Origin of the sequence: Streptomyces sp. NPDC015125 (assembly GCF_043080045.1) — a bacterium.
Lineage (GTDB): Bacteria > Actinomycetota > Actinomycetes > Streptomycetales > Streptomycetaceae > Streptomyces.
Genome location: NZ_JBIBVF010000003.1, coordinates 1 through 115,343, shown reverse-complemented (window position 1 = coordinate 115,343; position 115,343 = coordinate 1). Strand labels below are relative to the sequence as shown.

General features: G+C 72.3%; 83 protein-coding genes, 1 tRNA gene, 2 rRNA genes and 1 other RNA gene (1 of these 87 running past the window's edge). 32 read left to right on the top strand and 55 right to left on the bottom strand.

Annotated elements, in window-relative coordinates:
• Window positions 1–1,695, bottom strand: partial view of an MFS transporter gene (locus ACF088_RS10350; protein ID WP_392375136.1) — the 5' portion only. It extends 45 nt beyond the left edge of the window; only the first 1,695 of its 1,740 coding nucleotides appear in the window; it begins with the start codon at window positions 1,693–1,695; its stop codon lies off the left edge, out of view.
• A 162-nt stretch (window positions 1,696–1,857) separates the two neighbouring features.
• Here ACF088_RS10350 and ACF088_RS10345 point away from each other — a divergent pair, with 162 nt between their 5' ends.
• Entirely contained in the window at window positions 1,858–2,721 is an 864-nt protein-coding gene (locus tag ACF088_RS10345; protein ID WP_392375134.1) for an alpha/beta fold hydrolase, read from the top strand.
• 295 nt (window positions 2,722–3,016) lie between these two features.
• A tRNA-Cys gene (locus ACF088_RS10340) sits at window positions 3,017–3,088 on the top strand.
• Between the two features lie 166 nt (window positions 3,089–3,254).
• Here ACF088_RS10340 and ACF088_RS10335 read toward each other — a convergent pair.
• From ACF088_RS10335 to ACF088_RS10300, 8 genes are all read right to left on the bottom strand, one after another.
• Window positions 3,255–4,778: an ABC transporter substrate-binding protein gene (locus ACF088_RS10335; RefSeq protein WP_392375132.1), complete on the bottom strand. Its 1,524-nt coding sequence runs from the start codon at window positions 4,776–4,778 to the stop codon at window positions 3,255–3,257.
• Window positions 4,775–6,907 carry an ATP-binding protein gene (locus tag ACF088_RS10330; RefSeq protein ID WP_392375130.1) on the bottom strand — a complete coding sequence of 711 codons (2,133 nt, stop codon included), beginning with the start codon at window positions 6,905–6,907 and terminating at the stop codon, window positions 4,775–4,777. Before ACF088_RS10330 ends, ACF088_RS10335 begins: the two co-directional genes overlap by 4 nt.
• Window positions 6,908–7,546: 639 nt before the next feature.
• Entirely contained in the window at window positions 7,547–9,877 is a 2,331-nt protein-coding gene (locus ACF088_RS10325) for a xanthine dehydrogenase family protein molybdopterin-binding subunit (RefSeq protein ID WP_392375128.1), read from the bottom strand.
• 100 nt (window positions 9,878–9,977) lie between these two features.
• Complete coding sequence (locus ACF088_RS10320) at window positions 9,978–12,380, bottom strand: 2Fe-2S iron-sulfur cluster-binding protein (protein ID WP_392375126.1); 2,403 nt, start codon at window positions 12,378–12,380, stop codon at window positions 9,978–9,980.
• Entirely contained in the window at window positions 12,377–13,273 is an 897-nt protein-coding gene (locus tag ACF088_RS10315; protein WP_392375124.1) for an FAD binding domain-containing protein, read from the bottom strand. The genes ACF088_RS10320 and ACF088_RS10315 overlap by 4 nt, the downstream gene beginning before the upstream one ends.
• A 362-nt stretch (window positions 13,274–13,635) precedes the next feature.
• Entirely contained in the window at window positions 13,636–15,369 is a 1,734-nt protein-coding gene (locus ACF088_RS10310; protein ID WP_392375122.1) for a beta-N-acetylhexosaminidase, read from the bottom strand.
• A 694-nt stretch (window positions 15,370–16,063) separates the two neighbouring features.
• Window positions 16,064–16,357 (bottom strand): DUF3039 domain-containing protein, encoded by a 294-nt coding sequence (locus tag ACF088_RS10305; protein ID WP_026169910.1) that lies wholly within the window; start codon window positions 16,355–16,357, stop codon window positions 16,064–16,066.
• On the bottom strand, window positions 16,344–17,528 hold the full coding sequence (locus tag ACF088_RS10300; RefSeq protein ID WP_392375119.1) for an MFS transporter: 1,185 nt from the start codon (window positions 17,526–17,528) through the stop codon (window positions 16,344–16,346). The genes ACF088_RS10305 and ACF088_RS10300 overlap by 14 nt, the downstream gene beginning before the upstream one ends.
• 128 nt (window positions 17,529–17,656) lie before the next feature.
• Here ACF088_RS10300 and ACF088_RS10295 point away from each other — a divergent pair, with 128 nt between their 5' ends.
• A complete protein-coding gene (locus ACF088_RS10295; RefSeq protein ID WP_392375118.1) occupies window positions 17,657–18,712 on the top strand; it encodes a LysR family transcriptional regulator in 1,056 nt (351 codons plus the stop codon).
• Between the two features lie 10 nt (window positions 18,713–18,722).
• On the opposite strand, the gene ACF088_RS10290 is transcribed toward ACF088_RS10295, so the two are convergent.
• Complete coding sequence (locus ACF088_RS10290) at window positions 18,723–19,403, bottom strand: hypothetical protein (protein WP_392375117.1); 681 nt, start codon at window positions 19,401–19,403, stop codon at window positions 18,723–18,725.
• A gap of 338 nt (window positions 19,404–19,741) precedes the next feature.
• Window positions 19,742–20,413 (bottom strand): YqgE/AlgH family protein, encoded by a 672-nt coding sequence (locus ACF088_RS10285; protein WP_392375116.1) that lies wholly within the window; start codon window positions 20,411–20,413, stop codon window positions 19,742–19,744.
• Window positions 20,414–20,708: 295 nt separating this feature from the next.
• Here ACF088_RS10285 and murA point away from each other — a divergent pair, with 295 nt between their 5' ends.
• Window positions 20,709–22,055: a UDP-N-acetylglucosamine 1-carboxyvinyltransferase gene (murA, locus tag ACF088_RS10280; RefSeq protein ID WP_392375114.1), complete on the top strand. Its 1,347-nt coding sequence runs from the start codon at window positions 20,709–20,711 to the stop codon at window positions 22,053–22,055.
• Between the two features lie 135 nt (window positions 22,056–22,190).
• Here murA and ACF088_RS10275 read toward each other — a convergent pair whose 3' ends face one another.
• From ACF088_RS10275 to ACF088_RS10260, 4 genes are read right to left on the bottom strand one after another with little or no spacing between them, the layout of a single operon-like run.
• Window positions 22,191–23,246 (bottom strand): ABC transporter ATP-binding protein, encoded by a 1,056-nt coding sequence (locus ACF088_RS10275; RefSeq protein ID WP_392375113.1) that lies wholly within the window; start codon window positions 23,244–23,246, stop codon window positions 22,191–22,193.
• Window positions 23,243–24,151, bottom strand: a complete 909-nt coding sequence (locus ACF088_RS10270) for an ABC transporter permease (RefSeq protein ID WP_392375112.1) — start codon at window positions 24,149–24,151, stop codon at window positions 23,243–23,245. The genes ACF088_RS10275 and ACF088_RS10270 overlap by 4 nt, the downstream gene beginning before the upstream one ends.
• Entirely contained in the window at window positions 24,139–25,032 is an 894-nt protein-coding gene (locus tag ACF088_RS10265; protein ID WP_392375110.1) for an ABC transporter permease, read from the bottom strand. The genes ACF088_RS10270 and ACF088_RS10265 overlap by 13 nt, the downstream gene beginning before the upstream one ends.
• A 44-nt stretch (window positions 25,033–25,076) precedes the next feature.
• On the bottom strand, window positions 25,077–26,201 hold the full coding sequence (locus tag ACF088_RS10260; RefSeq protein WP_392375577.1) for an extracellular solute-binding protein: 1,125 nt from the start codon (window positions 26,199–26,201) through the stop codon (window positions 25,077–25,079).
• A 314-nt stretch (window positions 26,202–26,515) separates the two neighbouring features.
• Here ACF088_RS10260 and ACF088_RS10255 point away from each other — a divergent pair, with 314 nt between their 5' ends.
• Both ACF088_RS10255 and ACF088_RS10250 read left to right on the top strand, forming a co-directional pair.
• Window positions 26,516–27,256: a GntR family transcriptional regulator gene (locus ACF088_RS10255; RefSeq protein ID WP_392375109.1), complete on the top strand. Its 741-nt coding sequence runs from the start codon at window positions 26,516–26,518 to the stop codon at window positions 27,254–27,256.
• Window positions 27,257–27,355: 99 nt separating this feature from the next.
• Entirely contained in the window at window positions 27,356–28,033 is a 678-nt protein-coding gene (locus tag ACF088_RS10250) for an HAD family hydrolase (RefSeq protein WP_392375107.1), read from the top strand.
• Between the two features lie 126 nt (window positions 28,034–28,159).
• Here the strand turns inward: ACF088_RS10250 and ACF088_RS10245 are convergent, their stop codons facing one another.
• From ACF088_RS10245 to ACF088_RS10220, 6 genes are all read right to left on the bottom strand, one after another.
• On the bottom strand, window positions 28,160–28,441 hold the full coding sequence (locus ACF088_RS10245) for an HU family DNA-binding protein (protein WP_006605312.1): 282 nt from the start codon (window positions 28,439–28,441) through the stop codon (window positions 28,160–28,162).
• Between the two features lie 307 nt (window positions 28,442–28,748).
• A complete protein-coding gene (locus ACF088_RS10240; protein ID WP_392375105.1) occupies window positions 28,749–30,182 on the bottom strand; it encodes an NAD-dependent malic enzyme in 1,434 nt (477 codons plus the stop codon).
• Window positions 30,183–30,713: 531 nt separating this feature from the next.
• Complete coding sequence (locus tag ACF088_RS10235; RefSeq protein ID WP_392375104.1) at window positions 30,714–33,428, bottom strand: HelD family protein; 2,715 nt, start codon at window positions 33,426–33,428, stop codon at window positions 30,714–30,716.
• A 279-nt stretch (window positions 33,429–33,707) separates the two neighbouring features.
• Window positions 33,708–34,451, bottom strand: coding sequence for an anti-sigma factor family protein (locus tag ACF088_RS10230; RefSeq protein ID WP_392375103.1), 744 nt, complete (start codon window positions 34,449–34,451; stop codon window positions 33,708–33,710).
• Complete coding sequence (locus ACF088_RS10225; RefSeq protein WP_088797889.1) at window positions 34,448–34,987, bottom strand: sigma-70 family RNA polymerase sigma factor; 540 nt, start codon at window positions 34,985–34,987, stop codon at window positions 34,448–34,450. Before ACF088_RS10225 ends, ACF088_RS10230 begins: the two co-directional genes overlap by 4 nt.
• Before the next feature lie 101 nt (window positions 34,988–35,088).
• Window positions 35,089–35,859, bottom strand: a complete 771-nt coding sequence (locus ACF088_RS10220) for a CGNR zinc finger domain-containing protein (RefSeq protein ID WP_392375102.1) — start codon at window positions 35,857–35,859, stop codon at window positions 35,089–35,091.
• Between the two features lie 288 nt (window positions 35,860–36,147).
• Here ACF088_RS10220 and ACF088_RS10215 point away from each other — a divergent pair, with 288 nt between their 5' ends.
• Complete coding sequence (locus tag ACF088_RS10215; protein ID WP_392375101.1) at window positions 36,148–36,924, top strand: class I SAM-dependent methyltransferase; 777 nt, start codon at window positions 36,148–36,150, stop codon at window positions 36,922–36,924.
• Window positions 36,925–37,068: 144 nt separating this feature from the next.
• On the opposite strand, the gene ACF088_RS10210 is transcribed toward ACF088_RS10215, so the two are convergent.
• From ACF088_RS10210 to ACF088_RS10195, 4 genes are all read right to left on the bottom strand, one after another.
• Complete coding sequence (locus tag ACF088_RS10210) at window positions 37,069–38,301, bottom strand: uroporphyrinogen-III synthase (RefSeq protein ID WP_392375100.1); 1,233 nt, start codon at window positions 38,299–38,301, stop codon at window positions 37,069–37,071.
• Between the two features lie 262 nt (window positions 38,302–38,563).
• On the bottom strand, window positions 38,564–40,084 hold the full coding sequence (locus tag ACF088_RS10205) for a nitrate/nitrite transporter (RefSeq protein WP_392375099.1): 1,521 nt from the start codon (window positions 40,082–40,084) through the stop codon (window positions 38,564–38,566).
• A gap of 147 nt (window positions 40,085–40,231) precedes the next feature.
• Entirely contained in the window at window positions 40,232–40,549 is a 318-nt protein-coding gene (locus ACF088_RS10200) for a hypothetical protein (RefSeq protein WP_392375098.1), read from the bottom strand.
• A gap of 67 nt (window positions 40,550–40,616) precedes the next feature.
• Entirely contained in the window at window positions 40,617–40,958 is a 342-nt protein-coding gene (locus ACF088_RS10195; protein ID WP_392375097.1) for an ATP-binding protein, read from the bottom strand.
• A 216-nt stretch (window positions 40,959–41,174) separates the two neighbouring features.
• Here ACF088_RS10195 and ACF088_RS10190 point away from each other — a divergent pair, with 216 nt between their 5' ends.
• Both ACF088_RS10190 and ACF088_RS10185 read left to right on the top strand, forming a co-directional pair.
• Window positions 41,175–41,960, top strand: coding sequence for a helix-turn-helix domain-containing protein (locus ACF088_RS10190; RefSeq protein ID WP_392375096.1), 786 nt, complete (start codon window positions 41,175–41,177; stop codon window positions 41,958–41,960).
• The gene (locus ACF088_RS10185) at window positions 41,957–42,277 is read left to right on the top strand and encodes a DUF397 domain-containing protein (protein WP_392375095.1); all 321 of its coding nucleotides are present in this window, start codon (window positions 41,957–41,959) and stop codon (window positions 42,275–42,277) included. The genes ACF088_RS10190 and ACF088_RS10185 overlap by 4 nt, the downstream gene beginning before the upstream one ends.
• A gap of 31 nt (window positions 42,278–42,308) precedes the next feature.
• Here ACF088_RS10185 and ACF088_RS10180 read toward each other — a convergent pair whose 3' ends face one another.
• Both ACF088_RS10180 and ACF088_RS10175 read right to left on the bottom strand, forming a co-directional pair.
• On the bottom strand, window positions 42,309–42,848 hold the full coding sequence (locus tag ACF088_RS10180; protein ID WP_392375094.1) for a DUF4232 domain-containing protein: 540 nt from the start codon (window positions 42,846–42,848) through the stop codon (window positions 42,309–42,311).
• A 112-nt stretch (window positions 42,849–42,960) separates the two neighbouring features.
• Complete coding sequence (locus ACF088_RS10175; RefSeq protein WP_392375093.1) at window positions 42,961–43,935, bottom strand: LysR family transcriptional regulator; 975 nt, start codon at window positions 43,933–43,935, stop codon at window positions 42,961–42,963.
• Between the two features lie 151 nt (window positions 43,936–44,086).
• Between ACF088_RS10175 and ACF088_RS10170 the strand changes: the two genes are divergently transcribed.
• On the top strand, window positions 44,087–45,451 hold the full coding sequence (locus ACF088_RS10170; RefSeq protein ID WP_392375092.1) for an MFS transporter: 1,365 nt from the start codon (window positions 44,087–44,089) through the stop codon (window positions 45,449–45,451).
• Here ACF088_RS10170 and ssrA read toward each other — a convergent pair.
• From ssrA to ftsE, 5 genes are all read right to left on the bottom strand, one after another.
• Window positions 45,450–45,819, bottom strand: a transfer-messenger RNA (tmRNA) gene (gene ssrA, locus ACF088_RS10165). The genes ACF088_RS10170 and ssrA overlap by 2 nt on opposite strands.
• A gap of 124 nt (window positions 45,820–45,943) precedes the next feature.
• Window positions 45,944–46,441 (bottom strand): SsrA-binding protein SmpB, encoded by a 498-nt coding sequence (gene smpB / locus ACF088_RS10160; protein WP_392375091.1) that lies wholly within the window; start codon window positions 46,439–46,441, stop codon window positions 45,944–45,946.
• A gap of 18 nt (window positions 46,442–46,459) precedes the next feature.
• Window positions 46,460–47,680, bottom strand: a complete 1,221-nt coding sequence (locus ACF088_RS10155) for a S41 family peptidase (protein WP_392375090.1) — start codon at window positions 47,678–47,680, stop codon at window positions 46,460–46,462.
• 68 nt (window positions 47,681–47,748) lie between these two features.
• A complete protein-coding gene (gene ftsX, locus ACF088_RS10150; protein WP_392375089.1) occupies window positions 47,749–48,663 on the bottom strand; it encodes a permease-like cell division protein FtsX in 915 nt (304 codons plus the stop codon).
• A 32-nt stretch (window positions 48,664–48,695) separates the two neighbouring features.
• The gene (gene ftsE / locus ACF088_RS10145; protein ID WP_392375088.1) at window positions 48,696–49,385 is read right to left on the bottom strand and encodes a cell division ATP-binding protein FtsE; all 690 of its coding nucleotides are present in this window, start codon (window positions 49,383–49,385) and stop codon (window positions 48,696–48,698) included.
• 272 nt (window positions 49,386–49,657) lie between these two features.
• On the opposite strand from ftsE, the gene ACF088_RS10140 reads away from it, so the two are divergent.
• Complete coding sequence (locus ACF088_RS10140; RefSeq protein WP_392375087.1) at window positions 49,658–49,852, top strand: hypothetical protein; 195 nt, start codon at window positions 49,658–49,660, stop codon at window positions 49,850–49,852.
• A 140-nt stretch (window positions 49,853–49,992) separates the two neighbouring features.
• Here the strand turns inward: ACF088_RS10140 and ACF088_RS10135 are convergent, their stop codons facing one another.
• From ACF088_RS10135 to ACF088_RS10120, 4 genes are all read right to left on the bottom strand, one after another.
• On the bottom strand, window positions 49,993–50,844 hold the full coding sequence (locus ACF088_RS10135; RefSeq protein WP_392375086.1) for a hypothetical protein: 852 nt from the start codon (window positions 50,842–50,844) through the stop codon (window positions 49,993–49,995).
• Between the two features lie 329 nt (window positions 50,845–51,173).
• Window positions 51,174–52,280 (bottom strand): peptide chain release factor 2, encoded by a 1,107-nt coding sequence (gene prfB / locus ACF088_RS10130; protein ID WP_392375085.1) that lies wholly within the window; start codon window positions 52,278–52,280, stop codon window positions 51,174–51,176.
• A gap of 191 nt (window positions 52,281–52,471) precedes the next feature.
• The gene (locus ACF088_RS10125; RefSeq protein WP_392375084.1) at window positions 52,472–53,788 is read right to left on the bottom strand and encodes a serine/threonine-protein kinase; all 1,317 of its coding nucleotides are present in this window, start codon (window positions 53,786–53,788) and stop codon (window positions 52,472–52,474) included.
• Between the two features lie 451 nt (window positions 53,789–54,239).
• On the bottom strand, window positions 54,240–55,910 hold the full coding sequence (locus tag ACF088_RS10120; protein WP_392375083.1) for a serine/threonine-protein kinase: 1,671 nt from the start codon (window positions 55,908–55,910) through the stop codon (window positions 54,240–54,242).
• A gap of 516 nt (window positions 55,911–56,426) precedes the next feature.
• Between ACF088_RS10120 and ACF088_RS10115 the strand changes: the two genes are divergently transcribed.
• From ACF088_RS10115 to ACF088_RS10095, 5 genes are all read left to right on the top strand, one after another.
• Complete coding sequence (locus tag ACF088_RS10115; protein ID WP_392375576.1) at window positions 56,427–60,044, top strand: FHA domain-containing protein; 3,618 nt, start codon at window positions 56,427–56,429, stop codon at window positions 60,042–60,044.
• A 616-nt stretch (window positions 60,045–60,660) separates the two neighbouring features.
• Window positions 60,661–62,043: an ABC transporter substrate-binding protein gene (locus ACF088_RS10110; protein WP_392375082.1), complete on the top strand. Its 1,383-nt coding sequence runs from the start codon at window positions 60,661–60,663 to the stop codon at window positions 62,041–62,043.
• 162 nt (window positions 62,044–62,205) lie between these two features.
• Window positions 62,206–63,615 carry a carbohydrate ABC transporter permease gene (locus tag ACF088_RS10105; RefSeq protein WP_392375081.1) on the top strand — a complete coding sequence of 470 codons (1,410 nt, stop codon included), beginning with the start codon at window positions 62,206–62,208 and terminating at the stop codon, window positions 63,613–63,615.
• Complete coding sequence (locus ACF088_RS10100) at window positions 63,612–64,634, top strand: carbohydrate ABC transporter permease (protein WP_392375080.1); 1,023 nt, start codon at window positions 63,612–63,614, stop codon at window positions 64,632–64,634. Before ACF088_RS10105 ends, ACF088_RS10100 begins: the two co-directional genes overlap by 4 nt.
• Window positions 64,635–65,202: 568 nt before the next feature.
• Window positions 65,203–66,156, top strand: a complete 954-nt coding sequence (locus ACF088_RS10095) for a class I SAM-dependent methyltransferase (RefSeq protein WP_392375079.1) — start codon at window positions 65,203–65,205, stop codon at window positions 66,154–66,156.
• Window positions 66,157–66,244: 88 nt separating this feature from the next.
• Here the strand turns inward: ACF088_RS10095 and ACF088_RS10090 are convergent, their stop codons facing one another.
• Complete coding sequence (locus ACF088_RS10090) at window positions 66,245–66,931, bottom strand: class I SAM-dependent methyltransferase (RefSeq protein ID WP_392375078.1); 687 nt, start codon at window positions 66,929–66,931, stop codon at window positions 66,245–66,247.
• A gap of 338 nt (window positions 66,932–67,269) precedes the next feature.
• Between ACF088_RS10090 and ACF088_RS10085 the strand changes: the two genes are divergently transcribed.
• The 3 genes from ACF088_RS10085 (at window position 67,270) to galE (ending at window position 73,911) form a co-directional block, all read left to right on the top strand.
• Window positions 67,270–70,965, top strand: a complete 3,696-nt coding sequence (locus tag ACF088_RS10085) for a CDP-glycerol glycerophosphotransferase family protein (protein WP_392375077.1) — start codon at window positions 67,270–67,272, stop codon at window positions 70,963–70,965.
• A 264-nt stretch (window positions 70,966–71,229) separates the two neighbouring features.
• Window positions 71,230–72,882, top strand: coding sequence for a glycosyltransferase family 2 protein (locus tag ACF088_RS10080; RefSeq protein ID WP_392375575.1), 1,653 nt, complete (start codon window positions 71,230–71,232; stop codon window positions 72,880–72,882).
• A gap of 51 nt (window positions 72,883–72,933) precedes the next feature.
• Complete coding sequence (gene galE, locus ACF088_RS10075; protein ID WP_392375076.1) at window positions 72,934–73,911, top strand: UDP-glucose 4-epimerase GalE; 978 nt, start codon at window positions 72,934–72,936, stop codon at window positions 73,909–73,911.
• Window positions 73,912–73,991: 80 nt separating this feature from the next.
• On the opposite strand, the gene ACF088_RS10070 is transcribed toward galE, so the two are convergent.
• The 3 genes from ACF088_RS10070 to ACF088_RS10060 all read right to left on the bottom strand — a co-directional run bounded on the left by ACF088_RS10070 (window position 73,992) and on the right by ACF088_RS10060 (window position 76,919).
• On the bottom strand, window positions 73,992–74,264 hold the full coding sequence (locus ACF088_RS10070; protein ID WP_392375074.1) for a DUF1876 domain-containing protein: 273 nt from the start codon (window positions 74,262–74,264) through the stop codon (window positions 73,992–73,994).
• Window positions 74,265–74,404: 140 nt separating this feature from the next.
• Window positions 74,405–74,788, bottom strand: coding sequence for a hypothetical protein (locus ACF088_RS10065; protein ID WP_392375072.1), 384 nt, complete (start codon window positions 74,786–74,788; stop codon window positions 74,405–74,407).
• A gap of 175 nt (window positions 74,789–74,963) precedes the next feature.
• Entirely contained in the window at window positions 74,964–76,919 is a 1,956-nt protein-coding gene (locus ACF088_RS10060) for a glycosyltransferase family 2 protein (RefSeq protein ID WP_392375070.1), read from the bottom strand.
• Between the two features lie 111 nt (window positions 76,920–77,030).
• On the opposite strand from ACF088_RS10060, the gene ACF088_RS10055 reads away from it, so the two are divergent.
• Genes ACF088_RS10055 through ACF088_RS10045 form a run of 3 tightly spaced genes read left to right on the top strand, consistent with a single transcriptional unit; the run spans window position 77,031 to window position 81,336 of the window.
• A complete protein-coding gene (locus tag ACF088_RS10055) occupies window positions 77,031–79,715 on the top strand; it encodes a YfhO family protein (protein ID WP_392375068.1) in 2,685 nt (894 codons plus the stop codon).
• Window positions 79,716–79,774: 59 nt separating this feature from the next.
• Entirely contained in the window at window positions 79,775–80,833 is a 1,059-nt protein-coding gene (locus tag ACF088_RS10050) for a glycosyltransferase family 2 protein (RefSeq protein ID WP_392375066.1), read from the top strand.
• Entirely contained in the window at window positions 80,833–81,336 is a 504-nt protein-coding gene (locus ACF088_RS10045; RefSeq protein WP_392375065.1) for a GtrA family protein, read from the top strand. Before ACF088_RS10050 ends, ACF088_RS10045 begins: the two co-directional genes overlap by 1 nt.
• Here ACF088_RS10045 and ACF088_RS10040 read toward each other — a convergent pair.
• Complete coding sequence (locus ACF088_RS10040; protein WP_392375064.1) at window positions 81,294–83,498, bottom strand: PIG-L family deacetylase; 2,205 nt, start codon at window positions 83,496–83,498, stop codon at window positions 81,294–81,296. The two genes, ACF088_RS10045 and ACF088_RS10040, sit on opposite strands and share 43 nt — an antisense overlap.
• 245 nt (window positions 83,499–83,743) lie before the next feature.
• Window positions 83,744–84,367, bottom strand: coding sequence for a TetR/AcrR family transcriptional regulator (locus ACF088_RS10035; protein WP_392375063.1), 624 nt, complete (start codon window positions 84,365–84,367; stop codon window positions 83,744–83,746).
• A gap of 146 nt (window positions 84,368–84,513) precedes the next feature.
• Between ACF088_RS10035 and ACF088_RS10030 the strand changes: the two genes are divergently transcribed.
• Window positions 84,514–85,449, top strand: a complete 936-nt coding sequence (locus ACF088_RS10030; RefSeq protein ID WP_392375061.1) for an ABC transporter permease — start codon at window positions 84,514–84,516, stop codon at window positions 85,447–85,449.
• Between the two features lie 4 nt (window positions 85,450–85,453).
• Window positions 85,454–86,278 carry an ABC transporter ATP-binding protein gene (locus tag ACF088_RS10025; protein ID WP_392375574.1) on the top strand — a complete coding sequence of 275 codons (825 nt, stop codon included), beginning with the start codon at window positions 85,454–85,456 and terminating at the stop codon, window positions 86,276–86,278.
• Between the two features lie 114 nt (window positions 86,279–86,392).
• On the opposite strand, the gene ACF088_RS10020 is transcribed toward ACF088_RS10025, so the two are convergent.
• The 3 genes from ACF088_RS10020 to ACF088_RS10010 form a co-directional block, all read right to left on the bottom strand.
• The gene (locus ACF088_RS10020) at window positions 86,393–91,348 is read right to left on the bottom strand and encodes an NAD-glutamate dehydrogenase (protein WP_392375060.1); all 4,956 of its coding nucleotides are present in this window, start codon (window positions 91,346–91,348) and stop codon (window positions 86,393–86,395) included.
• Window positions 91,349–91,807: 459 nt separating this feature from the next.
• A complete protein-coding gene (locus ACF088_RS10015) occupies window positions 91,808–92,470 on the bottom strand; it encodes an HAD family hydrolase (protein ID WP_392375059.1) in 663 nt (220 codons plus the stop codon).
• Between the two features lie 93 nt (window positions 92,471–92,563).
• Window positions 92,564–93,070 carry a DUF6912 family protein gene (locus ACF088_RS10010; protein ID WP_392375058.1) on the bottom strand — a complete coding sequence of 169 codons (507 nt, stop codon included), beginning with the start codon at window positions 93,068–93,070 and terminating at the stop codon, window positions 92,564–92,566.
• A gap of 297 nt (window positions 93,071–93,367) precedes the next feature.
• Here ACF088_RS10010 and ACF088_RS10005 point away from each other — a divergent pair, with 297 nt between their 5' ends.
• Entirely contained in the window at window positions 93,368–94,303 is a 936-nt protein-coding gene (locus tag ACF088_RS10005; protein WP_392375056.1) for an Rv3235 family protein, read from the top strand.
• Window positions 94,304–94,414: 111 nt separating this feature from the next.
• Here the strand turns inward: ACF088_RS10005 and secA are convergent, their stop codons facing one another.
• Window positions 94,415–97,246 (bottom strand): preprotein translocase subunit SecA, encoded by a 2,832-nt coding sequence (secA, locus tag ACF088_RS10000; RefSeq protein WP_392375054.1) that lies wholly within the window; start codon window positions 97,244–97,246, stop codon window positions 94,415–94,417.
• Window positions 97,247–97,498: 252 nt separating this feature from the next.
• Here secA and ACF088_RS09995 point away from each other — a divergent pair, with 252 nt between their 5' ends.
• On the top strand, window positions 97,499–98,122 hold the full coding sequence (locus tag ACF088_RS09995) for a GNAT family N-acetyltransferase (RefSeq protein ID WP_392375052.1): 624 nt from the start codon (window positions 97,499–97,501) through the stop codon (window positions 98,120–98,122).
• 263 nt (window positions 98,123–98,385) lie between these two features.
• Complete coding sequence (locus ACF088_RS09990; protein ID WP_392375050.1) at window positions 98,386–99,615, top strand: winged helix-turn-helix domain-containing protein; 1,230 nt, start codon at window positions 98,386–98,388, stop codon at window positions 99,613–99,615.
• 106 nt (window positions 99,616–99,721) lie between these two features.
• Here ACF088_RS09990 and ACF088_RS09985 read toward each other — a convergent pair whose 3' ends face one another.
• From ACF088_RS09985 to mtnA, 7 genes are all read right to left on the bottom strand, one after another.
• Window positions 99,722–100,474, bottom strand: coding sequence for a response regulator (locus tag ACF088_RS09985; protein WP_392375049.1), 753 nt, complete (start codon window positions 100,472–100,474; stop codon window positions 99,722–99,724).
• 230 nt (window positions 100,475–100,704) lie between these two features.
• Window positions 100,705–101,394, bottom strand: a complete 690-nt coding sequence (gene hpf, locus ACF088_RS09980; protein WP_129296074.1) for a ribosome hibernation-promoting factor, HPF/YfiA family — start codon at window positions 101,392–101,394, stop codon at window positions 100,705–100,707.
• 293 nt (window positions 101,395–101,687) lie between these two features.
• A complete protein-coding gene (locus tag ACF088_RS09975; RefSeq protein ID WP_392375046.1) occupies window positions 101,688–102,416 on the bottom strand; it encodes a ComF family protein in 729 nt (242 codons plus the stop codon).
• Between the two features lie 427 nt (window positions 102,417–102,843).
• Window positions 102,844–104,727 (bottom strand): LpqB family beta-propeller domain-containing protein, encoded by a 1,884-nt coding sequence (locus tag ACF088_RS09970; RefSeq protein WP_392375045.1) that lies wholly within the window; start codon window positions 104,725–104,727, stop codon window positions 102,844–102,846.
• Window positions 104,717–106,831, bottom strand: a complete 2,115-nt coding sequence (mtrB, locus tag ACF088_RS09965; protein ID WP_392375044.1) for an MtrAB system histidine kinase MtrB — start codon at window positions 106,829–106,831, stop codon at window positions 104,717–104,719. Before mtrB ends, ACF088_RS09970 begins: the two co-directional genes overlap by 11 nt.
• Window position 106,832: 1 nt before the next feature.
• Window positions 106,833–107,510 (bottom strand): two-component system response regulator MtrA, encoded by a 678-nt coding sequence (gene mtrA, locus ACF088_RS09960; RefSeq protein WP_088797934.1) that lies wholly within the window; start codon window positions 107,508–107,510, stop codon window positions 106,833–106,835.
• Complete coding sequence (mtnA, locus tag ACF088_RS09955) at window positions 107,507–108,673, bottom strand: S-methyl-5-thioribose-1-phosphate isomerase (protein WP_392375042.1); 1,167 nt, start codon at window positions 108,671–108,673, stop codon at window positions 107,507–107,509. Before mtnA ends, mtrA begins: the two co-directional genes overlap by 4 nt.
• Before the next feature lie 152 nt (window positions 108,674–108,825).
• On the opposite strand from mtnA, the gene ACF088_RS09950 reads away from it, so the two are divergent.
• From ACF088_RS09950 to ACF088_RS09930, 5 genes are read left to right on the top strand one after another with little or no spacing between them, the layout of a single operon-like run.
• Window positions 108,826–110,466: a hypothetical protein gene (locus ACF088_RS09950; RefSeq protein ID WP_392375040.1), complete on the top strand. Its 1,641-nt coding sequence runs from the start codon at window positions 108,826–108,828 to the stop codon at window positions 110,464–110,466.
• Window positions 110,467–110,488: 22 nt separating this feature from the next.
• Window positions 110,489–111,163, top strand: coding sequence for a DUF4129 domain-containing protein (locus tag ACF088_RS09945; RefSeq protein WP_392375039.1), 675 nt, complete (start codon window positions 110,489–110,491; stop codon window positions 111,161–111,163).
• Window positions 111,160–112,389: a DUF4350 domain-containing protein gene (locus ACF088_RS09940; RefSeq protein ID WP_392375037.1), complete on the top strand. Its 1,230-nt coding sequence runs from the start codon at window positions 111,160–111,162 to the stop codon at window positions 112,387–112,389. Before ACF088_RS09945 ends, ACF088_RS09940 begins: the two co-directional genes overlap by 4 nt.
• Window positions 112,370–113,335, top strand: a complete 966-nt coding sequence (locus ACF088_RS09935) for an AAA family ATPase (RefSeq protein ID WP_392375036.1) — start codon at window positions 112,370–112,372, stop codon at window positions 113,333–113,335. Before ACF088_RS09940 ends, ACF088_RS09935 begins: the two co-directional genes overlap by 20 nt.
• Before the next feature lie 9 nt (window positions 113,336–113,344).
• Window positions 113,345–114,655: a DUF58 domain-containing protein gene (locus ACF088_RS09930; RefSeq protein ID WP_392375035.1), complete on the top strand. Its 1,311-nt coding sequence runs from the start codon at window positions 113,345–113,347 to the stop codon at window positions 114,653–114,655.
• Window positions 114,656–115,078: 423 nt separating this feature from the next.
• Here ACF088_RS09930 and rrf read toward each other — a convergent pair.
• Window positions 115,079–115,195: ribosomal RNA gene (rrf, locus tag ACF088_RS09925) — 5S ribosomal RNA — on the bottom strand.
• Window positions 115,196–115,269: 74 nt separating this feature from the next.
• A 23S ribosomal RNA gene (locus ACF088_RS09920) occupies window positions 115,270–115,343 on the bottom strand; the annotation flags it as partial.

The following is a 115,343-nucleotide window of genomic DNA, read 5'->3' as shown; positions in this document are numbered from 1 at the left end:
CAGCGCCACCACCGCCATCGCCGCGAACACGGCCGCGAAGGCCGCCGGATGGCTCGCCGAGGCGGCACCGGCCGTGGCCGCGGGCCCGTTCGCCGCGATCGAGCCGCCGCCGAAGGCCACGAACAACACCCCGCTGACCCCTACGAAGGTGACATTCCCGAGCGCGTCCGACATCTGCAGGGACGCGGAGTTGCTGCCCGCCTCCTGCGGGCGGGAGAGCTTCAGCAGCAGTACGCCGCCGCTGGAGATGTTCAGGCCCATGCCGAACCCGCCGACCGTCCAGGCCGCCGCGACGACCGCGACGGGCACACCGTCGAGCAGCGCCAGCGGCACCGTCACGATGGCCGCCGCCAGCAGCACCGTGCCCAGGCCCATCAGCCGCTCCCGGTACGGTTCCAGGCGCGGCCGGCTCTGGACGTACGAGCCGAGCGCCCAGGTCAGTCCGCCGCCGGTGAGGGAGAGACCGGCGAGGGTGGGGGACAGTCCGCGCTGGGTGACCAGCATCAACGGGATGAAGCTCTCGGCGGCGACCAGCGCCCCGGCGGCCAGACCCCGCATCAGCACGACGCTCGGCAGGCCGCGCCCCGCACGGAACGTGCCGCGCGGCAGCAGCCGCACGATGCCCGGTACCAGCAGGGCCAGTCCGGCGGCCGCGGGCAGCAGCGCGGACCAGGCCGGATGCTGGCCCGCGTACTGCAGCAGGCAGGCTCCCACGGCGACGGCCAGCGCGAGCAGACAGCGCCGGTTGCCCAGCACCTGGCGGGCGCCGCTGCCCGGGCCCGGCCGCGTACGGGGCAGCTTGCGCAGCGCGGGCAGCATCACCGCGAGCGGCAGCAGTATCAGTACCGGGATGGCGAGGAAGACCCAGCGCCAGCCGAGCTGTTCGGTGACGGCCCCGGCGACCAGCGGGCCCACGATCACCGGCAGCACCCAGGCCGCCGAGAACGACGCCATGATCGACGGGCGCAGCCGCTCGGGGTAGGCACGGCCCACGACCACATACAGCGAGACCACCACCATCCCGCCGCCGATGCCCTGCACCCCGCGGCCCGCGACGAACATCCCCATGCTCTGGGCACCGCCCGCGACCAGCAGCCCCGCCCCGAACGCGGCGATCCCGGCGAACAGCGGTGCGAGCGGTCCGTGCCGGTCGCTCCACTCCCCCGCGAGCGCCATCGCGAACAGGCTCGCCGTGAAGTAGGCGGAGAACGCGAAGGCGTAGAGACCGATCCCGTCCAGGGCGCGGGCGGCGACCGGCATCGCGGTGTTCACGGCGATCGCCTCGAAGGCGACAACCGAGACGACGGAGATGATGCCGAGGGTGAGCGCACGGTGGGCCCGGCCGAGGATGCCGCCGGTGCCGGACGGGTCGGCGGGCGGGGCGAGCTCCGCGTGGGTACCGGGGCGCGGGTCAGTGTCGGGGGCACTGCCGGGGTGGGTGCCGAGGCCTGGGCCGGGGTGGGTGCCGAGGCCTGGGCCGGGGTGGGTGCCGAGGCCTGGGCCGGGGTCGGTGCCGAGGCCTGTGCCGGGGTCGGTGCCGGTGCCGGTGCCCAGGTCGGTGCCGGTGCCGGGGTCGGGGTCGGTGCCGAGGCCTGGGCCGGGGTGGGTGCCGAGGCCTGTGCCGGGGTCGGTGCCGGGGTCGGTGCCGGGGGCGGGACACGGGTCGGCGCTGCGGCGGGGGCGATCAGCGGTCATCGGGCCAGCGTAAGGGCCGTACGACGGCGGTGCCCCTGTCCGGAGACGGGGACCGGGTCGGCCGTAGGACCTACGCCGCGGGACGGGTACGGTCCGGCACCACCCGGCACGGACCGGCCGTACGCCGGCCGTACGTCGGCCCGCGTGGGGCAAGCTGTCCCTATGCCGCACTTCCGCACCTACGACGATGCCGAGCTCCACTACCGCACGCTCGGCCCGGCCGACTCGCCCCTGCCGCCCCTGATGTGTCTGGCCGGCGGCCCCGGACGGGATGCCGCGTATCTGGGCGACCTCGGCGGGATGAGCGCACACCGGCAACTGATCGTTCCGGACAGCCGCGGCACCGGCTCCTCCCCGGCCGCCGCCGATCCGTCCCGTTACGCCTTCCCGCAGCTCGCCGAGGATGTCGAGGCCCTCCGCGCGCATCTGGGCCTGGAGCGGTTCGCCCTGCTCGCGCACGACGCGGGGGCCGCGGTCGCCCAGGCGTACGCGGCCAGGCACCCGCAGCGGCTGAGCCGGCTGGTGCTGGTCTGCCCCGGCTCCCGGCTGCAGGGCGAACTCCCCGACGACGCACGGGAGATCTTCGCCGCACGCGAGCACGAGAAGTGGTGGCCGGAGGCTTCGGCGGCGGTGCGGCAACTGGCCGAGACGTCCGATATGGACGAGGTACGGCAGCTGCTGATCGCCGCGGCGCCGCTCGCCTACGGGCGGTGGGAGGAGCCGCAGCGGGCCCATGCCGCCACGGAGGGCGAGCAGTTGGGGCCGGTACCGCGGGCCGGTTTCTGGCAGGGCGTGGACGAGCAACTGCGTGGGGCGCTGGTGTCCGGGCTGGGTGAGGTGACGTGCCCGGTGCTGGTGGTGACCGGTGACCGCGACGGGGTGACGGGTATGCGGGCGGGCGAGCTGGTGGCCGAGTCGTTCCCCGACGCACGGGTACGGCCGCTGCACGAGGTGGGCCACTACCCGTGGGTGGACGCCCCGGAGCTGTTCGGGCCGGCGGTGGAGGAGTTCCTGCACTCGGCGTGAGCGACACACCCCACCGGAGCCCCGTCCCGTCCCGCCCCGTCCCGTCCCGCCCCGTCCCGTCCCGCCCCGTCCCGTCCGTCCTGCCCCGTCCCGCCCTGTCCCGTCCTGCCCCGTCCCGCCCCGCCCCGCCGGAGCCCTGCCCGGCGGCTCCGCGCTGCGCGGCGCCATCGCCCCCCACTTCATGAACGGCATGTTGCCCCGCGTTGCCCCGTATTGCAGCTTCACGCCACTCTGCTCCGCACCCTTGCCGAACACCCCACCGCGCGGCTTACAGTCGGGTCCAGCACAGCAACCCGGCCGTGTGCCCGAGTGGTTCAGGGGCTCGCCTGCAAAGCGAGTTACGTGGGTTCGAATCCCGCCACGGCCTCCGTTCACCGTACGGCCCGCGCCACGCGCGATCACCGCGCGCTGCGTCCGGGGCGGCCCCCACACCCGTGGGACCGCCTCCGGGCGCGAGGGGCACCCCGGCCCGGCGCGGAGTGCCCACCCGGCGTCGTCCCGCATCCTCGGCCACCGCGCCGCTCCCCCGGCTCTCACCGGCGGGTGTGGAGCGCGGCGACGAAACGGTAGGTGTCCCCGGCCTCGCCCGCGTCCGTCGGGCGGCGCAGTTCCACCAGCGCCAGGGGGCGGTCCACCGGCTCGCCGGTGTCCGGGTCGAAGGCTATGTAGCCGCTGATACCGCGGACCCGGGATCTGCCGTTGGTCTGCTCCAGCATGGCCAGGACCATCCGGGCGGTGACCTGACGGGTGCCGTAGACGCCGACGGCGCTCCGGGCGGCCTTGCCGATGGTGTACGTGGCGTCATGGCCGAGCATCGCCTGGCCGCTGGTGAGGGCGGAGGGCGGGCCGCCGACCTCGTCGCGGTAGGCGCGCTCGAAGTCCGCGAAGGGGCCGTTCCTGGCGGCGCCGTAGACCTCCTCGGATATCCGGGGATGGGTGAAGGCGGTGTAGTAGACCGTCAGTTGGCTGTACTTCCAGCGCTCGGCGAGCGTGGCGAGCTCGGTGCGGTGCCCGTCGCCGCCGGTGTCGAAGTAGACGCCCAGCGCACTGGAGAGCACCGTCGTAGGGCAGTGCCGGCCTCCCTCACCGGCCGCCTCGATGAACCGGCGCAGCTCCCGTCCCCGGCCGGCGAAATACACCACGTCCGGTGGCTTCGGGTCACCGCAGACCTTGTCGGCGACCAGGGAGAGCGCGTTACCCGCCGTCGCCTCCTCGCCCTCTCCGGAACGGAACGGGATGACCTCGTCGTCCACCTTCAGGCCCGCACGCCGGGCCGCCGCGGAGAAATCCTTGTAGAGGGAGGTGTTGTAGTCGTCCTTCTCGTTGCCGTCCCGGATCACCTGGACGCGGTAGCCGGGGTGCTTTCGCTGCTGCTCTTGCAGGTAGCCGGCGGCGGCCGCGGTCTGGTCGCGGTTGGGGAAGGAGACCCGGTAGAACCCGGCCGTACGGGAACTCAGTCCGTCGGCCGCCACGGTCGCGCCGACCATCGGCAGCCCGGCGGCCCGCAACCGCTGCACGGCGCTCATCGTACGGTCGTTGCTCTGCCCGAAGCCCGCCACGGCGACGAGGTGTTCGGTGTCCTTCATCGCGATGAGCTGATCGACGACCTGTTTCCAATGGCTGTCGCCGCGGCCGGTGTTGGCGAGCAGCAGCCGGATCTTGGGAAGGGTCGCGCGCTCGGCGTTCAGCGCGCGCTGGGCGAGGTAGGCGCCGCTGACGGCCTGCCGGGTGGCCTCCGGGCCCCGGTCGGCGGATCCGCCCGCCATGGCCTCGACATAGGCGATGGCGACCGACCGCTGCCCGGACTTGGCGACCTTGTCGTTCTCGTCGCGGATCTTCGCGCTCAGCTGCTGCATGTTCCCGAAGGCGTACGCGCCGTCCGTGACGCCCACGCACTCGCCGCCGGCCACCTCGCGGACGCCGTCGCCGCAGCGGCCGGCCGTGTCGATGATCTGCACCGCGGTGGCGGCCGCGACCGCCACCGCCACCAGCGCCGAGACGATCCACAGCCCCCAGCGCCTCGGCGGTCGGGGCGGCTCGAAGGTACGGGTGCTCACAGCCACGGCTCCTTTCCGTACTGCTTCGCCTTCCGCAGCAGCGCCGAGGTCCAGGGCACGCTGTCGGCGTGCACCGCGAGGGTGTGGAAGCGGGCCTGAATCTCGCCGTACAACTCGGCTGCGGGATCACCGAGCGGGTCGCGATACGGATCGCCGACCCGGTCCGTACGGGGATCGTCCGGCGGCTCGGGGCTGATCCAGACCGCCGCGAGCAGCCGGGTGATGGTCCGCAGCCGCTGCTCCACCACGCCGTCGCCGAGGTGGTCCACCAGCCGTTCGTAGCGCTCCCACAGCGGCTGGTCGAGGGCCCCGCCGGCCGCCTCGGCAAGCGGCGCGCGCCGCAGTCGGCACAGCTGCGCACACCACTCCTCCGGGGCGACCCGGTCGAAAGCGTCATCCAGATAGGCGGCCGCCGCGGCGAGATCACCGCCCGCCAGCGCGTGATAGGCCGCGGAGGCCTGCTCCCCCGCTGTGGCCGCGCGGTCCCGCAGCGCCGCATGCACGGCCCGCCGTCCGCGCATGGCCAACGCCCCGTCGAAGGTCCCACCGGCCCCTCCGGCCCCTCCGGTCCCACCAGCCCCTCTGGCCCCACCGCTTCCCCCTGCCGCAGCGCCGGACTCAGGGGCCGCGGCGAGCCGGCACAGCAGCAGCAGGCGCAGCAACGGATGGGGGGTTTCCGTTGGGCCGTCGGACTCCTCGTCGCCGGTGTCGAGGTGCATGGTGCGCAGCACGTCCGTACAGAAGTCGTTGAACTCCTCCTGGACGCGGGCGCTCGCCTCGTCCCACAGCGCCCGGCCCGCCTGCGTCTGCGCCAGGTCTACGGCGGCCGCGGCACGGGCCAGTGCCTGCGTCAGCTCTCCGCTCGCATCGATCGGCAACAGCCGCTCCAGCAAGGCGTCGACGAGGCCCGAGGAGGGCTGCAGAACCTGCCGCAGCCGCACCTCCCAACCGGCCTCGGCCGGACATTCCAGCAGGGCTTCCAGCAGCTGTGCGGTGCCCGCCGGATGGCCGCGGGTGAGTTCATGCACCACCCAGCCCAGCCACTGCACACCGTTGTCGGCAGCCGGCACCGGCACCCGCCGGCCGGCCGACCGCAGCACCTCCTTTGCCTGCTGCTCGACCTCGTGCCGCAGCAGATCGCGCAGCCGGCCCACCATCAGCCCCTTGACGATCCGCTCCGGGACGAACCTCTCCTCCTGCGCGGGCCACCGGCCGGGCAGCACGCCGGGCCGCCGGGGCCCGCCGAACGCGAAGCCCTCCAGCGCCGCCGGATAGCTGCCCGCCGTGGCGAGCACCAGCAGCGGGTCGGGCGCCCCGGCCTTTCGCCGGGCGTCCAACAGCGCTTTGAGGAAGTCGTTTCCCAGCGGACTGTCGACGTTGTCCAGCAGCACCAGGCACTGCGTCGTACGCCGCTTGTCGCCACCGCGCGAGCCGTACGCCCGGCGCAGATCGTCCAGGAAGGCGTCGAAGAGCACCGCTTCGGCCCGCTGCCGCTCGGCCTCCTCGCGGTCGCCGTAGCGCTGGTTGAGGTCGATCAGAAAGCCGTCGACGGAGCCGCCGCCCCGGCTGCGGCGCCGGATACGCGCCAATTGCCAGCGCACCCGCAGGCGTACCCAGTGACGCCGCCACTCCGGCAGCAGCGGAAGTGCGGCGGTCACCGCCGTCGGGGCGCCGAGGACCGTCGCGGCGTAGGTGGCGAGCTGGTTGATCACTTCCGAGCGGCTGCTCGGCGGTCCGACCAGCGCCGCTTCCATCTGCCGCACGGCGGCGTCCCGGTCGGCTGCTTCCATCTGCGCCGCGACGGCGATCGTCAGCAGCCCGAACGCCGGAAACCGCAGCCGGGCGAAGTCCCTCTTCTTCTCGTTGAGCTGGAAGACCAGCGCGGCCAGCACATCGATCGGCTTGCGGCCCTCCTGCCCCAGCGCCGCCAGATCCAGGCGGGCCACCGGTGCCCGCCGGGCCCAGTCCGCCAGATGCCGCAGCACGGTCGTCTTACCGCTGCCACGCGGCCCCAGCAGCAGCGTGGCAGGCAACTCGGGCCGACTGCCCGGCGTGCGCACCAACAGCTCCTGGACGTACCGCTCCACGGCACGGTCCCGCCCCGACTCCCCTGCCCATTCCTGCGGCATCCCGCTCCCCCCGGCCCCGCCACTCCCACGATCCCCGCGATCCCCACGGCCGGTCGGCTCTCACACCGGCCGCCCTAGGATCCTCCAATTCCCGTGCGCTGCAAGCACTTTGGCTCCGTCTGGCCGCTTCTCTCCCCTCGCTCGCCGCCGCCTCGCACACCGAAAATCACTCTACGTGACGCCACTGACAATCTCCGTGACGGAGGGTGAAGGTGCGGGTTGGCGACCGACGCCGCACGGGCCCCACGCCGAGCCGACGGGTACGGACCCCACACGACGCCGGCGGGGTACCGGCCGTCCCCACGTACCCGCCGTCGGGTACGGACCCCACGCCGCGCCGGCGGGGTACGGACTCCACGCCGCCCTGGCGGGTGGGGAATAGACCCCGCCGCCCCAAACCCGACCCACATACACCCGCCCACCCCCCGAAGGGGGGTGGGCGGCGGGGAAAAACCAACAAGGGGCCGGGTGGGCGGCGGGGAAAAACCCAGGGGCAAGTGAGCTGCACGGAAAATCCCAGGGGCACCCGCAGACGCACCCATGCAGGCACCCACAGACGCACCCACGCAGGCACCCGCAGCGGCACCCACTCAGGCACCCGTAGACGCACCTACTCAGGCACCGCAGCAGCCCCCACCGCTACTGCTGCACCACCTGTGCCACCGCCGCCTGCGGGCGGATCGGGAGGCGGCCGATGGGGCGGCCGGTGGCGGCGCGGACCGCGGAGGCCACGGCGGCCGGTGAGGTGACGACCGGGACCGCGCTGGCGGGCTTGGCGCCGAAGGGGGCGATCACGTCCCGTTCCTCGACGAGCTTGACGATGCGGATGTCCGGGGCGTCCAGGGCGGTCGGCAGCGCATAGCCGGTCAGGTCGGGGTGGCGGACCTGACCGCGGGTGGTGCGCAGGTTCTCCATCAGGGCGGCACCCAGGCCCTGGGTGACCCCGGCCTCGATACGGGATCGCAGCTGGCGGGGGTTGAGCACCCGGCCCACGTCCTGGGCGACGGTCATCTCCACGACCCGGATGGTGCCGAGCTCGATGTCGACATCGGCGACACAGCGGATCGCGCAGAAGGCGAGGCCGACGAACGCATCGCCCTGACCGCCCTCGTCCAGCGGCTCGGTCGGATGCGGGCGGCACTGGGCGGTGGCCCACAGTTCCTTGCCGTCCAGCGCCTCCGCGACGGTGGTGCTGAGCACCCCGTCGTAGGAGGTGATCTTGCCGTCGTTGATCTGCAGCAGCTCGGTGGACATCCCGAACTTGTGGGCCAGCGGCTGCAGCAGTTGCGTACGGACCATCTTGGCGGCGCGCTCGACGGCGCCGCCGGAGACCCAGGTGTGCCGCCCGTGGCAGGCCGGGCCGGCCGGCGGCTGGTCGGTGTCGACGCCGGCGACGTGCACCTCGTCGATGCCGAGCGTCTCCTGCACGATCTGCCGCGCCAGGGTGGAGAACCCGGATCCGGTCTCGACCGCGGCGCAGATGACGTGAGCCACCGAGCCGCTGACCTTGACGGTGGCGGTGGAGACCTCGTCGGTGCCCTCCGCGCCGAGCATGTGCACCATGCCCAGCGCGTAGCCGACACCGCGGCGCACCGCGCCCGGTTCACCCGCCCCCTCGGGACCGCCCGGCAGCAGCCACTCCGCTTCGGGCGCGTCCTTGGGCAGCTCGGGAAGCGGCGCTTCCTTGACGGCGTGCAGGAGTTCGGCGACCGGGGCCGGGCAGGTCACCGTCTGCCCCGTGGGCAGCAGGTCTCCGGTGGCCATGACGTTGCGCAGCCGGATCTCGTCGGGCTCCAGCCCCAGCCGGGCGGCCAGCTTGTCCATCTGGCCCTCGTAGGCGGCACAGACCTGCAACGCGCCCTCGCCGCGCACATGGCCGGACGGGGGGTTGTTGGTGCGCACCGCCCAGCCGTCGACAACGGCGTGCGGGACGACATACGGGCCGCAGGAGAAGGACACGGCCGCGGCCAGCGCGTCGGCGGAGGTGTCCGCGTAGGCACCGGCGTCCATCAGGATCTGGGCCTCCACCTTGACCAGCTTGCCGTCGGCGTCCGCATGGTGGCGGTAGCGCAGCAGCGTGGGGTGTCGGTGGGCGTGCGAGAGGAAGGACTCCTCCCGGGTGGCGGCGAGCTTGACGGGGCAGCCCGTCCGCAGCGCCAGCAGGCCGAGCGGCAGTTGGATGCCGGGGTCCTCGCGGTCGGCGGTGGCGCCGGGTACACCGGTCACCACGACCTTGACCTGGTCCGGTTCCAGGCCGAAGGAGGCGGCGGCCAGATCACGGTCGGTGTGCGGGTCCGTGGAGGCGGTGTAGATCTCCACGCCGCCATCGGGGCGCGGCACCGCGAGCCCGGCCTCGGCCCCGATGGGCGCCGGGTCCTGGCGGCCGATCCGGTAGAGCCCCTCGACCATCACCTCGCCCACCACGTCGGGGTCACCGAAGCGGAGCGGGATATGCCGGATGAGGTTGCCGTCCGGGTGCAACGGCTCGGCCTCGAAGGCCAGTTGGGGGTCGGTGACCGCGTCCTGGATCTCGTACTCGACGGCGATGGCGGCGGCGGCCAGCCGCGCCGTGTCGGGATGCTCGGCGGCCACCGCGGCGATCGGCTCGCCGTGGTGACGGACCTCGTCCTTGGCGAAGACCGGGCGGTCGGCGGTGCCCCGGCCGTGCCCCGCGTCGCCGGGGACGTCCTCGTGCGTGACGACGACGCGCACGCCGGGCATCTCCACGGCGTGCCGGGTGTCGATGGACAGGATCCGCGCGCGCGGATGCGGTGAGCGCAGCACCGCGGCCCACAACAACCCCTCGGCCCACAGGTCGGCGGCGTACGGGAAGGTGCCCTCGGCCTTGGCCGGTGCGTCGGCGGGCGGCAGGGACACGCCCAGGCCGTGCAGCGGCTCCTCGGCGGGCATCCGGACGCCCGCCGCAGGGGTCGCGGTGACGGCACCCGCACCCTCGGACGTGCCACTCATGCCGCAACCTCGCTTCGCCCGGCCTCGCACCCGCTCGGCGCGCACCTCTCGATGTCTCTCCCCCGGCTTCCGGTCCGGGGAACTCCCATGCTGCGCTCGTTCATGCGGAGCCTCCCGTGTGCGGATCCTGGTCGTGCGGGGCGTGGCCCATGGGGTCTGCGGGACCGGCCTGGTGCGGGATACGGGCGGTGTCCGCCGGCGCCGTCCCGTCCGGGTCGTCCGCCGGGCCGTATGCCGCCTCCGCCGACTCCGCACGGGCCTTGACGACCTCGTCGACGGCGTCCAGCACGCCCCGGTAGCCCGAGCAGCGGCAGAGGTTGCCGCACAGCGCCTTACGGGTCTCCAGCTCGCTGGGGGCGTGATTGCCCTCCAGGAGGTCATGGACGGTCATCGCCATCCCCGGTACGCAGAAGCCGCACTGCACCGCACCGCAGGCGGTCAGCGCGCGCTGCACGTCGGAGGGCTCACCGTTCTCCGCGAGCCCCTCGACCGTACGGACCTCACTGCCCGCCGTGGTGGCCGCGGGCACCAGGCAGGACGCCACCAGCCGCCCGTCCACCTGGACGGAGCAGGCCCCGCACTCACCCTGCGAGCAGCCGTCCTTGGCGCCGGCCAGGCCGAGCCGCTCGCGCAGCACGTAGAGCAGCGACTCGCCGATCCAGGCATCGGTGACCGGCCGGTCGATGCCGTTCACCCGCAGGACGTAGGAGGCGGCGGGGTGTTCGTCGAAGGCTTCGGCGTCAGGGTCGCCCGCCACGTCGGCCTCGACCACCACGTCGGCCTCGACCACCACGTCGGCGTCGCCCGCCGGGCCGGAGGCGGGAGCGGGCGGGGAGGCAGCGAAGGGGTCGTCGGACCGGACGGCGCCCTGGGTGTCGCCGGTGCCCTCGGTGTCGCCGGCCGGAATCCCGCCGGCGGTGGCTTCGGCGCTGCCGGTCGACCGCGCGCCGCCGACGGACCGTGCGCCGCCGGCCAACTGCGCGCCGCCTGCGGTGCCACTGCCGTCCTCACCGGGGTTCTCGCTCACCCCGGGGCTCTCGCCCATCCCGGGGCTCTCGCCCATCCCGGCGTTCTCGTCCGCCCCGGAGCCCTCGCCGACGTGCCCGGCGCCTCTCGGGTCCGCGAGGCCATCGAGGTCCGTGAAGCTGCCGAGGTCCGTGAGGCCGCCGAGGTCCGTGAGGCCGGTGTGCTCGCCGTGCTGCGGCACGGCGTCCGCAAGGCCGTCGGCACCCGAGGCGGCGGGCGTTACGGGCCCGGCCGCGTCCGTGACCGCGAACTCGCCGGAATCCGCCTGCTGTTCGCCTGCTGTCCCCGGGGCCGTCCAGCCGGCCGTGCCGCCGGGCACGTCCGCCGTCCCGTCAGGCCGGTCCGCCGGCTCCGGCCGCTGCGCCCGGTCGTGCGGCGGCTGCGTCGCGTCCTCGGCAGGCGGCCACTGGGCCAGCGCGTCGGCCGGCAGCGACCAGTGCCCGGTCGCCCCGCCGGCCGCGCCGTGCGGGACACCCGCGCCCGTCCCGTACGGGTCGCCACCCGACGGGCCTGTGCCGCCGGGCAGTTCGGCGTCCGGCTCGACGCCGTGGCCCAGGCCGTGGCCCGGAAGGCCGTGTTCGTGCGCATACGGGTCGTCCGCGGCGCCGCCGAAGTGAGCGTGCACCGCGCCGCCGTACGAGGCGTCGTGCGGCGCCGCGGGGTGCGTTTCCGCTCCGCTCGCGGCAGTCGGCCCGGTGGTGAAGTTCCAGTGCCCGGTACCGGCGGACTCGCCGGTGTCCGCCGGGTTCCCGGCGCCGTCGTACGCACCGGCGCCCGGGTACCCGCCCCCCTGGTAACCGGCGGCACCACCGGCCCCCGCAGGGCCGGGATGTCCGTGATGACCCGGATGGGCGGGGTGGCCCGGATGGGCGGGGTGGCCCGGATGACCCGGATGGCCGCCGTTGGGTGCCGTATGCCCCGTCAGTCCGTCGTCGCCGACGAGGTATTCGCCGGATTCCTCCAGGCCGTCGTCCGCCGCCGCGGGGACCGACCAGGTCCCGGGGTTGCCCGCCTCCGGGCTGCCCGCGACGGGCCAGTCCACCGGGTCGCCGTGCCACGGCCGGGCCGCCTCGGGGGCGTCGCCGTGGTAGCCCTCGGAGGAGCCGTGGTGGGCCGCGTACTCCGCCTGGGCCGGGTACCCGGCGGACGGGTCGGCGTATCCGGCCGAGGGGTCCGCGAAGGGCATCGTCCACTGGCCGGTGGCCGACGGGTCGGTGCCCGCGTCCGCGACCGGCGGCGCGGGCGCGTGCGGGGTGAAGGAGGCCGGTGGGGTGTAGCCGTGACCGGGTGCGGCGAGCGGCTCGGTGCCCGGGGTGCCGTAGCGGGGCGATCCGCCGCCGTAGACCCCGGTGGTGAAGCCCTCCGGGAGCTGCACGAAGGCCGTCGCCTCCGACTCGTACTCGCCCCCCTGCGGCAGCGGCTGCCAGCCGTGTTCGGGGTGCGGCTGGTACGGATGGCGGTTGTCTGCGTCGCTCATGAAAGCGCCCTCCCCAGTGCGCGGCGGGCCAGGGCTGCCACCGTACGGCGCAGGTGGAGTGCGGCCGGCGGCAGGGTGGCCGGTTCCGAACCGTCCTCGGGCGGCGCCGGGTCCGGGATGCAGGCGGCGGCGACGTAGTCGCCGAAGGCCGTCAGCGCCTCGGGCACCAGGCCGCGTTCGCCGTCCCAGTCGATGAGCGAGGCCACCCACTGCTCGGCCTCCAGGGGGCGCAGCGGCATGGCGGCGACCGCGCCCACCGCGCAGCGCACCCCGCGCCGGGCCGGGTCCAGGACGAGCGAGACGGAGGCGGTGGCCCGGCCGGGGCCGGTGCGGCCGGTGGCCTTGAGGAAGGTCTGCGGGGCGTGCAGCAGCGGCACCCGCACGAAGCCGACGAGTTCACCGGGGCCCAGCATCTCCCGGCCGGCCAGGAGGTGGCTGACCGGGATCTCACGACGGCTGCCCCCGGGGCCGGCGATGATCACCGTGGCTTCGAGGGCGGCGAGCACCGGGAGGGTGTCGCCCGTGGGCGCGGAGGTCACGATGTTGCCGCCGAGGGTGCCGGCGTTGCGGACCTGCGGCGGTCCGGCCGCACGGGCCGCGGCGGCGAGGCCCGGGATCAGGGCGGCGAAGTCGGGGCGTCCCATACGGGCGAGGGTGAGGCCGGCGCCGAGCAGCGCATGGCCGTCCAGGTACTGCCAGCCGCGGGTCTCACTGATCCGGCCGAGGCCCACCAGGGCTGCGGGTCTGAGGAGTCCGGCGTTGACCGCCGCCATGAGATCGGTGCCGCCTGCGACGGGCACGGCGGCAGGCATGGCGGTGAGCGCCGCCACCGCCTCGTCGAGCGAGGCCGGCAACGTCACCGTGTGCGACGCGTGCGGTGCGTGCGTGGTCAAGCCAGCTGCCCCTTCCCCGGTGTCCCGGCAGTTCCGCTCCGCCGTACGGTACGTGCTCACGGCCCGGACGTGGCAACTCTGGCACATCTTCCCGGGCCCCCGGCGCGAGGGTCCGCGAACCGGCGATCCGTCCCCGAACAGGGTGCTGGTCCGTTTTCGTCCGCCGCCGGCCGTGCGGGAACTGCGGTGTGGCGCATCGGCGGAGGCGTCCGGCCGGGCGCACACCGCCGCTACGGCGATGCCGGTACAGCAATGCCCGGTACGGCGATGCCCGGTGACGGAAGTGCCGCGGTGCGGGGTGACGCCGTACCGCACCACCGTCCCAGGGTCCGGCCGCACGAGCGCCCTCCTTGCACGGGGGCTCACACGTTTGGGGGCGCCCCGTCGATCGGGCGTCCGAGCACGCCGGGCCGTTTCTGCCAGGGGAGGGGGCCGCCGGGCGGGCGGTAGTCGACACCGAGGGCGTCGAGGCGGGCGTAGTGGACAGCCATCCGCCGGGTGAAGTCCTGGTAGTCGCGGTCGGCCGGTGCGGGCAGCCGCGACCAGGCGACCTCGGCGAAGGCGGCCAGCCGTGGAAAGACCTGGTAGTCGAGGCGCTGCTGACTGTCCATGACCTCGGTCCAGGCATTGGCCTGGGTGCCCAGGACGTGCGCGGCCTGGTCCGCGGTCAGCTCCGGTGGTACCGGCTCGAAGCGGTAGACGTCCTCCAGGGTCCGTACGAAGCCGATCGGTACCGGCTCGTTTGGGGAGTGGTGCTGACGGTGGTCCAAGTACACCTGCTGCTCGGGGCACATCACGACGTCATGGCCGGATTTCGCGGCGGCGGTACCTCCCGCGTAGCCGCGCCAGGAGGAGACGGCAAAACGGGCCGCGCGAGAGGGGTCCCCCCGGACGGTGTCCGGGGGAGCGTCGGGCAGGGCGGTGGCGGGCGACGGGCGGGAGCCGTCGCCCGGTCCGCCGTCCAGGATTTCGTCCCAGCCGATCAGCCGCCGGCCGCGGGCGGCGAGCCAGCGGTCGAAGTGCCGGATGAACCAGCTCTGCAGCTCGTCCTCGCCGGCCAGTGACAGCTCGGCGATCCGTGCCTGGGCGGCGGCGGACGCCTTCCACTGGTCCTTGGGGCATTCGTCGCCCCCGATGTGCACGAACGGCGAGGGGAAGAGCGCGAGGACCTCGTCGAGCACCTGCTCGTAGAACCGCAGGGTGTTGTCAGTGGGCGCCAGTACGTTGGTGTTGACGCCCCAGGTGTCCCAGACCTTCAGGGAGGTGGTGTCGATGACGTCGGTGTTGCCGAGTTCCGGGTACGCGGCGATGGCGGCCTGCGAGTGTCCCGGGATGTCGATCTCGGGGACGACGGTGATATGCCGCTGGGCGGCGTAGGCGACGATCTCGCGGATGTCGTCCTGGGTGTAGTAGCCGCCGTGCGGGCGCTCGTCCCAGAGCGGGGAGGCCCGGTGACCGACTTTGGTGCGCTCTCGCCAACCGCCGGTCCCGGTCAGTTTCGGGTAGCGGGCGATCTCGATCCGCCAGCCCTGGTCATCGGTGAGGTGGAGGTGCAGGACGTTGAGCTTGTGGGCGGCGAGCAGATCGAGGTAGCGCAGCACACCGTCCTTGGGCAGGAAGTGCCGGGCGACATCGAGCAGCATGCCGCGCCAGGCGAAGCGGGGACCGTCCTCGATGGTCTGCTGCGGCAGGACGGCCGCGCGCCCGGGGGCGAGCGGCGCCCGGCGGAAGGCGTGCGGGCCGAGGAGCTGACGCAGCGTCTGCGCGCCCCAGAAGACGCCTGCCGGGCCGCCGCCGGTGATCCGTACGCCCCGGCGAGTGGCGGCCTCCAGGCGATAGCCCTCTGCGGGCAGGGCCGGGTCGAGGGTGAGCACGAGGGTGTCGACGGCGTCGGCGGAGCCAGGCGGCAGCGGCAGGCCGAAGGCCGCGCCGAGGGTGGCACGCAGCCAGCGCGCGGTGTCCTCGGTGCCGGGCCCGGCGGCCAGCGCGGTGCCCTCGCCCAGGCGCACGGCGCAGCGGTGGGGCCCGTCGATGCTCAGCGGCGCCGGGACCAGTCCGCCGCCCGGTGCCGTGGGGGTGATGTCCGTGTCGGGCATGCCGTCCGTCCTTCGCCTAGCCGCCGGCCCGGGAACGGTCGGCCTGTACGAGTACGCAGAGGAGCAGGAAGACCAGCGCGGGGGGGGCGGCCCTCACGGTCGATGCTGCCATCCTCCCGCCCCGGCCGAGGCGGTTCGGCGTGAACGTGCCCAAGACCGGCCGCGTCAGGGCGGGATGGCGACCGGAGGGCGACCGGATGGCGACCGGATGGAGTGCGCGGTGGCACCGCTGCGGGACGGCACGGCGCACAGGAGTGCCGTGGCGCGGGGACAGACGTGTCCGGGGCACGCGGGTGGCGGCGGAGGCGGCCGGGGGACGCCGGTGGCGGCTGTGGTTGGCCGGGGCACGCGGCGGCGGCTTGGTGGCCGGGGCACGCGGCGGCGGTGATGCGGGCGCGGTGATGCGGGCGCGGGCCGCGCAATTCCGGGAGGGTCACGGATGATTGTGGGCCCTGGCCAGGGGCGTCGGCCGCTCGTCCGGTCCGGGACGCGGGGACGGCACCTCCCCCGGTTCCTCCAGGGCCGCGCCCCTGCCCCTGCGTCCCGCGGCCCCTAGGCTCCGCTGCGCGCTTGCGCCCGCAACCGGCCGGGGCCGGCGGGGCGCATCACGAGCGGCGGGGCATCACAGGCGACGGGGCGCGTCACAAGCGACGGGGGCATCACGGGCGGCGGGGCGCGTCACGAGCGACGGCTGCTACTTCTTGCCGCCGTCCTTGCCGCCCTTGTCCTTGTCGCCGCCGGCACCCATGGACTCGAAGATCTCCTTGCACATGGGGCAGACCGGGTACTTCTTCGGGTCGCGACCCGGGACCCAGACCTTGCCGCACAGCGCCACGACGGGGGTGCCGTCGAGCGCGCTCGCCATGATCTTGTCCTTCTGGACATAGTGGGCGAAGCGCTCGTGGTCGCCGTCGCCGTGCGACACCTGCGGTGTCGGCTCTACGAGGGTCCCCGTACCTGCCCCGCGCTCGGGCTCAAGAGTGCTCATAACAGCCAAGGGTACTCACGCCCGACGCAACCCGGGAGCGTCGGCCCGCCGCCAGGTGGAGCGCAAGACCCGCCGCCGCCACCCCGGCGGCCACCCACGGCAGCGCGTACGGCGCCAGCCCCGCCCCGAGCGCCAGCCCGCCGAGCGCCGAGCCGACCGCGCTGCCCAGATAGAGAGCCGAGTTGTTCAGGGCGAGGGCGATGGTGCCGCGCTCGGCGCGCAGCGCCAGCAACCGGTGCTGCTGGGGAACCTGCAGCGCCCAGCCCGCCGCGCCCCACGCCACCAGCGTGACCACCGCTCCGGGCAGCGCCGCGGCGGCCAGCGCCGGCAGCAGCGCCAGCGCCGGCACGATCACCGCCAGCACCCCACCGGTCACCATCCGCGCCCGCCCCGAGCGGTCCACCAGCGGCCCGGCCAGCGCGCTGCCCAGCACCCCGCCGGCGCCCCAGGCCCACAGGTACGGGGCCACCTCGCCGACACCGCCCGCCGCGGCCAGCACCGGCGCCAGGTAGGTGTACAGCCCGAGACTGGCCACCGCGGCCAGGAAGGACACCGCCACGACGGGGGCCACCGCCCGGTCCGTGAGGGCCGTCAGCCGGGCGCGTACCGGCACCACAGGCCCGGCCGGAACCGACGGCAGCAGCGCCGCCAGCCCGGCGAGCGCGCCCGCCCCGAGCCCCGTCAGCAACCACATCGTGGCCCGCCAGCCGGTGTGCTCGGCCAGCAGCACCCCGATCGGTACGCCCAGTACGGTGCCCGCGCTCATGCCGCCCATCACCAGGGCCAGTGCACGGCCGCGCCGTTCGGGCGGCACCAGTGCGGCGGCCGCTGCCGTGGACAGCGCCGAGTAGACCCCGGCACCGGCGCCCGCGACGACTCGGGCGAGGAGCAGCGTCCCCAGTGAGGGGGCCAAGGCCGTCGCCCCGTTGCCGAGCGTGAAGACCGCCAGCGCGGCCAGGATCAGCGCCCGGGGCCGGACGCCGGGGAGCAGCCCGGCGACCAGGGGCGCGGAGAGCGCATACGCGAGCGTGAAGACCGTGACCAGCTGGCCCGCCAGCGACACCCGGGTACCGATGTCGTCCGCCAGGACCGGCAGCACCCCTGCCATCACATACGCGTCCAGACCGAGGGTGAAGGCCCCCAGCGTCAGCAGCCAGACCTTGCGCACCATGCTCAACTCCCGTGATCGTCCGGGGCGCTGGGCAGGGCCCCGCCCCGGGGTGAACCGACGGATGAAACGTAGGGAGTCTCCGTATGCACGGGGAAATGCCCGGCACGGTGCACTTATGCTGGCGCGGCATGAATGGCGACACCGATTCCGACACCGACACCGCTGCCGAATCCGACACCGACACCGACACCGCACTCCAGGCCCTGAACGGCATAGAACTGCGGCATCTGCGCGGCTTTGTCGCCGTTGCCGAGGAGCGCAGCTTCACCCATGCCGCCGACCGGCTGCGGATCGGCCAGCCCGCGCTGACCCGGACCGTTCGCGCGCTGGAAAGCCTCGTCGGCACCCGGCTGCTGGACCGTACGACCCGCCGGGTCGAGCTCACCGACGCCGGCCGCCGGCTCTACGCCGACCTCGCCCCGCTCCTGCCCCGGCTGGCCGCCGCGCTGCGCTCGTCCACCGGGCCCGCGATCCTGCGGCTGGGCTTCACCTCGCTGCTGCCCGCCGCCTGCACCACGCTCACCGCGGACTTCGAGGCGGCGACCGGGGCCGGGGTGCGGCTGGTGCGCCGTGACTCCCCGCTCGCCGGGCTGGAGACCGGGGAGTCGGACATCGTGGTGCTGCGCGGCGAGGTCCCCCGGGACGCGGGGCTGCGCACCACGACCCTGCTCCATGAGCCACGGGTGGCCGCGGTGCCCCGGATGCCGGCCCCCGCGGGAAGCCGCACGGGCGGACGCACGCCGGGCCACGCCGGGAGGGACGGCCTCACGGACGCCCAGGCGGCGGCCCTTCGCGCCGTGGCCCGCCGACGAGTGCTGGACTGGGCCGAACTGGCCGGGCTGCCGCTGGTGGTGAACACCGTCACCGGCAGTACCGGCCCGGAGCTGTGGCCCGCCGGCCGGCAGCCCCAACGTGCCTGCACAGCGGGAAATTTCGATGAGTGGCTGGAGGCAGTCGCCGCCGGACACGGTGTCGGGGTGGCCCCGGAGCCGGTGGCCCGGCGGCACACCCACCCGGGGATCCGCTACCTCCGCCTGAAGAACGCGCCGGCCGTGCCCGTCCACCTGGCACTGCCCGCCCGCGATGCCCATCCGCTGGCCGAGCGCTTCTTCGTTCTGGGAGCCCGGACCGGGCCGACGGCCGGTGACGGTGACGGGCCGGCTCCTCCCGGGGGCGCGCCCTAGGGATGCCCCCTTACGACGCCACCGGCACCCCGCCCCGGGACCCGGCCGTCAGGCCCAGTTCCGTGGCGAAGGCCAGTGCGGCGTCCGGCCGGACGTCGTACCAGCAATCCTGACCGCAGACCGCATCCAGCAAGGTGGTGATGTCGTGTGCGCCGACCCTGCGGGCCTCGGCGGCGGCGAGGAAGGCGCGGACCGCCGCCACGGCGTCGACCTCGGTCTCCGTGCGGGCCACCAGGTCCTCGGCGATCTCCCTGACCGCCGCGTCACCGGGCGCGACCCAGCGCATGGCCGTCTCCAGGCCGTCGTCCGGCATCTTCTCGGGGTACGGCGCGCGCGCCCAGGTGCCGTCCTGCCACCAGTAGACGAACCCGAAGAGATTGCCCTCGGCGTCCTCGCGCAACTGCTCCCAGGGCAGCCATTCGGGGCCGCCGTCGAGGAAGTCGATCCGGCGGCCGCCGGTGTGTGTATGGCTGCCGTCCGAATCCTGGCCGCAGAGCAGGGCCCGGCCGTCCTCGAACAGTTTCAACCGCCACCAGTAGCTTCCGCCGCCGTTCCAGCACTGCAATCCCTGGCCGCTCCAGGAGAATTCGTCCCAGTCGTCCATGGCGGCCGCCACTACCGCCAGCGTCGCGGCGCGCGCCCACAGGTGCTCCGGATGGTCCAGATCCTCGGGCAGGCTCGGCCTGTGCATGGCGTTCTCCCCCGCTAGTCCAGCGCGGCCCCGCCGACGCGGCCACGCACCGTCCCCTGTCGTCTCGAACCATAGCGACGGGGTCTGACAATTCCCCATGACGAAGCCGTCACAATAATCAAGTCGTCAACAAAATCTGGCCCCCGACGCGCCCACCGACCCCCGGCCCGGCCCCGCCCGGAACCCGACCGGCCCCACCGGCCCACCGGCGCACCCGCCACACCCCGCACGCCCGGCACCCAACCGACACACCCGACACCCACCCCGACACCCACCCCGAACCGCAACCCGAACCGCAACCCGAACCGCAACCCGGCCAGGGTCAGTTCAGCGACGGGTCAGTTCAGCGACGGATCGTCCGGATACGTGGCCACCATCGCCAGCTCGTTGCGCTGTCGGCGCAGCACCGCGCGCCACAACTGCTCCGGGTCGGGCGAGGAGACATCGCCGGGCTCGGACTCGACGACGTACCAGGCGCCGTCGACCAGTTCGTCCTCCAACTGGCCCGGGCCCCAGCCCGCGTACCCGGCGAAGATCCGCAGGCTGCCGAGGACCGCCGCGAGGAGTTCCGGAGGGGCCTCCAGATCGACCAGTCCGATCGCGCCGTGCACTCTGCGCCAGCCCAGCGGCTCGTCACCCGACTGCAGGCCCGTCCGGTCCGCGGCCGGCACCCCGGCCGTCTCCGCGCCGTCGCCGCCCGCCCGGGCGCCGCTGTCCACGGAGGGGATGCCGCCCTCGCCGGACAGCCCGCCGGGCACCACGGCCACCCCCAGCGCCGAGTCCAGCGACACGGGACCGCCCTGGAAGACCACCCCGGGCTCACCGGCCAGCGCCGCCCAGGGCGCGAGGATGTCCGCGACACCGACCGGCGTGGGGCGGTTGAGGACCACGCCGAGGGAGCCCTCCTCGTCGTGGTCGAGGAGGAGCACCACCGCGCGGTCGAAGTTCGGATCGGCGAGCGCGGGCGTCGCGACAAGTAGCCGCCCTGTGAGCGAGGACACCTCGGTCATGGCCACATGATCCCGCACTTCTGCCCGGAGCGGGGAGTCAACGCCCGGACCCGGGCGAGAGCAGGGCAGGGCGTACGGCGGCAGCACCGGCGCACACCCTCGGCACCGGATCGGCCATTCATGACATCCTCGGCAATTCCGGTCAAAGGTTGATTACAGATCAAAGGCGGACCGTAGCGGAGCGTGTTGTGACAAAGCCATTACATGCTCAGAAGCTGCACGGGCCTACGGACTCACCCCCGCCCGCCCTTACCATTTCAGCTTGGCCCTGCCCGTCTCCAGGAACGCGAGATCCATGACCGTCTCTACTGACGACGTACTGCTTGTCCACGGCGGCACCCCGCTGGAGGGCGAGATCCGGGTTCGCGGCGCGAAGAACCTTGTGCCGAAGGCCATGGTCGCCGCCCTCCTCGGCAGCGGCCCCAGCCGACTGCGCAACGTGCCCGATATTCGCGACGTCCGTGTGGTGCGCGGGCTGCTGCAGCTGCACGGCGTCACGGTCCGCCCCGGTGACGAGCCGGGCGAGCTGATCCTCGACCCGTCCCACGTGGAGAGCGCCAACGTCGCGGACATCGATGCGCACGCGGGCTCCTCGCGGATCCCGATCCTGTTCTGCGGCCCGCTGCTGCACCGTCTCGGCCACGCCTTCATCCCCGGCCTCGGCGGCTGCGACATCGGCGGCCGACCGGTCGACTTCCACTTCGACGTGCTGCGCCAGTTCGGCGCGACGATCGAGAAGCGCGCCGACGGGCAGTATCTGGAGGCCCCGCAGCGGCTGCGCGGCACCAAGATCCGGCTGCCGTACCCGTCGGTCGGCTCGACCGAGCAGGTGCTGCTGACGGCCGTCCTGGCCGAGGGCGTCACCGAGCTCTCGAACGCCGCCGTGGAGCCGGAGATCGAGGACCTGATCTGCGTCCTGCAGAAAATGGGCGCGATCATCTCCATGGACACCGACCGGACGATCCGGATCACCGGTGTCGACACCCTCGGCGGTTACACCCACCGCGCCCTCCCGGACCGCCTGGAGGCGGCCTCCTGGGCGTCCGCCGCGCTGGCCACCGAGGGCAACATCTACGTCCGCGGCGCGCAGCAGCGGTCGATGATGACCTTCCTCAACACCTTCCGCAAGGTCGGCGGCGCCTTCGAGATCGAGGACGAGGGCATCCGCTTCTGGCACCCGGGCGGCCTGCTCAACGCCATCGCCCTGGAGACCGACGTCCACCCCGGTTTCCAGACCGACTGGCAGCAGCCGCTGGTCGTCGCGCTGACCCAGGCGTCGGGCCTGTCGATCGTGCACGAGACGGTCTACGAGTCCCGGCTCGGCTTCACGTCCGCGCTCAACCAGATGGGCGCGCACATCCAGCTCTACCGGGAGTGCCTGGGCGGCAGCGCCTGCCGCTTCGGGCAGCGCAACTTCCTGCACTCCGCGGTCGTCTCCGGACCGACCAAACTGCAGGGCTCCGACCTGGTCATCCCCGACCTGCGCGGCGGCTTCTCGTACCTGATCGCGGCGCTGGCGGCGCAGGGCACCTCCCGGGTGCACGGCATCGACCTGATCAACCGCGGCTACGAGAACTTCATGGAGAAGCTCGTGGAGCTGGGCGCCGACGTCGAACTGCCGAACGGCGCACTGCCCAACTGAGCGGACGGCGCCCTGCCCGGCCGGGCGCGAACCGCGGCCTGCCGGGCAAGCGGGCCGGGGGAGCGGCTTTCCACCGCTCCCCCGGCTCCCGGCCCCCGCAGGAGCTGAGCGGGACTCCCCCCGGTGAAGTCCCGCTCAGCAGTCCGCCACCAACACCGGCTTCTCGTGCGGTGTGACCGTGCACCGTGCGCCCGGTGTCAGCTCGCCGGCCTCCCAGCTGGGCACATCAGCCTTGAGCTGGACGCCGGTCTCGGTGGTCAGCTGCAGACGGGTGGTGGCACCGAGGAAGGTCGCCACCCGTACGGTCGCGGACATCCCCTCCGCGCCCGCGTCCGTACGGATGGCGAGCCCTTCCGGCCGCAGCAGTACCTCGACCGCGCGGCCCTCCGCGTTGCCCGGTGCCGCCCCGTGGACCGGCAGGCGGCGGCCGAACAGCTCCACCACCCCGCCGTCCCTGACGGTGCCGGGCAGGCGGTTCATGGTGCCGACGAACTCCGCGACGAACGGGGTCGCCGGGCGCTCGTACAACTCGGCGGGTGCGGCGCACTGTTCGAGCCGCCCGCCCTGCATCACGGCGACGCGGTCCGCCATGGACAGCGCCTCTTCCTGGTCGTGGGTGACGAAGACGGTGGTGATGCCGAGTTCGAGCTGGATACGGCGGATCTCCTCGCGCAGGCTGAGCCGCACCTTGGCGTCGAGCGCGGACAGCGGCTCGTCCAGGAGGAGCACGCGCGGCCGGACGGCGAGCGCGCGGGCCAGCGCGACGCGCTGCTGCTGGCCGCCGGAGAGCTGGTGCGGATAGTGGTCCTGGCGGCCGGGCAGGCCGACCAGCTCCAGCAACTCCGCTGCGCGGGCGGTGCGTTCGGCGGCGGAGGACCCCCGCACCCGCAGGCCGTAGCCGATGTTCTGGGCGGCCGTCATGTTGGGGAAGAGGCTGTAGGACTGGAAGACCATGCCGATGCCGCGGCGGTGCGCGGGGACCTGGGTGACGTCCTGGCCGTCCATGGTGAGCTCGCCGCCGTCGGCGGTCTCGAAGCCCGCGATGATGCGCAGCGCGGTGGTCTTGCCGCAGCCGGACGGGCCGAGCAGGGCGACCATCTCGCCGGGCGCGATCTCCAGGTCGAGGCCGTCCAGCGCGGTGGTCGCACCGAAGCTCCGGCGCAGCCCCTTGAGGTGTACGGGTACGGTCATGACGTCGTCCTTTGCCGGCGGGTTCGGCGGGTCCGGCCGCCCGCCAAGAGGGTGAGCAGAAGCAGCAGGCCCCAGGTGAGGAAGAGGCTCAGCATGGCGGCGGCACCGGCGAGTTCGGCCTCCTCGCCTCCGACCTCCACCATCCACACGGCGAACGGCCGGTAGCCGAGCACGGAGGCGACGGTGTATTCGCCGAGCACCATGGCCAGGCTGAGGACCGCGCCGCTCACGACGGCGGGCCGCAGATTGGGCACGACCACCCGCCCCAGCGTGGTCAGCCGTCCGGCGCCCAGGCTGCGGGAGGCCTCGACCAGCGTCTTGAGGTCGACGGCGCGCAGTCCGGCGTCCAGCGAGCGGTAGAGGAACGGCAGCGACATGACGGTGTAGAGCAGGACGAGGACGAGCGGGAAGTTCTCGTCCTGGATGACCATCAGGGTCTGGTAGAAGGGCGTCCGTGCCAGGTCCGGCGCCCACGACAGCACCGTGTTGACCCCGGCGACCAGCGCGATCGGCGGGACGACCAGCGGCGTCATGCACAGGATCTCGACGAGCGGGCGCAGCCGGGGCAGCCGGAGATGGACGACGAGCATGGCGGGGACGACCAGCAGCAGGCCCAGCGCGACGGTGGCCAGCCCCAGTTCGACGGAGAGCAGCAGGCTGCCCAGCATGTCGGCGGAGACCAGATGGCCGGTGTAGACGTCGAGGGAGAAGCCCTTGACGGGGTCGTCGACGGTGAACCAGAGGGAGGCGGCGACGGGGAGGGCGAAGTAGAGGAACGCCAGGAGGAGGACGGCGAGGCGCCCGTAGGGGCGGCGGCCGCGGGCGGGGGGTGCGGGGCGCGGCTCGGGGGTGCGGTCCGAGGGCGGCGCCACGGGCGGCTGCGCGGCGGTGGTCATCCCAGCCATCGGGCGCTCCTGCGCTGCAGCGGTATCTGCACGGCCATCACCAGCAGCGCGATGACGACCATGTTGAGGCTCATGGCGAGGGCCAGGTTCTCCTGGCCGACCAGGACGTTTCCGGCCAGTGCGTTGGAGATCTGCACGGTGATCAGCGGCACCGAGCTGCCGACCATGACGGCGGCGGTGGCGTGCGAGGCGAAGGCGGTGCCGAAGAGCAGCACCGCGCCGCCGAGCAGCGAGGGCAGCAGGACGGGGAGGCCGATGTGCCGCCAGAACTGGCCGCGGGTGGCGCCGCAGGAGGCGGCGGCCTCCCGCCACTGGGTGCGCAGCCCGTCGAGCGCGGGCAGCACGGTCACCACCATCAGCGGGATCATGAAGTACAGGTAGGCCAGTACCAGTCCGGCGGTGGTGTAGAGGCTGAACCCGGTGTCCCCGAGGGAGAGCAGCCGGGTGAGGGTGCCGGTGGTGCCGAGTGTCGCGACGAAGGCGAACGCGAGCGGGGCGCCGGAGAAGTTGGCGAGCACCCCGGAGGCGGCGACCACGGCGCGGCGCAGGGCCGGGCGCCGGGAGGCGACGACGGCCTGTGCGATGAGGGTGCCGCAGAGCGTCGCCAGCAAGGCGCAGAGCAAGGAGAGCTGGACGCTGCCGCCGAGGCCGGTGGCGTAGATGCCCTTGAGCGACTGGCGGACGTTGTCGAGGGTGGCGTGGCTGTGGCCGGTGGCCGGGTCGGTGGCGGTGAAGGCGCCGTACACCAGGGCGCCGGCCGGCAGGCCGAAGCAGAGCGCGAGGAAGACGAAGAAGGGCAGGACGGCCGGCCAGTGGAGGCGGCGGGTGCTGCGGCGCGGGCGGCCGGGCGGGCCGGCGTCCGTCGTGGGTCGGTCACTCATACGCGGGAGGTCTCCAAGGGGCGGGGAAGGGAGCGGATCGAGGGTCAGCCGACGGCTTTGCCCCAGCCCTCGTTGATGGCCACCTTGGCGGCGTCCTCCTGTTCCGGGGTGGGGAACTTCGGGGTGCCGTGGACCTCGGGGAGGCGCGCTGCGGCCTTCTTGTCGGCGGTGCCGTCCTTCTCCATCCGGTCGAGGAGGGCGGGCCGGGAGTAGCCCTGCAGCCAGATGTTCTGGCCCTGGGGGCTGTAGAGGAATTCGAGCCACAGCCGGGCGGCGGCGGGGTGCGGGGCGTAGGCGTTGACGCCCTGGTTGTAGTACTGGGAGTACTGGCCGTCGGACGGCACGGTGACCCGCCAGTCGACGCCCTTGGCGGTGAGTTCCTTGCGGTAGCCGAGGTTGAGGTAGTCCCAGTCGAGGGAGATCGGGGTCTCGCCCTTGCGGATGGTGGCCGGTGAGGAGTCGACGGGCACGAAGTTGCCGCGCTGCTTGAGCTTCTTGAAGAAGGCGAGGCCGGGCCGGACGTCGCCGAAGGAGCCGCCGTTGGCGAGCGCGGCGGCGAAGATCGCGGAGAAGGCCGAGGAGGACTCCGCCGGGTTGCCGTTGAGCGCGACCTTGTTGCGGTACTGCGGCTGCAGCAGTTCGGCGAAGGTCGTGGGGCACTTCTCGACGGCCTTGGCGTCGCAGCCGATGGAGACATAGCCGCCGTAGTTGTTGAGGTACGAGCCGTCGGCCTGTTTCTGCGCGCGGGGGATGTCCGGCCAGCCGGTCACCTTGTAGGGCGCGAGCAGCCGCTTGCCCTGGGCGTTGCGCATGAACGCGGTGCCCAGGTCGAGGGCGTCGACGGCGCGGTCCTGGCCCCGGCGCTTGTCGGCGGCGCCGAGGGCGAGCTGGCTGGTGCCGCCGGGGTTCTCGTTGTTGACCTCGATGCCGTACTTCCGCTCGAAGGTCTTGATCATCTCGCCGTAGTTCGCCCAATCGGGAGCCAGCGCATAGACGTTGAGCCGGCCTTCCTTCTTGGCGGCCTCGACGAGTGCGTCCATGCCGCCGAGGTCCGCGGCCGAACGGGCGGTGGCCGCCTTGCTGGTGACGGCGGCCGGGGCGTAGCCGCAGCCGCCGGTGGCCGTGGCGGCCACCAGGACCGCGACGCCGCCGGCGCATGCCCGGCGCAGGCCCGCCGGTCGGGGTGGCTTCACTGGCTACTCCTGGATCTCCGGCCCTCCACCTGTATGGACAAGCCGCCGTCATTAAGCCCCGTCAAAATAACCGGAAGATGGACGTCAGATAAACCCCTGGGGACATAAAAACTGCAGGTCATAAGCGTTATCATGGATAAGGTTTAGAGCTTGGCACAGTGGTTAGACGCATACCCCGTGGCTGCGTGGACACCTACATCTGTGCACAGCTGACCCGACCGCTCCGCGTCTGTCCGCAGGCTCGGAGCCGTCCTGCCGACCACGTCACCACCATGCCGCGAGGAGTCCCGTTGACCCGACGCCACCAGCAGATCGCCGAGGCGCTGCGCCGGGCGATCACCGACGGGCGGCTCCCCGTCGGCAGCGCACTGCCCTCGGAGACCGAACTCGCCGCCACCCACGACGTCTCGCGCGGCACGGTCCGCCAGGCGCTCGCCGCGCTGCTCTCCGAAGGCATGATCGGCTCCCGCCAGGGCGCCCGGCACCTCGTCCTGAGCACCGCGCCCAGCCAGAGCTTCACCGAGCTGCGCAGCTTCGCCCAGTGGGCGCACGCGGGCGGCCACACCCCCGGCGGCCGGGTACGGGAGAGTGTCCGCGGCACGGCCACCGCGGAAGAGGCCGCACTGCTGCAACTGGCCCCCGGCGACGAGGTGCTGCGGGTGCTGCGGGTGCGGACCCTGGACGGCGAGGCGGTGTTGCTGGAGCGCACGGTCTACACCGGCTGGATCGCCGGTGCGGTCGAGGAGCTGCCCGCCGACTGCGAGTCGGTCACCCAGGCGCTCCTGGACTCCCGCGGGCTGGTTTTCGCCCACGGCGAGCACCACTTGGACGCCCTGGCGGCCGGCACCGTGGACGCCCGGGAGCTGGGGGTGCGACGGGGCAGCCCGCTGCTGCGCGTACGCCGCACCACGACCACCGCGGAGGGCCGCCCCGTGGAGACCTCCGACGACCGTTACCGCCCCGGCGCGGTGGTCTTCACCGTCCGCAACTCCACCCAGGCCAACCCGCTGGCCCGCACCCCGGCCGGCTGACACCGCACACCACCGCGCCGGCCGGCCCCCCGTTTGCGCCTCACTCCCTCACACCCTCACGCCCTCACGCCCTTTCCAGCGAACTGCGAGCCCCCGCCCATGCCCGTGATCCCCCCGCCCGCCCGTACGCTCCCCGCGGCCCTGCTGTGCGACATGGACGGCACCCTCGTCGACACCGAGCACCAGTGGCTGGACGCGGTGGCCGGCTTCCTGCGGGAGCAGGGCCTCGCGGCCACCGACGAGGTGCTGGCGGACTTCGCCGGTGCCCCGGTGGACGACGCCGCCCGGCGCCTGGTGGACGCGTACGGGGTGCGCTGCGACGTCACCCGGACGGCTGCCCGGCTGGACCGGGACTTCACCGCCCGGGTCGCGGCCGGTGTCACCGTCCAGCCGGGTGCGCTGCGGCTGCTGGACCGGGCGCGGGCACTGGGCATCCCGGCCGCGCTGGTCACCGCCTCCGAACGGCATGTCGCCGATCTGGTGCTGCGCACCCTCGGCGCGCACCGCTTCGCCCTGTCGGTCACCTCCGGCGAGGCGCCCCGCGGCAAGCCGCACCCCGACCCCTATCTGACCGCCGCGGCCGGCCTCGGCGTCGACCCCGCCGACTGCCTGGCCGTCGAGGACACCCCCACGGGCGCCGCGGCGGCGCTGGCGGCGGGCTGCCGGCTGCTGGCCGTGCCGAGCGTGCCGGGCATCGCGGCGGGCCCCCGAACGGCCGTGGTGGCCTCTCTGGAGGACGTGGACCTGGCGGACTTCCCGTTCGCCCCTCCCGCCTGATCCCGGCGGGCACAGGCCGCCCCGGACGGGCGCAGCACCGTGCCACGGGCCGCGGCGCCCCCGGGACACACGAAAAGGCGGTCATCCCTGGGAGGGATGACCGCCTTTGTGCCGTGCTAGGGGGTGTTACTTACCCTTGGCGGCTTCCTTGAGCTTGGAGCCCGCGGAGACCTTCACGCTGTAGCCGGCCGGGATCTGGATCGGGTCGCCGGTCTGCGGGTTGCGCGCGGTGCGAGCGGCACGGTGGGTGCGCTCGAAGGTCAGGAAGCCGGGGATGGTGACCTTCTCGTCGCCCTTGGCGACGACCTCGCCGGTCACCTCGGCGAGGGCGGCCAGAACGGCGTCGGCGTCCTTGCGGGTCACCTCGGCGCGATCGGCCAGAGCGGCCACCAGCTCACTGCGGTTCATGTTTGTACTCCCGTGTTCTTCTTGCCAATGAGGCGTGAGATCGAAGCCGATGCTGCCAGGGTCCTCGGACAGTCCCCGGACCCGGGTCTGGTGCCAGACCCTCGCGCCCGATTACGCATCCTGCCCCCACCTGCGGCGGTAAAGCCAATCCGGCACCCAGGAGGGTCACACGAAAAGCGCCACTGCCTCGTTAGTGGTGACGCTCCGTATCATTCCCGCTCCGGGCCGGCCCCACAGGGCGGCGGTCGCTTGCTGCCCGCCACCCTATGGGGGCCCCAACGACGGCGTGTCCAGCGACGCGCCGTACTCAGACCGTCGTGGCAGCCGTCACAGACGGGTCGCCGCTCTTCGCCGCTTCCCGGACCGCTCCGGCCACCGCGCCCGCGACCTTCTCGTTGAAGACGCTGGGGATGATGTAGTTCGGGTTGACCTCGTCCGCCAGGACGACATCCGCGAGGGCGCCGGCCGCGGCCAGCATCATCTCGGTGTTCACCGTACGGGAATGGGCGTCCAGCAGGCCGCGGAAGACGCCGGGGAACACCAGGACGTTGTTGATCTGGTTCGGGAAGTCCGAGCGGCCGGTGGCCACGACGGCGGCGGTCTGCCGGGCCACGGCCGGGTCGACCTCCGGGTCGGGGTTGGCGAGTGCGAACACGATCGCACCCTCGGCCATCTGCGAGACGTCGTCGCCGTCCAGGACGTTGGGGGCGGAGACGCCGATGAAGACGTCCGCGCCGACCACGGCCTCCTTGAGGGTGCCGGTGACGCCCTCCGGGTTGGTGTTGTCGGCGATCCAGCGCAGCGGCGAATCCGGGTCGGCGTCGACCAGGTCCGTGCGGCCCGCGTGCACCACACCGTGGATGTCCGCGACGACGGCGTGCTGGACGCCGGCGGCCAGCAGCAGCTTGAGGATGGCGGTACCGGCCGCACCGGCGCCGGACATCACGACCCGGACGTCCTCGATCTTCTTGCCGACGACGCGCAGCGCGTTGGTGAGCGCGGCGAGCACCACGATGGCGGTGCCGTGCTGGTCGTCGTGGAAGACCGGGATGTCCAGGGCCTCCCGCAGCCGCGCCTCGATCTCGAAGCAGCGGGGCGCGGAGATGTCCTCCAGGTTGATGCCCGCGAAGCCGGGGGCGATGGCCTTGACGATCTCCACGATCGCGTCGGTGTCCTGGGTGTCCAGGCACAGCGGCCAGGCGTCGATACCGGCGAAGCGCTTGAAGAGGGCCGCCTTGCCCTCCATGACGGGCAGCGCGGCCTTGGGGCCGATGTTGCCCAGGCCGAGCACCGCGGAGCCGTCCGTGACGACCGCGACGCTGTTGCGCTTGATGGTCAGCCGGCGGGCGTCCTCGGGGTTGTCGGCGATGGCCTGGCAGACGCGGGCGACACCGGGGGTGTAGATCATCGACAGGTCGTCGCGGTTGCGGATGGGGTGCTTCGACGACATCTCGATCTTGCCGCCAAGGTGCATCAGGAAGGTACGGTCGGAGACCTTGCCGAGCGAGACGCCCTCGATGTGGCGCAGCTGCTCGACGATCTCGTCGGCGTGGGCCGTGGAGGTGGCCGCGATGGTGACGTCGATCCGGAGCTTCTCGTGTCCGGATGCCGTGACGTCGAGGCCGGTCACCGAGCCTCCGTGGGACTCTACGGCCGTGGTGAGCTGGGAGACCGCGGTTCCGCTCGCGGGCACCTCCAGCCGGACCGTCATCGAGTAGGAGACGCTGGGCGCCGTTGCCATGGCCGACTTCCTCTGCTTTCACCGTGTTGCTGGATTGCCGTCCGATCGTCGCACCTACCGCGGAGTACGCGGTAGCCGCCTCGCATTGCGAACATTGTGTTCGCGGGCACGGGCGACTCCGGAAAACAACTTCCACCATACGAGAATTTATGTCCACGGCAAAGAGGCCCACGTCACCGGGTGACGTGGGCCTCTTCGGCTGGTCTATGACACCGACCCGCCATGCTCGCCTCGCGGCAAGTGGTCGCTCGTAGCGACGATGGTTGGGCCCGGGGGCTTGGATCGGGCCGGTGCCGTCACCAAGGCTAACAAACCATCCCCGGAAGCGAATCCCGTCCCGCGGGCCCGATTTCAAGACCCCTCGTACGGCGGCGCGCAGCACCCGGCCGCGCCCGCCGTACGGGTGCCGGAGCGGGCCGGGCGGGTGCAGGGCCGGAGCAGGCGGGTGCAGGGCGGGCCCTGGCGGGCGCAGGACCGGGCCGGGCGGGTGCCGGACCGACCCGGGCGGGTGCCGGACCGGGCCCGCCCGGGTCAGTCCCGCAGCAGATCCGGCACCCCGGCCGCGTCCGGCTCGTCCCGTGCGGCCGACAGCACGGTCAGCTGCTGGGTGGCCCGGGTCAGCGCCACGTACAGCACCCGCAGCCCGGCCGGTGACTCGTCGGCGATCTCGGCGGGCGAGACCACCAGGGTGGCGTCGTACTCCAGCCCCTTGGCCTCCAGGGAGCCCAGCGCCACCACCCGGTCGCCCAGCGGGGCGAGCCAACGGCGGGCCTGCGCACGGCGGTTCATGGCCACCACGACGCCGACCGTGCCGTCCACCTCGCCCAGCAGCCGCCCGGCCTCGGCGACCGTGGCCTCGGCCAGCGCCGCATCGTCGGCGGCCCGGGCCCCTCGGCCCCCGTACCCGTACCCGTCCCCGTCCCCGTCCCCGTCCCCGTCCGCAACGAGCGCGAAGCGCGGCTCCAGGCCCGTGGAGCGGACCGCCTTCGGCGACTGCATCCCGGGCATCGCCAGTGCCAGCACCCTGGCGGCGAGTTCGGCGATCTCCGCGGGGTTGCGGTAGTTCACGGTGAGCGTGAAGCGGCGGCGCGGGCGGGTGCCGAGCGCCTCGTCGCGGGCGACCGCGGCCTCGTCCGGGTCGGACCACGAGGACTGCGCGGGGTCGCCGACCACCGTCCAGGTCGCATGCCGGCCGCGGCGGCCGACCATCCGCCACTGCATCGGCGTCAGGTCCTGCGCCTCGTCGACGATGACGTGGGCGTAGTCGGTGCGCTCCTCGTCCAGCCGTTCGCGGCGGCTGCGGCCGCCGCCGTTGCGCTCCGTGTAGGTCGAGAGCTCCTCCAGGCCGGTCAGATGGTCCAGCGGGTCGGCCTCGCGCGGCCGGGGCGGGCGCATCGGGGCGCCGAGGACCATCTGCAGCTCGTCCAGCAGTGCGACATCGTGCACCGACAGCGGGCCGTGCCCCGCCTTCGCCCCGGAGGCCTGGGCGGGGGTGTTCCCAGCGGTGGCCGGGGGAGCACCCGCGCCGTCCAACCGCCGCAGGGAGCGGGCCAGTTGGCGCACCTCGCGCTGGTTGAGGATCCGGCGCGCCCAGCGGCCCAGCAGGCGCTCGTCGGCCATCGCGGCCAGCACCCCGCGCGGGGTCAGCTCGGGCCACCAGGCGTCCAGGAACTCCTGGAAGTCGGGCTCGGTGGTGATGTCCTCGTCGAAGCCCTCCCGGGCCTCGGCGGCCAGTTCGGGGTCGGTGTAGCGGCGGGCGGCGCCGGACTTGGCCCACAGGGCATCCAGGATCAGCCGGCGGGCGCGCGGGCGCAGCAGATTGACCGGTGCGGTGCCGCCGAGCGCGGACTGCCGGATGGCGTGCAGCTCGTCGGCGTCCAGCTCGATCCGGCCGCCGAACGCGACGACCCGCAGCCGGGCGGGTACGGCCGGGGCGGGCCGGGAGGGTCTGGAGCGGATCCGGCGGCCGCTGCGCGCGCCGCCGTCGCCGTGGTGTGCACCGTCGCCGTGGTGTGCACCGCCGTCGTGGTGTGCGCCGCCGTCACCGTTTTGCGCGGGCGCGGTGAAGAGATCCTCCAGGGAGAGCTGGCCGCCCTCGCCCGCCGCCTCGCCGGCGTCCTCCTTGCCGGTACCTCCCTTCCCGGCGCCTTCCTCGCCGGTGTCCTCCTCGCCGGTGTCCTCCGGCGCCGCGGCTGCCGGGCCGGCCAGCTCCAGCGCCCCACGGGCCGCCTTGCGCAGCAGCTTCTGCATCCGCGACGAGCCCTTGATACGGGCCACCGCCGGCGGGTCGTAAGCGGTCGCCTCGGCGCCGTCCACGAGCGAGCCGAGCGCCCGGATGGCGACCTGGCCCTCCTCGCCGAGCGACGGCAGTACGCCTTCGGTGTACGCGACCAGCAGCGGCGTCGGGGAGACGATCAGGATGCCGCCCGCATAGCGGCGCCGGTCCTGGTAGAGGAGGTAGGCGGCGCGGTGCAGGGCGACCGCGGTCTTGCCCGTGCCGGGGCCGCCCTCGACCTCGGTGACGGAGGCGGCGGGGGCCCGGATCACCATGTCCTGCTCGGCCTGGATGGAGGCGACGATGTCCCGCATGGTGTGGCTGCGGGCCCGGCCCAGCGCGGCCATCAGCGCACCGTCACCGATCGCGGGCAGCTCCTCGCCGTCCAGCGTCGCGGTGACCTCGGGGCGCATCAGGTCGTCCTCGACACCGAGGACCCGGCGCCCCTTGGAGCGGATCACCCGACGGCGGACGACCCGGCCCGGGGCGACCGGGGTGGCCCGGTAGAAGGGCGCGGCGGCCGGCGCCCGCCAGTCGATGACCAGCGGGGAGTAGTCCGCGTCGAGGACGCCGAGGCGGCCGATGTGCAGCGTCTCGGCGATCGCGGCGCGGTGGTCCTCGATCGCGCCGTCGGCGGGCTCGACGGAGGTGAAGGCGCCGTCCGGGCCCTTCTTGCCGTCCTTGCCGAGGAGCAGGTCGATCCGGCCGAAGAGGAAGTCCTCGTACTCGGAATTCAGGCGGTGGAGATGGACGCCGGCCTGGAAGACCTGGGCGTCGCGCTCGGCGAGCGCGCCGGGCGTGCCGACCTGGCCGCGTTTGGCGGCGTCGTCCATCAGGAACTCTGCCTCGTGGATCTTCTCCTCAAGGCGCCGGTAGACGCGGTCCAGATGCGTCTGCTCGGCTTCGATCTCGCGGTCGCGAACGGAATCCGAAGCGTGATCCGGTGCGTGCGTGGCATTGTGCGCGGCCACCCAGGCCCCCTTCTCCTGTGCGTAGGGCAGCCGTCAACCGTACGCGAACCAGGCACCGCGCGCACCTGGTGAAAGGGACAAAGTCGGGCGAGTTTGGTCGGATGTTGACTCAAGCCTCTACGTCGGGCGAACCCGGTCGGGGGGATTGCCGATCGAAGGCATGGCGGTCCTTGACGGGCGCCCCGTGCCGTACCCGGCCCGGGGCGCCGGACCGGGTACGGCACGGGGCGCCGGACCGGGTACGGCACGGGGCGCCGGACCGGGTACGGCACGGGGCGCTCAGACGTTCACCTTGGCCAGCCTTTTGCCGTCCATGGTGGTGACCTCGAAGTGATCGATGTCGCCGCGGTTGAAGCCCGCCCCACCCGCCGCGTACAGGGGCTCGCGGTTCCACTTCGCGGTGCCGCCCGGGATGCCGTAGCCCCCCTTGGGCACCGCCCAGGTGGTCACGGTCTGCCGCTTGCCGTCCTTGCCGACGGCGACCAGGCCGCAGGTGAGCGGCCCCTTGACGTTGGCGAGTTCCAGGACCACCTGGGTGCCCCAGGGCCGGGCGGCCATCGAGACGCCCGCCGAGACCTTGGTCTCCGGGTCGGTGGAGCTCACCTTCTCGCCCGCCGCGTACTGGGCCCGCACGGCGTTCGCCAGCGGTGGCGCCGGCTTCTCGTCGGAGCCCTGGGGTGTCAGCCCGATGGCGGCGAGCGGCCCGCCGACGATCAGCACGACGGCGGCGGCGACCAGGAACAGCCGGCGCCGGGCGCGGCCGCGCCGGGTGGCGGCGACCTCGTCCATCAGCCCGTCCAGCAGCCCCGGGCCCGGAACGGCCGTGATCGTCTGCGGGGTCGGGGCGGACTGTTTGAACTCGGCCAGTACCGGCGACAGGCCCATGAGTTCTTCGAGTTCGGCCGCGCACCGGTGGCAGCCGACGAGATGCGCCTCGAACCGGTCGGCGTCGGCACCGTCCAGGACGCCCAGCGCATAGGCGCCGACGTCGGTGTGCCGGTCCGGCTGCGTGGGCGGGTTCACTCCGTTACTCCTCGTTCCTCTAGCGAGAGTCTCAGGGAGCGCAGCGCGTAGAACACCCGGGACCGCACGGTCCCGGCCGGTACGCGCAGCACCTCCGCTGCCTCATTGACCGTACGTTCCTTGAAATACGTCTCGACGAGAGCCTCTCGATGGGCCTGGCTCAGGTCGCTCAGCGCCTCCGAGATCGTCATCATGCGCAGCGCGCGGTCGATGACATCCGCGGCCGGCATCGTCTCCAAGGGGGTCGGATCGACCTCTTGGGGCCGTGCCTTACGACTGCGGTGCCCGTCGATCACGATCCGCCGAGCGACGGTCACCAACCAGGGTCGTATCGAGCCGGTCGCCCGTTGCAACTGGTCGGCGTTGCGCCAGGCGCGCACCAGCGTCTCCTGCACCACGTCCTCCGCGCGGTGCCGGTCGCCCGCCACCAATCGCAGGACGAAGGCGAGAAGCGGGCCCGCGTGATCGTCATAGAGGGCTCGCATGAGCTCCTCGTCAGGTGTCGTCCTGTCTGCCACGACGGCATCCTTACGCACTCCAACTCCCGGGTCGATAGCCCAGATCGCCCAAGATCGCCGGGGGACCCTGCCATGAATCGGACTTGCGGTGAGGAGTACGGACGGGACGGGCGGGTTACTCAGAGTTCGGCGGAAAATTTTTCTGCGCCCGCCGCGACGCCCTGACCAGCACTTCCGGCCTGCTCCCGCGGACCGGCACTTCCGGCCTGCTCCCGCGGACCCGCAGCGCTTTTGACCTGTTCCCGCTGATCGGCAGCGCTCCCGACCTGCTCCCGCTGACCGGCACTCGCGACCTGCTCCCTGCGCACGGTCGTCCGCCGCCGGTGCCGCGCCACCCGCTCCCGGTTGCCGCACACCTCGCTGGAACACCAGCGGCGGCGACGGCCGCGCGAGGTGTCCAGATACACCAGGGTGCAGCTCTCGCCCTCGCACTGCCGCAGTTGTTCCCGGGCCACCGCGTCGGTCAGCAGCCCGATCGCGTCCCGGGCCACCGCGGCGAGCAGCCCGGCGCAGTCCGGCGGGCCGGGCAGGGCGCGGGCCAGGGCGCCGTCGACGGTGCGTACCGCATGCGCGGCGGGCGGTTGTCCGGACGCGGCCGCGGAGTTGAGCAACGCCAGATCGCCCTCTGCCGCCCGGCCCTGCAGCTCCTCGTGCACCACCCGGCGCAGCAGCTCGCGCAGCGCGCGGAAGCGGCCGACCCAGCTGCCGTCGACGCCGTTCAGCGGGGTACCGCACGGCACCAGCCCCGCTCCGACCAGCCAGGCCCGCAATTGGTCGGGGCCGGTGAGCCGTTCGCCGGTGAGCCGTTCGGCGGGGGCATCGCCGGCCGTGGCCGCCAGGTCCAGGCAGATCCGCCCGCAGTCGAACCGCAGGTCGCAAGGCGCCGCCATGTTCCTGTCACTCCTTAAGGGCCAAACGTGTGTGCTTCCAGAGTGCCCCGCCCACGAGCCCGCCGGAACCCTCCGGAGGCGGCCACTCCACGTACCCCGACACCTCCGCCCGACACATGGACACGACACGTAGACACGCCAGGTAGACGCTAGGTGTATACGCCTTATGTATAGTTCGCGGCGCGGCGGTTCGCAGGTGCGCGCGCCCCGGCCCGCGCGCCCGGCCCGCCGCATGCCGTAGCGCTCCCTGCCGTAGCGCTCCCTGCCCCTCCAGGACGAAAGGTCTCCATGTCGCGCAAGTCCCTGCTCACGAACCGCGCCGGCCTGACCCACAAGATCGGTTACGCGGTCCGCCACCCGGCCCGGATCACCCCGTACGTCCAACGCGCCGCCCGCGACACCTGGCTCCGTCTCAAGCACCCCGACCATGTCGCGTACTACCGGGCGGTGATGGCCTCCGACGCCGGCCGCAACCCGGAGGCCGCGGTCGGCAGCCGCAGCCATGAACGCTGGCTGGCGCTGGGCGAGATGCAGTTCGACTACCTGACCGAACACGGCCTGAAGCCCGGCCACCGGATGCTGGACATCGGCTGCGGCAATCTGCGCGCCGGCTGGCGCTTCATCGCCCACCTGGACGCCGGCAACTACTACGGCATCGACATCTCGCCGGACATCCTGATCTCCGCGAAGCAGACCCTGACCACCTACGAACTCCAGGCCAAGCTGCCGCACCTGACGATCACCCAGAACCTGACCCTGGACTTCCTGCCGTCCGCCCACTTCGACGTGGTCCACGCGCACAGCGTCTTCTCGCACTCACCGCTCGGCGTCATCGACGAGTGCCTCGCCCATGTCGGCCGGATCCTGGCGCCCGGCGGCTTCTTCGACTTCACCTTCGACCGCACCGAGGGCACCGAACACCAGGTGCTGCGCGAGGACTTCTACTACCGGACCGAGACCCTGCTGCACCTGGCCCGCAAACACGGCCTGGAGGCGCGCTTCATGGACGACTGGGAGAAGCGGCCGCACGGCCAGTCCAAGATCCGTGTGAACAACCCGGCGTAGGGGTGTCTCCCTATGACGGGCCCGATGGATCATGGCCGAAAGGGGCCGCTCCCGGCCCGACGGAGCGGCCCCGGACACGGCCCCAGGACCACGGCCCCGGCCCACACGACGACGCCGCTCCCCGCCGTTCCCCGCTACTCCCCGCTACTCCCCGCCGTACTTGTCCGTGTCCGCATGCGGGTCGAGCGCCAGCCGGTAGCCGCGCTTGACGACCGTCTGGATCAGCTTGGGCGCGCCCAGCGCCCCCCGCAGCCGGGCCATCGCGGTCTCCACCGCATGCTCGTCCCGGCCCGTCCCCGGCAGTGCGCGCAACAGCTCCGCACGGGAGACCACCCAGCCCGGGCGACGCGCCAGCGCATGCAGCAGCGCCATCCCGGCCGGCGGCACCGGCCGCAGCACACCGTCCACCACGACGGCGTGCCCGCGGATCTCCAGCCGCCGCCCGGCCACCGGCAACGGCTTGACCCGTCCCGGGAGTTCACGGCACAGCAGCTGCACCAGCGGCCCGAGCCGGAAGCGCTCCGGCTGGAGCGTGGGGACGTCCTCCGCCTGGAGCGGCAGCGCGGTCACCGGCCCCACGCACACCGGCAGCACCTCACGCCGCAGCGCCGTCAGCACCTCCTCGCGGACCCCCCGTTCCCCGGCCCGGCGCAGCAGCGACGCGGCGGCCGGCGCGCTGGTGAAGGTCACCGCGTCCAGGGCCCGCGAAAGCACCGCGTCCAGCAGCCGGTCGACCGGCCCGATGTCCTCCGGCGGCATCCACCGGTACACGGGGACGCCGACCACCTCCGCACCGCCGGCCCGCAGCGCCTCCACGAAGCCCGGCAGCGGCTCCCCGTGCAGTTGTAGGGCCACCCGGCGCCCGGACACGCCTTCCTCCAGCAGGCGGTCCAGCACCTCGGCCATCGACTCGGAGGCCGGCGACCATTTCTCGGTCATCCCGGCAGCCCGGATCGCACCGCGCACCTTGGGCCCGCGCGCCAGCAGCTCCACCCCGGTCAGCCGGTCCAGCAGCGCCTCGCCCAGACCCCAGCCCTCCGCGGCCTCGACCCAGCCGCGGAAGCCGATGGCGGTGGTGGCCACGACCACATCGGGCGCCCGGTCGATCAGGTCCCGGGTCACCGCGAGCAGCTCGGTGTCGTCCGGCAGCGGGACGATGCGCAGCGCGGGCGCATGCATCACCTGTGCGCCGCGCCGTTCCAGCAGGGCGCCCAGCTCCTCCGCCCGCCGGGCCGCGGTCACCCCGACCGTGAACCCGTCCAGCGGCCGGACGGCCGGTTGCGGTTCCGGTGCCGGTGCCGGTGTCGGTTCCCGTGTCGGTTCCGGTGTCGGTGCCGTCCGCTCCCGCTCGTCGTGCTCCTGCTGCTGATCGTGCATGGTCGTCCCGCTCCGCCCAGAGTGGTGTGCTGCCGTGTGCTGCCGTACCGCCGCGGCTCGGGCGGCACGAAGTACCAGGGTGCCAAGGTGCCAAGGTGCCAAGGTGCCAAGGTGCCAAGGTGCCAACGGCACGTGACGGTCCCGGTCCTCCAGTATTTCCCCGCGGTTACGGCGGGACGCCGCTGCCCGCCGCGTACGGGCGGGACGCCCACGGGGTGAGGCGGGGCGTCGCGCCCTTCCCCGCCCGCGCCCGCCCCACCGCTCACACCTCCGCGTACACCGGCCCCCGCTCCCCGTCCGCCACGGCCGCCACATCCGCGCCGTCCGCGCCGTCCGCCCCGTCCGCCGCCTGCGCCGCCCCTTCCGTACGCCGCCCACGCGCCGCGGGACGCAGGTAGACGCCCCAGGTCACCGCCCCGCACACCACATAGCAGGCCAGGAACGACACAAACGCCGGGGTGCCCGAACCGGCCACCAGGAACGACTGCCGAAAGGCCAGATTGATGGCCAGCCCGCCGAGCGCCCCCACCGCCCCGATCAGCCCCATCGCCGCCCCCGAGAGCCGCCGTCCGTATACCGCGGCCTCCTCCCCCGCCAGCCCGCGCCGCAGCGCCTGGGCCTGGAAGATCCCCGGGATCATCTTGTACGTGGAGCCGTTGCCGAGCCCCGTCAGCACGAACAACGCGATGAACCCGACCAGGAACACCGGCAGCGACCGCTCCGCCGATGCGTAGATCACCACGCCGGTGGCCAGACCCATCGCCGCGAAGTTCCCCAGCGTGATCCGCGCACCGCCGAACCGGTCCGCCAGCCGCCCGCCGACCGGCCGCACCAACGAGCCCAGCAGCGGCCCGATGAACGTCAGCGACGCGGCCTGGAGGGGCGTACGCGCGAACTGGTTCTGCAGCACCAGCCCGAAGGCGAAGCTGTAACCGATGAACGACCCGAACGTGCCGATGTACAGCAGCGACATCACCCAGGTATGCGGCTCCCTGGCGGCGTCGAGAGCCGCCCCGGTGTCGTTCGTCACCGGGGCCAGGTTGTCCATGAACAGCGCCGCGAGCACCGCCGCAAGGACGATCAGCGGCACATAGACGGCCAGCACGAGCCGCGGATGCGCTGCCCCCGCCGTCCCGATCACCAGCAGCCCCAGCAACTGGATCACCGGCACCCCGATGTTGCCGCCACCGGCGTTCAGCCCCAGCGCCCACCCCTTCTTCCGCAGCGGATAGAAGGAGTTGATGTTGGTCATCGACGAGGCGAAGTTCCCGCCACCGACCCCCGCCAGCGCCGCGACCAGCAGGAACGTGCCGTACGACGTCCCCGGCTCCATCACCACCGCCGCCACCGCGACCGGCACCAGCAGCATCGCCGCGCTCAGCACCGTCCAGTTGCGCCCGCCGAACCGCGCCACCGCGAAGGTGTACGGCACCCGCAGCACCCCGCCCACCAGCGTCGGCACCGCCACCAGGAAGAACTTCCCGGCCGGATCGATCCCGTACTCCGGCCCCATGAACAGCACCATCACCGACCACAGGCTCCAGACGGAGAACCCGATGTGCTCACAGAGCACGGAGAAGGCGAGATTCCGCCGCGCGACCCGCTCCCCCGTCTCCCGCCAGAACCCCTCGTCCTCGGGGTCCCAGCGCTCGATCCACCGGCCGCCCCGCCTCACGCGACCCCCGGTAGGGCCCCCGGTACGGCCCTCGGTATCGCCGGTACGGCCACCGGCAGGGGTGTCGTCAGGCTTCTCGCTACGGGTCTCTGCTGCCGCGGCCGTCATCGCGCCTCCCAGGTGTCGGATCCTGCTCCCTGACGCTAGGGACGACGGGTTTCCGCACCGTGCCGCCCGGTGACGGGGCCGCAACCTTGTACTCACGCGAAGGGGCGGTGGGCGGTGAGGGGCGGGCGGCGGTGCGGACGAGCCTCGTCAGAGGCCGAGGTAGCGCGTCACGGCGTGTTCGACTTCGGCGAGTTCATCACGGCCGAGATAGTGGATGGGGTCACCGTGAATGAATGAGGTATGACCGGGCGAACCTGATCGACCAGAAGCCTCGTGCCGGTCCCTGCCAGTTCGACCTCGGGCCAGGCGCTCTGCGTCGCTGCGGGCGTGGGAGAGCCATTCCTCACGCTCCAGGAGTCGCAGCGCACGCCGGATCACGTCACTGGTTCCCTCGCCACCACGCATGGCGTCCTTGATGATCCGCGTATCCTCTTCGGTGGGCCGAAATCCTATCGTTGCTGCCATACAGGACAGATTGGGGCGTGTGCAACACCTGTCCAACGGTTGTAGTACACCTTCACCGCCAGGCCGGTCACAGGGCGAACTCACACCAGACGACCTTGCCGGGCATCCGCTCCCCCACGCCCCACTTGTCCGCCAACGCCTCCACCAGCAGCAGCCCGCGCCCGCCCTCGTCCACCCGCCCGGCGCCCGTCCGCACCCGCGGCCATCCGTCCCCGCTGTCGTGCACCTCCAGCCGCAGCAGCCCACCCGCGGGCGGCCACACGTACAGCTGGAACCCGCGCCCCGGCGGCACCCCGTGGCGCAGCGCATTCGTCGCCAGCTCGCTCACGCACAGCAACACCGCGTCCGCCGGCTCCCCGACGCCCCACTCCGCGAGCGCCGCCCGCACGAACTCCCGCGCCAGCGGCACCGACCGCCGTTCACGCCGGTAGAACCGCTCGCGTGGACAGGGGGGTTACATCTCTCCGTTCATACGATGACGGTCGCAGTGAGTAACTACGCTGCCCAGTAAGCGAACCCGTACTCGCGGTGAGTACGGGTGCACATACGGTCACCGGCGCCGAGGTACGGGGAGTGGAACGCCATGAAGCCGCGAAACAAGCCCAAGAACCGACACTCCGCAGCCATGGAAGTCATCGGCGCTCAATTAGCGCTGTTCCGCATCAACGCCGGTCACACCCAACGCAGCCTCAGCGAACGGACCACCGCCTCCGAGGAGACCATCGCCTCCATCGAACAGGGCAGGCGGGTCCTGATGCCACACCTGGCAACCGAGTTCGACCAGCTCCTCAAAACCTGCGGAGCGCTGGCGGCGGGGGTGGCGAAGCTGCCACCGAAGGACAAGTATCCGATCTGGGCGGAGGAGTTCATCGCCTACGAGCGGGAGGCGATCTCGCTCTGCGGCTACGAAAACGGTGTCATCCCCGGCCTACTACAGACCGAGGGCTACGCAGGCGCCACGTTCCGCAGCAAAATCCCGCACCTCAATGAGGAGCAGGTCGGCCAGAAGATCACGGACCGGCTGGATCGTCAGCAGATCCTGCACAAGCAGAACCCCGTCACCGCCAGCTTCGTCATCTCCGAGGCCGTCGTGCTGAGCAACATCGGGGGCCGCGAGGTCATGCGAGGCCAGATCTCCCATCTACGTCACTGCGCGGAAGTCACCGGCGTATCCATTCAGGTCCTGCCACTGAAGCGCGAGCTTCACGCCGGGCTCGACGGACCGTTCGTGCTGCTGGAAACCCCCGACCACCAACACTTGGCCTATACCGAGGCGCAACGCAGCAGCGTGCTGACTTCCGACTCCGATGAGGTCAGCGTCCTCGCTCAAAAGTATGGAATGCTGCGAATGCAGGCCCTCAACGCAGAGGAAACCGTGGGCCTGCTGGACCGGCTGCTAGGAGAGCGATGACCCATCTGACGTGGTTCAAGTCCAGCTACAGCGGTGACGAAGGCGGCAACTGCCTCGAAGTGGCTTACGAATGGCGCAAGTCCAGCTATAGCGGCAGCGAAGGCGGCAACTGCCTGGAAGTCGCCTACACCTGGCACAAGTCCAGCCACAGCGGCAGCGAAGGCGGCGCCTGCGTAGAGGTCGCCGCCCACCCCACCACCATCCACGTCCGCGACTCCAAGGACCCCCAGGGCCCGCACCTCGACTTCTCGCCGGGTGTCTGGGCCTCGTTCACCTCGTACGCCGCACGTACCGCTGCCGCCACAACGGCCCCGTAACCGGGCTACGCAACCGGGCCTCGTCGCGGGGCTACTCGGCCGCTTCCCGCGGCGGGCCCATCCATATCCGGTCCGCGCAGAGGGTCATCCACAGGCGCTTGCCCTTCTCGTCCCGGGCCACGACCGCCTGCCGGCCGCGGTAGTCGCGCGGCGCGGACACCACGGCGAGGTCGTTGGTGACCATGGCGGCGTTCTGCGGGGTGCCGACGGGGCAGTCCCGGTAGCGCAGGGGGGCCGTGATGGTGCCGCCGCGCCCCAGGTCTATCGGCAGGGTCTTGCCATGCCCTTGGGCATCGGATTCGGGCCCCTTGCCGAGATGGACCTCGAAGGCCGGGAAGCCGTGGAACACACAGGGGCCCGCGCCCTTGTTGGCGATGGACAGCCGGGCCTCGCGCTGTTGGGTGTGCGGCTTCTTCTTCAGGACGGTGAGCGTCCAGCGCAGGCCCTTGGTCGTGCAGTTGGCATGCAGCGGCGCCATCCGCGCCGAGCCGCAGCCGGCCAGGGCCAGGCCTGCCGTGGCGGTCAAGGTCAGCGCGGCCGCCACCACCGCGAGATGTGAACGCCGTCGCACGGCTCCCCCTGTTCGTTCCGGACAGAATTCCTCGCCATTAAGGAAAGACTTCACGCTCCCGGGGTTGCCTCTGCGGCCGTATCTTCTTCCGAACACCGCATACACCAGGCGGTCACCCCCGTACGCCCATCACCCGCGCATCCCCCTCCGGGAGCCACCACGCACTCCCCGGCGGCGCCAACCAGCCGTGCCGGTCGGCCAGTTCGCGGGCAGCAGCCCGCAGCGCGTCCAGGCCCGGATGCCGCAGGCCCCGCCGCCACACCATCGAGACCGGTGAGAGCGGTAGGGGATCGACGAGCGGCCGCAGCACCATCCCCGGCACCTCGATGAACTCCACACTCGCCAGCACCGACCACCCCCGCTTGCGCACCACCCGGACGAATTCCTGCGAGCCCTCGATCTCCGGGAACGGCTCGGCGGCCGCAATGCCGCGGCCCGCGAAGAGCCGCTCGGCCAGGTCCGTCCACTCCGCGGTCTGCGGATTTCCGGCGGCCGCGTAGAGCGTCTCGCCGGCCAGTTCGGCGAGGGCGACAGCGGGCCGTGCGGCCAGTGGGTGGTCCTCGCGCAGCAGGACCGCCATCGGCTCCAGCCGGACCGGCTGATGGTCGAGACCGGCCCGTATGCCGGGCGGCAGCGCCGCGATCCGGCCGAAGGAGACGTCGAGGCGGCCGGCCGCCATCTCGGCCGCCGCGCCCGTCAGCCCGCTGTGGAAGCGGGCGACCAGCTCACAGCTGTCCGGCACCCGGTCCCTGGCCGCCTCCAGCACCCCGTGGGCGGTACCGATCGGCACCCCCACATCCACCAGCAGCGGCCGCTCGGGGGCGGCCCGGAACGCACCGGCCAGCTCGTCGTGCGCGGTCAGCACCCGCCGGGCGAGCGGCAGCAGCCGTGCCCCGTCCGGCGTCAGCGAGACCTGGCGGGTGGTCCGTACGAACAGCGCGGTGCCCAACTCCCGCTCCAGGCGCCGGATGTCGCGGCTCAGCGCCTGCTGGGCGACGTACAGCCGGGCGGCGGCCCGGGTGAAGTGCAGCTCCTCGGCGACGGCGAGGAAGGCGCGGAGCAGACGCGGGTCGATGTCGTACGGCATCGGGTCATCCTGGCAGGACCGGTATCCGCCGACGCCTGCCGAAGGCCTGCCGGTGCCCGCCCGGAGCCTTCGCACATTGACAACACCAACGCGTGAATGGCCACTGACCAGGTGTTGGACGGGCGGCACCAGCGGCAACGACCGTAGAGGCATGATCCTCTTCCTCGCCGCCCGCCCGGTCACCGCCCCGCCCGTACGCCCGGCCCCGAGGCGGGCCCGTTTCCGCTTCCGCCCTCTCGCCCCCTACCGCCGGATCTTCGCCGTCCCCGGCGCCCGCGCCTTCACGGCCGCCAATCTGCTGGCCCGGCTGCCGATGGGGATGCTCAGTGTCAGCGCGGTGCTGATGATCGCCGGCTCGCGCGGCTCCTACGCGCTGGCCGGGGCGGTCACCGCGACCGGGCTGGCGGCAACGGCGCTGGTCGGGCCGTGGACCGCCCGGCTGGCCGACCGCCACGGCCAGGCCCGGATCGCGGTCCCGGCCACCGCGCTGGCCGTCCTCGGCTCGCTCTCCCTCCTCCTGTGCGTCCACCACGGCGCGCCCGACTGGACCCTCTTCGCCTGCTACGCGGCCACCGCCACCACCCCCAACACCGGCGGGATGTCCCGCGCCCGCTGGGCGCACCTCTTCCGCGACGACCCGGCCGCCCGGCACACCGCCAACTCCTTCGAACAGGCCGCGGACGAGCTGTGCTTCCTGCTCGGGCCGGTGCTCGCCACGCTGCTGTGCACCACCCTCTTCCCGGAGGCGGGCACGGCGGTGGCCGCGGCACTGCTGCTGACCGGGGTGCTGCTGTTCGCGGCCCAGCGGCGCACCGAACCACCCGTAGCGCCGGCACCGGCCACCGGCCGGCCCCGCTCCCCCCTGCGCCGGCCGGGGCTGCCGCCACTCCTGGTCACCTTCCTCGCCACCGGCGCGGTCTTCGGCTCCCTGGAGGTCGTGACGATCGCCTTCGCCGACGGGCACGGCGTACGGTCCGCGGCGGGCGCGCTGCTCGCCCTGCAGGCGGCGGGCTCCTGCGCGGCAGGGCTGCTCTACGGCCTGCTGCCGCCGACGACGGGGGTATCTCCCGGCTCCTCACGCGCTTGGGGGAGCGCCCGCCACCGCCTCCTCGGCTGCACCGCGGCGATGGCGGCCCTGATGCTGCTCCCGCTGCTCGCGGCCGCGACAGGGGGCCCGGCGACGCTGGCCGTCGCGCTCCTCCTGGCCGGTATGGCGACCGCGCCGACCATGGTCACCGGCATGGGACTCGTCCAGTCGCTGACGCCGCCCGGCCAGCGACACGAGGGCATGACGCTCGCCGTGACCGCGCTGCTGGGCGGGATCGCAGCCGGATCGGCGTGCGGCGGCCGGGCGGTCGACCACCTGGGCGGGGCGGGCGCGGCCTACGGAGTGCCCGCGGCCGCAGCCGCCCTCGCGGCGGCCGTCACCCTGTTCACGGCACGCCGTCGCCCGGGGCGCAAACGACTCAGGCCCCGCCGTCCTGGGACGGCGGGGCCTGGGCCTCACATGGGATGAGTGGAGATGGCGGGAATCGAACCCGCGTCCAACGGTGCAGAAACAGGGCTTCTCCGAGTGCAGTTCGCTGCGATTTTCTCGGCCCCGGAGATCACGCGAACAAGTCTCCGACGGGCTCAGCCACTGTTTGATTTCCTTCTAAACCCCGTGACCGGGTCTAGAAGTTTAGTTCCCTAGTCGATGCCAGGATCCGGGTCGGGAACAGCCCCGGGCTGACACTTCGCAAGTCGCTACTTAGGCAGCGAGGGCGAAGGAATCGCGCTTGGTGTTGGCGATTATTGGTTGCGACATATGGTTAACGAGATCATTGCCGCTTCCTCGACTCGCTTCCCCTGCTTCGACATCCGCTGTCGAAACCGATCATCCCCATGTTGATTTATCAAGGTGGTACCTGCACCCCTCATGGGGTGTGGAACCATCGTACGTGAACAACGGCTGCCGTTGCCAGCGCATTCCCTGCGGAGCGGCCGGGACGGGTCCCGCCGGACCGGATCAGGCCCGCTGCCGCCGCCGGGCCGCCGAGACGGCGCGGTCCGTCTCGCGGCGGTCCTGCTGCTCGCGGAGCGTCTGCCGCTTGTCGTACTCCTTCTTGCCCTTGGCCAGGGCGATCTCGACCTTGGCCCGGCCGTGCTTGAAGTAGAGGGCCAGCGGCACGATCGTGTGCCCCGACTCCTGGCTCTTGGCCTCCAGCTTGTCGATCTCCACCCGGTGCATCAGCAGCTTCCGCTTGCGTCGCGCGCTGTGGTTCGTCCAGGTGCCCTGGGCGTATTCGGGGATATGTACGTTGTGCAGCCAGGCCTCACCCCGGTCGATCTGGATGAATCCGTCCACCAGCGACGCCCGGCCCTGCCGCAGCGACTTCACCTCGGTGCCGGTCAGCACCAGGCCACACTCATAGGTGTCCAGAATGAGGTAGTCGTGCCGCGCCTTCTTGTGCTGCGCCACGAGCTTGCGCCCGGGATCCTTGTCCTTGCCCTTGTCCTTAGCCATAGTGCGGCCATTTTCGCACTACGCCCCGCCCCCGATGCCACTCAATACTGTGCGGGCCCGTTTTTCCGCTCCGGTCCCGACGACCACGTCGGGGGTCAGGCCTGCGCCGTCGACGTTCCGGCCGGACGGCGTGCGGTAGTGGCCGACGGTCAGCTCGGCCACCGAACCGTCCCGCAGCGTGCTGGGCATCTGCACCGAGCCCTTGCCGAAGGTCCTCGAACCCACCACGAGCGCCCGCCCCCGGTCCTGGAGCGCGCCGGACAGCAGCTCGGCGGCGCTCATCGTGCCGCCGTCGACGAGGACGACCAGGGGGATACGGGTGTTGCCGCCGCGCCGGGCGTACAGCGCGCGCTGGCTGCCGCGTACGTCATACGTCGCGACCAGACCGCCGTCGAGGAAGGCGGAGGCGGTGGCCACGGCCTCGGTGACCAGGCCGCCGGTGTTGCCGCGCAGATCGAGCAGCATGCCGCCCTGCGGGGAGGCGCGGCGCACCGCCCGGCGGACCACCGAGCCGGTGCCCTTGCCGAACGCGGCGATCTTGACGCGGGTCGGGCCGTGCGCACCGGCAGGACGGTCGACGACGACGTTCCGGGATCTGAGCCGGGTGCGGTGCAAGGTGGCCGACCAGCGGCGGGTGCCGCGCTGCAGGTCCAGCGTCACGGGGGTGCCGGCAGCGGCGGCGGGGTGACGGGAGCCGCCGGTGGCAGCGCCACGCAGCCGGGCGACCACCTCGGTGACCGGTGCGCCCCGGGACGGGCGGCCGCCGACGGCGCGCAGCCGGTCGCCCACGGCGATACCGGCGCGGGCGGCGGGGCCGCCGGGCTGGACCCGGGACACCTCGATCCGGCCGTGCGGTGCCTGCCGCACCCAGAGCCCGACACCGACATAGCCGCCGTCCAACTGCGCCTGGAAATCCTTGAACTCGTCCGCGCTGTAGATCGTCGACCAGCGGTCGCCACTGCGGCTGACGACGTCCGCGGCGGCCTGCGCACCGGACTTGCCGTCCTCGACGGCCCCGGCAGCGGCGCGCTCGACGGCCGCGCGGTCCGCGGTGGCGGAATCGGGGACCTGCGCTCCGGACGCCGCACGGGCCGGTGCGGGCCGTTCCGCCGCGCCCTGCGCACGGTCGCTCCACGTGCCGGTCGCCGCGCCGGTGGCGAGCACGCCGGCGAGGAACAACGTCAGGGCCGCCCCGCGGCGAATGCGGCGGGGCCGGTCGTACGAACACGGGCCCGACATGCCGGTGAGTCTAGGGGACAAAAGGGCGCCGTACGGCAAGTTGACCGTACGGCGCCCCTTGGCAAAGCTCACACCTTGAGGTACTTGCGCAACGCGAAGAACGCGGCGAGCGAGGGCATCAGCAGCCCGATCAGGAGGACCAGCGGGAGGACCGCCGCCACCGAGTCCCAGCCGATGAAGTTGACCACCTGGATCTTCTTCGCCAGCCAGTTGTTGATGAGGGCGTACTTGCCGCCGACCAGCAGCACACAGGCGAAGGCCGCGCCCAGCAGCCCCGCAATGGCGGCCTCCAGGATGAACGGCATCTGGATATAGAAGCTGGACGCTCCCACCAGCCGCATGATCCCGGTCTCCCGCCGCCGGCTGAACGCCGACACCCGGACGGTGTTGACGATCAGCATCAGCGCAACGACCAGCATCAGCGCCATCACGACTATCGCGGCGATGTTCATGCCGTTGAGGAGGTTGAACAGCGGCTCAACGGTGTCCCGTTGGTCCTGTACTTCCTGGACGCCGGGCCGCTCGGAGAACGCCGACTTGATGACGGCGTACTTCGTCGGGTCCTTGAGCTTGACGCGGAAGGACTCCGGGAGCTGGTCGGGCGTGACCACTCCGGCAACGGGCGTGTCCCCGAACTGCTCCTTGTAGTGCTTGTAGGCCTGGTCGCTGGACTCGTACACCACCGGCTTCTGCACGATCGGCAGCCGGTCGAGCTCGGCCTTGATGTCGTTCTTCTGCTGCTGGGTGGCCGCACCCTTGGCGCAATTGGTTCCGGTGTCGGCATCGTTCTTGTTGCAGAAGAAGATGGAGACGTTGACCTTGTCGTACCAGTAGCCCTTCATCGTGCTGACCTGGTCGCGCATCAGCAGCGAGGCGCCGAACAGGCCCAGCGAGAGGGCTACGGAGACGATGACGGCGAATGTCATCGTGAGGTTTCGGCGGAGACCGACGCCGATCTCCGACAGGACGAACTGGGCGCGCATGGCGTCCTTTCAGTGCTGGGGGCCGTACACGCTTAGTGCTGGTAGCCGTACACGCCGCGCGACTGGTCGCGTACGAGCCGGCCCTTTTCGAGTTCCATGACCCGCTTGCGCATCTGGTCGACGATCTGCTGGTCGTGGGTGGCCATGACCACCGTCGTACCGGTCCGGTTGATCCGGTCCAGCAGCTTCATGATGCCGACCGAGGTCTGCGGGTCGAGGTTGCCGGTGGGCTCGTCCGCGATGAGCAGCATCGGGCGGTTGACGAAGGCCCGGGCGATGGCGACGCGCTGCTGCTCACCACCGGAGAGCTCACCCGGCATACGGTCCTCTTTGCCGCCGAGTCCGACCAGTTCGAGGACCTCGGGAACCGTCTTGCGGATCTGGCCGCGCGGCTTGCCGATCACCTCCAGGGCGAAGGCGACGTTCTCCCCCACGGTCTTGCTGGGGAGCAGCCGGAAGTCCTGGAAGACCGTGCCCACCTGGCGCCGCATCTGCGGGACCTTCCAGTTGGAGAGCTTCCCGAGGTCCTTGCCGAGGACGTGCACATGGCCGTGGCTGGCGCGTTCCTCGCGCAGCAGCAGCCTCAGGAAGGTGGACTTACCGGAGCCCGAGGAGCCCACCAGGAAGACGAACTCGCCGCGCTCGATCTCAAGCGAGACGTCCCTGAGTGCAGGGCGGTTCTGCTTCGGGTAAGTCTTGGAGACGTTGTCGAATCGGATCACTGATGCACCACGGTCGACCTGAATAGGGGCACGGTTGCCGAGTTGCGGCTCCCGTCGGTGTGCGTGACCATACGCGAACCTCGCAGGGCGGCCCAGTCGGCGTCGGTGGTTGGTGCGTTTATTCACGGCACCTACGGGACAAAAGGCGCACAATTCTGCGGGCCCACGGCGCACAATTCCCCGGGGCGCGCCGTTTGGGCCATGAGCTGGCACAGTGGGAGAGGGAACCAATGTGCCTTCCGGCGCGTTGGTGCAGTGGAGAAGGAGGTCGCATGACGTACGACCGATTGGTGTGCGCCAACTGCGCGGCCCCTGTGAACGAGGGCCGCTGCCCCGTGTGCCGGGCCAGCAGAGAACGTCTTCAGCAGCAAGCGGGCGGCATCTTCGCCCAGCTCAGCCCGGCGATGCTGGTGGCGCTGATGATCGTGCTGATCGCGCTGAGTGTGCTGCTCCACCAGGTCGTCTGACACCAAGCCGTCCGACACCCGTACGAGGCTTTCCCCGCAGCCACCCGTACGAGGCTGCTCGGCGGCGGCCGTCACGCAAACGTTGAGGGGCCCGGGACGCATGGTGCGTCCCGGGCCCCTCCAGCTGTACCGCGTCAGCGTCAGGCCGCTGCGGCGCCGCCGCCGTTCTTGTTGATCAGACGGGGCAGCATACGGAAGCCGACACCGCCCGCGATCATCGTCGCGGCGCCGATCAGCAGGATGGTGGTGCCGGAGGAACCGGTCTCCGCCAGCTCACCGCCCTTGGCCTGCTGCTTCGCCTGGCCGGGCGTGTCAGCGATCTGCTCCTTGCCCTGGCCGGGCTGCTCGATCGGCTTGGTGCCCTCGTTGTCGGTACCGGTACCGGTGCTGGAGTTGCCGCCGGTGGTCTCGTCACCGCCGGTGCTGCCACCGGTCGTGTCGTGACCGCCGGTGCTGCCACCGGTGGTGTCGTGACCGCCGGTGCTGCCACCGGTGGTCTGGTCACCGCCCGTGCTGCCACCGGTGGTCTGGTCACCGCCCGTGCTGCCGCCGGTGGTCTGGTCACCGCCGGTGCTGCCGCCGGTGGTCTGGTCGCCACCGGTGCTGCCACCCGTGGTCTGGCCACCCGTGGTCTCGTCGCCACCGGTGCTGCCACCCGTGGTCTCGTCACCGCCGGTGCTGCCGCCGATGGTCTCGTCGCCACCGGTGCTGCCACCGATGGTCTCGTCACCGCCGGTGCTGCCACCGATCTCGCCGCCGGTGGTGCCACCGGTGGTCTCGTCGCCGCCGGTCGTGCCGCCGGTGGTCTCGTCACCACCGCTGCTACCGCCGAACAGTCCGCCGATAACCCCGCCGATGATGCTGCTGTCCTGGCCGCCGGTCTCACCCGGGCTGGCCGCGGATGCAGCTCCGGCCGCGGTGAGCGACGCTCCGGCCGCAATCACTGCGCCGGCCGCAATGCGCGCTACGCGCAGCCGCGTCTTCTTCGTCATGTACTGCTACCCCCAGTAGCTGAACTCGTCATGGGTGCACCGCTGTACGGGGCGACGAGCCGATGTCGGGGTGCACGAGCTTCGGCCCCGCACTGCGGGCAGGCCGCTCAATTCCCCGTTCTTACACGCGCCCCAGACATACGCATGCCGCGCTCAGCCTTCCCAGTTCGGCCACCGTCGTCAAGGTCAAATAAAGCCCCGATGCCCGAATTGGCAAGCAGTGGGCGGTACATGGACATACGACTGTGACCAAACCGCCACAGCAAAAACAACTGCCTCCCCGAGGGAAGCAGTTGTTTCGCTTTCGGACGGACCGTCGCCCGTTGCTTCTACTTCTCCTGCTGCTTGCGCCAGCGGATGCCGGCCTCCAGGAAGCCGTCGATGTCGCCGTCCAGCACCCCGGTGGGGTTGCCGACCTCGAAATCGGTCCGCAGGTCCTTGACCATCTGGTACGGGTGCAGGACGTAGGAACGCATCTGGTTGCCCCAGGAGTTGCCGCCGTCGCCCTTGAGCGCGTCCATCTTGGCCTGCTCCTCCTGGCGGCGGCGCTCAAGGAGCTTGGCCTGGAGGACGTTCATCGCGGTCGCCTTGTTCTGGATCTGCGAGCGCTCGTTCTGGCAGGAGACGACGATGCCGGTGGGGATGTGCGTCAGCCGGACCGCGGAGTCGGTGGTGTTGACGCCCTGGCCGCCGGGGCCGGAGGAGCGGTAGACGTCCACCCGCAGCTCGGACTCGTCGATCTCGATGTGGTCGGTCTGCTCGACGACGGGCAGCACCTCGACACCGGCGAACGACGTCTGGCGGCGGCCCTGGTTGTCGAACGGCGAGATGCGCACCAGGCGGTGCGTGCCCTGCTCGACGGAGAGCGTGCCGTAGGCGTACGGGACCTGGACGGCGAAGGTGGTCGACTTGATGCCGGCCTCTTCCGCGTACGAGGTCTCGTAGAGCTCGGTCTTGTAGCCGTGCCGCTCGGCCCAGCGCAGATACATGCGCTGCAGCTTCTCGGCGAAGTCGGCGGCGTCCACACCACCGGCCTCGGCACGGATGTTGACGACCGCCTCACGGGAGTCGTACTCGCCGGACAGGAGGGTGCGGACCTCCAGCTCGTCGACCGCCTTGCGGACGGCGGTCAGCTCGGCCTCGGCCTCGACCCGGGCGTCCTCGTCGCCCTCGGCCTCGGCGAGCTCGAAGAGCACCTCGACGTCGTCGACCCGGCCGCGCAGGTCTTCCGCCTTGCGCAGCTGACCCTGGAGGTAGGACAGCCGACTGGTGATCTTCTGTGCGTTCTCCGGGTCGTCCCACAGGGACGGCGCCGCGGCCTGCTCCTCGAGCACGGCGACATCGGCCCTCATCTTGTCGAGGTCCAGGACGGCCTCGATCGACCCCATGGTCGAGGAGAGGGACTTCAGCTCTTCGGATACATCGACGACTGCCACGCACCCAGCCTAACGGCTGCCGCCGTCAGCGTGACCCGGCCCCGGCAGGTCGGACCTGCCCAAAATCGCGGGCGGCGGGTCCGCGGGCAGGTCGGGCGCCGCCCCGCGCACCGGCCGGTACCGGGGGCCGGGCGGTCGTGTCCGGGGCCGCGCGGTCGTGTCCGGGGCCCGGTGACGGCGCGGCAGGGCGGTCACGGGGTGCCGGGTTCCGGCCGGTGGACGCCCGGTGTGGCGTCCCCCGCCGCGTCGTCGCCCGAGGCCAGCCAGCCCCCCAGACCGGCCGCCACGACCACCGCGGCGGCGGCCGCGCCGAGCTTGATCCGGCGGCGGCGCACCGCGTCCGGCGAGGAGCGGTGCCGGGCCGAGCCCGCCCGGCGTTCACCGGCGGCGCGCGGGGCACGGGCGGTGCCGTGGGCGCCACCCGCCAGCTCGTCCGGGCCGGGGACCCGCATGCTGGTGTGGGTGTCCCGGTTGGAGTCGGGGACCGCGCCCTGGACCAGCGGGACGGCGCCGCGCGGCGGGGTGGCCTCCCCCGGGTGCGAAGAGTGCGAAGACAGGTGGAACGGCTCCTCGCGGGAGGCGGCGGCGCTCTCCTGTTCGTCCTCCGGCTGCTCGTCCTCCGGCTCGTCGATGTCCAGCGGCGGGATACCGGCCAGGCCGGGCAGCAGCTCGCGCAGCCGGGCGGCGAGCTCGGGGGCGCGCAGCCGGGAGGCCGGCGCCTTGGCCAGGCACTGCAGGAGCAGCTGCCACAGCTCGTCGGGGATGCCGGGCAGCGGCGCCACGCTCTCGGTCACATGGCGGCGCAGCACCGCCCCGGGGTGCCCGCCGCCGAACGGCGTGAACCCGGCGAGCAGCTCGTACAGGACGGTCGCCAGCGCATAGACGTCCACGGAGGCGCGCGGCGGGAGGCCCTCGATGATCTCCGGGGCGAGGTAGTCGGGGGTGCCGATGACCTTGGCCGAGCGGAGCGAGCCGGAGCTCCCCCCTGCCGTGGGCTGGAGGGTCCGGCGCGGCGAGTCGACGAGCCGGGCGATCCCGAAGTCGGTGAGCAGGGCGGGGTGCGCACCGCCGGGGCCGAGCGGCCCCTGCATGTCCAGCAGCACGTTTTCGGGCTTGACGTCGCGGTGCACGATCCGGGCGGCGTGCGCCGCGGCGAGCCCGTCGGCGACATCGGCGGCGATCGCGACGGCGGCCTCCGGGGCCAGCCGGCGTTCGCGCTCCAGACGGGTGCGCAGATCGGTGCCCCGGACGAGGTCCATGACCAGCGCCAGGTCGTTGCCGTCGACGACGAGATCACGGACGCCGACGACATGCGGGTGGTCCAGGCTCAGCAGCGCCGCCCGCTCCTGTACGAAGCGGCCGACGAGTTCCTGGTCGGAGGCGAGATCCTCACGCAACAGCTTGATGGCCACGGCCCCTTCGGGACCCTCGCCCAGCCATACCGTGCCGGCACTGCCGCGCCCCAGGATCTGGTGGGCGGTGTACCGGCTGCCGATCTTCCGTGCCAAGACTGCTCCGACGTGTCGGGCCCCCGAGCGTCCTGCGGGGGCTGAGGTTGGCGTCAAAGCTACGCGGGTGCCAGGGGGTTCCGTGCCCCGGAACGTGGCAACCTTCACTTCTGTGAGCGAAATTGACCGTCGGAAGTCGACAAATCCACTGGGTGGGTTCGCGGGTGGCTTCACGGGCCGGTTCACGGGCCGGTTCGCGGGTGGCTTCACGGGCCGGTTCACGGGCGGGTTCAGGGGCCGGTCCGGCGCGCAGGCGAAGTGAGGCGGCGGCGCATCGGTGCGTCGGCGCATCGGTGGGTCGGCGCATCGGTGGGTCGGCGCATCGGTGCGTCGGGGGCGGAGGGACGGCGCGGGCCCGGCGCCGCCTGCGGAGAGGCGGGGCCGGGCCCGTCGATGACCGCCCGGAACAGGTCCGGGGCGCCCGCGGCGGTGAGCCCGCGGGCGGACGGCGTCAGCCGCCGAGTTTCTGCACGAACCGCTGCACGCTGTGGAAGACGTGCCCGACCTGGGAGAAGAAGCCCCGCGTCGTGCCGATCCACTCCTGGAGCGGGGTCAGCTCCCAGACCAGCCAGGCCGCCACGAACAGCAGGATCAGCGTGAACAGGCAGCCCTTGAGGCAGCCCAGACCCGGGATCTTCATCGGGTTGGCGCTGCGCTGACGGGGCTCCCGCCGGGGCCGGGGCTCCGGCTCGGGCGGCCGCTGCGGTTCGTAGCGCTGCGGCGGCGGCTCCTGGCGGCGCTGGGGGGCCTGCGGCTGCTGCTGGGCGTACGGCGCCGGAGCGGGCTGCTGGCGGTACTGGGGCTGCTGCGGGCGCTGCTGCGGCTGCTGCTGGGGCTGCTGGGGAGCGGCCTGGCGGCGCTGCGGGCGGCGGCGCAGCGGATCCTCGGCGGGATCCAGATACTGCACCTGGGTCTGTTCGTTGCGGTCGCGCGCGGCCCGCATCTGGGATTCCCAGGGATGGGGGTTGTCGGGGTTCTGCGGCCCGCCGGCCGGTGCGCCCATGGGCATCGGCGGCATGGCGCGGGTCGGGTCGGCGCCCGGCCCGCCGGGGCCCGGACCACCCGGGCCGCCCGTGGACGGGAGCACGCTGGTCGCCGCGGCCGGGTCGTACGAACCGGCACCGGAGGGGAGCACCTGGGTGGGGTCGGCGTCGCCGCCGGCGCCCTGGCTGCCGTCGGAACCCGTTCCGGGGACGGTCGCGGGCGCGGGGTCGGGGGCGAGCAGCGCGGCGACCCCGAGCGCGGCCTCGGCCGCGGCCGGGGTGGCGTGCACCCCGATGCCGGCCGCTACGGTGCGCAGCGCCCGGGCGAGGTTCTCGGCGCTGGGCCGCTCCTCGGGGCGCTTGCTCAGACAGCGCTCGATCACCGTCCACAGCGGCTCGGGGAGCGTGCCGGGGCGGCGCGGCTCCTCGCTGAGGTGGCGGTGCAGCACCTCCAGTGCGGTCGACCCGGCGAACGGCGGGCGGCCGGTGACCAGCTCGTACAGCAGGATGCCGGCGCCGTAGATGTCCACGGCGGAGGTCTGCGGGCGGCCCTCGGCGGACTCCGGCGCCACATAGGCGGGGGTGCCGACGAATTCGTGGGTGCGGGTCAGGCCCGGGGAGTCGGCGAGGCGGGCGATGCCGAAGTCGGTCAGCATCGGGTGCATCTCGCCGCTGCCGTCCGGCCCGGCGAGCAGGACGTTGGCGGGCTTGAGGTCGCGGTGCACCACGCCGTCGGCGTGGCTGGCGGCCAGCGCGTCGGCGATCTGGGCGGTGAGCAGCGCGGCGGCCACCGGGCTGAAGGGGCCGCTGTCGCGCAGATAGCGGTGCAGGTCGGGGCCGTCGACCAGGTCCATGACCAGGGCGAGCAGATCGCCCTCGACGACGAGGTCGCGGGTGCGGACGATGTTGGGGTGGGTGAGGCGCAGCAGGACGGAGCGCTCCCGCAGGAAGCGCATCACCACGTCCGGGTCGTGCGCCAGTTCCTCCTTGAGGACCTTGATCGCGACCGTCTCGCCGGGCTCTCCTGCCACGGCGGCCTCGGCGCCCGCCGTCTCCCGCTGGCGGGCACGCCAGACGGTGCCCGTGGCGCCGCGTCCCAGCGGCTCCTCGAGCAGGTACTTGCTGCCTACCGGCCGCACGTCATGCGCTCCCTGGTCGTGGTGGTTCCCTTGCCCGGTCCGCCGGGTCAGTTGATCAACTCCGCTGATCCACTCCGCGCGGCCCGTCCGGCCCACTGTAATGCCGTCCTACAAACTTTTCGGTCCGGCGGCCCGGGATGGGCTTGCGGGAAAGACGCGGTGGGGGAACGGATGGTTGCGTGCCGCGTGCGGCTGGTACCCGGCACCGCCCACGGCATTCCGCCCAGGTCCCTTCCGAACCGTTCCGAGCTGACCACGGCAGTCGAAATCCGGCCGGGCGCGGCACGCAAGCAGGCACTTTTTCGCCCTTAGAAGACCAATCAAGATCACTGAATGGCGGTCGGCGGGCGTGTTGTCAGCGGCAGGTGCGAGGATGCACCCAGCACGATGCGGTGGGGGCGCGCGGTCTTTGTCGCGACGTGCACTTGGGACTTGTACGTGCCGACGTGCCCGGGTGCGGTGGGGGGAGTGAGCGGGCCCCCCGGCGGATCCCGGCAGAAGGGACCGTTGACGGCGATGCAGATCCGGCTGACCGTCCTCGGGCCGCGCAGCGGCCACACCACACGGACCTGCGATGTGCTCGTGACGGCCCCCGCCGGGACCGCGCTGGCGGCGGTGGCGGGCGCGCTCGCGGCTTCCGTGGCGGGCTCGGGCGCGGATGTCGGCGGCTCCGGCGGCGGCAGCGGCCCCGTCGTGCTCTACGCCGGGTCCGAGCGGCTCGATCCGCAGCGCGCGGGGCTCGGCGAGCCGCCGTTGATCGACGGCGCGGTGCTCTCCCTCCAGGGCCCGGGCCCCGCCCCGGCCCACGGCCTGCCGCACGGCTCCGCCCGCCTGCGCATCGTCTCCGGCCCCGACGCCGGCGGGGTGCATCTGCTGCACGGCGGCCAGATCCGCATCGGCCGCTCGGCCGACGCCGATGTCCCCCTCGACGACCCCGATGTCTCCCGGCTGCACTGCGCCGTGACGGTCGAGCCGGACGGATCGGTGTACGTCGCGGATCTGCACTCCACCAACGGCACCGTCGTGGAGGGCACCGACCTCGGCGAACGGCCCGTACCCCTGCGGCCCGGCGCCCTGCTGCGCATCGGGGAATCCGCCCTGCGCCTGCAGTCCCCGCCCGGCGCCCCGGACCCCGCCCTGCCGACCGCCCCGGACGGCGAGGGGCATCTGCGGATCGCCCCGGGCACGGCCGGTGCGCGCCCGGACGCGGGGGCGGGGGCGGTGGCGGGAGTGATTGCGGCGGGCCGGACGGCGCGCCACGACGAGTACGGGACGGCACCGGGCCCGCGAGGAGCCACTTCCGCCGCGGAGGGGGCGTACACGGGGGCCGGCAGCCACGCCCGGGTGACCGGTGATGCGGCCGCTCCCGTAGCGGCCTCCGCCACCGCACCGGCACCGGGCCCGGCGGGGCGGCGGGACACTCCCCTGCGCGGCACCCCGGCCCGCTACGCCGCCCCCGGCCACGACTCCCCACGCGGCGCCGACTCCCCGCGCGGCGCCGCCGCGGCTCCCTTCCCGGGTGCCGCCACGGGCCATGTCTACGACCGCACCACCGGCGTCGGCCCGGCCGGTGGCTTCGGCCCCGGGGTCCGGGAGCGCGGCGACGGCTATCCCGCCGGTGCGCAGGACCCGACGCACGGCGGGCAGCAGTCTTTGGCACCGGAGTCTTTGGCAGAGTCTTTGGCACCCGCCGATGAGGGGCCCCGGGCCGGTGAAGGATCCCGTAAAGGCGGGCGGCGGGGCGGCATCGGCGCCTGGGCGCGTCGGCTGGCGGGCGGCCGGCCCGCCGTGGAGCGGCCGGACGGCACCTTCGCACCGGAGTACGAACCGGCCGGCGCCTCCAGGGCGGCCTTCACGGGCACCTCCGAGGGCGCCTCCGAAGGCACCTCCGAAGGCACCTCGGCGCCGGAAGCACTCTCCGGGCCGGCCGCGGACGAGCGCTGGCCGGACGCCGCCGCGGTCCTGCTCACCGCGCTGGGTCCGGGACCCCGGCTCTGGGAGCGCGGCCCGGACCACCCCGACGCACTGACCGTCCGGCTGGGGACGGCCGCCCGGAGCGGCGGACGGGACGCCGTGCCGGTCACCGTCGATCTGCGCCGGGCGGGCTCCCTCGGTCTCGCCGGGCCGCGGGCGCGGCTGACCGGGCTGGCCCGAAGCGCCCTCGCCCAGCTCACGGCCCTGCACTCCCCCGGCGCTCTGGAACTCGTGCTGATCAGCGCGGACCGGGCGCGCTCCGCCGAGGAGCGGATCGCGGACTGGGCCTGGCTCGGCTGGCTGCCGCAGGTCCGCCCGGACCGTGGCCAGGACTGCCGGCTGCTGCTGGCGTACGACAAGGAACAGGCCGCGGCCCGTACGTCCGAGCTGGTGCGCCGGCTCGACGACGGCCCGCTGGGCCCCGGCTGGGCGGACGCCGAGCGGGCGGAGACCGCCTCCGCCGCCGCCCGCCACCAGGGCCCGTACACCCTCGTGGTCGTCGACGGCGATCCCGGCACCTCCGCACTGCGCGAGACCACCGCCCGGCTCGCCGCGGGCGGCCCGGCGGCCGGTATCCATCTCTTGTGTCTGGCCGAGACCCCGGCCGCCTCCCCCGCCTTTCCCCTGGCCGCGACGTACGAAGCGGCCCGGGCGGCAGCACCCGCCTTCGGCGAGTGCGGGGCGGTGGCGGTGCTCAGCGGCGATGTCGCCACCGCGCTGCGCGTCGTCCAGCCGGGCTCCGGGCCCAACGGCACGGTCGCGACGGTGGACGCGGTCTCCGGCGCCTGGGCCGAGCGGTTCGCGCGGGCGCTGGCGCCGCTGCGCGAGAGCGTGACGACGGCCGCGTCCGGCAGCCGGACGGCGCCTCGCGCGGCCGTCCCGCTGCCCGACTCGGCGCGGCTGCTGGACGAGTTGGGGCTGGCCCGCGCCACCCCGGCGTCCCTGATGGCCCGTTGGGCCGCCGCGCTGGACACCGACCGGCCCAGCGCCGCCGCGGTGCTCGGTGCCGGGCCGCACGGCCCGCTGTGCGCCGATCTCGCCGCCGATGGCTCGCATCTCGTCCTGGAGGGCGCGGCGGCCACCGGCAAGACCGAGCTGCTGCGGGCGATGGCCGCCTCGCTGGCGGCCGCCGACCGCCCGGATCTGCTGTCGCTGGTGCTGGTGGACGGCGGCGGCAGCGAGCGCGGCGAGGGACTGCGGGTCTGTACGGACCTGCCGCATGTCACGACCTACCTCGCCGCCTCGGACCCGGTCCGGATGCGGGAGTTCGCCCAGGCGCTGTCATCCGAGCTGAAGCGGCGGGCGGAAATACTGGCCGGCACCCCGTTCGCCGAGTGGCGCGCCAAGCATCTGCCGGCCCCCCGGATCGTCGCACCGCGACGTTCGGCCGAGAGCGGTAACACTGAGCGTGAGAGCCGGGAGAGTCGCGAGAGCCGGGAGAGCCGGGAGAGCTGGGAGAGTCGCGAGAGCCGCGATTACGGAGAGCAGGAACTGACTACTCTCCGTAATCGTTGCCGTGATAGGGGAACGGACGGCGGCACAGCGGCGGACCCGTCGACGACCGGAACCCTGCGCCTGCGCGCCCGCAGCACACCGGCCGCCGCCGGCCCGGAAGCCACCGAAGGCGCTACCGACGCGGCCACGCCGATGCCCCGGCTCTTCGTGCTGGTCGACGACTTCGATGCGCTGGTGGCGCCGGCACTGGGCAGCACCGGCCGGCCGGCCGCCGGTTCCGTGGTGCGCGCCCTGGAGGCGGTGGCCCGGGACGGGGCGGAGCTCGGGGTCCATCTGATAGCCGCCACCGGCCATCCGGACCGTACGGCGGAGACCGCGACCAGCGAACGGGCCGGTCTGCGGGTCCGGTTGGGCGCCTTTGACGATCCGTCCGAGCCGGTGCCCGCGGGCCGCGGACGGCTGCACCGCGCGGCGGACGGCTCCTCGACACCGTTCCAGGCGGGCCGGGTGACCGGCCGGATACCCCGGACATCCACTCTCCGCCCGACGGTCGTGCCGCTGGAGTGGCAGCGGATGGGCGACCCGCCGGCCCGGCGCCCGCTGCGCGAGCTGGGCAACGGCCCGACGGACCTGGCCCTGCTGGCCAGCGCATTGCAGCGGGCCGCACAGTCCTCGGGCGCACCCTCGGCTCCGCCGTTGCTGTAGGGCCGGCGGGACGGCCTGCTGTGAATCATGGGCGCGGCATCGCGAGCCCGGCGCGCCGCCCCGTCGTGAGCTCGGGGCGCGGCTCCATCGCGAGCCCGGTGCCCGCCGCCCCGTCGCTGGACCCGCTCCGCCGTCGCTGTGAGCCCGGCCGTTGCTGTGAACCCGGTGGGCTCGGCCCGTCGTGAACCCGGGGCGCGGCCCCGTCGTGAGCCCGGTGCACCGCCCCGTCATGAACCGTGGGCGCTCCCTCGTGAACCCGCTGGGCTCGCCCCGTCGTGAACCGTGGGCGCTCCCTCGTGAACCCGGTGGGCCGCCCATAACAGCCGCGTCACGAAAGGCCAGTTGGCAGGGAACGCGGTATTGCGGACCGGGTGGCCAGGGCGTAGGACTGTCGCACACCGCAGAGCACGACGAGGCGCAGCGCGACCACGCACCACCGCACGGCACGACGCGAACGGCATGCAAGCACGTACGGCACGACGCGAACGACACGTAGGCACGTACGGCACGACGCGATCGGTACGAGGCGAACGGCACGGTAGGGGCGCCGCGGCACGACATGGCACGGTCCCCTTCGCACCCGGCACGGCAGGCGCGGCGACAAGGGGCTACGGGGATGCGCAGACGACTCGACCGCACGGCGGTACGCGCCATGACCGCGGTGGCGGTGGGCACGGCGCTCGCCCTGGCGCTGGCCGCGTGCGGCAGCGGCAGCAGCAGCGGCGGCGGCACGAAGGGCAACGGGAGCGGTGGCAGTAAGGGCGGCAGCACCGCCCCCACCGTGCAACTCCCCCAGCTCAAGGGCCAGAAGCTGCAGGTCACCGCGGTCTGGACGGGCCCCGAGCGGGAGAACTTCGTCAAGGTGCTGGACGAGTTCGAAAAGCGCACCGGCGCCACGGTCGACTTCGTGCCCAGCGGCGACGACATGGCCGGCTTCATCGGCTCCAAGATCGCCGGTGGCGGGCCGCCGGACATCGCGATGCTCCAGCAGGTCGGCGTGCTGGGCGAGTTCGCCGGGAAGGGCTGGCTCAAGCCGCTGGGTGCGACCGCCAAGGAGCAGCTCGCCAAGAACTACAGCAAGGGCTGGCAGGATCTCGGCGCCCACAAGGGCACGCCGTACGGCGTCTACTTCAAGGCCAGCAACAAGTCGCTGGTCTGGTACAACGCCAAGGCGTTCGACAACGCGGGCACCCAGGAGCCGAAGACCTGGCAGGACTTCCTCAAGACGGCGCAGACCCTCTCCGAATCGGGTGTCGAGCCGGTCTCGGTGGGCGGTGCGGACGGCTGGACGCTGACCGACTGGTTCGAGAACATCTACCTCTCCCAGGCGGGGCCCGAGAAGTACGACCAGCTGGCCCAGCACAAGATCAAGTGGACCGATGCCTCCGTCAAGCAGGCGCTGACCACACTCGGACAGCTCTTCGGTCGTAAGGACCTGCTGGCGGGCGGCAACTCCGGTGCGCTGCAGACGGACTTCCCGACGTCGGTGACCCAGACCTTCAGCGGTGACACCCCGAAGGCCGCGATGGTCTCCTCGGCCGACTTCGCCGCCGCCAACATCACCCAGACCAAGGCCAGGGTCGGCATGGACGCCAAGGTCTTCCCGTTCCCCGCGGTGGGTGCCAAGTCCCCGGTGGTGACCGGCGGCGATGTGGCGGTGGCCCTCAAGGACGGCAGGGCCGCACAGGCGCTGCTGACGTTCCTGGCGTCGACGGATGCCGCCAAGATCTGGGCGCAGGCGGGCGGTTTCATCTCGCCCAACAAGGGGCTCGACCAGGCGGCGTACGCCGACGGTGTGATGCGCCGGATCGCCAAAGCGCTGATCGCGGCGGGCGACGACTTCCGCTTCGACATGTCCGACCAGGCGCCCGCCTCCTTCGGCGGCAAGCCGGGCCAGGGCGAGTGGAAGGACCTGCAGGACTTCCTGAAGAGCCCCAAGGACATCACGGGCACCCAGGCCCAGCTGGAGAAGGACGCCGCGAAGTCGTTCGGACACTGAGTCCGTACGGGGAGTCGTTCGGACACTGAGTCCGTACGGGGAGTCGTTCGGACACTGAGCACGTACGGGGAGTCGTTCGGGCACTGAGCACGTGCACAAAGTCGTTCGGGCGCTGAGTGTCTGCCGCCGAGCACCTCGACCGGGACCGGGGGGACCGTCACGATGAGCGCCGTACAGGCCGGCAAGGCCGGTGACAGCGGCAAAAGCGGCCGGGGCAGCGACGAAGGCGGCCGGGGCAGCAGCGTGAGCGGCCGGCGCAACGGCGGCGGCAGGCGTCCGGGCGGCGGCGGCCTGGGCACCCGCCCCTGGACGGCCGCGGTGTTCCTGCTGCCGGCGCTGCTGCTGCTCGGTGCGCTGGTCGTCTACCCGATCGTCTTCTCCGTCTACCGCAGCCTGTTCGATGCGTCCGGCAAGGGTTTTGTGGGGCTGGGCAACTACGGCGCGATGTTCTCCGACGATGGCATCCGCACCGCGCTGAGGAACAACATCGTCTGGGTTGTGGTGGCGCCGACGGTCTCGACGGTGCTGGGGCTGATCTTTGCGGTGCTGACCGAGCGGATTCGCTGGGGCACCGCCTTCAAGCTGATCGTGTTCATGCCGATGGCGATCTCGATGCTGGCGGCGGGCATCATCTTCCGGCTGGTCTACGACCAGGATCCGGAGCGCGGAGTCGCCAACGCGGTGTGGGTCGGTATCCATGACACGTTCTCCGAACCGGCCCCGTTCCCCGGCGCCACGCCGCGGCCCCGGTCCGGTCTCGCGCCGTCCGGCGGCGGTGCGTTCACCACGCGCTCGGCCGTGCGGGCCACGTCACCGGTGAAGCTGCCGCTGGTCGCCGTCCAGCCGGGCGATCTGCGCGGGGCCCGGCCCGCGGCCGCCGCCGGGCCCCGGCCGGGCCAGGTCACCGGCACCGTGTGGCTGGACTTCACCCGTGGTGGCGGCGGCCGCCCGGGTGTCGTCGACGGCAACGAGAAGGCGCTGGCCGGGCTGACGGTCGAGGCGGTCAAGGGCGGCCGGGTGGTCGCCTCGGCGACGACGACGGCCGACGGCACCTTTGCGCTGCCCGCGGACCGGGCCGAGGGCGCCCGGCTCCGGCTGCCCGCGGCCAATTTCGCCGAGGCCTACCGCGGTGTCGACTGGCTCGGCCCGGCGCTGGTCACCCCGGCCATCATCGGCTCGTACGTCTGGATGTGGGCCGGTTTCGCGATGGTACTGATCGCGGCGGGGCTGGCGGGTGTCCCGCGTGAGCTGCTGGAGGCGGCGCGGGTGGACGGCGCGGGCGAGTGGCAGGTCTTCCGCCGGATCACGGTGCCGCTGCTGGCGCCGGTCCTGGTGGTCGTGCTGGTCACCCTCATGATCAATGTGCTGAAGATCTTCGATCTGGTCTACATCATCGCCCCGGGCTCCAGCATCCGGTCCGCCAACGTCCTGGCGCTCCAGCTCTTCCAGTCCTCGTTCGGCACGGATGTCGACGAGGGGCTGGGCAGCGCGATCGCCGTCTTCCTGCTGCTGCTCGTGCTGCCGGTGATGTACGTCAATCTCCGGCGCATACGGAAGGAGCGTCGCCGATGACGACCGTGGACGGTGCCGGACCGGACGGGGATGCCGGACCGGACGGGAATGCCCTGCCGGATAGGGGTGCCCTACCGGACGGGAGTGCCCTGCCGGACGGGCGTGCCGGGGCGGACGGGCGTGCCGGGGCGGCCGGTGCCGTACGGGCGGGGCGGGCAGGGCGGGCCCGGCGGCCGCTCGCGGCCCGGATCGCGGCGCGGACCGGCGGTGGCGCGATGCGGATCTTCCTGGTCCTGGTGGCGCTGTTCTGGCTGATGCCGTCGGTGGGGCTGCTGCTGTCCTCGCTGCGCAGCCCGCAGCAGATCGCCGGGTCCGGCTGGTGGCAGGTCTTCGGCAAGCCGGCCCAGATCACCTGGGACAACTACAGCCAGTTGCTGGCCAACGACAAGGTGATGGGCTCGCTGCTGACCACGGCGGCGATCACCGTGCCGGCGACGGTGCTGGTCGTCGTCATCGGCTCGCTGGCCGGTTACGCGTTCGCCTGGATGGACTTCCCCGGCCGGGACGGCTGGTTCATGGTCGTCGTCGGGCTGCTGGTGGTGCCCGTGCAGGTGGCGCTGATCCCGGTGGCCAAGCTGTTCGGTGCGGTCGGGCTCTTCGAGACGACGGCCGGGGTGATCCTCTTCCATACGGCCTTCGGGCTGCCGTTCGCGGTGTTCCTGCTGCGGAACTTCTTTGCCGAGATCCCGCGCGAGCTGCTGGAGGCGGCCCGGCTGGACGGAGCGGGCGAGCTGCGGCTGTTCACCCGGGTCGTGCTGCCGCTGGGCGCTCCGGCGATCGCCTCGCTGGGGATCTTCCAGTTCCTGTGGGTGTGGAACGACATGCTGATCGCGCTGATCTTCGCGGACAGCGGCAGTCCGCCGATCACGGTCGCGCTGCAGCAGGAGGTGCGGCAGTTCGGCAACAACATCGATGTGCTGGCGCCCGGCGCGTTCCTGTCCATGGTGGTGCCGCTGATCGTCTTCTTCGCCTTCCAGCGTCAGTTCGTTTCCGGTGTGATGGCCGGCGCGGTGAAGTGAGATCTGCACGACGTCCCGCCGGTCCCCGGCCGCACGCCATCTCCCGTTCATTTTGCTGCGCCTACGATGACGTCGCTGCCGTGCCACGCAGGGTGCGGCGGTGCGCATGGCGGGCCGGCGCGCGTGGTGTGCCGGTGCGCAGGGCGCGGCGGTGCGCAGAGCGGCCGCGGTGCACCTAGCGGCCGCGGTGCACCTAGCGGCCGGTCGCGCAGGGTGCGGCGGTGCGACAGGGCGCCGCCATGGAGATGCCCGGGTCTCGCCGGGTGTCGCCCGACGTCTCTCGTATCGAGTGAGGGCACCCGGGTCCCCGCAAGGCCGCGCCCGTGCGCAGCGGCCATGACGCCGGGCGCGTCCACAACTGCACACACCGCACAGGCCCGGACAACAGCAGACGTACACCCGCACTCCCGCACACCCGCGGACAGCCACATACCGCACATATACGGCCCGCATACCGCCACATAAGGCCACATCCACGGCAGACAGCGCCGGCACATACCGCACGTACGCCCTCACGCACGCGTCGTGCTCAGCCCTACGTTCCCGACCGTCTGGAGACGGACCGCACATGACTGCCCCCCTCGCAGACCAGAGTGCCGAACAACTCCCGCGCCCCACCCGGCTGTCCGAGGTCAAAGGCTGGTTCTTCACCGCCGACCAGTTGCTCTTCGACTGGTTCCTGGCGCACCAGCAGGACCGTTCCGAGCCGGGTGATCTGCTCGAACTGGGCGCGTATATGGGCAAGAGCGCCATCTTCCTCGGTGCGCGGCTGCGCCCCGAGGAGCGCTTCACGGTCTGCGACCTCTTCGATTCCCCCGCCGAGGACGCCTCCAACTCCAAGGAGATGAGGAAGTCCTATGCGACGCTGACCCGCCGCGCCTTCGAGGCCAACTACCTCGCCTTCCACGACGAGTTGCCCACCATCGTCCAGGGGCTCAGCTCGCTCGTCAGCGACCACGTCGACGAGGGCTCGGTGCGCTTCGCCCATATCGATGCCTCGCATCTGTACGAGCATGTGCACGGCGACATCCTCGCGGTGCGCAAGCTGCTCACCGCCCACGGCATCGTGGTGATGGACGACTACCGCGCCGAACACTGCCCCGGGGTGGCCGCCGCCACCTGGCAGGCGGTCGCGAACGAGGGGCTGCGCCCCGTCTGCATCACCGGCACCAAGTTCTACGGAACCTGGGGCGACCCCGAGCCGCTGCAGAAGGCGCTGGTGGAGTGGATCACGTCCCGTGGCGACATCTGGCACGAGGTGCAGTACGTCAACGGCGCCCCGCTGGTCCGGCTGAGCACCAAGGGCGCCAAGGAGCCCGGCCATCCGGCCTCCCGGCACAAGCCCGCCACCCGCGCCGCGCAGCAGCCCGCGGCGCAGTCGTCGAAGGCCTCCGCGGCCCGCCCGGCCCCGCGCCGGCCGGCCCCGGCGGGCAGCACGGTGCGCCGGGTCGCCCTCGACGTCCTGCCGCCGATCGTCACCCGCGCCCTGGCGAGGGCCCGTAGGCGGGCCCGTACGAGCTGAGGTGTCCGCGGACAAGCCCTCGCCGGACTCACGGCAAGCCCGGTAGCTCGCCGGACTGACGGCAAGCCCCGGTAGGGGATGTCTCCCCCTACCGGGGCACCTGCCCCACCAGCACGAACACATTGGACCGCAGCAGCATCCCGGCCGGGCGCGGCAGTGGATGGGAGTACGTACGCCGTACGGTCAGGCCGGCGGACTCGGCGAAGGCGCGCAGCAGGGCGAAGTCGGTGAAGCGCACCGGGGTGGGCCCGGCCCGGTGCCCGGCCTCCTGCGCGGTGATCAGCAGCACTCCGCCGCCCGGCCGGACGTACCGGACGTAGGCCCGCAGTAGCCCCTCGACTTGTTCGTCGTCCAGATGCTCCAGGACGTGCGCGGTCAGCAGCGCGTCGAAGGCGCCGGGCCGGGCGTGCGGGCTCGCCAGGAAGGTGTCGGCCGTAAAGGCGGTGAGCCCGCGTTCGCGGCAGCGCGCCACGGACTGCGGATCGTGGTCCACCCCGACGCTGCCGGGCGCGCAGCCGGCGAGCGTGTCGCCGGCTCCGCAGCCGATCTCCAGCACCCGGCCGGTGCCGATCCGCCGCAGCTGACTGCGGTACGGGGACCGGGCGGGCAGCAGCCGCGCCGGGCCGCCGCGTCCCGGGTCGGCCGGCAGCCGCGCGGTGGAGGCGGACGGCGCGGTGCCCGTGGGACGGGTGGGCCGGGCGGTCCGGGTGTCGCTGCCGGGCGGCCCGGCGTCGGGGCTGTCGGTGGCGGCGGAGCTGTCGGTTCTGCCGGGCATCGGGGCGCGGTCACCTTCCCTGGGGAACACGGCGCGCGGAACGCCGTAAAGCTGTGCAACGGGTCTACGGCATCGGACGCGGCCCGGCGCTACGGCGCGCCGAATGCGCACACCGGGCGTCATCCTGCGCACACGGACGCACGGCCCTGCACACGGTGACGCGCGGTCCTGCACACACGGACGCACGGCCTTGCACACACGGACGCCCGTTCCCGTACACGCGGACGCCCGACGGGGCCTCTCACCCTTTCAGCGCAGATCCGGTGACCGTGCCGCCGTGGGCGAGTTGAACGGACCGGTCTTGTGCATTCGCCAGTCCGGAAAGGCTTGGTCCGCGTATGAAGCCTCGGCTCACCGTCGTCGTCCCGGTCCATCGCATCGAGGGGTCCGAGCGGAATGTGGAGGAGTGCCTGGAGTCGGTCGCGGCCCAGACGCTGACCGATCTGGATGTGGTGATGGTGGACGACGGTCCGCCCGCGGACGGGGGCGGGGGCGCCACCGCCGCACGGGGCGCGCCCGCCGCTCCCGTCCGCCGTTTCGCCGAGCGGGACCCACGGTTCCGGATCGTCCACCACCCCGGGGGCGGTCCGGCCCCCGGCTGCGGCGCGCTCCGCAATGCCGGTGCCCGGCACGCCTATCCGCACACCGGCTATCTGGCCTTCCTCGACGCCGACGACGTACTGCTGCCGCGCGCGTACGAGGATCTCGTCGGGCTGCTGGACCGGTCCGGCGCGGACCTGGCGACCGGCAATGTCTACCGGCTCGGTGCGTCCGGCCGCAGCCAGTCCGCACGTCATCCGGCCACCCGCGCCACCGCACTGCGCACCCGCCTCCCCGACGACCTCGCCCTGCTGTCCGACGACTTCGCCCGCAACAAGGTCTTCCGCCGCACCTTCTGGGACAAGCATCAATTCGCCTTCCCCGAGGGCGAGTTGTGCCATGACGCGGCGGTGACACTGCCCGCGCTCTTCCTGGCCGACGCGGTCGACGTCCTGCGGGAGCACGTCTGTTACTGGCGGCTGCCGGAGGGACCCGGCCGCCACCTGAGACTCGATGCCCGGGGCGTACGGGACCGGTTCGCGGCGGTGGCCGGCATCCGGCGCTTCCTCGCCGACCCGGCCCACGCCCGGCTGAGTGCCTATCAGCGCGACTACGACCGTTCGCAGCTCACCGACGGGCTGCTCGATCTGGTCGAGGCGCTGCCGGCGGCCGCGCCGGAGTGCCGGACCGCGTTCCTCGACTGCGCCCGCGACTTCCTCTCCGGTGTCGACCCGCGGCTGTTCCCCACGCTCCCCGTCGAGCTGCGGATGCGCTGGTACCTGATCCGCACCGGGCGGCTGGCCGATCTGCTCACCCTGCTCACCCACGAGGCCCGCAACCCTGCCGGGTTCGCCGTCGCGGGGCCGCCGCTGCGCAAGCGGGCGGTGCTGCCGCTGACCCCGCCGCTGGAGCTGCCGCCGGGGGTGACCCGGCTGGACCGCGGCGACTTCCCCGTACGGGCCCGGGTCCGGGAGGCGGAGTGGCGAGGCGGTGTGCTGGTGCTGCGCGGCTACGCCTATATCCGGAATCTGGACGCCGCGACCCGGCACAGCTATCTCAGGACGGCCGTGCTGTCGTGCGGGCGGCGCCGGATCCTGCTGCCGCTCCGGCCGGTGGCGATGCCGGAGGCGACCGCCGAGTCCGGCCAGGAGCTGCACTGTTACGACTGGTCGGGCTTCGAGCTGCGGCTCGATCCGGCCCGGCTGCGCAAGGGCGGGCGCTGGGAGGAGAGCGACTGGTCGGTGGGGGTGCTGCTGGCGTCGGCGGGGGTGGTGCGGGCCGCGTCGCTGCACGCCGCCGAGACCGGCTCCGGCGCCGCCCCGTGCGCCCGTGAACTGCCCGGGGACGGCACGGGCGCCGTGCGGATCACGCCCTGGTACCCGGACGGGCGGCTGCGGCTGTCGGTGGTCCGTCCGGCCCGGCGGCTGACCGGCCACCATGCGGCGGCGGCCGGCGCCCTGGACCTGACCGTCACCACTCCCGGCCCGCCGCCCGCCGCCCTGCGGCTGACCCACCAGGGCACCGGCACGGTGGTGTCGTTCCCGGTGGAAACGGAACCTCCTGCGGGAACGGGAACCGGAGCGGGAGCGGGAGCGGGAGCGGGACCAGGGCAAGCGAGCGGCACGCCCGACGGCGCACCCTCCGCCACGCCCCCCGCCGCGCCCCGCACCCCGCCCCGCACCACGTCCCCGCCCCTCACCTTCCGTATCCGTCTCGACGCGCTGGCCGCCGCGCGGCCCCCGCGGGACGGCGCGCCGCGGGCGATCCCGCCGGCCCACACCGAGAGCTGGGCGGCCGAGGTGGTGCTGCCCGACGGCGGCACCGACCCGATCGCCTGCGATCCCGGGCTCGAACCCGTCGCCCATCCGCTGCCGCACGGCCGCGAGCTGGTCGTGGCGGCCGGGCCGGCCGGGGACCTCGTCCTGCACGACCGGACTCCGCAGCCGTATCTGGACCGGGCGGTGTGGCGTGCGGACGGCACCCTGCTGGTGGCGGGCGGGCTGCCCGACGCCGCGCCGCACGCCACCGAGCTGGTGCTCAAGCACGGGGCGCACGCCGCGGAGCTGGCCTTCCCCACCACCCACGACGACGGCCGGTTCCACGCCACGCTGCCGCTCGGCGCACTGCCCTCGCTGGCCGGCCCGCTGCCGCTGCGCGAGGGCCGCTGGACGCTGCATCTGCGCGAGCAGGGCGCGCCCGGCTCCGCGCTGGACGCCCCGGTCCGCGCTCTGCCGTGCCTCCTGGACGGGCTGCCGGCGGCCCGTACGGTCCGCGGCAAGCCGCTCGCCCTCGACCGGCACCGGCACGACGAGGCGCTCGTGGTGGCGGGGCCCGCGCTGCCCGCCACCGACCGCGGCCCCTACCGCCGCCGGATGCTGCGCGAGCAGCACTATGCGCTGCACCGTTCCCGTCCGCTGCGCGACACCGTCCTCTACAGCAGCTTCGGCGGCCGCGCGTACGGGGATTCCCCGCGTGCGGTGCACGAGGAGCTGGTGCGCCGGGGTATGGACGTGGAGCATCTGTGGGCGGTGCGCGATGCGCAGACCGCGGTGCCGGAGACGGCCCGTGCGGTGCTGGTGGGCAGTGCCGAGTGGCACGGCGCGCTGGCGCACAGCCGCTGGGTGGTCACCAACACCCATCTGCCCCGGTGGTTCACCCGGCGCGGCGGGCAGCGCATCATCCAGACCTGGCACGGCACCCCGCTCAAGCGGATCGGCGCCGACCTGGCCGGGACGCTGTGCGCGGGGCTGGCCCATCTGGCGCCGCGGCCGCGGGTCAGCCGGCAGTGGAGCGTGCTGCTGTCGCCGAACGCGCACAGCACCCCGGTGCTGCGCTCCGCGCTGGGCTACTCCGGGCGGCTGCTGGAGACCGGGCTGCCGCGCACGGACGCCTTCTTCGCCGCCGACCGTGACCTGAGGGCGGCCGCGGTCCGCGAGCGCCTGGGCATCGAGCCCGGCAGGAAAGTGGTGCTGTACGCGCCGACCCCGCGCGACGATCTGGCCTACGACGCGGGCCACCACCGGCTGCATCTGCCGCTCGATCTGGACCTGGCGCGGCAGGAGCTGGCGGACGACCATGTCCTGCTGGTGCGCAGCCACCCGCTGGTCGCCGACCGGCTGCCCGCCCATCACGCCCCGTTCGCCCTGGACGTCTCCGCCCACCCGGACGCCACCGAGCTGCTGCTGGCCGCGGACGTCCTGGTCACCGACTACTCGTCGCTGGCCGCCGACTTCGCCAACACCGGACGCCCGATGCTCTTCCTGACGCCCGATCTGACGCACTACCGCGACACCCTGCGCGGCTTCACCCTCGACTTCGAGGCCCGGGTGCCGGGTCCGTTGCTCGCCTCGACCGGTGAACTGATCGATGCGCTCGGCGACTTGGAGGCGATTGCCGCCGCGGGGGCGGATGCGTACGCGGATTTCCGGGAAGCGTTCTGTCACCGGGACGACGGGGGTGCGGCGGGCCGGGTCGCGGATCTGATGGAGCGGTGACCGGGGCCGGTCCGTCGCAAGGTGGTGGCGTGCGGATCAACATCGTGCGGCACCCGCGTCGTTACAGCATGTGCAGGCGCCCTTACGGGTCTGTACACCCCCGAGCCCCCGGCTCCCGACCGTAAGAAGACGGCAAGAGGGCGGGAAAAGCGGAGCGGGGGGTGCAACCGCTCGACGGGATTCGCCCTCTGAACCATCGGAAACAGGTTCGGACCCCGCTCGCGCCAAGAGATGCTGTCGACACGAAATGTAGATTCAGTGACTGTGAAAGAAGCCCTCGATCCGCTGACGGGGCCCACCATCACGCCTTCCGCTCAGGTCAGCATCGTCGTGATCGCGTTCAACGATGCCGGTCATGTCTGCGATGCGGTGCGCTCCGCACTCGCGCAGGGGCCTCCGGGCGAAACGGTCACCGAAGTGATCGCGGTGAACGACGCCTCCACCGATGGCACCGGCGCCGCCCTGGACGCCCTCGCCCACGGCGAGCCGCGGCTGAGGGTGATCCACCGCGACACGAACAGCGGCGGCTGCGGCACTCCGCGCAACGACGGTCTGCGGGCCGCCACCGGGCGCTTCGTGATGTTCCTCGACAGCGACGATGTGCTGCCCCCGGGTGCGGCCCGGGCGCTGCTGGCCGCCGCTTGTGAGCATGACGCCCCGGTCGCGGCCGGCGCCTGCGTACGCCGTGAGCTGCCCGCGCAGCGCGATGTCCCCTGGCAGCCGGGCCTCTACCGGGAGACGGCGGTGCACAGCTCCCCCGATGCCGGCCCGCAGCTGGTCCGGGACACGCTGTGCGTCAACAAGCTCTACGAGCGGGCGTTCCTCGACAAGCACGCCATCACGTTCCCCGAGGGCCGCTTCACCTACGAGGACTTCGTGTTCACGGCGCGGGTGCTGGCCGCCGCCCCGCGCATCGTGACGATCCCGGACCGGGTCTACATCTGGCATGTGCGCCGCTCGGCCGCCCGGCAGTCGATCTCGCTGGACCGCAACGACGTCGCCAACTGGCAGGCGCGGATCGCGGCGCACCGCGCCAGCGTGCAGATTTTCCAGGACGCCGGGCACAAGGCGCTGGCGCACGCCGCGGGCACCAAGTTCCTCGACCACGATCTGCGGATGTACGTCCGCGAGCTGCACACCCGCGGCGCCGACTACCGCGCCGAGTGGTGGCGGCTGACCCGCGACTACCTGGCCGGTTTCGACGAGGACGATCTGCGCGCGGCCCGTGCCCCGGCCCGTTGGCTGGCCCGGGTGGTGCTGGCCTCGCCGGCTCCCCGGGACCTGGAGCGGCTGACCCAGCTGGCGGCCCGGCCCGGCCGGCTGCTGCCGCCGTACGCGGAGGCCGACGGCCGCGCGGTGTGGTCCGCGGACCTGCCCGAGGTCGTGCTGGACGCGATGGGCACCAAGCCGATGCACCGGCTGCCGGTGACCATAGATGCCGAGCCGTCCCCTGACGGCCCCGGTGTGCTGCGGCTGCGGGTGCACGATCTGTACGGGCGGCTGGCCGCGTCCGGGCCGGAGAGCATCGACATCGAGCTGCGGCGGCGCCGGGACGACCGGCGCGGCCCGGTCCACACCGCCGCCCTCACCCCGGCCCCGGCCGTCGGCGGGTCGCAGGCCTGCTGGACCGCCGAGGTCGTACTGGATCTTGCGGCGCTGGCCGAACGGGGCGGCCCGCACTGCGCCGACCCCGAGCCATGGGACCTGATGGCGCAGGTCAGCTGTGCGGACGGGGCCGGTTTCCGCGCCGCGCTGCGGGCTCTGGGCCCGGGGCTGCGCCGCCGGGTGCTGCCCAGCCGCCGCCATGCCGTGCTGCTGGTGCAGCCGTATGCGACGACCGGCGGCGCCCTGTCCCTGCGGGTCGCCTCCGGCCTGCGCAGCGTGTGGCGGATCGCCGCCCGGCGGCTGCGCGGCTGAACCACCCCGGTCCTTTATCCGCACTCCTCTACCCGACCTAGGATGGGCACTATGTCTTACTTGATCACGGGTGGTGCCGGCTACATCGGCGCCCATGTCGTACGGGCCCTGCGTGAGGCAGGCGAGAGCGTCGTCGTGCTCGACGATCTGACGACGGGCGTGGCCGCCCGGATCCCGGAGGGCGTCCCCCTGGTCGTCGGCTCCACGCTCAACCGCGCGCTGCTCGATGCCACCCTCACCGAGCACGGCATCACCGATGTGGTGCATCTGGCCGCGAAGAAGCAGGTCGGCGAGTCCGTCGAGATGCCGCTGCACTACTACCGCGAGAATGTGCACGGTCTGCAGACGCTGCTGGAGGCGATGGCCGCGGGCGGTGTCGGCCGGCTGGTGTTCTCCTCCTCGGCGGCGGTCTACGGCATGCCGGATGTCGATCTGGTCACCGAGGAGACCCCCTGCACCCCGATCAACCCGTACGGCGAGACCAAGCTCGTCGGCGAGTGGATGGCCCGTGCGGCGGGCAAGGCGCACGGCATCAGCACGGCCTGTCTGCGCTACTTCAACGTCGCCGGAACGGCCACCCCCGAGCTGGCCGACACCGGGGTCTACAACATCGTGCCGATGGTCTTCGAGAAGCTCACCGAGGGCGCCGCGCCGCGTATCTTCGGCGATGACTACGACACCCCCGACGGCACCTGCATCCGCGACTACATCCATGTCGCCGATCTCGCCGAGGCCCATGTGTCGGCCGCCCGCAAGCTCGCCGAACCGGGTCCGGTGCGCGATCTGACGCTGAACATCGGGCGCGGCGAGGGCGTTTCGGTGCGCGAGATGGTCGATCTGATCACCGAGATCACCGGGCACCGAGGCGTCACCGCCGAGGTGACCCCGCGCCGTGCGGGCGACCCGGCCCGGGTGGTCGCGGCCGCCGACCGGATCGCCGCGGAGCTGGGCTGGAAGGCCCGCCACGAGGTGCGCGACATGATCACCTCGGCCTGGGCGGGCTGGCAGCACCACCGTCCGCAGGGCTGAGCGCGGGCCGCGGGCGCCGGCCGGCCGGGGAGGGCGGATCAGCGGGCCGGGGGGCGCGGATCAGGTCGGCGGGGCGCAGCTCACCTCAGCGGGTGCGACGTCCGGCCCGAGACCTCGTCGATCTCGTCGTGCGCCTTGGTCAGCAGCTTCATCGCCAGTTCGTTGAGCGCTCTGGCTCCCGCGACCTCCTCGCCGACCCTCGGCTGGTGGGAGTCGACGGGGTGGCGGCTGGCGTAGCCGTGGGCCCGTACCTCGCTCCCGTCGGGAAGCCGTACGAGGGCCGCGGCGCGGGTGCGGTGGGTGTCCTCCTCGAATTCCATGTCGACATGCCATCCGACAGCGGTCTGCAGCATCACGATCACCTCCGGAGCCCCTGCTTCCAGCGTGCGCCTGCCGGGCGGCCCTCGCACGGTGTGTCCGTGGCGGCACGGCCGCGCCCGGGGCGGGTCCTTGACCGGACTCCGCCCCGGGCGCGCCGATGCCGCCCGGCCGCCTACGGCTGGAGGGTGATCGAGTTGATCGGCGTGAGGTCCTTGTCGATGTAGTAGCCGGGCGAGAGGTAGCCCTGGCATCCGGTGCCGTTGTAGCCCGTGCAGGTCCGCATGGTCGCGCCCCCGGACTGGTTGTTGTAGATGCGGTGCATCCCGACCTGGTTGCTGAGGTTGTGCGCCCCGTAGCTGTAGTAGAAGAGCGACGGGTGGCCGCCGTTCCAGCCGGCGTTCTGCGGGTAGATGCAGACCGCGCCGTAGGGGCAGCCCTGGACGGTGCCGCCCGCCGCGGCCGCCGCGGTTCCGGCCGTTGCGACGACTGCGCCTGCCGGGACGACCAGCGCCGCGACGGCCATGGCCGCCATTGCGGCTCGTTTCCCTATGGACATGTGCGTTCCCCCTTGGTCATGTGGTCCCGCGAGGTGGTCGTCGCGGGTGCACCTCTGCAGGTGCCTGATGGTGGGTCAGCCTCGTCCCGCGGGGTGGATCGCACAATGTTTTTCGGCGGTAGCCGAATTGGCCCCGCCCTGGTTCGGCGGTAACCGAATCGGCGCCGCCCCGGCGTCAGCCGCGCAAGCGGCGCAGCAGTTTCTCGGGGAATCCGCCGCCGGGCACGGTGAGCGTCAGCGGCGTCCGCCCGTCGGCCGGGCCGCCGGCGGTCCGGACCGGCAGGTCACGGCGGAGCGGGCCCGCGGTCACCCGCAGGGACACCTGCCAGGTGCCCGGGGGGCCGCCGCGCAGCGCGGAGCGCACGGTGTAGCGGTCGCCGGCGCCTCGTTCGACCGTGGTGCGCAGCGCCACCGTGCGGGTCGCGTCGTGGAGGATCAGCCGCAGCTCGGCGTCCACCGGGCAGCCGGGCAGGGTGAGGTGCGCGGCGAGGGCGACCCGGCCCGAGCGGGTGCGGTCCGCCGTGCCCCGCAGGTCGCCGCCGAGCGGCCGGCGGGCCCCGTCCCGGTCCAGGTCGAGGTGGAGATGGCCGTGCGGTACGGAGCGGAAGAGTCCGGCGACGGTCGGGCCTGCCGGGCCCCGGCCGACGATCCGCGGTGCGCACTCCCGCTCGTTCGCCCCGCCTTCGGGGGCCAGCCAGGCCTCGCGGCGGAAGGCGGGCCCCGCCGCGCCCGCTCCGCCGTGCGCGGTGACTGCGATCTTGAGGCCCCAGATGCCGTCGGGCAGTGGCCCGCCGTCCGCGGCGGTCGCCGGGTCGACGGCGGCCTGCCACGCGCCGTCCGCGTACCGTGCCGGGACGCGGTGGGCGGCGCCGCTGCGCTGCAGCAGGATCTCGACGGTGTCGCCGCCGAGCAGGGGCAGGGCGGCGGTGCCCCGCAGCTGCAGGACGCCGCCGACCCAGCCCCAGCGGATCAGCCGCTGGCGCAGCACCACGCGGTCGGTGAGGTCGTAGCAGGCGTCGGGGAGGGCGTACTGCGGGTCGCGGAAGCAGGGGTATCCGGCGTAGACCCGGCCGTCGTCACCGAGGTGCGGCGGGTCCGGCTCTCGCTCGGTGTCGGCCCGGACGACGGCGGTCAGTGCCTCGTCGAGCCCGGCGCGCAGGCAGTGGGCGCGCAGCCGGAGCCGGGGCGGCAGGGCGGTCCGGACGCGGTCGGTGAGGTAGCGCTCGACGAGCGGGCGGGCGGCCGCGGCCATCCGCTGCCGGTCCGCCTCGTCGCGGGCGAGATAGGCGGCCCCGAAGGGCATGAGTATCTCGCCGTGGAAGTGCCGGATCATCAGCTTGTCGCGCTGTTCGCCGGGCGGGACCTCGGCGGCGAGGCCGTCGAGGACGGTGCCGATGTAGTCGAGGTACTCGCACCAGTCGATGTCCTGGCGGCTGGCGTTGCTGTCGTCGTCGCGGCCGTGCAGGTAGTAGCAGTCCTGGTCGGCGAGGACGGAGACGGCCTCGGCGCGCAGCAGGGCGGCGATCCCGAACGGCAGGTCCTCGCCCAGCAGTCGGCCCTCGACGAAACGCAGCCGGTGCTTTTCGAGGAAGGAGCGGCGGAAGAGCTTGAAGGCGGCCAGCGACCAGTAGACCGGGGAGTCGAAGACGGAGACCTTGTCGCTGGTGGTGCGCAGGTCGACGGGGGCGGCGCGGCCCTCGGCGCCGACGATCCGGCCGTAGACGACGTCCGAGCCGCACCGCTCGGCCATCTGGACGAGCCGGTCCAGCGCCTCGGGGCCGAGCCGGTCGTCGGAGTCGAGGAAGAAGACGTAGTCGCCGGTGGCGCGGTCCAGCCCGGCGTTGCGGGGCTTGCCCGGGCCGCCCGAGGCCTCCTGGCGCAGCACGGTCAGGTGGGGGTGCCGGCGGGCCTGTTCGTCCAGCCATCCGGCGCTGCCGTCGGTGGAGCCGTCATCGACCGCGATCACCTCGATCCGGCGCCGGTCCAGCGTCTGGGCGAAGACCGAGCCGAGGCTGCGGTCGAGGTAGCGCCGGGTGTTGTGCACCGGCACGATCACGGAGACGGTCGGCGTCGCCGTGGCATCCGGTCCGTCGCCGGCCGCGGCCACGAGGTCGTCAGGAACGGGCACCATGCCCTCCACTCTTTCCGCAATCCCCGAAATGCCCGGCGTCCCAGCCAGGCAAAGGGGGTGATTAAGACATATAACGTGGGGTGAACGTTCGCCGATCGTGGAGGAGTGCCGGTGGCTCCGACGCCCGCCACCCCACAAGAGGCGGTACGGTCCCTGGAGGTTGCCCGTCCTCTTCCCGTAGGTGAACGCCCGGCCGCAGCGCGCGGGACCCTCGGACACCGGACGGCGCCCTGGCTCGCGGCGGCCCTGTCCATGGGGGCGTACTGCCTCGCGCTCACCCTTTACGGCAGCTACCCCTTCGGCCCGCGCTCACGCGCCGTCAACGACCTGGGCAACCAGTTCGTCCCGTTCCACGCCCGGCTGTGGGACCTGCTGCACGGCACCACCAGCGGCGATCTGTTCTTCAACTGGAGCAGCGGCTACGGCGTGCCGTTCCTCGCCGACTTCTTCACCTACCTGATGAACCCCTTCTCCTGGCTCGTCGGGCTCTTCCCCCGCGCGCTGGCCGACCTGCCGGTCTTCCTGGTCACCCTGCTCGGCATCGGCCTGGGCGCCGCCCTGATGACCGTCTTCCTCGGGCGGCTGCGGCAGGGCTCCGGTCCGCTGCGGGCGCTGCTGTCGGTGGGGTACGGGCTGTGCGCCTGGGTACTGAACGACGGCTTCGCCGACCCGATGTGGATGTGGGGCCTGGTGGCGCTGCCCCTGACCGGGATCGCCGCGGACTGGTGCCTGCGCCGCACCCGCTGGGTGGCCGGCACACTGCTGGTCGCCCTCGCCTGGGCGGGCAACTTCTATACGGCCGCGATGGCGACCCTGGCGATGGCGCTGGTACTGGTGGTGCGGCTGCTGACGGCCGCCACGATGCCGTGGCGCGACCGGCTGCGGGCGCTGGCCCGCGCCGCCTCGATGGCGCTGACCGGCATCCTGCTCGCCGCGCCCGTCCTCACCGTCACCCTGGAGGCCAGCCGGGCCGCCCAGCCCGCCCCCGAGGTGTCCTACGACGAGCAGCCGTCGCTGCTCGACCAGTGGGCGCAGTTACTGCCGGGCGGCCATGCGGGGGCACCGGTCCCCAACATCTCCATCGGGGTCCTCGGGCTGCTGCTGGTGGCCGTCTTCCCGTTCGTGCGGGCCGTACCGCTCCGGGTGCGCGTGGGCTGGTACGCGCTGGCGGCGGGCGTCGCCACCTCCTTCGTCCTGGAGCCGACGATCCTGCTGTGGCACGGTTTCGCGCTGCCCAACGGCAGTCCGTACCGCGCCGCCTTCGTGCTCAGCGGCATCCTGGTGATGATCTCCTGGCTGGCGCTGGCGCACCGCCCGCTCCCCCGCGAGCTGGCCGCGGGCGCGGCGCTGGTCGCGCTGCTCGCCTGGCTCTGCCGCGACCAGGGCGCGGTCGGCACCGACAGCTGGATCCTGGTGGCGGGCGGCGGCGTGCCGGCCCTCCTGGGGCTGGCCGCGCTCGGCACGCCGCGCACCTCCCGCACCCGGGCCGCCGGCACCGCCGTGCTGGCCGGCACGGTCCTGCTGGGCTCGGCGTACACGGCGCTGTCGGTGACCGCGGCACGGGGCGAGATCGCCTGGTTCCAGCCCAAGATCACGTTCACCGGCCCCTCGCTGACGGCCCGGGACGGGCTGCTCGCCCGCGCCGACTGGCCGCACAGCCGCACCGACCCGGGCCCGCACGAGTTCGCCAACAACGACCCGCTGCTGATCGGCGGCGAGGGCGGCTCGTACTACAGCAGCTTCGCGCCCGCGGTCACCGCCCGCACCCTGCAGGGCCTGGGCGCCGGCTGGTACATGAGGGGCCGTCACACCCTCAGTTTCGAGGACCCGGTGGGCCGGGCGCTCATGGGCGTCGGCAGCTATCTGTCCCCGGTGCCGGAGCGCCGCGCCCTGTTCACCCCGCATCCGGCGCGCCCGGCCCCGCTGCTGACCGTCCGGGACGCCCTCCCGCGCCCCGCCGGCCGGGAGACCGTGTTCGCCCGCCAGGAGCGGGTGCTGGGCGCCGCCGTGTACGAGGTGCCGGCCCTGACGCCCACCGCGGGCGAGGCCCCGCTGCGCGACCGTGACGGCTGGCTGCTGCCCGGCGCGCGGCGACCGGCCGCGGGCACGAACGCCACGGGCACAAACACCGCAGGCGCGAACACCGCAGGCACGAACGAGGCGGGGACCACCTTCACCGTGCGGTGCACCCCGGGCAGCACCGCCCTGTGGTCCGCCCCCTGGTTCTCCGGGGAGGTCAGCGGCCTGGGCCTGAGCACCACGGGGACCGGCAGTCACGACGTCACCGCGAATCCGCTGCGGATCCTGGGCCGGGTGCCCGCGGACGGCACCGTGGCGGTGCGCTTCACCGGCCGGGGCCGGCAGCACATCCCGGAGCGGGCGGTCGGCTGCCTGTCCGGGCGCAGACTGACGGCGGCGGTGAACGCGCTGCGCGCCCGGGGCCCGGTGGAACTGGCCGCCGGCGGCCATCGGCTGACGGCGCGGCTGCGCCCGGGCAGCAAGGGCAGCGCGGTGCTGGCGCTGCCCGCCGTCCCGGGCTGGGGCTGTGCGGTGGACGGCGGACCGCTGCACGCGCCGTCCTCGTTCGGCGGTCTGCTGGCCGTCCCGCTGGGCCCGGGCGCCGCCCGGCTGTCGTGCTCCTACCTGCCGCCGGGCCTGCACACGGGGCTTGCGGCGAGCGGCGCGGCGACGCTGGCGGTTGCCGTGGTGGCGGTTTTCGGCACCGCGCGCGGCCGGCGGCGCCTTCACCTCACCACGCCACGCCGGACACATCATGACATTCCCACAGATTTGTAGAATTACCTTCCAGGGGACGGTGCCTGAGCCGCCCCTGACCCCGGCGAAAAGGCCTGCTCATGAAGCTTTCCATCGTCGTCCCCTGCTACAACGAAGAGGCCGTCCTGAACCGTTTCGACGAGACGGTCCGCGCGGTCCTCGCCGGGCTCGCCGTCGAGTACGAGCTGTGTTACGTGGACGACGGCAGCGCCGACGGCACCCTGGCCCGGCTGCGGGGCCTGGCCCAGCAGCACCGCGGCACCACCCGTTACCTCTCCTTCAGCCGTAACTTCGGCAAGGAGCCCGCCATACTGGCCGGCCTGCGGGCGGCGACCGGCGACGCGGTGATCCTCATGGACGCCGATCTCCAGCATCCGCCCGGGCTCATCGAGACGATGCTCGACCTCTACCAGCTCGGCCACGACCAGGTCGTCGCCAAGCGCAGCCGGACCGGCGACCGGCGGCTGCGGACGGCGCTGAGCAGGCTCTACTACCGTGCCGTCAACAAGTGGGTCGACGTCGAACTCACCGACGGGGTGGGCGACTTCCGGCTGCTGTCGCGCAAGGCGGTGGACGCGCTGCTCTCGCTGCCGGAGTACAACCGCTTCTCCAAGGGCCTGTTCTCCTGGATCGGCTTCGACACCGTCACCTTCGACTACTGCAATGCCGCCCGGGAGGCCGGCGAGACGAAGTGGCGCTTCGGCTCACTGGTCAACTACGGCATCGACGGCATGCTCTCCTTCAACTGCCGCCCACTGCGGCGGGCCCTCTACACCGGGCTCGGCCTGGCCTCGCTCGCCGCCGTCTACACCCTGTGGATCGTCGGCACGGCCCTCGTCGGCGGCGTCACCGCGCCGGGTTATGTGACGCTGGTGGCCATCATCGTGGGCCTGGGCGGGCTGCAGATGGTGATGCTCGGGCTGATCGGCGAGTACATCGGGCGGATCTACTACGAGGCCAAGCGGCGGCCGCACTTCCTGGTCAAGGAGAGCAACGCCACCGTCCCCGCCACGGCACCGGTCCCCGCCACGGAGTCCGTTCCCGCCACGGCGTCCGTTCCCGCCACGGCGTCCGTCCCTGCCGCGGCCCCCGCCCCCGGTCCGGCGGGCGCCGCCACCGCCGGTGCACGGGCCCGCTGATGCGCACTCTGCCGACGTCCGGCCGCCCCGGGGGCCGGATCGTGCGCTTCGCCGCCGTCGGCGGGGTCAACACCCTGACGTTCTCCTCCTGTTACCTGGCGCTGCACCACCTGCTGCCGTACTTCGCGGCCTACACCGCCGCCTTTGCGGTGAGCATGACCGGCTCGTTCTTCCTGCACACCTACTTCACCTACCGCACCCGCCCGACCTGGACGAAGTTTCTGCTCTTCCCGCTGACCCAGGTCACCAACTACGGGGTGCAGAGCGCGGGGCTGGTGGCGCTGGTGGGCTGGTGCCGGATGAGCACCACGGTGGCGCCGCTGGTGGCGGCGCTGTGCGCGCTCCCGTTCAGCTATCTGCTCTCCCGGCGCATCCTGCGCCCGCCCGCCCGGACCGGCCCCACCGCGCAGACCGGCCCCACCACCCCGGCCGGCCCCACCGCGCAGACCGGCCCCACCGCTCAAGCCGGCCCGCCGCCCGCCCGCTCCGGCGGACCCGCCTGAGCCCGCCAGCCCCCGAACCGCACGGACTGCCCGACCGACGTCTGACGCGCCGTGTACAGCCTGCCGTCGAGGCCCAGTGCGACCACCACCGCCCGCCCGACGGCATCCTGGGCGACCCCGGCCGCCGCCGAATGCGCGACCCGGCCCCGCTGCCAGGGCCCGGGGCCGTCCTGGGCCATCGCCATCCGTACCTCGCCCGCGTCATCGCGCACCGCGAGCACCATCCGGTCGCCGCTGCCGACCGGCGCCGCCGCCACCCGCCCGTAGCCGCCGACCGCCGCGCAGCGCGCCGAGACCCGCCAGGCACCGATCATCCGCTGCCGCTCGGCGATCAGGACCTGGGCGGTGGCCGACCGCCGGAAAACGGCCCGCACCGCGCCGTCGGCCACCGGGACGAGGCTGACCGGGCCGCCCGGCTGCGGCAGCCCGGTGGCCGCGGCCGGCCGCGGGAGCTGCCCCGGCTCCTTCGACACCCAGTGCTGCACGGTCCCGACGGTCGGCGCGGCCAGATGGATCAGCCCCTCGGAGTCCACACAGGCATCCAGCCCGTCGACGATCCGCGGTGAGGCCTTCAGCGTGCTGACCGGCCCCTCCAGTCGCTGCCACCGCGACCAGTGCCTGCCGTGCGGGCCGCCGCGGTGGGCGACATCGCCGTCCCAGGTGCGGACGAAGACATGCACCGTGCCGTCCGGGGTGGCCACCGCCGCCGGGAAGCCGGTCTCCAGCGACCGGACCGGGTCCGGGTCCGGGGAGCCCAGCGACTCCCAGCGCGCGAAGACGGGCACGCCGTCCGTGGTGGTGCCGGTCTGCGGTGCGGTCAGCAGGTCGCGGCGGTGGGCGGCGTTGCGGCCCGGCAGCACGGTGCGGGAGGCGAACAGCTGGAGCGCTCCGCCGGGGCGGCGCACCACCTGGATCTGACCCTGCAACAGCTCACCGCCGACCGGCACCGGCGCACCGAAACTCCCGCTGCCCGGACGGGTCTCCGCCCAGCAGTACGCCGTCTGGCCCAGCACCGCGAAGGCGGTGAGCCGGCCGTCCCCGGCCGGGCGCAACCAGGCGTTGGAGCCGGGTGCGCGCAGCCGGGTGCTGCGGGTCCAGTTGCGGGAGCCGCCGTTGAGCGCCGAGCCGCCCACCTTGCGGTCCCCGCAGCCCGCCGGGTCGCCGCAGGCGCGGTGGTCGGCCCAGCCGTAGACCGACAGCAGCCGGGCCTTGCGGCGGGCGGCCTCGAAGTCGAGGTCGTGGGGCAGCACCCCGTCCTCGTAGCCGAGGTAGTTCTCCACGATCGCCGGGCGGCCGCGGCCCCCGTACGCGGCCAGCGCGGCCTCGGCGAAGTAGGCGGAGGCGGTGTGGTCCTGGTGGTCGTAGTAGCGCAGCCCGGCCGGCCGGGGGGCGCCGTCCGCGCCGGCCGGCGGCCGTTTCGGGGAGTGCACCGCGTTCGGGTCCAGGGTGCGCACGACCGTGGGCCCGACCCGGTCGAGCACCGCCACCAGGGTCTGGACGACCTGGTCGCGGGTGTAGTGGAACTGCCGCTTCACGGGGGTGCCGGCGGGGCGCAGCGTGGGGAGGGTGCCGGTGGCTCCCAGCCACAGCCCGCGCAGACTCCTCGCCCGGGCCTGCCAGACCGCCCTGGCCTCCACCAGCCCCAGGAAGATCAGCTGGTGCTGCGGGGCGTCGCGCAGCGTCTGGATCTCCACCTCGAAGCCGGGGAGCAGGGAGAGCGCCGCGACGTCCCAGGGGGCGGCCGGGTCGCCGGTGGCCATCACGGCATGGGCGGCGCGCAGTCCGTTGGCCCGCGCCCGGGAGAAGGCGGCCCGGTCCTGGGGAACCCGGGCGGGGTCGTGGGCGCGCCGGCTGACGTTACGGCCGTCCGCCTCGCCGCCGGTGAGGCAGACGGTGACCGAGCGCGCCCCGCTGCGCAGCGACTGCTCCAGCTCGGGGTTCATGAAGTACAGACCGTCATCGGCATGGGCGATGACCTGCAGGAAGGACTGGTCCGCGGGGTTCGTCAGCGGCCGTCCGGGACCTGCCGGTCCGGCCGTACCGACACCGTCGTCCGACAGCCGGGCCCAGACGCCCACGCCCGCCGTCGCGGCGAGCACACCGGCGCCGGTGGCCTGGAGCAGCCATCGGCGGGACACACGGGGCGGGCGCGCAGCTGACACCCCCTCAGTATTCGGGCGGCCACGGGATCCCGCTCACCCGGCAACTCGTGTCGTGACTCGATGGGTGAACGGGGCCGGCCCGCCCTCCTGGCACTCGGTCCGCCGTCCCGCGACCGCGGTCCGCCGTCCCGGCGCCCGGGCTGCGGTCGCCACGCCCGGTCCGCCGCCTCGGCGCCCGGTCAGCGGTCTCACCGTCCGGGCCACCGTCCCGGCGCCCGGTCCGCCGTCGTGCCCGGTCGCCCGTCTCAACGCCCGCCGAGCGCGCCGACCACCGCCGCCGTCAGCTCGTCGAGATAGCCGGGCGGCACCGCGTCGCGGACGACCAGCAGCCGCCAGTACAGCGGCCCGGTCAGCAGATCCAGGGCCAGCCGGCCGTCCGCTCCGGCCGGGATCTCCCCGCGCTCGACGGCGCGCGCCACCATCGCCGTGGCAACGCCCTCCTGGCTGTCGTGCAGCGCGGCCTTGAGCGCACTCGCCAGCTCGGGGCTGCGGGCCGCCTCCGCCAGCAGGTCCGGAATGATCTGCGAGGCCATCGGGTGCCGCAGCGCCCGGGCCGCGACCTCCAGCAGGATCCGGACGTCGCCGGACAGCGAGCCGGTGTCCGGTGTCGGCATGCCCGCCGCGGCCACCGCGGAGACCACATCGAGCACGAGGTGCAGCTTGGAGCGCCACCGCCGGTAGACGGCGGTCTTGCCCACCCCCGCCCGCCGTGCGATGCCCTCGATCGACATCCGGGCGAAGCCCACCGCGGCGAGCTCCTCGAAAACCGCGGCACGGATCGCCTCGGTCTTGTCCTCGCGTAGTACGGCGGCGCCTGCCGGGGTCCGGCGCACCGCCGTGGAGTCGTTCCCGCTGCCGTCTTGTGCCATGCCTTGAGCATAACGTCACGACGCTACGGTTGCGTTTCGACGTGAGCTCCCTTTAGTGTCGACGTCGCGACGATACGGCCCCGTTCCGTCGTATGGCCCCGTTCTCGTTCCCCCGCCCCCGTACGCAAGCGAAAGCGGCCTCCTCCATGCCCCAGACCCTCGCGCCCCCGGCCCCGACGCCCGCCCCGGCGCCCGCCTCCGGCGCCCGCCCCGATCCCGAGCTGCGCGCACTGGCCGAACGCCACGGCCTCACGGTGAGCGGCGCCCGCCCCTCGCTGCCGGAGTACACCCGCCAGCTGTGGCACCGGCGGCACTTCATCACCTCGTTCGCCGGCGCCAAGCTCACCGCGATGTACACCACCGCCAAGCTCGGCCAGCTCTGGCAGGTACTGACCCCGCTGCTCAATGCGGCCGTCTACTACTTGATCTTCGGCGTGCTGATCGGCACCAAGCGAGGCGTCCACGACTTCGTCCCGTTCCTGGTGACCGGCGTCTTCATCTTCACCTTCCTGCAGAACTCGGTGATGGCCGGCACCCGGGCGATCTCCGGCAACCTCGGCCTGGTGCGGGCGCTGCACTTCCCCCGGGCCTGTCTGCCGATCTCGTTCTGCCTGGCACAGCTCCAGCAGCTGCTGTACTCCATGGGCGTGCTCGTGGTCATCCTGCTGTGCTTCGGGCAGGTCCCGACCTGGTCATGGCTGCTGGCCGTGCCGGCACTGACGCTGCAGTTCATCTTCAACACGGGCCTGGCTCTGATCATGGCCCGGCTGGGGTCGAAGACCCCGGACCTGGCGCAGCTGATGCCCTTCATCATGCGGACCTGGATGTACGCCTCCGGCGTGATGTTCAGCATCAACCTGATCCTCCAGGGCAAGCACCTCCCGCAGTTCGTGGTGGTGCTGCTGGACGGCAACCCCGCCGCGGTCTACATCGACCTGATGCGCTTCGCCCTGATCGACAGCTTCAAGGCGAACCAACTGCCGCCGCACGTCTGGGCGTTCGCGGCCGGCTGGGCCCTGCTGGCCGGTGTCGCGGGCTATGTGTACTTCTGGAAGGCAGAGGAGCGGTACGGACGTGGCTGAGGTCATGACGGAACAGAGGAACGGCACGGACGTGGCCGAGCACACGAACGGCAGCCGGCCGGCCGAGGCCGCCGAGGCCCGGATCCCGACCGTGATCGCGGACGATCTGCACATCGTCTACCGCGTCTACGGCACCGGCGCGGGCAAGGGCAGTGCCACCGCGGCGCTGAACCGGATCGTCCGCCGCAAGCCCTCCTCCGGCGTGCGCGAGGTGCACGCGGTCAAGGGTGTCTCCTTCACCGCCTACCGCGGCGAGTCGATCGGCCTGATCGGCTCCAACGGCTCGGGCAAGTCGACGCTGCTCAAGGCGGTCGCCGGCCTGCTGCCCGCGGAGCGCGGCAAGGTCTACACCCACGGCCAGCCCTCGCTGCTGGGCGTGAACGCGGCCCTGATGAACGACCTGACCGGCGAGAAGAACGTCGTCCTCGGCGGCCTGGCCATGGGCATGAGCCGCGAGCAGGTCCGCGAGCGCTACGACGGCATCGTCGACTTCTCCGGCATCAACGAGAAGGGCGACTTCATCTCGCTGCCGATGCGCACCTACTCCTCCGGTATGGCGGCCCGCCTGCGGTTCTCCATCGCCGCGGCCAAGGACCACGATGTGCTGATGATCGACGAGGCGCTGGCCACCGGCGACCGCAGCTTCCAGAAGCGCTCCGAGGCCCGCATCCGCGAACTGCGCAAGGAAGCCGGCACGGTCTTCCTGGTCAGCCACAACAACAAGTCCATCCGCGACACCTGCGACCGGACCCTGTGGCTGGAGCACGGCGAGCTGCTGATGGACGGCCCCACGGACGAAGTGATCAAGGCGTACGAGGCCCACCGCTAGGCGGTGTCCGCGTGAACGGGAACGGCCCCGGATGAACGGCAACGGCGCCGGAAGGATGAACGGGAACGGCCCCGGAAGCATGAGCTTCCGGGGCCGTCCGCCGTGGTGGTGGCGTCAGCTGTGGGTGCGCAGCAGCGTCCGCATCGTCCTCATGGCCACGGACAGGTTCGCCAGATCGAACCCTTCCGAGCCGTAGATCTCCTCCAGCGTCGCCCGCGCACGGCTGAGGATCGCCGCGTTGGCCTGCTCCCAGGCCTTGAACCGCTGCTCCGGCGTCGAGGTGCCATTGCCCTCCGACAGCACATCCGCGGTCAGCGCCGCATGGGCCGCGAAGAGGTCCTCGCGGATCGAGGCGCGGGCCATCGACTGCCAGCGGTCGTTGCGCGGCAGCTCCAGGATGCGGTCGAGGAGCTGGTTGATCCGCAGCCGCTCGCCCAGGTCGTAGTAGACCTCGGCGACATCCAGCGGCTCCTTGCCCATCCGGTCCGCGACGGCGACGATGTCCAGCGCCGGGAAGACCGAGGAGAAGCCGGACACCTGGACGGCCAGTGCCTCGGGCACGCCCGCGGCGGTCAGCTCCTCCAGGATGGTCTGGAACCACTCCAGGTCGCCGCCCTGCAGCAGGTTCGGCAGTTCCTTCCAGAGCCCGGCGACCCGCTCGGCGAAGAAGTCGATGGTCTCCGACAGCTCCAGCGGCTGCGGGCGGTTGTTGAGCAGCCAGCGGGTGCCGCGCTCGACCAGCCGCCGCGAGTGCAGCCGGATCCGGGTCTGGACATCGGCCGCGACGACATTGTCGAGCGCCTCGACGTCGTCCCAGACCTGGTTCAGCCCGAAGATCACCCGGGCCGCGGTGTGCGCCCGCACGACCTCTTCGAGGGAGGCCCCGGTCTCCTCCCGCATCCGGTGCAGGAAGCTCGTACCACCGGTGTTGACGGTGTCGTTGACCAGCACCGTCGTGACGATCTCGCGGCGCAGCGCATGCCCGTCGACCTGCTCGGCGAAGCGTTCGTGCAGCGCCGAGGGGAAGTAGGCGTGCAGCAGCCGCTGGAGGTAGGCGTCGTCCGGCAGCCCGGTCTGGATCAGCGCCTCGGCGACCGTGATCTTGGTGTAGGCCAGGAGCACCGCGGTTTCGGGCTGGGTCAGTCCGCGGCCGGAGTTCAGCCGCTCACGGATCTGCCGGTCGGTGGGCAGGAACTCCAGCGCCCGGTCGAGGTCGCCGTCGCGCACCAGGCGGCGCATGAAGCGCTGCTGGGCGTTGAGCATGCTGGAGGACTGGGCGAGGGCCAGTGCCAGGGCGGTGTTCTGCGCGTAGTTGTTGCGCAGCACCAGCGCGCCGACCTCGTCGGTCATCTCGGCCAGCAGCTTGTTGCGCTGCTTGACCGTCATATCGCCGTCCGCGACCACGGAGTTGAGCAGGATCTTGATGTTCACCTCGTGGTCGGAGGTGTCCACACCGGCGCTGTTGTCGATCGCATCGGTGTTGATCTTGCCGCCGGCCGTGGCGAACTCGATCCGGCCCAGCTGGGTCAGCCCCAGGTTGCCGCCCTCGCCGACGACCTTGACCCGCAGGTCCTCGCCGTTGACCCGGATGGCGTCGTTGGACTTGTCGCCCACATCGGCGTCGGACTCCGCCGAGGACTTCACATACGTCCCGATGCCGCCGTTCCACAGCAGGTCGACCGGCGCCTTGAGGATGGCCTGCATCAGGTCGGCGGGCGTCATCTTCTTGACCCCGGCGTCGATGCCGAGGGCGGCCCGCACCTGCGCGTTGATCTGGATGGACTTGGCCGAGCGCGGGTGGATGCCACCGCCCTGGGAGAGCAGCTCGGTCTGGTAGTCCGCCCAGGAGGAGCGGGGCAGCTCGAAGAGCCGACGGCGTTCGGCGTAGGAGGTCGCCGCGTCCGGGTTCGGGTCGATGAAGATGTGCCGGTGGTCGAAGGCGGCCACCAGCCGGATGTGCTCGCTGAGCAGCATGCCGTTGCCGAAGACGTCACCGGACATGTCGCCGACGCCGACCGCGGTGAAGTCCTGGGTCTGGGTGTCGTGGTCCAGCTCGCGGAAGTGCCGCTCGACCGACTCCCAGGCGCCGCGGGCGGTGATGCCCATGCCCTTGTGGTCGTAGCCGGCGCTGCCGCCGGAGGCGAAGGCGTCACCGAGCCAGAAGCCGTACGACTCGGCGACCTCGTTGGCGATGTCGGAGAACGTCGCGGTGCCCTTGTCGGCGGCGACGACCAGGTAGGTGTCGTCCTCGTCGTGCCGGACGACGTTCTGCGGGTGGACGACCTCGCCGCCGACGAGGTTGTCGGTGATGTCCAGCAGACCGGAGATGAAGGTCTTGTAGCTGGCGATGCCCTCGGCCAGCCAGGCGTCCCGGTCCTGCGAGGGGTCCGGGAGCTGCTTGCCGACGAAGCCGCCCTTGGCGCCGACCGGCACGATGACGGTGTTCTTGACCATCTGCGCCTTGACCAGGCCGAGGATCTCCGTACGGAAGTCCTCCCGGCGGTCCGACCAGCGCAGACCACCGCGCGCGACCTTGCCGAACCGGAGGTGGACGCCCTCGACCTTCGGGGAGTACACCCAGATCTCGTACGCCGGGCGGGGCGCCGGCAGGTCGGGGATGGCCTGCGGGTCCAGCTTCATGGACAGGTAGGCGTGCGGCCGGCCCTGGCTGTCCTTCTGGTAGTGGTTGGTGCGCAGCGTCGCCTTGATGACGGTGAGGAAGGAGCGCAGGATCCGGTCCTCGTCCAGGGAGGCGACCTGGTCGAGCGCGCCGTCCAGTTCCTCCAGCAGGCCGTCCGTCAGCTCCGTGCCGGCCCGCTGCCGGCCGGGGGACATCCGCGCCTCGAAGAGGGAGACCAGCAGCCGGGTGGTGTGGACGTTGTTGGAGAGGGTGTCCTCCATGTACGTCTGGCTGAAGGTCGCACCGGCCTGCCGCAGGTACTTGGCGTAGGCCCGCAGGACCATCGCCTGGCGCCAGTTGAGGCCCGCCCGCAGCACCAGCGTGTTGAAGTTGTCGCTCTCGGCCGCGCCGGTCCACACCGCCGTGAAGGCGTCCTGGAAGCGCTCGCGGGCGTCGTCACCCTTGACGTGCTCGGGCATCCGCAGCCCGAAGTCGTAGACCCAGGCGATGGTGGAGTCGGCGCAGCGCAGCTCGTGCGGGCGCTCGTCGACGACCTCGACGCCCAGGCGGTTCAGGCCGGGCAGCACCCGCGACAGCGAGACCGGCTCGCCCCTGCGGTAGATCTTGAAGCGGCGCTCGCCGGGGCCCGCGCCGACCGGCTCGTAGAGGCTGACGGAGAAGTCGCGGCCGGGCTCGCCGGTGAGCTTCTCCAGATGCTGGAGGTCGGCGACGGCGCTGCGCGGGCTGTTGTCGGCCTTGTAGCCCTCGGGGAAGGCGTGGCCGTAGCGGCGCAGCAGCTCGGCGGCGCGTTCCTCGCCGACCTCGGCGGTCAGCGCCTCGCCGAAGCCGTCGGCCCACGAGCGGGCGGCCTCCACCAGCCGGCTTTCGAGGCGGTCCGCATCGGCGTCGGTGAGCTCGGGAAGGCTGGCGCCGGGCTCGACCCGGATGACGAAGTGCAGCCGGGAGAGGATCGACTCGGTGTTCCAGGCGGTGAAGTCGACGCTGGTGCCGCCGAGCTCCTCCTTGAGGATGTCGATCAGGCGCAGCCGCACCGCGGTGGTGTAGCGGTCGCGCGGGAGGTAGACCAGCGCGGAGTAGTAGCGGCCGTACTCGTCCTGGCGGAGGTAGAGCCGCAGCCGGCGGCGTTCTTGCAGGTAGAGGACGCTGGTGGCGATGGACCGCAGCTCGTCGACGGGCGTCTGGAACAGCTCGTCGCGCGGGTAGGTCTCCAGGATCTGCAGCAGGTCGCGGCCGTCGTGGCTGTCGGGGCTGAACCCGGCGCCCTCCAGGACCTCGGCGACCTTGCGGCGGATGACCGGGACCCGGCGCACGGACTCGGTGTACGCGGCCGAGGAGAACAGGCCCAGGAAGCGCCGCTCACCGATGACATTGCCCTCGGCGTCGAACTTCTTGACGCCGACGTAGTCGAGGTAGGAGGGGCGGTGGACGGTGGCGCGGCTGTTGGCCTTGGTCAGGATGAGCAGCTTGTGCTCACGGGCCTTGGCGCGGGCGTCCGCGGGCAGCCGGTTGAAGGACGGCGAGACGGGGTGCCCGTCGGCGCTCTCGTGGTGCGGCGGGTCGGCGCGCAGGATGCCCAGGCCGGTGCCGGGCACGGCGGTCAGCACGTCCTCGTCGACGCCGCCCTCACCGGGCACCGACGCCAGTTCGTACTCGCGGTAGCCGAGGAAGGTGAAGTGGTCGGCGGACAGCCACCGCAGCAGCTCCTGGGCCTCCTCGATGTCCTCGCCGCGCAGATCGTCGGCGATCGGCTCGGCGGGCAGCTCATCGGCGATGCGGCCGGCGGCGGCGCGCATCTTCTCCCAGTCCTCGACGGCCTCGCGGACGTCGGACAGCACCCGCAGCAGATCCGTGGTGATCTGCTTGAGGTCCTCGCGGTCGGTCTCGCGGTCCATCTCGACATGGATCCAGGACTCGGTGACCGCGTCGTGCGGCAGCTTCGCGCCCTTGCCGTTCCTGCTGTGCGCATCGCAGTTGGAGTCGAAGACCTCGATGAGCTTGCCGGTGACATCACGGCGGACGATCACCTGCGGGTGGATCACGACATGGATGCCGCGCCCCTGCCGGGAGAGCTCGTTGGTGACCGAGTCGACCAGGAACGGCATGTCGTCGGTGACGACCTCGACGACGGAGTGGCTGCAGGTCCAGCCGTTCTCCTCGACCGTCGGGGTGTGCACCCGGACGTTCGCGGTGCCCTGAGGACGCATCTCCGCGAGGCGGTAGTGGGAGAGTGCGGCGCCGAAGACGTCGACCGGGTCGCGGCCGGTGAGGTCCTCGGGCGCGGTGTGCAGGTAGTAGCGCTGGAGGTATCCCGCGAGGGTGTCCGGGTCGAGCCCCCGTACCGGGTGCTTACCCCCGGCCGGGCTGCTCTCTACGACCCGGGCGGCCCTGGCGAGCAGCTCGGTTTTGGCTTCGTCCAGCTTGGTCTGCATGTCCTCTGGCTCCTGTCGCGCGCCGTTGCGTGACGTTGTGGAAGAACGTGATGGAAGCCGCACAACGCCGCCGCGACGCGAGGTGTCCTGTCGCTGTCGACGCTATGCCGCAATGAGAGAGGGCCGTGCCGTTATCGACAGTTCTTGACGAAGTCGACGGGGAATGTCGGCCGCAAAGACCAGCGACCGCCCGGTCACGGTGGTGCCCCGGGCGCACGGCAGGGGCCTCGATGCCCCCGCGGGTTATCGCGCTGATCACGGTGCAAGGCTATCGCTCCCCACACGGTTGCCGTCATGGGCCTTGTGCGTACAAATCCACGGCCCGAACTTAGACCTTCTGGACAACGGCGCGGCGGGACGGAATGTGCCTGGTGTCGCGCCGCCCGCAGGCCCGGCGGCCCCGCACAGGAGCGGCGCAGGGGGACACCTGCCCGGCACACCCACAGCGGCCCGACGGGTCTAGACGGCTATGCCGCCCGCCAGCTCGACCGCCTCGGCGAGCGTGTCCACCACCGGCACCCCGGCGGCCGCCAGACTCCCCCGGCTGTGCGATCCGCCCGTGTAGAGGACCGCATACGCACCCGCGTCCCGCGCGGCCACGGCATCGTCCACGGCGTCACCGATCACCACCGTGCGCGCCGGATCCACGCCCTCCATCGCCGCCAGATGCCGCACCATATGCGCGCTCTTGGTACCCCCGGACGGCCCGGTCCTGCCTTCCACCAGCACAAACCGCGACTCGATCCCGAAGTCCCGCACGATCGGCAGCAGCTCGTCGTGCCCGTACATGCTCAGAATCGACTGGCTGCGTCCGGCCGTCTGCCACCCCTCCAGGAGCATGTCCACGCCCTCGGCGAGCTCACAGCCCAAGCGATGCGTGCTGTAGTGGCGGTGGAACGCCTCGTCCATCACCAGCCACTCGGCGTCCGTCGGCAGGCGTCCCATCAGCCGCTCGTAGAACCGCGGCACGGGCACGCAGTACAGCTCCCGGTACGCCTCAAGGGTGATCGGCTCCAGCCCGATCTCCGCGAAGGCGGAGTTCGTCGCCCCGATGACGGCGTCGATGTCATGGAACAGGGTGCCGTTCCAGTCCCAGACGATGTGTGTCGCGTGCTTCCCCATGTGGTCCCCCACGTCGTTTCCCGTGCGTTTCCCCTGAAGAAAAAGTACCCGCCGCCACTGACAACGCGGCCGGACCCGCGGACAACCCGCCTCTCACCCGATCAGATGCGGGATCTCCTGCATCCCGAACCACATCAGATCGTGGTCCTCCGCGCCGTCCACCGTGAACTGCGCATCGTCATCGCCCTGGTCGGCCGCGCCGAGCGCCGCGGCGGCCGCCGCGATGTCCGCCTCCGCGTCCGCGGCATCCACATGCACCGCCGCGGCCTTCGACAACGGCACCGGCCCGGCGACCCGCACCTCGCCCAGCGCCGACTGGTCGAGCCCCCGGTCCGGATCCGCCACCGCGGCACCGTCCGCCACGTCCACGGCCACCACCACGCGCCGCCGCGCGAGGTCCGGATGCCCGGCGAGCAGCCGCAGCGAGGCCTGCGCGGCGCGGTTCAGCGCGGCGTACTCCAGCTCCTCGATGTCGTCCGAGACGTACCACTCGCGCAGCGCGGGCGTGACGGCGTACGCATCCAAGGGGCCGGGGCCCAGCTCGCCGTTCTTGTGCGCCTCTGCGAGACCGGAAAGGGTCAGGGGAACATAGACGCGCATGGCAGCCGCTTCCACTCGATTCGCTCGACTCCGAAGATTGTCCCGCCAGCATACGGGCGCGAGTCCCCCATCGTGCCGCCCCCGCACCCCCCGAGCCGCCCGCCCGGAGCCCGGCCTCCACCCCGCTCCCGAGGCCTCGCCGCAAGCCCGCGCCACGGACGGGTGAACTCTTCACCCCCTTCGTCCCGGCCCCTTCGCGCCTTGCTGACGCCCCGATCGCGCCGGTACGAAGTTCCCCACCAAGAAAGCTACTGCCCAGTAATTCACGGGCCCGGCACCACGGGGGCGATCAGCAGCATGACCGGCACGAACGGCACCACGGCGAACACCACACCCACCGCCACCGGGCGCACCACCGCACCCGCCGCACCCACCGCACCCGACATCGGCGAACGCCACACACGCCCCACCGCAGCCGCCGGCAGCGAGCACACCGAACGGCCCGCGACGCCCGCTCCGTCCGCTCCGTCCGCAGGCACCACACCTGCTCCATCCACCGGCACCGCACCCGCTCCATCCGCCGACGGCACGCCCGCTGCATCCACCGGCGCCACGGACGACGACGGCCCCGGTACGCGCCCCACCGGCGCACCGGGAACGGCCCCCACCGCCCCCCGGCCCCGCCGCGCCCCCGCCGACCGCCGCCCCCTCGGCCCCGCCGGGAGCGGCCCCGGCTCATCCGGCCGGGGCGCCGGCCCGGGGCGTCGCGGCCCCGCCGGCCGCGGCCCCACCCGCAGCGCCCCGCACCCCGGCCGCCGCCCCGCCGCCCTGGCCGCCGCCGCGAGCCGGCGGACCGGCACCTTTGCCCCGGCCACGCCCGTGAACGCGGCCGGTGTCCCGTTGCCGACCGCCGCGGCGCAGCGCCGGGCGCACGAGAGCCGGCCGCATCACTGGTTCGCCCAGCAGCTGGTGCTCGCGCTCAGCGGACAGCGCCCCGTGCACGCCCTGCTGGGGCATGCGCTGCCCGCCGCCTACGACCGGCTGGCGGAGCTCGCCCCGCAGGAGCCGCTGCGGCCGGTCACGGCGTTCGGCCGGCGCGGAGAGGCCCCCACCGTGCGCGACTGCGGACTGTGCCGGCCGCGCCGCGGCGTCATCGAGGCCTTTGCCCGGATCGCGGCGGACGGGCGGCTGCGGGCCCTGGCCTTCCGGCTGGAGCTGGGCGCCGACTCCCGGTGGCGCTGCGCCGCCCTCGACATCGGTCCGTGCCCGGCCGTCCCGGGCCCGGCCTGCTGACCTGCCCGGCAGCGCACCTGCCCGGCAGCACAAGGGCGCCCCGGCCGTTCTCCGGCCGGGGCGCCCTTGTTCACACGGTCAGGGCACCAGCTGCCCCAGCCGTCTCCTCGCTCACTTCTTGCGGCGGCGCCCGGCGCTCTTCTGGGCCTTGCGCCGCTCGGCACGGGTCAGACCGTCCGACTCGGAACGGGCCGGCACCGCCTCGTCGTCGCTGATGAAGTCGCCCTCGACGACACTTCCGTCGCCGTCCACCTTGGGGGCGGAGAAGTGCAGCCGGTCCGGCCGCTGCGGCGCCTCCAGGCCCTTGGCGTGGATCTCCGGACGCCCCGCACCCGCGGGCACCGCGTCCTGCCCGCCCTTGTCCAGCGAGGCCGGCTCCGCCGCCTCCTGCACCGGGACCTCCTCGACCTGCTGCTCGACCTGGACCTCCAGGTTGAACAGGTAGCCGACGGACTCCTCCTTGATGCCCTCCATCATCGCGGTGAACATGTCGAAGCCCTCGCGCTGGTACTCGACCAGCGGGTCCTTCTGGGCCATCGCCCGCAGGCCGATGCCCTCCTGGAGGTAGTCCATCTCGTAGAGGTGCTCACGCCACTTGCGGTCCAGGACGGACAGCACGACCCGGCGCTCCAGCTCCCGCATGATGTCCGAGCCGAGCTGCTCCTCACGGGCGGCGTACTGCTCGTGGATGTCGTCCTTGGCGGCGTCGCCGATGAACTCCGCGGTGAGGCCCGCGCGGTCGCCGGCCTCGTCCTCCAGCTCCTCGACCGTCACCTTGACCGGGTAGAGCTGCTTGAACGCGCCCCACAGACGGTCCAGGTCCCACTCCTCGGCGAAGCCCTCGACCGTCTCCGCCTGGATGTAGGCGTCGATGGTGTCCTCCATGAAGTGCGTGACCTGATCCTGCAGGTCCTCGCCCTCCAGGACGCGGCGGCGCTCGCCGTAGATGACCTCGCGCTGGCGGTTGAGCACCTCGTCGTACTTCAGGACGTTCTTCCGCGTCTCGAAGTTCTGCTGCTCGACCTGCGACTGGGCGGAGGCGATCGCCCGCGTCACCATCTTGTTCTCGATCGGTACGTCGTCGGGGACGTTGGCCATCGCCATGACCCGCTCGACCATCTGCGCCTTGAACAGCCGCATCAGGTCGTCGCCCAGGGACAGGTAGAACCGCGACTCGCCGGGGTCGCCCTGACGGCCGGAACGACCGCGCAGCTGGTTGTCGATGCGCCGCGATTCATGCCGCTCGGTGCCCAGGACGTAGAGCCCGCCGAGCTCCTTGACCTCCTCGAACTCCGCCTTGACCGCGGCCTCGGCACGCTCCAGGGCGGCGGGCAGCGCGGCCGCCCACTCCTCGACGTGCTCGACCGGGTCCAGGCCGCGCTGGCGCAGCTCCGCCTCGGCCAGGTCGTCGGGGTTGCCGCCGAGCTTGATGTCCGTACCACGGCCGGCCATGTTCGTGGCGACCGTCACGGCGCCCTTGCGGCCGGCCTGCGCGATGATCGGCGCCTCCCGGTCGTGCTGCTTGGCGTTGAGCACCTCGTGGGCGACCCCGCGCTTGTTGAGCTGCTGGGAGAGGTACTCGGACTTCTCGACCGAGGTGGTGCCGACCAGGATCGGCTGGCCCTTCCCGTGCTTCTCGACGATGTCCTCGACGACCGCGTCGAACTTCGCGGTCTCCGTGCGGTAGATCAGGTCCGCCTGGTCCATACGGACCATCGGGCGGTTCGTCGGGATCGGGACGACGCCGAGCTTGTAGATCTGGTGGAACTCGGCAGCCTCGGTCATGGCCGTACCGGTCATGCCGGAGAGCTTGTCGTAGAGGCGGAAGAAGTTCTGCAGGGTGATCGTGGCGAGGGTCTGGTTCTCGTCCTTGATCTCCACCCCTTCCTTCGCCTCGATGGCCTGGTGCATGCCCTCGTTGTAGCGCCGGCCGGCCAGGATGCGGCCGGTGTGCTCGTCAACGATCATGACTTCGCCGTCGATGACGACATAGTCCTTGTCGTTCTTGAAGAGCTCCTTGGCCTTGATCGCGTTGTTGAGGTAACCGACGAGCGGGGTGTTCACCGACTCGTACAGGTTGTCGATCCCCAGCCAGTCCTCGACCTTGCTGACACCGGACTCGTGGATGCCGACGGTGCGCTTCTTCTCGTCGACGTCGTAGTCGCCGGTCTCCTCGATGCCGCGCTGCGGGTTGGCGGCCTCGCCCCGCTTCAGGCGGCGCACCAACTTGGCGAAGTCGCCGTACCACTTGGTGGCCGAATCCGCCGGGCCGGAGATGATCAGCGGCGTACGGGCCTCGTCGACGAGGATCGAGTCGACCTCGTCGACGACCGCGAAGTTATGGCCCCGCTGGACGAGTTCGTCCTGCGACCAGGCCATGTTGTCACGCAGGTAATCGAAGCCGAACTCGTTGTTCGTGCCGTAGGTGATGTCGCAGTTGTACTGCTCACGGCGCTGGGCCGGAGTCATGTCGGCGAGGATGCAACCGACGCTCAGGCCCAGGAACTTGTGGACGCGGCCCATCATCTCGGAGTCGCGCTCGGCCAGGTAGTCGTTCACCGTGATCAGGTGGACGCCCTTGCCGGACAGCGCATTGAGATACGTCGGGAGGGTACCGACCAGGGTCTTGCCCTCACCGGTCTTCATCTCCGCGACATACCCGAGGTGAAGGGCCGCGCCACCCATCAGCTGGACGTCGTAGGGGCGCTGGCCGAGTACCCGCCGGGCGGCCTCACGGACCGTGGCGAACGCCTCGGGCAGCAGGTCATCGAGGCTTTCGCCGTCGGCGTAACGCTCTTTGTACTCATCCGTGAGCGCCCGCAGCTCAGCGTCGGAGAGCGCTGCGAAATCCTCCTCGATGGAGTTGACCTGGCCCGCGATGCGGTGCAGTTTGCGCAGGATCTTTCCTTCGCCTGCACGCATGATCTTCGTCAAGACGGACACTTGGGCTGGTCTCCTTGCCGGTCGGGCCTGCACGGTCGAGTGCGCGGGCGCGGCATTTTTCCAAGGGGGCAGGCCCCGCCGCAACGGCCATCGTAAAGGAGGACGCTGCCGGGCCGGGAGGTCCGCCGCAGCGAACCCCGCTGTCCCCTCCCCAGCGTGAACGCACGAGGCCGCGAGAAGGTGCCGGGCGGGTGCCGGGAATCGCGTGGAAAACCCTTCGCCACGCTGCGCACCACCTTGCAGACTCACGTCATGAAGCCCGTCACCCTCGCCACCGAGCGCCTTGTGCTGCGTCCCTTCGAGCCCTCCGACGCGCCCGCGGTGCATGCCGCGTGCCAGGAGCCCGATATCCCGCGCTGGACGAGTGTCCCGTCACCGTACGGCATCGAGGACGCGGAGCATTTCGTCGGCACGATCGTCCCCGAGGGCTGGCGCGACGACACCACCTACCACTTCGCCGTCGTCTCCCGGACGGACGGCTCCCTGGTGGGCGCGATGGGCCTGGTACGCCTCGACCGGCTGCACACCCCCGAGCGGCAGGCCGAGCTGGGCTACTGGACCGCCAGGGAACACCGCGGCCGCGGCTACGCCGTCGAGGCGGCCCGCACCGTGGTGCGCTGGGGCTTTGCCGACCTGGGGGTGGAGCGCCTGGAGTGGCACGCGGAGGCCGGAAACGAAGGCTCCCGGGCGGTGGCCCGCAAGCTCGGTTTCCATATGGAGGGCACACTGCGCGCCAAGACGGTGCACAAAGGCACCCGCCGGGACGTGTGGATCGGCTCCCTGCTCCCGTCCGACCTGCCCGAGGAGCCCGCACCGGCCGGCTGCACCGGCACCCGCCGCCCGGACGCGACACCGTATCTGCCCTACCCCGGCTGACGACCGACTGCGACTGTCCCGCCCCGTCCCGCCCCGTCCTGTCCTTTCCTGTCCTGGCCCGTCCCGTCCTGTCCCGTCCTGGCCCGCCCTGGCCCGTCCTGTCCTGTCCTGCTCCGCCCCGGCCGAGCACCGGCTGCGCGCACCGGCCCGGGCAGCCCGCCGCGCCCCACGGCCCCGCTCCGGCCGGGCGTGGGCAACGCCACCACCAGCGGCGATCCCCACGCCCGGGGCCGTTGTCAGTGCCCGCCCCTACGCTGTGCCGCATGACCGCCGTGACGCAGCCACCGCCTCTGCCGCAGCCTGTGACCGCCTTGTCCCACGACGAAGCCCGGCGCATGGCGCTGCGGGCCCAGGGACTGCTGGGCGCCCCGGACCGCCGGGCGGGGGTGCGCGGGGTGCTGCGGCAGCTGGGTGCGGTGCAGCTCGACACGATCTCGGTGCTGGCCCGCTCCCACGAGCTGGTGCCGTACGCCCGCCTCGGCGCCGTCGGCCGCTCCGCCGTCGAGGCCGCCTACTGGACCACGGCTCCTTCCGGCGCGCCTGCGGCAGCGCCCCACAGCTTCGAATACTGGTCGCACGCCGCCTGCATCCTGCCCATCGAGGAGTGGCCGCACTTCGCCTTCCGCCGCCGCGCCCGGCGCGCCAAGGGCCACCGCTGGCATGTCATGGAGGACTCCGCGCGCTCCTGCGCCGCCGTGCTGGACCGCCTCAAGGCCGACGGCCCGCTGACCACCTCGGAGCTGGGGGGCGGGCGGAAGGGCGGGGAGTGGTGGGACTGGTCCGAAACCAAGATCGCGGTGGAGTGGCTGCTGGACACCGGCGAGGTGGTCTGTACGGAACGCCGCGCCTGGAAGCGCGTCTACGACCTCGCCGAGCGCGCCGTCCCGGACGCACTGCTCCACGACGATCTGGACGACGCCGCATGCCTGCGCCGCCTGGTTGCCCAGGCCGGGGCCGCCATGGGGGTGGCCACGCGCGCCGACCTCGCGGACTACCACCGTCTGAAGGCCGAGCAGGTCGATGCCGTGATCGCCGACTCCGGTCTGGTCCCGGTCGAGGTGGAGGGCTGGGGAAAGCCCGCCTGGGCCGACCCCGCCGCGCTGGCCGCCCCGCCCCGCGGCCGGCACCGCACCACCCTGCTCTCGCCCTTCGACTCCCTGGTCTGGGACCGGCCGCGCACGGAACGGATCTTCGGCTTCACGCACCGGCTGGAGGCGTATGTCCCGCGCCCCCGGCGGATACACGGATATTTCGCGATGCCCCTGCTGGCGGGCGGCCGGCTGGTGGGCCGGGTGGACCCGGCTCGCGAGGGCACCACCCTCGTCGCCCGCCAGGTCTCGATGCAGGACTCCAAGGCCGTCGCCCCGATGGCCCGGGCCCTGCGGGAAGCCGCGACCTGGGTCGGCTGCGATGTGGTACGCGTGGAGCGCTGTGACGACCGGAAACTGGCCACCGCACTACGCGCGGAACTCACCCACATGGGCGACCAGTAGACACCGGTCGATGGCTTCGGGAGCTCGTCCGGCCCCGGTCACCCGGCGCGCCGGGTGACCCGGCTCACCGGGCCGACGGCCACGGCGACGGCGGCGGCCGGCCGGCTCACCGGATCTCGAGGATCTTCTCCCGCATCGCATACACCACCGCTTCCATCCGGGAGTGCAACTGCAGCTTCTCCAGGATGTTGCGGACGTGGTTCTTCACCGTGTTCTCGGAGATGAAGAGTTCCTTGGCGATATCGCGGTTGTTCATGCCCGTGGCGACCAGCTTGAGGACCTCCAGCTCACGGTCGGTGAGCCGGGGCGCGGGCACCAGCCTGCGCTCGTCCGTACGCTGGATCATCGACTTGAACTCCGTCAGGAGCTTGGACGCCATCGACGGACTGATCTGCGACTGGCCGTCCGCCACGGCACGGATCGCGGTCGCCACCTCGTCGGTGGAGATCTCCTTGAGGAGGTAGCCGGTGGCGCCCGCCTTGATCGCGTCGTAGAGATCGGCCTCTTCGTCGCTGATCGTCAGCATGATGATCTTCGCGCTCGGGGCCACTTCCTTGAGGGAGGTGCACGCCTCGATTCCGCCGCGCTTGGGCATCCGTACATCCATCAGCACGATGTCGGGCAGCAGATCCGCGGCCTTGTCGACCGCCTCCGCACCGTCGCCCGCCTCGCCGACGACCTGGATGTCCTCTTCCTGGGCCAGAACGATCTCCAGCCCCCGCCGGAAGAGTGCATGGTCGTCCACGACCAGGACCCGGATCGGCTCCTTGCGCGGCATGCTCACGGCCCCGTCGTCACCCCCGGCACCGCTGTGGTCATCGTCCGCGGTATCGCGCACGGGCCCGAAACTGTCCCCCATTGGTCCTCCCCGTCAACTACTCGGCCGTGAGGCCAGAGCTTGGAAATAAGGCTGGTTGACAACAGCCCCCTGCCGGCCCGATCGATGTCATACGACCGCCTCCCCGGCACGTCGCCGTTTCGTGTCCACATACTCCCTGGTCGGCACAAACACTATACGGCTTCAACTCTTGCCCCCTCCGGGCACGATGGTGCCCCCGGCGTGCGCCGGGGGCACCGAGCGAGTGGGGTTCAGCCACCCAGCGCGCCGCCTGCGCCGCCGGGCTCCTCCTCCCCGAACAAGTCGGGGTTCAGGTGAATGACTCCGTAGTCGTAGGCGTGCCGACGGTAGACGACACTCGGCAGCTTGGTGTCGGCGTCGACGAAGAGGTAGAAGTCGTGCCCGACCAACTCCATTTCGTTGAGCGCCTGGTCGAGCAGCATCGGCGCGGCCGAATGAGTCTTCTCCCGGACGACCAGGGGTCCTTCACCCTGGACGTCGATACATCCCATCTTCGTGGTCGGCACCGTCTGGCCCGCCTCGGCGGCGGCCAGTTCGCCGTTGGTGTTCAGGCTCGCGGCATCCGGCACGCTGACAGCGACCTCACTCGCCGGGATGCGGCCGTTGCCGCGACGCGAGTAGCGCTTGTCGTGCTGCTTCCGCAGACGCGCCTCGAGCTTCGCGGTGGCCAGATCCAGTGCGGCGTACGCATCGGCTGCGGCGGCCTCGGCCCGGACCACCGGGCCACGGGAGTGAAGTGTGATCTCCACTCGGTCGGAACGGTCGGCCTGCCGCGGGTTGGGCTCCTTGGACACCTCGACGTCCAGGCTGATCACCTTGGCGTCGAGCTTCTGGACTTTGTCCAGCTTCAGCTTCTCGGCCACGTGCTTGCGGAACCGCTCGGGCACCTCTGTCTTGCGGCCCTTGACGACGATGTCCACGCAGAACTCCGTTCCCGGATCGCTCCGCTCATCAGGCGGAACAATTCCTTCTTGCACCAGGCTCCGGTGGTTGCCGAAGCCTCGGACTTGGCGACTTTCACCTCCTCCTCCCCCGAGGACCCGCTCTCCACTCCCCCGTTTTCAGGATCGCCGCAAAAGCCCCTGAACGCATACATCACGACATTCGAGGCAAAACACTCGCCAAGTCCTCACAACCGAACATAGCTCTCTCGGACGGATGTCGGCACCCCCTCGGAGCCCTCGGCTCCATTTGGGTGACTTTTCCTCCCCGCCTACGTGCCACGTGGTAGTAGCTCCCTCGCTTCACCACCGGCGGGGAACGCACTGCGGGGTGCCGCGACGACCGCGGCCCCGGTCACCCGGCCGGCGGCCGCCGTGACCGCCCGGGCCGCCTCGGCGAGGGTCGCCCCCGTCGTCACCAGATCGTCCACCAGCACCACTGGCCGCCCCGCCAGCAGCCTCCGGGCAGGGCCCGGCACCTCCAGTGCACCGGCGACATTCGCCAGCCGCTGGCGGGCGCTGAGTCCTGCCTGGTCGGACACCGTGCGCCGCTGCCGCAGCACATCGAGCACCCGGGCCCCCACGCCCGCCCGCCGCAGTTCCCCGGCCGCCCTCAGCGCCATCCTGCGCACCGGATCATGGCCCCGTCCGGCCACCGCTCTCCGGGCCGAGGGCACCGGCACCAGTAGCTGGGGGCCGACGCCCGGCACCAGCCCTCGCACGGCCCCGGCCAGCACCGCCCCCAGCGGCCCGGCCAACCACAGGGCACCCCGCTCCTTGTGGGCCAGCAGCACCGCCCGCACCTCGTCGGCATAGGGCGCCCCTGCCCACACCCGGGGCAGCCCCGCCGGGCTCGGCCACGGACGCACCCGCTGCGCCCCGCGTCCGTCCCGCACAAGCCCCCGGCGACACTCCGCACACAGCTCCGTACGCGGCCGACCGCATCCCGCGCAGTCGACCGGCAGCACCAGACCTGCCAGTTCGCGCCACACCCCCTGCATGACTCCACTGTCCCGCCGTCCAGGCCCGGCCACCACCCCTGTGGATAACCATGGCCGCGGACCTCCGGTCTGCGGGATCTGCGGCCTGCCGATCTGCGGGCCTGTGCCCCCCGTGGGCCTGTGCCCCCGTGGGCCTGTGGGCACAGGCCTGCGGGCACAGGCCTGTGGGCACGTGGGGTCAGCAGGTACCGGCCGGCACGGCAGCCCGGGTGCCCGCACGCCCCGGCCCGGCGGCCGACGGACCCGCCCTCGCCCCGCCATCGACGCCGGGCACATGCGACTCATCTGCCACCCGTCGGCGTCGCCCGGCCACCCGTCACCGTCCCCGTCCACCGGTCACAGGCCACCGGTCACGGGCCACCGGTCACGGGGCTCGCCCAACGACCACCCGTCACGCCCGTCACGCCCGCCGCCCGCCGGCCACCGCTCACCCGGGATAGACCGGGGCCGTCCCGTCCTTCGCCACGGTCTTCCAGTTCGCGTCCAGAGCCAGCCGCACAATGCCCTCGGTGGCACGGGCGATCAACGGCCGTTCCTCCTTCTCCGAGGCCGCCACCGCGATGACGCCGTTGACGCCGGGCAGGGTCTGCACGTTGGACGCCGAGCCGTCGGTCTCCATGAACTGCATCTGCTGGACTCCGCCGGACTCCCGCCCGACGACCACCAGTTTGCTGCCGCCCGCCCAGGACGCGGCCACCACATCCTCCAACTGGGGGGCGATCGGCCGCAGTTCCTGCACCGAAAGCTCCGGATGCGCCGAACTTCCGTCGCGCTCGACCCGGCCCAACTGGAGTGTCGTACGGCCCTTGTCCTCCACCAGGACCGCGATCCGGATGCCGTCCGCGGCCACCTTGATCGCCTTGATCCGGCGGCCGCCGAGATCGGGCACCGCCACCTTTTCGGGGGCGCTCTTGCCCTCACGCAGCCGCAGCAGCCGCGAACCGTGCGCATCGCGGTCCGCGATCCACAGATCGCCCAGGCCGTCCCAGCTCGGCGCCGTCAGCCCCATATCGGAGTCTTTGGCCGAGCCCGTACTGGTCAGCAGCGGATCACCGCGCTCGATCCCGTCCTCCATCGCGGCCACATACAGCGACCGGCCGTCGCCCGACACCCCGGCCGCGGTGTCCTCCCCGCGCGAGATGGCGACCGAGCGCAGCGGGGTCTTGCCGGTGCCGAACGGCCCGCGCACCGGCTTCGGTTCGTTCGCGGAGTCCGGCATGCCGACGACCTTGTGGTCGGCGTCGATGAAGTACTCCTTGCCGGAGCGCCCGGTGCCCGCGGACGGCGCGAAGTCGCGATCGGCGTCTTCCTGGGACAGCGCACAGAGCCGGTGGCCGCTGTTGTCCTGGAGCTCCACCTCACTGACCTTCGAAGCCCGCGTCATGTCCTGGACGGTGAAGAAGAGCTGAGCCGCCATCTGCTCGCACTGCCTGGCGTCGGTGTTCACCGCGTCTTTGCTGAGCTTGACGTGCAGCGCGTTGGAGTCGTCCAGCGCCAGATCATGCGCGGCCAGCTTGGTGCCGGTCGGGAAGGCCGATGTCGTCACCTTGTTCAGCCAGTCGGTGGGACCGGACAGCAGCGCCTTCACACTGGCCGTGATCGGCTTTATTCGCTGCCGCAAGTAGACCGGGTCGGCGACCAGCACGTTCCGGTTCGCCTTCGGCTCCCCCGACTCGGAGTTGTAGGACGCGAAGTAGTACTTGTTGACGGAGCGGTAGATGCGCTGGAAGTCCGACAGCCCGAGCACCAGCCCGTTGGGCAGCCGGTCGATCCGCCACTGTCCGTCCTCCTTGATGAGGTGGATCGCCTGGCGGTAAGGCTTCTCCTCAGGGGTGTAAGCGTGGCTGTCGTCCACCGCCGCCACCTGACTGCCGGACAAAGTGACGGTGTAGCCGTTCGAGTCCTCCCGGTTGGGCAACGCCTTCGGCTCGGGCTTCGGGCGCTCCTGGAGCACATTGGTGACCTGGAACGGCCGCCAGGTCCGCTTCGCCGATTTGGCCAGATACTGGGTGGCCGTACGGAAGTCCGCCTCGTCACTGGTCGTGGCATCGAGGAAGCTGCGGACGATGTTGGTCGGCTGCGCACCGTCCTGCGGGGGGACTCCGTAGACCCGCACCTGCGACTCGCCTTCGGAGCGCGGCGACTGGTCGACCGCGGTGACATCCCCGCTGTCGGGCATCGACGCACACCCGGCCAGCAGCGCCGCCGCACAGCCCAGCAGCAGGAATTTCCGCGCCGGCCCGGCTCCCCTGCGGGCTCGTGTACGGGACCCGGTCCCCTCCCCGCGTCCGCCTCCGCGCTCAGTGTCCACGCAGCCCGCCTTCCCGATCCCTGCCCCGTTCGGCTTCCTGCCCGGCCCGGTCCTCATCGACCGGTTCGTCGGTGCGCGCACTTTCGCCGTGCGCCGCCTCGTCGCTCCGTACGCCCCCGCCGTGCGGCACCACACGGGCACCGTTGCCGGGCAGCGCCGTCGGGTCGGCCGCCGGCCAGGACATCTTCGGCTCCGGGGCGGGGACCGCGGTGTCACCTGCTTGTGACGCACGCGTCTGCACCGGGATCGTGGACGTCTTGCGCGCCGCCCCGGCCCGCGGCTGACCCGACTCGTCCAGTCCGCGGTGGCGTCGCGAATCCTCCGGCTCCAGGGGAATCGGGGACCCGCGCAGCGTCTCGCCGGCCGTACGGGGCAGCGTCAGCCGGAACTGCGAGCCGCCGCCCGGCTCGCCCCAGGCCTGCAGCCAGCCGCCATGCAGCCTGGCGTCCTCGACCGCGATGGACAGGCCCAGCCCCGTACCGCCGGTCGTGCGGGCCCGGGCCGGGTCCGCACGCCAGAAACGGTTGAAGACCCGGCCGGCCTCGCCGGGCTTGAGACCGACACCGTAGTCACGCACCGCAACGGCCACCGCGCCGCCGCTCGGGCTGCCCGCGGACGCCAGCCGCACCACCACCTCGCGGCCCTCGCCGTGCTCGACGGCGTTGACGACGAGATTGCGCAGTATGCGCTCCACCCGGCGGGTATCCGCCTCGGCGATCACGGGCTGCTCGGCGCCGCGCACCACTATCCGGGTGCCCTTGCGCTCGGCGAGCGGTTCGGCCCCCTCGATGACGCGGTGCACCACATCGCGCAGATCGATCGGCTCGGCCTCCAGTGCGGCCGCTCCGGCGTCGAACCGGCTGATCTCCAGCAGCTCCGCGAGCAGGGATTCAAAACGGTCGAGCTGGCCGCGCAGCAGCTCGGCGGAGCGCGCGGTGGCGGGGTCGAACTCGTCCCGCACCTCATGGATGACATCGGCCGCCATCCGTACGGTCGTCAGCGGCGTGCGCAGCTCGTGCGAGACGTCGGAGACGAAGCGTCGCTGCATCCGCGACAGCTCCTCCAGTTGCTGGATCTTGACCTGGAGGTTCTGCGCCATCTTGTTGAAGGACTCACCGAGCCGGGCGATGTCGTCCTCGCCGGTGACCTTCATCCGCTCCTGGAGCAGGCCGGCGGCCAGCCGCTCGGAGATCCCCGCGGCCATCCGTACGGGTGTGACGACCTGCCGCACCACCAGCCAGGCGATCGCGCCGAGCAGGATCACGACGAACACCCCGGCCGTGGCCAGCGTCCCCGTCACCAGCTTGAGCGACTCCTCTTCCTGGCTGAACGGGAAGAGGTAGTAGAGCTGGTACTGGTTGCTGTTCACATCGTTGAGCCGCTTGCCGATGATCAACGCCGGTAGGCCGTCGTCCGACCCGATGCGCTTGATCTCGGTGTACTGGCTGAACGTCCCGGACTTGGTCTCCAGCTTCCGCCGCAGCTCGGGGGGCACGCTCCGCTCGGGATCGACATCGCCGGAAGCGCGCGGACCGCGGGTACCGGGGCTGGAGTCACCGAAAGGTTCGTCGGAATCGGAGCTGAGTGCCACGACCGAGAAGACGCCCTGCCCACCGCTGGCGAGCTGTTCGACCAGACCGGTCAGCCAGGTCGCGGAGTCCTGGGTACCGCGGTTTCCGGTGCGGGCGCCTCCGTCGGTCCGGGTGTCGTCGGCGCCGTCGGCCATCTTCTGGGCGACGCTGAAGCCGCCCACGGCCTGGCTCTGCGCGGCCTGCTTCTTGGCCTCGAGCAGGCCGACACGGACCTGCCCGACGACTACGACACCGAGCAGCAGCACCACGCCCAGCGACATCAGGAGCGTGGTCGCCACCACGCGCAGCTGGATATTGCGCCGCCACAGCCGCAGGGCAGGCAGCAGCGGCCGCCGAACCCAGCGGCTGAAGAGCCGGAGCAGAGGGTGGACCGGCCCGCTCACCGCGCCGTCGGGCAGCAGCTGCCCACCGCGCAGCAACCAAGCGGACACCCTCCCCGAAAAGGACATATCGCCCGCCGGGTCGACGGTGCGCCCCCGCTTTCCCTCCGGGGCCGAACCGTCCCGGGTCATCTCAGCTGGGCCCGGCCTTGTAGCCGACCCCGCGCACGGTCACCACGATCTCCGGCCGCTCCGGATCCTTCTCGACCTTGGAGCGCAGCCGCTGCACATGGACATTGACCAGCCGGGTGTCGGCGGCGTGCCGATAGCCCCAGACCTGCTCGAGCAGCACCTCACGCGTAAACACCTGCCACGGCTTGCGCGCCAGCGCCACCAGCAGATCGAACTCCAGCGGGGTCAGTGCGATCGACTGCCCCTCGCGCTTCACCGAGTGGCCCGCCACATCGATGACCAGGTCACCGATCGCCAGCTGCTCGGGCGTCGGCTCCTCCGAACGCCGCAGCCGTGCCCGGATGCGGGCCACCAGCTCCTTGGGCTTGAACGGCTTGACGATGTAGTCGTCCGCGCCCGACTCGAGCCCGACCACCACATCCACCGTGTCGCTCTTGGCGGTCAGCATGACGATCGGCACTCCGGACTCGGCCCGGATCAGCCGGCACACCTCGATGCCGTCCCGCCCCGGCAGCATCAGGTCGAGCAGTACAAGATCGGGCTTGGTCTCACGGAAGGCCGCAAGGGCCTTGTCACCGTCCGACACAAACGACGGTTCAAAACCTTCGCCGCGCAGCACGATGCCAAGCATCTCTGCCAGTGCGGTGTCGTCGTCGACGACCAGGACGCGTCCCTTCATTCGGCCATCATCCCATTACCTGATCGTGACTTTCTCCATCGTGACGTGGAACACACCGCTGCCAGCCCGTTCCGGGTCACCGGCGACACCACTCCGGCCTCCGTGACGATCGCCGTCACCAGCTCCGCCGGAGTGACGTCGAAGGCCGGGTTGTAGGCCTGTGCGCCCAGCGGCGCCACCTGTATACCGGTGCCCGCCTCCACCCCGGGCCCCTGTGCATACGGCAACGAGAACTCCGTCACTTCCTGGCCCGGCCGCTGCTCCACCTCGATGTCCGACCCCTCCTCGGTCTCCAGATCCACCGTGCTGGTCGGGGCCACCACCACGAATGGAACGTGGTGGTACCGCGCCAGCACCGCCAGTGGATAGCTGCCGATCTTGTTGGCCACCGACCCGTCCGCCGCGATCCGGTCCGCGCCGATCAGCACCGCATCCACCTCGCCCCCGGCGAACAGCGACCCTGCCGCACCGTCCGGGAGCACCGTGTAGGCCATACCCGTCCGCGCGGCCTCATAGGCGGTCAGCCGCGCCCCCTGCAACAGCGGCCGCGTCTCGTCCACCCACAGCCGGCGCAGCTCACCGGCACGGTGCGCCGCCAGCGCCACCGCCAGGGCGGTGCCCTCGCCCCCGGACACCAGCGCACCCGCATTGCAGTGCGTGAGAATCCGGTGGCCGCCGCCCGGCAGCAGCTCGCCCAGCAGCGCCAGCCCGTGTTCCGCCATCCGTGCACTGGCCTCGGCGTCCTCGGCATGCACCGCGCGCGCCTCGGCCAGCGCCGCGGCCGCCTGGGCTTCGGCCCCGTCGGCCGCCGCGGCGCGGTATGCGGCAGCCGCCCGCCGCACGCCATAGCCCAGATTGACCGCGGTCGGCCGGGCCTGCGCCAGCGCCTCCACCGCCTCCTCCACGTCAAAGCCCCGCGCCGCGGCCAGCGCGACGCCGTAAGCACCCGCGATGCCCAGCAGCGGCGCCCCACGTACGGCCAGCGTCCGGATCGCCTGCACCAGCGCCGGGACGTCCGTGCAGACCCGCTCGACCTCTTCCGCCGGCAGCCGGGTTTGATCAAGGAGGACCACCACGGGCCCCTCTGGCGGCTCCTCCCAACGCAACGACGGAATGGGGAGCGCCCCGGCGCCCGCCTCGGATACCTCGTACTGATCGGCCATTCGTTCAGTCTGCCGCCGATCGCCCCTCGAACAGAAGGTCCCCTCTCGCTCCGGGCACCGGTACACAACGCCGACGGCCATGACACGATGACTGCCACCGCGGACCCCGCACCCCGGCCGCCCCGGCGGACGGGCAGCAAGAAGGAGCGACGATGAACGACTCTCCGGGCTGGGCCTCGCCCGGATCCACTCCCTCCGACGAGCCGGGCCGCGGCACTCAGGAGCAGCCCCCTCAGGAGGAGCAGCCTCCTCAGGAAGACCGGTCCGGCCCCGGCAAGCAGTCGCCCCCGCCGAACTGGTCCAAGGAACAGCCCCCCGCCGGCCACTGGTCGGCCCCCACCGGCATCCCCGGCCAGAGCGGCCCCCACGGCAGCAGTAACCGCGCCGACGGCAACCGCTCCCGTGCCTCGTCGCCGGGCCCGGGCGGCCCCGGTTGGGGCGGCAACCCCGGTCACTGGGGCAGCCACCCCGGCAGTCGGCCCCCTTGGGGCGGCGCCTGGGCACCCGGGCCGCAGGCCGCCAAGCCCGGCATCATTCCGCTGCGCCCGCTCGCCGTCGGCGAGATCCTCGACGGTGCGGTCGCCGCCATGCGCGCCCACTGGCGCACCGTCCTCGGCATCTCGCTGATCGTCGCGGTCGTCGCACAGACCGCCATCACCATGGTCACCGGCCTCTGGTTCCAGAGCTCCGGCCGCGCGCCCTCCCTGGCGAACGACAATGTCCCGCCCCTCCGCGAAACCCTGCAGGAGACGGGCAATGCGCTCGCCGGCAGCGGCATCACCGCCGCGATCGGGCTGCTCGCCACGATCGTCGTCACGGGGCTCCTGACCATGGTCGTGAGCCGTGCCGTCCTGGGCCGCCCGGTGACCGCCGGGGAAGCCTGGCGCGATGCGCGTACCCAACTCCCGCGCCTGCTCGGCCTGCTCGTCCTGCTGCCCCTGCTCGTCACGGCGATATGCGCGGTCGGCGTGGCTCCCGGCCTCATCCTCACCGCCACTGGCACCGGCACGCTGGATACGGGGCTGCTCCTCACCCTGCTCGGCGGGCTGGCCGCCGGCGTCGTGAGCATCTGGCTGGGGGTCCGCTACAGCCTCGCCTCCCCCGCCCTGATGCTGGAGAAGCAGGGCGTCATCAGCGCCATGCGCCGCTCCGCAAAGCTCGTACGGGGCTCCTGGTGGCGCGTGCTGGGGGTACAGCTCCTCGCTTATCTCCTGGTGGGCATCGTCGAGTTCATCATCCAGATCCCGGCCACCATCGTTGCCTTCGTCATCGGCGGCGAGAACCTCATGGACTGGGCGAACGGCACCAGCAACACCACCAGCTGGTCTTTCCTGATCGTGCTGGGCATCGGAGCCGTCATCAGCTCCACCATCACCTTCCCGATCACCGCCGGCGTCACCGCGCTCCTGTACATGGACCAGCGCATCCGCCGCGAGGCACTCGACCTCGAACTCGCCCGCGCCGCGGGCCTCCCCGGCTACGGCACCGACGCTCCCCGCGCCCACCCGGCCACACCCGCTCCCGCAGCCGCGAGCACGACCGCCGACAACGCGCCGGCAACTGCCCCACCGGTCTCCGCCGACACCCCTGCGGACGGGGCGAAGGCGGACCACTCCACGCCGGACGGCCCCCACGCGGAAGGCTCTCCGGGGGAAAGCACCGACGCGCACGTCCCCGAGGCGGGCACCGCGGCCACCGGCGGCGGCACCCCCGCAGCAGCCCCGGCCACGGACGCCGACACGACCGCCGACGGTCCCGGCCAACGCCCCGACGACGCCGCGCCGGGAAGCTGATGCGGTGACCGGAGGGGGGAACATGGCCGCGCTCGGACGACTCATGGCGCGCTCCGACGACGACATACCGGTGAGGACTCCACGCGTCCCCGCCCGCGAGGCGGCCGAACGCGAGCTGTCCGACCCCCGGTACCACCAGCACGACCCCAACCCGATCCAGCGGGCCCTTGAGTGGCTCTGGGCGCGCATCGACGAACTCGCCAACGCGGCCGCCGGCACCACACCGGGCGGCTGGATCGGGCTCCTCGCCATCGCCGCATGCGTCGTTCTGCTGATCATCGCCCTCCGGCTGCGCCTCGGTGCGGTGCGCCGCACTCCGACCACGAGCGGCGCACTCTTCGCCGAAGCGCCCCGCACTGCCGCCGAACACCGTTCCGCAGCTGACCGGCACGCCGCCGAGGGCCACTGGAACCAGGCCGTCCAGGACCGCATGCGCGCCCTCGTCCTCGCCCTGGAGGAACGCACACTGCTCACCCCCGGCCCGGGCCGCACCGCTGACGAGGCCGCCACCGAAGCCGGCCAGGCATTTCCCGAGCACGCCGGCCAACTCCGCACCGCAGCCCGCACCTTCGACGACGTCACATACGGCGGCCGCCCCGGAACGGAAGCGGCGTACACCCTCCTGGCAGGCCTCGACACCGACCTGCAGCATGCCAAGCCCGCCCTGGCCACCACCCCGACCAGGAGCAGCGGATGACCACGGCCGCGCCGGACGCCCCCGCGCCGACTCCCACCGCCCGTGGTCTGTGGACCCGGTTCCGCGGCCCGCTGCTGGCACTTCTTCTGCTCGTCGTCAGCGGTGTGGTCCTCGGGGCCCTGCAGTCGGGCGAGCAACACGGACGGCTCGACCCGCGCTCCGCCGACCGGACCGGGAGCCGGGCCCTCTCCCAACTCCTGGCTTCCCACGGCGTCTCCACCCAGGTCGCGACCACTTCCGAGGAGGCCGCTGCCGCTGCCGGGCCCGACACCACACTGCTCGTCACCGACCCCGACGTGCTGACACAAGATCAGCTGACGGGCCTGCACACCGCCACCGCGCACACTCCCGGTCGCACCGTCCTGCTCGCCCCGGGAACCGCGGCCCTCGAAACCTTCGCCCCCGGCGTCCAGATGGAGCCCCCGGTCCCTACCTCGGTACGCCGGCCCGCCTGTGCCCTGCCGGATGCCCGCCGTGCGGGCAGTGCCCTCCTCGGCGGCCTCCGCTACGCAACCGCCGTCGACGGAGCCGATCGCTGTTACCCCGGCACCGGGGGACCCACCCTGCTGCGCCTGCCGGCCCCCGACAACGGCCGCGACACCGTGCTCCTCGGCTCCGCCGACCTCCTCTACAACCACCATCTCGCCGAGCACGGCAACGCCTCGCTGGCCCTTCAACTCCTCGGTACGCACAAGCATCTGGTCTGGTACCTCCCCTCCGTGAGCGACCCGTCATCCGCTCAGGACGACCAGCGCGGCTTCCTCGACCTGATCCCTTCCGGCTGGCGCTGGGCCCTGCTCCAACTCGTCTTCGCCGCCGTATTCGCGGCCCTCTGGCGTGCCCGCCGACTCGGCCCCTTGGTTGCGGAAAGACTTCCCGTCACCGTCCCGGCCGCCGAGACCACCGAGGGCCACGCCCGCCTCTACGAGCAGGCCAACGCCCGCGACCGGGCCTCTGCCGTGCTGCGCTCCGCCACCCGCACCCGGCTCGCCCCCCTCATCGGAGTGTCCTCGGCGCACGCCCACACTGCCGACGTCCTCCTGCCCGCCCTCCACACCCACTTGACCTCCACACCCGGCACCGCAGCAGACCTCCATGCCCTGCTCTTCGGCCCGGCTCCCGCGGACGACAGAGCCTTGGTGCACCTGGCCGACCAACTCGACGCACTCGAATCCTCGATCGTTTCCCAAGAGAGGCACGCCCCCCGTGAGCACCCCGACCGCTGACAGCGCCCGAACCTCCCTGGAGGACCTGCGCTCCGAGATAGCCAAGGCCGTCGTAGGCCAGGACCCCGCCGTCACCGGGCTGGTCGTCGCACTGCTCTGCCGCGGTCATGTGCTCCTCGAAGGCGCCCCCGGCGTCGCCAAGACCCTGCTCGTACGCGCCCTGTCGACCGCCCTCGAACTCGACACCAAGCGCGTCCAGTTCACCCCTGACCTGATGCCGAGCGATGTCACCGGCTCACTGGTCTACGACGCCCGTAGCTCCGAGTTCTCCTTCCAGCCAGGCCCCGTCTTCACCAATCTCCTGCTCGCCGACGAGATCAACCGCACGCCTCCCAAAACCCAGGCGTCCCTGCTCGAAGCGATGGAAGAGCGGCAGGTGACCGTCGACGGCGCAGCCCGCCCCCTCCCCGAGCCGTTCCTGGTGGCAGCCACGCAGAACCCCGTGGAATACGAGGGCACCTACCCGCTCCCCGAGGCTCAGCTCGACCGCTTCCTGCTGAAACTGACGGTGCCGCTCCCCGCCCGCCACGACGAGATAGACATCCTCACCCGGCACGCGGCCGGCTTCAGCCCTCGTGACCTCGGCGCCGCAGGGCTGCGCCCCGTTGCCTCCACCGCCGACCTCGACGCCGCCCGGGCCGCGGTGGCCAAGACCGCCGTCTCCCCCGAAGTAACCGGTTATATCGTCGATATCTGCCGTGCCACCCGCGAATCCCCCTCGCTCTCGCTCGGCGTCTCCCCCCGAGGCGCCACCGCCCTGCTCTCCACGTCACGAGCCTGGGCCTGGCTCACCGGCCGCGACTATGTCACCCCTGACGACGTCAAGGCCCTTGCTCTTCCCACGCTCCGACACCGCGTCCATCTCCGCCCCGAAGCAGAGATGGAAGGAGTCACCGCAGACTCCGTGATCAACGCCGTTCTCGCTCATCTCCCCGTCCCCCGCTGAGACGACACCGTGGCCCTTACCGGACGCACCGCCCTCATCTCCGCACTCGGAGCACTCTTCATCGGCTTCGTGCTGCCCAGTTGGCTCGGCATCCTCATCGTCCAACTCGCCTTGCTGCTAGCAATCTTGTGCGATCTCCTGCTCGCCGCGCCAGTGCGAAAGCTCCATATCACCCGAACAGGTGACACAACAGTTCGACTAACGGGCGAAGCCTCCTCGCACCTCACGGTCACCAACCCGAGCCGCCGCACCCTGCGCGCCGTGGTCCGCGACGCCTGGCCCCCGAGCTCCTTCCACCCCGGTGCAGACACCCCCGAGTCCCGCCACACCGTCCGCATCCCCGCTGCCGAACGCCGCCGCCTCACCACGACGCTCCGCCCCACCCGCCGCGGTGACCATCACGCGGTCCGCGTCACGGTCCGCTCCTACGGCCCGCTCGGCCTGGCCGCCCGGCAAGGAGGCCGGCACGTCCCCTGGACGCTGCGCGTCCTGCCCCCCTTCACCAGCCGCAAGCATCTCCCCGCCAAGCTCGCCCGGCTCCGCGAACTCGACGGCCGCACCAGCATCCTCACCCGTGGCGAAGGCACCGAGTTCGACAGCCTCCGCGACTACACCCCCGGCGACGACACCCGCTCCATCGACTGGCGCGCCACCGCCCGCCGGCAAAACCTCGCAGTCCGCACCTGGCGCCCCGAGCGCGACCGACGCATCCTGCTCGTGCTGGAGACCGGCCGTACCTCCGCCGGCCGAGTGGGCGATATTCCCCGCCTCGACGCTTCCATGGACGCCGCCCTGCTGCTCGGCGCCCTCGCCGCCCGCGCGGGCGACCGCGTGGATCTGCTCGCCTACGACCGCCGCATACGCGCCTCGGTACAAGGCCGCACGGCACGCGATCTCCTCCCGGCCTTGACCGACGCTCTGGCGCCCCTCGAATCCGAACTGGTCGAGGCGGATGCCCGCGGCCTGGCCGCCGCCATCCACCGCCGCACCCCGAGACGGTCCCTCATCGTGCTCTTCACCGGCCTGGACGCAGCGCCCGTGGAGGAGGCTCTCCTGCCCGTCCTCCCCGGCCTCACCCAACGCAATGAACTCATCGTCGCGGCCGTGGCCGACCCCCGCATCGAGGAGATGGCCGCCGGCCGCCACACCCCGCAGGCGGTCTACGCAGCCGCCGCCGCGGAACAGACCCACGCCGCCCGTCGCCGCACCGCAGACCGCCTCCGCCACCACGGCATCACCGTCATCGACTCCACCCCGGCCCACCTGGCCCCCGACCTCGCCGACGCCTACCTCACCCTGAAGTCCACCGGCCGCCTGTAAAGCCACCTGGCCCGCCCCCGTCCGCGAATGCAAGACCCGGGCAGACACACGGCCACGGAATACGCGGCGGCTACGCAGCAGCTTGGCAATGCAGCAGCCCACGAGAGACCGACAGCATCTCCAGATGGTCGCCGTCCCCACCTCAGCAGCGCGACTCCGCCATGAGTGCGCCCAAGGGCCCCGGCAAACAAACTGAAGCGCCCGGCAGAAAGCCAAGGCCGAGCCACCTCAGCTTCCTTGCCCCGCACCTCACAATCCCTCTCCCTGACCACACCCCAGACCACACTCCATAAGCCCAACACTCCAGCACCCCATGCAAAAATGCCCGCTCCGGAGCCAAAACCCGGAAACGAGGCATTCCACCAACGCAAAAAAGCTCCGGTCCCTGAACCATAAAGGTTCAGGGACCGGAGCTGAAAAATTGTTCGGCGGCGTCCTACTCTCCCACAGGGTCCCCCCTGCAGTACCATCGGCGCTGAAAGGCTTAGCTTCCGGGTTCGAAATGTAACCGGGCGTTTCCCTAACGCAATGACCACCGAAACACTATGAAGTTAACCAACCCGGCATGAACACAGGTCGTTACTTCAGAACCTACACAGTGGACGCGAGCAACTGAGGACAAGCCCTCGGCCTATTAGTACCAGTCAACTCCACCCGTTACCGGGCTTCCATATCTGGCCTATCAACC

Coding starts and splice junctions, on each gene's coding strand:
- ACF088_RS10155 (WP_392375090.1), bottom strand. CDS start 47,680: ATGTCGGGCCCGTGTTCGTACGACCGGCCCCGCCGCATTCGCCGCGGG.
- ACF088_RS10015 (WP_392375059.1), bottom strand. CDS start 92,470: ATGGGGAAGCACGCGACACACATCGTCTGGGACTGGAACGGCACCCTG.
- ACF088_RS10300 (WP_392375119.1), bottom strand. CDS start 17,528: ATGGTGCGCAAGGTCTGGCTGCTGACGCTGGGGGCCTTCACCCTCGGT.
- ACF088_RS10035 (WP_392375063.1), bottom strand. CDS start 84,367: ATGGCACAAGACGGCAGCGGGAACGACTCCACGGCGGTGCGCCGGACC.
- ACF088_RS10210 (WP_392375100.1), bottom strand. CDS start 38,301: ATGCACGATCAGCAGCAGGAGCACGACGAGCGGGAGCGGACGGCACCG.
- ACF088_RS10020 (WP_392375060.1), bottom strand. CDS start 91,348: ATGCAGACCAAGCTGGACGAAGCCAAAACCGAGCTGCTCGCCAGGGCC.
- ACF088_RS10205 (WP_392375099.1), bottom strand. CDS start 40,084: ATGACGGCCGCGGCAGCAGAGACCCGTAGCGAGAAGCCTGACGACACC.
- ACF088_RS09950 (WP_392375040.1), top strand. CDS start 108,826: ATGAACGACTCTCCGGGCTGGGCCTCGCCCGGATCCACTCCCTCCGAC.
- galE (WP_392375076.1), top strand. CDS start 72,934: ATGTCTTACTTGATCACGGGTGGTGCCGGCTACATCGGCGCCCATGTC.
- ACF088_RS10320 (WP_392375126.1), bottom strand. CDS start 12,380: ATGAGCGACGCAGACAACCGCCATCCGTACCAGCCGCACCCCGAACAC.
- ACF088_RS09975 (WP_392375046.1), bottom strand. CDS start 102,416: ATGCAGGGGGTGTGGCGCGAACTGGCAGGTCTGGTGCTGCCGGTCGAC.
- ACF088_RS10310 (WP_392375122.1), bottom strand. CDS start 15,369: ATGCCCGACACGGACATCACCCCCACGGCACCGGGCGGCGGACTGGTC.
- ACF088_RS10220 (WP_392375102.1), bottom strand. CDS start 35,859: ATGGCGGCGCCTTGCGACCTGCGGTTCGACTGCGGGCGGATCTGCCTG.
- smpB (WP_392375091.1), bottom strand. CDS start 46,441: ATGGCTAAGGACAAGGGCAAGGACAAGGATCCCGGGCGCAAGCTCGTG.
- ACF088_RS10100 (WP_392375080.1), top strand. CDS start 63,612: ATGACGACCGTGGACGGTGCCGGACCGGACGGGGATGCCGGACCGGAC.
- mtnA (WP_392375042.1), bottom strand. CDS start 108,673: ATGGCCGATCAGTACGAGGTATCCGAGGCGGGCGCCGGGGCGCTCCCC.
- ACF088_RS10065 (WP_392375072.1), bottom strand. CDS start 74,788: ATGTCCATAGGGAAACGAGCCGCAATGGCGGCCATGGCCGTCGCGGCG.
- mtrA (WP_088797934.1), bottom strand. CDS start 107,510: ATGAAGGGACGCGTCCTGGTCGTCGACGACGACACCGCACTGGCAGAG.
- ACF088_RS10135 (WP_392375086.1), bottom strand. CDS start 50,844: ATGACGAAGAAGACGCGGCTGCGCGTAGCGCGCATTGCGGCCGGCGCA.
- mtrB (WP_392375044.1), bottom strand. CDS start 106,831: ATGACCCGGGACGGTTCGGCCCCGGAGGGAAAGCGGGGGCGCACCGTC.
- ACF088_RS10060 (WP_392375070.1), bottom strand. CDS start 76,919: ATGGTGCCCGTTCCTGACGACCTCGTGGCCGCGGCCGGCGACGGACCG.
- ACF088_RS10045 (WP_392375065.1), top strand. CDS start 80,833: ATGCGCACTCTGCCGACGTCCGGCCGCCCCGGGGGCCGGATCGTGCGC.
- ACF088_RS10140 (WP_392375087.1), top strand. CDS start 49,658: ATGACGTACGACCGATTGGTGTGCGCCAACTGCGCGGCCCCTGTGAAC.
- ACF088_RS10025 (WP_392375574.1), top strand. CDS start 85,454: ATGACGGAACAGAGGAACGGCACGGACGTGGCCGAGCACACGAACGGC.
- ACF088_RS10105 (WP_392375081.1), top strand. CDS start 62,206: ATGAGCGCCGTACAGGCCGGCAAGGCCGGTGACAGCGGCAAAAGCGGC.
- murA (WP_392375114.1), top strand. CDS start 20,709: ATGACCGTCTCTACTGACGACGTACTGCTTGTCCACGGCGGCACCCCG.
- ACF088_RS10245 (WP_006605312.1), bottom strand. CDS start 28,441: ATGAACCGCAGTGAGCTGGTGGCCGCTCTGGCCGATCGCGCCGAGGTG.
- ACF088_RS10190 (WP_392375096.1), top strand. CDS start 41,175: ATGGAAGTCATCGGCGCTCAATTAGCGCTGTTCCGCATCAACGCCGGT.
- ACF088_RS09990 (WP_392375050.1), top strand. CDS start 98,386: ATGACCGCCGTGACGCAGCCACCGCCTCTGCCGCAGCCTGTGACCGCC.
- ACF088_RS10005 (WP_392375056.1), top strand. CDS start 93,368: ATGACCGGCACGAACGGCACCACGGCGAACACCACACCCACCGCCACC.
- ACF088_RS10275 (WP_392375113.1), bottom strand. CDS start 23,246: ATGACCGTACCCGTACACCTCAAGGGGCTGCGCCGGAGCTTCGGTGCG.
- ACF088_RS10185 (WP_392375095.1), top strand. CDS start 41,957: ATGACCCATCTGACGTGGTTCAAGTCCAGCTACAGCGGTGACGAAGGC.
- ACF088_RS09995 (WP_392375052.1), top strand. CDS start 97,499: ATGAAGCCCGTCACCCTCGCCACCGAGCGCCTTGTGCTGCGTCCCTTC.
- ACF088_RS10215 (WP_392375101.1), top strand. CDS start 36,148: ATGTCGCGCAAGTCCCTGCTCACGAACCGCGCCGGCCTGACCCACAAG.
- ACF088_RS10110 (WP_392375082.1), top strand. CDS start 60,661: ATGCGCAGACGACTCGACCGCACGGCGGTACGCGCCATGACCGCGGTG.
- ACF088_RS10345 (WP_392375134.1), top strand. CDS start 1,858: ATGCCGCACTTCCGCACCTACGACGATGCCGAGCTCCACTACCGCACG.
- ftsX (WP_392375089.1), bottom strand. CDS start 48,663: ATGCGCGCCCAGTTCGTCCTGTCGGAGATCGGCGTCGGTCTCCGCCGA.
- ACF088_RS09940 (WP_392375037.1), top strand. CDS start 111,160: ATGACCACGGCCGCGCCGGACGCCCCCGCGCCGACTCCCACCGCCCGT.
- ACF088_RS10305 (WP_026169910.1), bottom strand. CDS start 16,357: ATGAGCACTCTTGAGCCCGAGCGCGGGGCAGGTACGGGGACCCTCGTA.
- ACF088_RS10115 (WP_392375576.1), top strand. CDS start 56,427: ATGCAGATCCGGCTGACCGTCCTCGGGCCGCGCAGCGGCCACACCACA.
- ACF088_RS10200 (WP_392375098.1), bottom strand. CDS start 40,549: ATGGCAGCAACGATAGGATTTCGGCCCACCGAAGAGGATACGCGGATC.
- ACF088_RS10070 (WP_392375074.1), bottom strand. CDS start 74,264: ATGCTGCAGACCGCTGTCGGATGGCATGTCGACATGGAATTCGAGGAG.
- ACF088_RS10330 (WP_392375130.1), bottom strand. CDS start 6,907: ATGCCGCAGGAATGGGCAGGGGAGTCGGGGCGGGACCGTGCCGTGGAG.
- ACF088_RS10325 (WP_392375128.1), bottom strand. CDS start 9,877: ATGAGTGGCACGTCCGAGGGTGCGGGTGCCGTCACCGCGACCCCTGCG.
- ACF088_RS10290 (WP_392375117.1), bottom strand. CDS start 19,403: ATGCACAGGCCGAGCCTGCCCGAGGATCTGGACCATCCGGAGCACCTG.
- ACF088_RS10295 (WP_392375118.1), top strand. CDS start 17,657: ATGAATGGCGACACCGATTCCGACACCGACACCGCTGCCGAATCCGAC.
- ACF088_RS10285 (WP_392375116.1), bottom strand. CDS start 20,413: ATGACCGAGGTGTCCTCGCTCACAGGGCGGCTACTTGTCGCGACGCCC.
- ACF088_RS09985 (WP_392375049.1), bottom strand. CDS start 100,474: ATGGGGGACAGTTTCGGGCCCGTGCGCGATACCGCGGACGATGACCAC.
- ACF088_RS10170 (WP_392375092.1), top strand. CDS start 44,087: ATGATCCTCTTCCTCGCCGCCCGCCCGGTCACCGCCCCGCCCGTACGC.
- ACF088_RS10250 (WP_392375107.1), top strand. CDS start 27,356: ATGCCCGTGATCCCCCCGCCCGCCCGTACGCTCCCCGCGGCCCTGCTG.
- ACF088_RS10085 (WP_392375077.1), top strand. CDS start 67,270: ATGAAGCCTCGGCTCACCGTCGTCGTCCCGGTCCATCGCATCGAGGGG.
- ACF088_RS09945 (WP_392375039.1), top strand. CDS start 110,489: ATGGCCGCGCTCGGACGACTCATGGCGCGCTCCGACGACGACATACCG.
- ACF088_RS10050 (WP_392375066.1), top strand. CDS start 79,775: ATGAAGCTTTCCATCGTCGTCCCCTGCTACAACGAAGAGGCCGTCCTG.
- ACF088_RS10095 (WP_392375079.1), top strand. CDS start 65,203: ATGACTGCCCCCCTCGCAGACCAGAGTGCCGAACAACTCCCGCGCCCC.
- ACF088_RS10010 (WP_392375058.1), bottom strand. CDS start 93,070: ATGCGCGTCTATGTTCCCCTGACCCTTTCCGGTCTCGCAGAGGCGCAC.
- ACF088_RS10240 (WP_392375105.1), bottom strand. CDS start 30,182: ATGGCAACGGCGCCCAGCGTCTCCTACTCGATGACGGTCCGGCTGGAG.
- ACF088_RS10090 (WP_392375078.1), bottom strand. CDS start 66,931: ATGCCCGGCAGAACCGACAGCTCCGCCGCCACCGACAGCCCCGACGCC.
- ACF088_RS10270 (WP_392375112.1), bottom strand. CDS start 24,151: ATGGCTGGGATGACCACCGCCGCGCAGCCGCCCGTGGCGCCGCCCTCG.
- ACF088_RS10265 (WP_392375110.1), bottom strand. CDS start 25,032: ATGAGTGACCGACCCACGACGGACGCCGGCCCGCCCGGCCGCCCGCGC.
- ACF088_RS10175 (WP_392375093.1), bottom strand. CDS start 43,935: ATGCCGTACGACATCGACCCGCGTCTGCTCCGCGCCTTCCTCGCCGTC.
- ACF088_RS10030 (WP_392375061.1), top strand. CDS start 84,514: ATGCCCCAGACCCTCGCGCCCCCGGCCCCGACGCCCGCCCCGGCGCCC.